Source organism: Corynebacterium pollutisoli (genome assembly GCF_900177745.1).
GTDB lineage: Bacteria > Actinomycetota > Actinomycetes > Mycobacteriales > Mycobacteriaceae > Corynebacterium > Corynebacterium pollutisoli.
Window position 1 is genome coordinate 1 of the sequence record NZ_FXAR01000006.1, and the last position, 111832, is coordinate 111832.

108 protein-coding genes, 2 tRNA genes, 1 rRNA gene, 6 pseudogenes and 1 riboswitch (1 of these 118 cut by a window edge) are annotated in these 111832 nt (G+C 69.1%); of the genes and pseudogenes, 54 read left to right on the top strand and 63 right to left on the bottom strand.

Features of this window, described 5'->3' with window-relative positions; genetic code table 11:
- From rrf to xerD, 12 genes and pseudogenes are all read left to right on the top strand, one after another.
- A 5S ribosomal RNA gene (gene rrf, locus B9Y70_RS08630) occupies positions 1-96 on the top strand; the annotation flags it as partial.
- A 120-nt stretch (positions 97-216) separates the two neighbouring features.
- Positions 217-1158, top strand: a pseudogene (locus B9Y70_RS08635) (hypothetical protein); the annotation flags it as partial.
- 28 nt (positions 1159-1186) lie between these two features.
- The gene (locus B9Y70_RS08640) at positions 1187-2170 is read left to right on the top strand and encodes an HAD-IIA family hydrolase (RefSeq protein WP_085550020.1); all 984 of its coding nucleotides are present in this window, start codon (positions 1187-1189) and stop codon (positions 2168-2170) included.
- A gap of 5 nt (positions 2171-2175) precedes the next feature.
- A complete protein-coding gene (locus tag B9Y70_RS12870; protein WP_162841657.1) occupies positions 2176-2334 on the top strand; it encodes a hypothetical protein in 159 nt (52 codons plus the stop codon).
- Entirely contained in the window at positions 2334-3158 is an 825-nt protein-coding gene (locus tag B9Y70_RS08645; RefSeq protein WP_085549871.1) for a TlyA family RNA methyltransferase, read from the top strand. Before B9Y70_RS12870 ends, B9Y70_RS08645 begins: the two co-directional genes overlap by 1 nt.
- On the top strand, positions 3068-4096 hold the full coding sequence (locus B9Y70_RS08650) for an NAD kinase (protein ID WP_085549872.1): 1029 nt from the start codon (positions 3068-3070) through the stop codon (positions 4094-4096). The genes B9Y70_RS08645 and B9Y70_RS08650 overlap by 91 nt, the downstream gene beginning before the upstream one ends.
- Before the next feature lie 5 nt (positions 4097-4101).
- A complete protein-coding gene (gene recN, locus B9Y70_RS08655; RefSeq protein ID WP_085549873.1) occupies positions 4102-5826 on the top strand; it encodes a DNA repair protein RecN in 1725 nt (574 codons plus the stop codon).
- 26 nt (positions 5827-5852) lie between these two features.
- Positions 5853-7037, top strand: coding sequence for a putative cytokinetic ring protein SteA (steA, locus tag B9Y70_RS08660; protein ID WP_085549874.1), 1185 nt, complete (start codon positions 5853-5855; stop codon positions 7035-7037).
- A gap of 9 nt (positions 7038-7046) precedes the next feature.
- On the top strand, positions 7047-7964 hold the full coding sequence (locus tag B9Y70_RS08665; protein WP_085549875.1) for a copper transporter: 918 nt from the start codon (positions 7047-7049) through the stop codon (positions 7962-7964).
- Positions 7965-8031: 67 nt separating this feature from the next.
- Positions 8032-9612, top strand: a complete 1581-nt coding sequence (locus tag B9Y70_RS08670; protein WP_085549876.1) for a CTP synthase — start codon at positions 8032-8034, stop codon at positions 9610-9612.
- Positions 9613-9616: 4 nt separating this feature from the next.
- Complete coding sequence (locus tag B9Y70_RS08675; RefSeq protein WP_085549877.1) at positions 9617-10264, top strand: NUDIX domain-containing protein; 648 nt, start codon at positions 9617-9619, stop codon at positions 10262-10264.
- Positions 10261-11160, top strand: a complete 900-nt coding sequence (xerD, locus tag B9Y70_RS08680) for a site-specific tyrosine recombinase XerD (protein WP_085549878.1) — start codon at positions 10261-10263, stop codon at positions 11158-11160. The genes B9Y70_RS08675 and xerD overlap by 4 nt, the downstream gene beginning before the upstream one ends.
- Here xerD and B9Y70_RS08685 read toward each other — a convergent pair.
- Entirely contained in the window at positions 11108-12607 is a 1500-nt protein-coding gene (locus B9Y70_RS08685; RefSeq protein ID WP_085549879.1) for an ATP-binding cassette domain-containing protein, read from the bottom strand. The genes xerD and B9Y70_RS08685 overlap by 53 nt on opposite strands.
- Before the next feature lie 271 nt (positions 12608-12878).
- Between B9Y70_RS08685 and B9Y70_RS08690 the strand changes: the two genes are divergently transcribed.
- The 4 genes and pseudogenes from B9Y70_RS08690 to bioD form a co-directional block, all read left to right on the top strand.
- Complete coding sequence (locus B9Y70_RS08690; RefSeq protein WP_420838448.1) at positions 12879-13754, top strand: ParA family protein; 876 nt, start codon at positions 12879-12881, stop codon at positions 13752-13754.
- Positions 13751-14554: a segregation and condensation protein A gene (locus B9Y70_RS08695; protein WP_240309199.1), complete on the top strand. Its 804-nt coding sequence runs from the start codon at positions 13751-13753 to the stop codon at positions 14552-14554. The genes B9Y70_RS08690 and B9Y70_RS08695 overlap by 4 nt, the downstream gene beginning before the upstream one ends.
- An 87-nt stretch (positions 14555-14641) precedes the next feature.
- Positions 14642-15864, top strand: a pseudogene (locus B9Y70_RS08700) (adenosylmethionine--8-amino-7-oxononanoate transaminase).
- A pseudogene (gene bioD / locus B9Y70_RS08705) lies at positions 15861-16478 on the top strand (dethiobiotin synthase); the annotation flags it as partial. The pseudogenes B9Y70_RS08700 and bioD, both read left to right, overlap by 4 nt.
- Here the strand turns inward: bioD and B9Y70_RS08710 are convergent.
- Positions 16452-17015, bottom strand: coding sequence for a GNAT family N-acetyltransferase (locus B9Y70_RS08710; protein WP_085549882.1), 564 nt, complete (start codon positions 17013-17015; stop codon positions 16452-16454). The pseudogene bioD and the gene B9Y70_RS08710 overlap by 27 nt on opposite strands.
- Before the next feature lie 159 nt (positions 17016-17174).
- Between B9Y70_RS08710 and B9Y70_RS08715 the strand changes: the two genes are divergently transcribed.
- The 9 genes from B9Y70_RS08715 to B9Y70_RS08755 all read left to right on the top strand — a co-directional run bounded on the left by B9Y70_RS08715 (position 17175) and on the right by B9Y70_RS08755 (position 24156).
- A complete protein-coding gene (locus tag B9Y70_RS08715; protein ID WP_085550021.1) occupies positions 17175-17927 on the top strand; it encodes a sulfurtransferase in 753 nt (250 codons plus the stop codon).
- A complete protein-coding gene (scpB, locus tag B9Y70_RS08720) occupies positions 17924-18463 on the top strand; it encodes an SMC-Scp complex subunit ScpB (RefSeq protein ID WP_085549883.1) in 540 nt (179 codons plus the stop codon). Before B9Y70_RS08715 ends, scpB begins: the two co-directional genes overlap by 4 nt.
- A 61-nt stretch (positions 18464-18524) precedes the next feature.
- Positions 18525-19454, top strand: a complete 930-nt coding sequence (locus tag B9Y70_RS08725; RefSeq protein WP_085549884.1) for a pseudouridine synthase — start codon at positions 18525-18527, stop codon at positions 19452-19454.
- An 11-nt stretch (positions 19455-19465) separates the two neighbouring features.
- On the top strand, positions 19466-20146 hold the full coding sequence (gene cmk / locus B9Y70_RS08730; protein WP_205410440.1) for a (d)CMP kinase: 681 nt from the start codon (positions 19466-19468) through the stop codon (positions 20144-20146).
- Positions 20143-21660, top strand: coding sequence for a ribosome biogenesis GTPase Der (der, locus tag B9Y70_RS08735; RefSeq protein ID WP_085549886.1), 1518 nt, complete (start codon positions 20143-20145; stop codon positions 21658-21660). The genes cmk and der overlap by 4 nt, the downstream gene beginning before the upstream one ends.
- 92 nt (positions 21661-21752) lie before the next feature.
- A complete protein-coding gene (locus tag B9Y70_RS08740; protein WP_143337586.1) occupies positions 21753-22028 on the top strand; it encodes a hypothetical protein in 276 nt (91 codons plus the stop codon).
- A gap of 36 nt (positions 22029-22064) precedes the next feature.
- On the top strand, positions 22065-22457 hold the full coding sequence (locus B9Y70_RS08745) for a hypothetical protein (protein WP_143337587.1): 393 nt from the start codon (positions 22065-22067) through the stop codon (positions 22455-22457).
- Positions 22458-22542: 85 nt separating this feature from the next.
- Positions 22543-23265 carry a phosphotransferase gene (locus B9Y70_RS08750; protein ID WP_085549889.1) on the top strand — a complete coding sequence of 241 codons (723 nt, stop codon included), beginning with the start codon at positions 22543-22545 and terminating at the stop codon, positions 23263-23265.
- A gap of 120 nt (positions 23266-23385) precedes the next feature.
- Complete coding sequence (locus B9Y70_RS08755) at positions 23386-24156, top strand: hypothetical protein (RefSeq protein WP_085549890.1); 771 nt, start codon at positions 23386-23388, stop codon at positions 24154-24156.
- Here B9Y70_RS08755 and B9Y70_RS08760 read toward each other — a convergent pair.
- Positions 24153-24929 carry a class I SAM-dependent methyltransferase gene (locus B9Y70_RS08760; RefSeq protein ID WP_085549891.1) on the bottom strand — a complete coding sequence of 259 codons (777 nt, stop codon included), beginning with the start codon at positions 24927-24929 and terminating at the stop codon, positions 24153-24155. The genes B9Y70_RS08755 and B9Y70_RS08760 overlap by 4 nt on opposite strands.
- 20 nt (positions 24930-24949) lie before the next feature.
- Here B9Y70_RS08760 and B9Y70_RS08765 point away from each other — a divergent pair, with 20 nt between their 5' ends.
- The 7 genes from B9Y70_RS08765 to B9Y70_RS08795 all read left to right on the top strand — a co-directional run bounded on the left by B9Y70_RS08765 (position 24950) and on the right by B9Y70_RS08795 (position 32741).
- The gene (locus B9Y70_RS08765) at positions 24950-26374 is read left to right on the top strand and encodes an ABC transporter transmembrane domain-containing protein (protein ID WP_085549892.1); all 1425 of its coding nucleotides are present in this window, start codon (positions 24950-24952) and stop codon (positions 26372-26374) included.
- Positions 26371-28107 carry an ABC transporter ATP-binding protein gene (locus tag B9Y70_RS08770; protein WP_085549893.1) on the top strand — a complete coding sequence of 579 codons (1737 nt, stop codon included), beginning with the start codon at positions 26371-26373 and terminating at the stop codon, positions 28105-28107. The genes B9Y70_RS08765 and B9Y70_RS08770 overlap by 4 nt, the downstream gene beginning before the upstream one ends.
- Positions 28104-28928 (top strand): CE1 family esterase, encoded by an 825-nt coding sequence (locus B9Y70_RS08775; protein WP_143337588.1) that lies wholly within the window; start codon positions 28104-28106, stop codon positions 28926-28928. Before B9Y70_RS08770 ends, B9Y70_RS08775 begins: the two co-directional genes overlap by 4 nt.
- A gap of 10 nt (positions 28929-28938) precedes the next feature.
- Positions 28939-29973 carry a diacylglycerol/lipid kinase family protein gene (locus B9Y70_RS08780; RefSeq protein ID WP_085549895.1) on the top strand — a complete coding sequence of 345 codons (1035 nt, stop codon included), beginning with the start codon at positions 28939-28941 and terminating at the stop codon, positions 29971-29973.
- A gap of 85 nt (positions 29974-30058) precedes the next feature.
- Positions 30059-31051 carry an ABC transporter substrate-binding protein gene (locus B9Y70_RS08785; protein WP_085549896.1) on the top strand — a complete coding sequence of 331 codons (993 nt, stop codon included), beginning with the start codon at positions 30059-30061 and terminating at the stop codon, positions 31049-31051.
- The gene (locus B9Y70_RS08790) at positions 31048-31950 is read left to right on the top strand and encodes an ABC transporter permease (RefSeq protein ID WP_085549897.1); all 903 of its coding nucleotides are present in this window, start codon (positions 31048-31050) and stop codon (positions 31948-31950) included. Before B9Y70_RS08785 ends, B9Y70_RS08790 begins: the two co-directional genes overlap by 4 nt.
- Complete coding sequence (locus B9Y70_RS08795) at positions 31950-32741, top strand: ABC transporter ATP-binding protein (RefSeq protein ID WP_085549898.1); 792 nt, start codon at positions 31950-31952, stop codon at positions 32739-32741. The genes B9Y70_RS08790 and B9Y70_RS08795 overlap by 1 nt, the downstream gene beginning before the upstream one ends.
- A 46-nt stretch (positions 32742-32787) precedes the next feature.
- Here the strand turns inward: B9Y70_RS08795 and B9Y70_RS08800 are convergent, their stop codons facing one another.
- Positions 32788-33141, bottom strand: coding sequence for a thioredoxin family protein (locus B9Y70_RS08800; RefSeq protein ID WP_159449800.1), 354 nt, complete (start codon positions 33139-33141; stop codon positions 32788-32790).
- Positions 33142-33351: 210 nt separating this feature from the next.
- Here B9Y70_RS08800 and B9Y70_RS08805 point away from each other — a divergent pair, with 210 nt between their 5' ends.
- Positions 33352-34674, top strand: coding sequence for an HNH endonuclease signature motif containing protein (locus tag B9Y70_RS08805; RefSeq protein WP_143337589.1), 1323 nt, complete (start codon positions 33352-33354; stop codon positions 34672-34674).
- Between the two features lie 70 nt (positions 34675-34744).
- Here the strand turns inward: B9Y70_RS08805 and B9Y70_RS08810 are convergent.
- The 3 genes from B9Y70_RS08810 to B9Y70_RS08820 form a co-directional block, all read right to left on the bottom strand.
- Positions 34745-34818: transfer RNA gene (locus B9Y70_RS08810), tRNA-Pro, on the bottom strand.
- A 67-nt stretch (positions 34819-34885) separates the two neighbouring features.
- A complete protein-coding gene (locus B9Y70_RS08815) occupies positions 34886-35269 on the bottom strand; it encodes a YchJ family protein (protein ID WP_085549901.1) in 384 nt (127 codons plus the stop codon).
- Entirely contained in the window at positions 35266-36372 is a 1107-nt protein-coding gene (locus tag B9Y70_RS08820) for a bifunctional alpha/beta hydrolase/OsmC family protein (RefSeq protein WP_338025219.1), read from the bottom strand. Before B9Y70_RS08820 ends, B9Y70_RS08815 begins: the two co-directional genes overlap by 4 nt.
- A gap of 41 nt (positions 36373-36413) precedes the next feature.
- Between B9Y70_RS08820 and secA2 the strand changes: the two genes are divergently transcribed.
- From secA2 to B9Y70_RS08845, 5 genes are all read left to right on the top strand, one after another.
- A complete protein-coding gene (secA2, locus tag B9Y70_RS08825) occupies positions 36414-38663 on the top strand; it encodes an accessory Sec system translocase SecA2 (RefSeq protein ID WP_085549903.1) in 2250 nt (749 codons plus the stop codon).
- A gap of 85 nt (positions 38664-38748) precedes the next feature.
- Positions 38749-39183, top strand: a complete 435-nt coding sequence (gene odhI / locus B9Y70_RS08830; protein ID WP_085549904.1) for an oxoglutarate dehydrogenase inhibitor Odhl — start codon at positions 38749-38751, stop codon at positions 39181-39183.
- A gap of 14 nt (positions 39184-39197) precedes the next feature.
- Complete coding sequence (ftsR, locus tag B9Y70_RS08835; protein ID WP_085549905.1) at positions 39198-39905, top strand: transcriptional regulator FtsR; 708 nt, start codon at positions 39198-39200, stop codon at positions 39903-39905.
- Positions 39902-40489, top strand: coding sequence for a bifunctional nuclease family protein (locus B9Y70_RS08840; protein WP_085549906.1), 588 nt, complete (start codon positions 39902-39904; stop codon positions 40487-40489). Before ftsR ends, B9Y70_RS08840 begins: the two co-directional genes overlap by 4 nt.
- A gap of 116 nt (positions 40490-40605) precedes the next feature.
- Entirely contained in the window at positions 40606-41148 is a 543-nt protein-coding gene (locus B9Y70_RS08845; RefSeq protein WP_085549907.1) for a MerR family transcriptional regulator, read from the top strand.
- Between the two features lie 44 nt (positions 41149-41192).
- On the opposite strand, the gene B9Y70_RS08850 is transcribed toward B9Y70_RS08845, so the two are convergent.
- Genes B9Y70_RS08850 through gndA form a run of 6 tightly spaced genes read right to left on the bottom strand, consistent with a single transcriptional unit; the run spans position 41193 to position 48222 of the window.
- Complete coding sequence (locus B9Y70_RS08850; protein WP_143337590.1) at positions 41193-42170, bottom strand: hypothetical protein; 978 nt, start codon at positions 42168-42170, stop codon at positions 41193-41195.
- Positions 42151-43029, bottom strand: a complete 879-nt coding sequence (locus B9Y70_RS08855) for a 3-methyladenine DNA glycosylase (protein WP_085549909.1) — start codon at positions 43027-43029, stop codon at positions 42151-42153. The genes B9Y70_RS08850 and B9Y70_RS08855 overlap by 20 nt, the downstream gene beginning before the upstream one ends.
- Entirely contained in the window at positions 43022-44050 is a 1029-nt protein-coding gene (locus tag B9Y70_RS08860) for a hemolysin family protein (protein ID WP_420838449.1), read from the bottom strand. Before B9Y70_RS08860 ends, B9Y70_RS08855 begins: the two co-directional genes overlap by 8 nt.
- Before the next feature lie 20 nt (positions 44051-44070).
- Positions 44071-45453, bottom strand: a complete 1383-nt coding sequence (locus B9Y70_RS08865) for a hemolysin family protein (protein WP_085549911.1) — start codon at positions 45451-45453, stop codon at positions 44071-44073.
- Positions 45454-45474: 21 nt separating this feature from the next.
- Positions 45475-46755, bottom strand: coding sequence for a DEAD/DEAH box helicase (locus B9Y70_RS08870; protein WP_085549912.1), 1281 nt, complete (start codon positions 46753-46755; stop codon positions 45475-45477).
- 18 nt (positions 46756-46773) lie between these two features.
- Positions 46774-48222, bottom strand: a complete 1449-nt coding sequence (gene gndA, locus B9Y70_RS08875) for an NADP-dependent phosphogluconate dehydrogenase (RefSeq protein WP_085549913.1) — start codon at positions 48220-48222, stop codon at positions 46774-46776.
- Between the two features lie 100 nt (positions 48223-48322).
- Between gndA and B9Y70_RS08880 the strand changes: the two genes are divergently transcribed.
- Entirely contained in the window at positions 48323-48772 is a 450-nt protein-coding gene (locus tag B9Y70_RS08880) for a PaaI family thioesterase (protein ID WP_338025220.1), read from the top strand.
- Here B9Y70_RS08880 and B9Y70_RS08885 read toward each other — a convergent pair.
- From B9Y70_RS08885 to B9Y70_RS08895, 3 genes are all read right to left on the bottom strand, one after another.
- Positions 48759-49844, bottom strand: coding sequence for a saccharopine dehydrogenase family protein (locus B9Y70_RS08885; protein WP_085549915.1), 1086 nt, complete (start codon positions 49842-49844; stop codon positions 48759-48761). The genes B9Y70_RS08880 and B9Y70_RS08885 overlap by 14 nt on opposite strands.
- Positions 49837-50196: a hypothetical protein gene (locus B9Y70_RS08890; RefSeq protein ID WP_085549916.1), complete on the bottom strand. Its 360-nt coding sequence runs from the start codon at positions 50194-50196 to the stop codon at positions 49837-49839. The genes B9Y70_RS08885 and B9Y70_RS08890 overlap by 8 nt, the downstream gene beginning before the upstream one ends.
- Positions 50197-50323: 127 nt before the next feature.
- Positions 50324-51382, bottom strand: a complete 1059-nt coding sequence (locus B9Y70_RS08895) for a magnesium and cobalt transport protein CorA (RefSeq protein ID WP_085549917.1) — start codon at positions 51380-51382, stop codon at positions 50324-50326.
- A 14-nt stretch (positions 51383-51396) separates the two neighbouring features.
- Here B9Y70_RS08895 and B9Y70_RS08900 point away from each other — a divergent pair, with 14 nt between their 5' ends.
- Positions 51397-51987 (top strand): class I SAM-dependent methyltransferase, encoded by a 591-nt coding sequence (locus B9Y70_RS08900; protein ID WP_085549918.1) that lies wholly within the window; start codon positions 51397-51399, stop codon positions 51985-51987.
- On the opposite strand, the pseudogene B9Y70_RS08905 reads toward B9Y70_RS08900, so the two are convergent.
- Positions 51966-53468, bottom strand: a pseudogene (locus B9Y70_RS08905) (bifunctional hydroxymethylpyrimidine kinase/phosphomethylpyrimidine kinase); the annotation flags it as partial. The gene B9Y70_RS08900 and the pseudogene B9Y70_RS08905 overlap by 22 nt on opposite strands.
- A gap of 5 nt (positions 53469-53473) precedes the next feature.
- Positions 53474-54271 (bottom strand): hydroxyethylthiazole kinase, encoded by a 798-nt coding sequence (thiM, locus tag B9Y70_RS08910; protein WP_420838450.1) that lies wholly within the window; start codon positions 54269-54271, stop codon positions 53474-53476.
- Positions 54253-54348, bottom strand: a riboswitch (TPP riboswitch). (Overlaps the previous gene by 19 nt.)
- 12 nt (positions 54349-54360) lie before the next feature.
- On the opposite strand from thiM, the gene B9Y70_RS08915 reads away from it, so the two are divergent.
- A complete protein-coding gene (locus tag B9Y70_RS08915; protein ID WP_420838451.1) occupies positions 54361-55584 on the top strand; it encodes an NAD(P)/FAD-dependent oxidoreductase in 1224 nt (407 codons plus the stop codon).
- Positions 55585-55712: 128 nt separating this feature from the next.
- Here B9Y70_RS08915 and pflA read toward each other — a convergent pair whose 3' ends face one another.
- From pflA to B9Y70_RS08935, 4 genes and pseudogenes are all read right to left on the bottom strand, one after another.
- Complete coding sequence (gene pflA / locus B9Y70_RS08920; protein WP_085549922.1) at positions 55713-56576, bottom strand: pyruvate formate-lyase-activating protein; 864 nt, start codon at positions 56574-56576, stop codon at positions 55713-55715.
- A pseudogene (gene grcA2, locus B9Y70_RS13235) lies at positions 56569-57123 on the bottom strand (autonomous glycyl radical cofactor GrcA2). The gene pflA and the pseudogene grcA2 overlap by 8 nt, the downstream one beginning before the upstream one ends.
- Positions 57103-58920, bottom strand: a pseudogene (locus B9Y70_RS08930) (pyruvate formate lyase family protein); the annotation flags it as partial. The pseudogenes B9Y70_RS08930 and grcA2, both read right to left, overlap by 21 nt.
- Before the next feature lie 150 nt (positions 58921-59070).
- Positions 59071-60492, bottom strand: coding sequence for an NAD(P)/FAD-dependent oxidoreductase (locus tag B9Y70_RS08935; protein ID WP_085549925.1), 1422 nt, complete (start codon positions 60490-60492; stop codon positions 59071-59073).
- Between the two features lie 172 nt (positions 60493-60664).
- Here B9Y70_RS08935 and B9Y70_RS08940 point away from each other — a divergent pair, with 172 nt between their 5' ends.
- Entirely contained in the window at positions 60665-61945 is a 1281-nt protein-coding gene (locus B9Y70_RS08940) for a class I SAM-dependent methyltransferase (RefSeq protein WP_085549926.1), read from the top strand.
- A 255-nt stretch (positions 61946-62200) separates the two neighbouring features.
- Positions 62201-62731, top strand: coding sequence for an SRPBCC domain-containing protein (locus B9Y70_RS08945; RefSeq protein WP_159449801.1), 531 nt, complete (start codon positions 62201-62203; stop codon positions 62729-62731).
- A 3-nt stretch (positions 62732-62734) separates the two neighbouring features.
- Here the strand turns inward: B9Y70_RS08945 and B9Y70_RS08950 are convergent, their stop codons facing one another.
- The 4 genes from B9Y70_RS08950 to B9Y70_RS08960 form a co-directional block, all read right to left on the bottom strand.
- Positions 62735-63496, bottom strand: coding sequence for an amidohydrolase family protein (locus B9Y70_RS08950; protein ID WP_085549928.1), 762 nt, complete (start codon positions 63494-63496; stop codon positions 62735-62737).
- 317 nt (positions 63497-63813) lie between these two features.
- On the bottom strand, positions 63814-63987 hold the full coding sequence (locus B9Y70_RS12875) for a hypothetical protein (RefSeq protein WP_162841658.1): 174 nt from the start codon (positions 63985-63987) through the stop codon (positions 63814-63816).
- A 7-nt stretch (positions 63988-63994) separates the two neighbouring features.
- A complete protein-coding gene (locus tag B9Y70_RS08955; protein WP_085549929.1) occupies positions 63995-64699 on the bottom strand; it encodes a YceI family protein in 705 nt (234 codons plus the stop codon).
- Between the two features lie 8 nt (positions 64700-64707).
- Entirely contained in the window at positions 64708-65055 is a 348-nt protein-coding gene (locus tag B9Y70_RS08960; RefSeq protein ID WP_085549930.1) for a hypothetical protein, read from the bottom strand.
- A gap of 98 nt (positions 65056-65153) precedes the next feature.
- Here B9Y70_RS08960 and B9Y70_RS08965 point away from each other — a divergent pair, with 98 nt between their 5' ends.
- Complete coding sequence (locus tag B9Y70_RS08965) at positions 65154-65540, top strand: RNA polymerase-binding protein RbpA (RefSeq protein WP_085549931.1); 387 nt, start codon at positions 65154-65156, stop codon at positions 65538-65540.
- Between the two features lie 57 nt (positions 65541-65597).
- Here the strand turns inward: B9Y70_RS08965 and B9Y70_RS08970 are convergent, their stop codons facing one another.
- Genes B9Y70_RS08970 through B9Y70_RS08985 form a run of 4 tightly spaced genes read right to left on the bottom strand, consistent with a single transcriptional unit; the run spans position 65598 to position 69709 of the window.
- Positions 65598-66404, bottom strand: coding sequence for a polyprenol monophosphomannose synthase (locus tag B9Y70_RS08970; RefSeq protein WP_085549932.1), 807 nt, complete (start codon positions 66402-66404; stop codon positions 65598-65600).
- Between the two features lie 12 nt (positions 66405-66416).
- Positions 66417-67904: an apolipoprotein N-acyltransferase gene (gene lnt, locus B9Y70_RS08975; RefSeq protein ID WP_205410437.1), complete on the bottom strand. Its 1488-nt coding sequence runs from the start codon at positions 67902-67904 to the stop codon at positions 66417-66419.
- Positions 67901-68401, bottom strand: coding sequence for an FxsA family protein (locus B9Y70_RS08980; RefSeq protein WP_085549933.1), 501 nt, complete (start codon positions 68399-68401; stop codon positions 67901-67903). The genes lnt and B9Y70_RS08980 overlap by 4 nt, the downstream gene beginning before the upstream one ends.
- A 9-nt stretch (positions 68402-68410) precedes the next feature.
- The gene (locus tag B9Y70_RS08985) at positions 68411-69709 is read right to left on the bottom strand and encodes a lipase family protein (RefSeq protein WP_085549934.1); all 1299 of its coding nucleotides are present in this window, start codon (positions 69707-69709) and stop codon (positions 68411-68413) included.
- A gap of 29 nt (positions 69710-69738) precedes the next feature.
- On the opposite strand from B9Y70_RS08985, the gene B9Y70_RS08990 reads away from it, so the two are divergent.
- Positions 69739-70362 carry a hypothetical protein gene (locus B9Y70_RS08990; RefSeq protein WP_085549935.1) on the top strand — a complete coding sequence of 208 codons (624 nt, stop codon included), beginning with the start codon at positions 69739-69741 and terminating at the stop codon, positions 70360-70362.
- Here the strand turns inward: B9Y70_RS08990 and B9Y70_RS08995 are convergent.
- The 3 genes from B9Y70_RS08995 to B9Y70_RS09005 are packed head-to-tail and all read right to left on the bottom strand — an operon-like array spanning position 70359 to position 72970.
- Positions 70359-71078 carry an SDR family oxidoreductase gene (locus B9Y70_RS08995; RefSeq protein ID WP_085549936.1) on the bottom strand — a complete coding sequence of 240 codons (720 nt, stop codon included), beginning with the start codon at positions 71076-71078 and terminating at the stop codon, positions 70359-70361. The two genes, B9Y70_RS08990 and B9Y70_RS08995, sit on opposite strands and share 4 nt — an antisense overlap.
- 3 nt (positions 71079-71081) lie before the next feature.
- Positions 71082-71855, bottom strand: coding sequence for a 4,5-DOPA-extradiol-dioxygenase (gene ygiD / locus B9Y70_RS09000; RefSeq protein ID WP_085549937.1), 774 nt, complete (start codon positions 71853-71855; stop codon positions 71082-71084).
- A gap of 5 nt (positions 71856-71860) precedes the next feature.
- Positions 71861-72970 carry a M24 family metallopeptidase gene (locus B9Y70_RS09005; RefSeq protein WP_420838444.1) on the bottom strand — a complete coding sequence of 370 codons (1110 nt, stop codon included), beginning with the start codon at positions 72968-72970 and terminating at the stop codon, positions 71861-71863.
- Between the two features lie 29 nt (positions 72971-72999).
- Between B9Y70_RS09005 and B9Y70_RS09010 the strand changes: the two genes are divergently transcribed.
- Positions 73000-73608 (top strand): S1 family peptidase, encoded by a 609-nt coding sequence (locus tag B9Y70_RS09010; RefSeq protein WP_085549939.1) that lies wholly within the window; start codon positions 73000-73002, stop codon positions 73606-73608.
- A gap of 98 nt (positions 73609-73706) precedes the next feature.
- On the opposite strand, the gene B9Y70_RS09015 is transcribed toward B9Y70_RS09010, so the two are convergent.
- The 11 genes from B9Y70_RS09015 to B9Y70_RS09065 form a co-directional block, all read right to left on the bottom strand.
- Positions 73707-76484: a DEAD/DEAH box helicase gene (locus B9Y70_RS09015; RefSeq protein WP_085550023.1), complete on the bottom strand. Its 2778-nt coding sequence runs from the start codon at positions 76482-76484 to the stop codon at positions 73707-73709.
- Positions 76485-76588: 104 nt separating this feature from the next.
- Positions 76589-77575, bottom strand: a complete 987-nt coding sequence (gene tatC, locus B9Y70_RS09020; protein WP_420838445.1) for a twin-arginine translocase subunit TatC — start codon at positions 77573-77575, stop codon at positions 76589-76591.
- A gap of 20 nt (positions 77576-77595) precedes the next feature.
- Positions 77596-77976: a Sec-independent protein translocase subunit TatA gene (tatA, locus tag B9Y70_RS09025; RefSeq protein WP_085549940.1), complete on the bottom strand. Its 381-nt coding sequence runs from the start codon at positions 77974-77976 to the stop codon at positions 77596-77598.
- 14 nt (positions 77977-77990) lie between these two features.
- Entirely contained in the window at positions 77991-78989 is a 999-nt protein-coding gene (locus tag B9Y70_RS09030) for a helix-turn-helix transcriptional regulator (protein WP_085549941.1), read from the bottom strand.
- Positions 78986-79897 carry a helix-turn-helix transcriptional regulator gene (locus B9Y70_RS09035; protein WP_240309207.1) on the bottom strand — a complete coding sequence of 304 codons (912 nt, stop codon included), beginning with the start codon at positions 79895-79897 and terminating at the stop codon, positions 78986-78988. The genes B9Y70_RS09030 and B9Y70_RS09035 overlap by 4 nt, the downstream gene beginning before the upstream one ends.
- Positions 79898-79942: 45 nt before the next feature.
- Complete coding sequence (gene pafA, locus B9Y70_RS09040; protein WP_085550025.1) at positions 79943-81334, bottom strand: Pup--protein ligase; 1392 nt, start codon at positions 81332-81334, stop codon at positions 79943-79945.
- Positions 81335-81355: 21 nt separating this feature from the next.
- Complete coding sequence (locus tag B9Y70_RS09045) at positions 81356-81544, bottom strand: ubiquitin-like protein Pup (RefSeq protein ID WP_085549943.1); 189 nt, start codon at positions 81542-81544, stop codon at positions 81356-81358.
- Positions 81545-81558: 14 nt separating this feature from the next.
- Positions 81559-83121, bottom strand: a complete 1563-nt coding sequence (gene dop / locus B9Y70_RS09050; protein WP_085549944.1) for a depupylase/deamidase Dop — start codon at positions 83119-83121, stop codon at positions 81559-81561.
- Positions 83122-83126: 5 nt separating this feature from the next.
- Positions 83127-84632 carry a proteasome ATPase gene (gene arc, locus B9Y70_RS09055; protein WP_085549945.1) on the bottom strand — a complete coding sequence of 502 codons (1506 nt, stop codon included), beginning with the start codon at positions 84630-84632 and terminating at the stop codon, positions 83127-83129.
- A 164-nt stretch (positions 84633-84796) separates the two neighbouring features.
- Positions 84797-85633: a tRNA (adenine-N1)-methyltransferase gene (locus B9Y70_RS09060; RefSeq protein WP_085549946.1), complete on the bottom strand. Its 837-nt coding sequence runs from the start codon at positions 85631-85633 to the stop codon at positions 84797-84799.
- A gap of 16 nt (positions 85634-85649) precedes the next feature.
- The gene (locus tag B9Y70_RS09065) at positions 85650-86912 is read right to left on the bottom strand and encodes a M18 family aminopeptidase (RefSeq protein ID WP_085549947.1); all 1263 of its coding nucleotides are present in this window, start codon (positions 86910-86912) and stop codon (positions 85650-85652) included.
- Between the two features lie 35 nt (positions 86913-86947).
- On the opposite strand from B9Y70_RS09065, the gene B9Y70_RS09070 reads away from it, so the two are divergent.
- A complete protein-coding gene (locus B9Y70_RS09070) occupies positions 86948-87766 on the top strand; it encodes a RecB family exonuclease (protein ID WP_085550026.1) in 819 nt (272 codons plus the stop codon).
- 65 nt (positions 87767-87831) lie between these two features.
- Here B9Y70_RS09070 and B9Y70_RS09075 read toward each other — a convergent pair whose 3' ends face one another.
- The 9 genes from B9Y70_RS09075 to B9Y70_RS09115 form a co-directional block, all read right to left on the bottom strand.
- Positions 87832-89496 (bottom strand): formate--tetrahydrofolate ligase, encoded by a 1665-nt coding sequence (locus tag B9Y70_RS09075; protein WP_085549948.1) that lies wholly within the window; start codon positions 89494-89496, stop codon positions 87832-87834.
- A 16-nt stretch (positions 89497-89512) separates the two neighbouring features.
- Positions 89513-90823, bottom strand: a complete 1311-nt coding sequence (locus tag B9Y70_RS09080; RefSeq protein ID WP_275886737.1) for an anaerobic C4-dicarboxylate transporter — start codon at positions 90821-90823, stop codon at positions 89513-89515.
- Between the two features lie 101 nt (positions 90824-90924).
- Positions 90925-92424: an aspartate ammonia-lyase gene (gene aspA / locus B9Y70_RS09085; RefSeq protein WP_085549949.1), complete on the bottom strand. Its 1500-nt coding sequence runs from the start codon at positions 92422-92424 to the stop codon at positions 90925-90927.
- 164 nt (positions 92425-92588) lie between these two features.
- Positions 92589-93434, bottom strand: a complete 846-nt coding sequence (gene hisG, locus B9Y70_RS09090) for an ATP phosphoribosyltransferase (RefSeq protein ID WP_085549950.1) — start codon at positions 93432-93434, stop codon at positions 92589-92591.
- A 9-nt stretch (positions 93435-93443) separates the two neighbouring features.
- A complete protein-coding gene (locus tag B9Y70_RS09095) occupies positions 93444-93707 on the bottom strand; it encodes a phosphoribosyl-ATP diphosphatase (protein ID WP_040085864.1) in 264 nt (87 codons plus the stop codon).
- Positions 93708-93735: 28 nt separating this feature from the next.
- Positions 93736-94428 carry an HAD family hydrolase gene (locus B9Y70_RS09100; RefSeq protein WP_275886738.1) on the bottom strand — a complete coding sequence of 231 codons (693 nt, stop codon included), beginning with the start codon at positions 94426-94428 and terminating at the stop codon, positions 93736-93738.
- 4 nt (positions 94429-94432) lie between these two features.
- Positions 94433-94810: a hypothetical protein gene (locus tag B9Y70_RS09105; RefSeq protein WP_085550029.1), complete on the bottom strand. Its 378-nt coding sequence runs from the start codon at positions 94808-94810 to the stop codon at positions 94433-94435.
- Positions 94811-94834: 24 nt separating this feature from the next.
- Positions 94835-96070 (bottom strand): cysteine--1-D-myo-inosityl 2-amino-2-deoxy-alpha-D-glucopyranoside ligase, encoded by a 1236-nt coding sequence (mshC, locus tag B9Y70_RS09110; protein WP_085549951.1) that lies wholly within the window; start codon positions 96068-96070, stop codon positions 94835-94837.
- A gap of 16 nt (positions 96071-96086) precedes the next feature.
- Positions 96087-96914: an undecaprenyl-diphosphate phosphatase gene (locus B9Y70_RS09115; RefSeq protein ID WP_085550030.1), complete on the bottom strand. Its 828-nt coding sequence runs from the start codon at positions 96912-96914 to the stop codon at positions 96087-96089.
- Positions 96915-96992: 78 nt separating this feature from the next.
- On the opposite strand from B9Y70_RS09115, the gene B9Y70_RS09120 reads away from it, so the two are divergent.
- From B9Y70_RS09120 to B9Y70_RS09130, 3 genes are read left to right on the top strand one after another with little or no spacing between them, the layout of a single operon-like run.
- Entirely contained in the window at positions 96993-97898 is a 906-nt protein-coding gene (locus tag B9Y70_RS09120) for an aldo/keto reductase (protein WP_085549952.1), read from the top strand.
- Between the two features lie 14 nt (positions 97899-97912).
- Positions 97913-98932 (top strand): NHL repeat-containing protein, encoded by a 1020-nt coding sequence (locus B9Y70_RS09125; protein ID WP_205410438.1) that lies wholly within the window; start codon positions 97913-97915, stop codon positions 98930-98932.
- A gap of 13 nt (positions 98933-98945) precedes the next feature.
- Entirely contained in the window at positions 98946-100055 is a 1110-nt protein-coding gene (locus B9Y70_RS09130) for a quinone-dependent dihydroorotate dehydrogenase (RefSeq protein ID WP_275886739.1), read from the top strand.
- Between the two features lie 60 nt (positions 100056-100115).
- Here the strand turns inward: B9Y70_RS09130 and B9Y70_RS09135 are convergent, their stop codons facing one another.
- The 4 genes from B9Y70_RS09135 to B9Y70_RS13150 are packed head-to-tail and all read right to left on the bottom strand — an operon-like array spanning position 100116 to position 104454.
- Entirely contained in the window at positions 100116-100514 is a 399-nt protein-coding gene (locus tag B9Y70_RS09135) for a hypothetical protein (protein WP_085549954.1), read from the bottom strand.
- Between the two features lie 12 nt (positions 100515-100526).
- Positions 100527-101063 (bottom strand): YbhB/YbcL family Raf kinase inhibitor-like protein, encoded by a 537-nt coding sequence (locus B9Y70_RS09140; protein ID WP_085549955.1) that lies wholly within the window; start codon positions 101061-101063, stop codon positions 100527-100529.
- A 32-nt stretch (positions 101064-101095) separates the two neighbouring features.
- Positions 101096-102868, bottom strand: a complete 1773-nt coding sequence (locus B9Y70_RS09145) for an ABC transporter ATP-binding protein (protein ID WP_085549956.1) — start codon at positions 102866-102868, stop codon at positions 101096-101098.
- A complete protein-coding gene (locus B9Y70_RS13150) occupies positions 102865-104454 on the bottom strand; it encodes an ATP-binding cassette domain-containing protein (protein ID WP_159449802.1) in 1590 nt (529 codons plus the stop codon). The genes B9Y70_RS09145 and B9Y70_RS13150 overlap by 4 nt, the downstream gene beginning before the upstream one ends.
- A 134-nt stretch (positions 104455-104588) precedes the next feature.
- Between B9Y70_RS13150 and B9Y70_RS09155 the strand changes: the two genes are divergently transcribed.
- A tRNA-Leu gene (locus tag B9Y70_RS09155) sits at positions 104589-104674 on the top strand.
- A 124-nt stretch (positions 104675-104798) separates the two neighbouring features.
- On the opposite strand, the gene B9Y70_RS09160 is transcribed toward B9Y70_RS09155, so the two are convergent.
- Complete coding sequence (locus tag B9Y70_RS09160) at positions 104799-105224, bottom strand: cupin domain-containing protein (protein WP_085549958.1); 426 nt, start codon at positions 105222-105224, stop codon at positions 104799-104801.
- A gap of 64 nt (positions 105225-105288) precedes the next feature.
- Here B9Y70_RS09160 and B9Y70_RS09165 point away from each other — a divergent pair, with 64 nt between their 5' ends.
- Together B9Y70_RS09165 and B9Y70_RS09170 are read left to right on the top strand one after the other, a co-directional pair.
- Complete coding sequence (locus B9Y70_RS09165; RefSeq protein WP_085549959.1) at positions 105289-105990, top strand: TVP38/TMEM64 family protein; 702 nt, start codon at positions 105289-105291, stop codon at positions 105988-105990.
- 10 nt (positions 105991-106000) lie between these two features.
- Complete coding sequence (locus B9Y70_RS09170; protein ID WP_085550032.1) at positions 106001-106570, top strand: MarR family transcriptional regulator; 570 nt, start codon at positions 106001-106003, stop codon at positions 106568-106570.
- Position 106571: 1 nt separating this feature from the next.
- Here B9Y70_RS09170 and B9Y70_RS09175 read toward each other — a convergent pair whose 3' ends face one another.
- Genes B9Y70_RS09175 through B9Y70_RS09185 form a run of 3 tightly spaced genes read right to left on the bottom strand, consistent with a single transcriptional unit; the run spans position 106572 to position 109111 of the window.
- Positions 106572-107804, bottom strand: a complete 1233-nt coding sequence (locus B9Y70_RS09175) for an SPFH domain-containing protein (RefSeq protein WP_085549960.1) — start codon at positions 107802-107804, stop codon at positions 106572-106574.
- Between the two features lie 6 nt (positions 107805-107810).
- Positions 107811-108239, bottom strand: a complete 429-nt coding sequence (locus tag B9Y70_RS09180; protein ID WP_143337592.1) for an NfeD family protein — start codon at positions 108237-108239, stop codon at positions 107811-107813.
- A 23-nt stretch (positions 108240-108262) separates the two neighbouring features.
- A complete protein-coding gene (locus B9Y70_RS09185; protein ID WP_085549962.1) occupies positions 108263-109111 on the bottom strand; it encodes a DUF3097 domain-containing protein in 849 nt (282 codons plus the stop codon).
- A 33-nt stretch (positions 109112-109144) separates the two neighbouring features.
- On the opposite strand from B9Y70_RS09185, the gene B9Y70_RS09190 reads away from it, so the two are divergent.
- A complete protein-coding gene (locus B9Y70_RS09190) occupies positions 109145-109858 on the top strand; it encodes a hypothetical protein (RefSeq protein WP_085549963.1) in 714 nt (237 codons plus the stop codon).
- Here the strand turns inward: B9Y70_RS09190 and B9Y70_RS09195 are convergent.
- Both B9Y70_RS09195 and B9Y70_RS09200 read right to left on the bottom strand, forming a co-directional pair.
- Positions 109825-110895, bottom strand: coding sequence for a ferrochelatase (locus B9Y70_RS09195; protein ID WP_085549964.1), 1071 nt, complete (start codon positions 110893-110895; stop codon positions 109825-109827). The two genes, B9Y70_RS09190 and B9Y70_RS09195, sit on opposite strands and share 34 nt — an antisense overlap.
- A gap of 37 nt (positions 110896-110932) precedes the next feature.
- Positions 110933-111832 carry the 3' end of a DIP1281 family NlpC/P60 protein gene (locus tag B9Y70_RS09200; RefSeq protein ID WP_085549965.1) on the bottom strand. It continues 999 nt past the right edge of the window, so only the last 900 of its 1899 coding nucleotides appear in the window; its start codon lies beyond the right edge, outside the window; it ends in the stop codon at positions 110933-110935.

The window sequence follows — 111832 nt, forward strand, 5'->3', positions numbered from 1 at the left end:
GAAACGCCCGGTCCCATTCCGAACCCGGAAGCTAAGCCTGCCCGCGCTGATGGTACTGCACTCGGGAGGGTGTGGGAGAGTAAGTTACCGCCGACCTAAAATTTAAAAGAGGAATGAAAGGCGCGGCCTGTCGAGTTGAGAACCTTCTCCTCGACAGGCCGCGTCTTTCGTCGTATCTGCCCGCCGGCAGAGTTTATGGGAGAGAATTGCCGTATGTCTGATCGCCCGAACCGTGACAACCAGAACAACGCCCGTGGCGGTCGCCCGCAGCGCTCGGGTGGCCCGCGCCGCCGCGACGACCGTAACGACCGCGGCGAGCGTGGTGACCGCCGTGAGCGCGGTGACTGGGAGGACCGCCGCGGCAACCGCGAGGATCGCCGGGGACGTCCGGGAGGGGAGCGTCGTCACGCACAGCGCGCCGGCGCCGACCGGTCGCCCCACAAGCGTTCCGCACCGCAGCGTTCCGGTTTCCGTGAGGAACGCCTCAACAAGCGCATGACCGAGCCGGATCTGCCGGATGACATCGACATCCACGATCTCGACCCGCTGGTGCTGCAGGATCTCAAGGTCCTGAGCAAGGACAACGCTGATGCCGTCGCGAAGCACATGTTCATGGCGGCGACGCTCATGGAGGATGACCCGCAGTTGGCGCTGCGTCATGCCCGCGCTGCCAAGGACCGGGCCGGCCGCGTCGCGGTGGCCCGGGAGACCAACGGCATCGCCGCCTACCGGGCGGGCGAGTGGCGGGAGGCCCTCTCCGAGCTACGGGCCGCCCGTCGGATGTCCGGTGGCCCCGGCTTCATGGCCGTCATGGCGGACTGCGAGCGTGGTCTCGGCCGCCCGGAGAAGGCCGTCGAGATGGGTCGCTCCGAGGAGGCCCGTCAGCTCGACCGCGAGGGCGCGGTGGAGCTCGGAATCGTCATTGCCGGCGCCCGTCTGGACATGAACCAGCCGGAGAGCGCCGTCGTGACGCTGCAGCGTCTCAACCCGGACCTGGGTTCCACCGGCCGTATCAATGCGCGCCTGTCCTACGCCTACGCGGACGCGCTGGCCGCCGCCGGTCGCGTCGACGAGGCGAAGGAGTGGTTCGCCCACGCCGACAGGATCGACGAGGACGACATGCTCGACGCCGCGGAGCGTCTGTCGGAACTGTCCTGATTCACCCCACGCACTAAGCTTGGACACCATGAGTCTCCTGCGCGCCCACGATGCCCTGCTTCTCGACCTCGACGGAACCGTCTGGGAGGGGGGACGGGCCATCGACGGGGCGGTGGAGACCATCACCGCGGCGGGTGTTCCGAGCGTGTACATCACCAACAACGCGATGCGGGCCCCGCAGGTGGTCGCGGAGAAGCTGCAGGCCATCGGCCTCGACGCCACGGACACCGATGTGGTGACCGCCGCGCAGGCCGCCATCGACGTCGCTGCGGAGCACCTGCAGCCCGGCGACCCCGTCTACATCGTCGGCACGCCCTCCTTCAAGGAGCTGGCGCAGGCGGCCGGCTACCGGGTCGTCGACTCGGCGGACGAGCAGCCGAAGGCGGTGCTCCAGGGTCTGGACCCGGAGGCCACCTGGGCGGTGCTCTCCGAGGCCGCGCTGGCCATCCGCAACGGTGCGACCTACGTCGCCTCCAACCTCGACACCACTCTGCCCGATCCCCGCGGCCTGCTGGTGGGCAACGGTTCCATGGTCGCCGCGGTGGTCTCGGCCACGGGTGTCACGCCGGTCTCGGCCGGTAAGCCGCAGGGCGCGATGTTCGTCACCGCCGCCCAGCGCGTCGGGGCGCAGGCCCCGCTGACCGTGGGCGATCGCCTCGACACCGACATCGAGGGCGCCAACGCCGCCGGCATGCCTTCCCTTCACGTCCTCACGGGCGTTTCCGGGCACATCGCCCTGCTCGAGGCCGTGAAGGAGCAGCGCCCCACCTACATCGCCGCGGACATGCGCGCCCTCCACGAGGATCCCGCCACCCTGCGCCCGGGAGCCCAGGGTGGGTTCACTGCCCGCGTCGACGGCAACGACATCCTGCTCGAGCGCGGCCACGCGGAGTCCACCTCCGTGCAGGCGCTGCGCACCGTCCTCGAGGTCGCCTGGTCGATGAAGCGCCCCGCCGACCTCATCCGTCCCGTCGGTGACCACGCCGCCCGCGCGGTCTCCGACTGGTGGTGACACCGATGGTCACCCCCGGCGATCTGGTCAGGGTGCGACCGGAGGACGTCGAGAAGCAGCTCGCCGACATCCTCGACGAGACCCCCGCCTCGCTCCCCGAGGAGGCGGATCAGCTCACCCGCGCGCATGCCGTCCTGCAGCGCGCACTGCAGGAGGGACACTGATGGCACCGGCACGCAGGCGCCTGGACGCGGAACTGGTACGACGCAAGATCGCCCGTTCGCGGGAGCAGGCCGTCGACATGATCAAGGCGGGTCGGGTGTACGTCGGTGGTTTCCGGGCGCTCAAGCCGGCCACGGTCGTGGAACCGGAGGTCTCCATCCGCGTGGAGGAGGCGGCCGACGACGACTGGGCCTCCCGCGGGGCGCACAAGCTCCTCGGGGCACTCGCGGCCTTCGAACCGCAGGGTCTGAGTGTGACGGGGAAGAAGATCCTCGACGCCGGTGCCTCGACCGGCGGTTTCACGGATGTGCTGCTGCGTCGTGACGCCGCGGAGGTCGTCGCCGCCGACGTCGGGTACGGCCAGCTCATCTGGCGCCTGCAGAACGATCCGCGGGTGCGCGTGCTCGACCGCACCAACGTGCGCACTCTCACCACGGAGCAGACCGGCGGTCCCTGCGACATGATGGTCGGCGACCTGTCCTTCATCTCCCTGCGTCTCACCCTGCCGGCCATCACCGGGTGCCTCACCGAGGGCGCCGACCTGCTGCCCATGGTGAAACCGCAGTTCGAGGTGGGCAAGGACCGGCTCGGCTCCGGCGGGGTGGTACGCAGCCCGCAGCTGCGCGCGGAGGTCACCCGCGAGGTGGCCGATTTCGCCGCCACGCTCGGCCTGAGCTGCCGGGGTGTGGTGGCCTCACCGCTGCCCGGCCCGAGCGGAAACGTAGAATATTTTCTATGGCTGAGAAAGGACGGCGGCGCGAGCGCCCCGGACCCGGATCAGCTGCAGTCCATGATCGACACGGCAGTGCAGGAGGGCCCGCAGTGAGCACCGCGACCACCGAGCAGACCACTCATCGTGAGGTGCTGCTCGTCCCGCACACGGGGCGCAGCAAGAACCTCTCCGCCGCGGAACGCACCGCCGAGCTTCTCGACGCCGCCGGCATCACCGTCCGCGTCCTCGTCCATCAGGACGGCCGCCCCCTGGAGGGCAGTGAGATCCTCTCGCCGCTCAAGCGCGTGACGCACACCGCTGACGCCGCGGAGGGTTGCGAGCTCGTGCTCGTCCTCGGCGGTGACGGCACCTTTCTCCGCGCGGCGGACCTCGCGCACGCCGTCGACGTGCCCGTCCTGGGCATCAACCTCGGCCACGTCGGCTTCCTCGCCGAGTGGGAGGCCGAGTCCCTCGACGCCGCCATCCAGCGGGTCATCGACCGCACCTACCGCGTCGAGGACCGCATGACCGTCGACGTCACCGTCCTGGACAACGACCTCGAGGTCATCGGCCGCGGCTGGGCCCTCAACGAGGTGAGCGTGGAGAACCTCAACCGCCGCGGTGTCCTCGACGCCATCCTCGAGGTCGACGGGCGCCCCGTGTCCTCCTTCGGTTGCGACGGTGTGCTCATCTCCACCCCGACCGGTTCCACCGCCTACGCCTTCTCGGCGGGCGGCCCGGTGCTGTGGCCGGAGCTCGACGCCATCCTCGTCGTCCCCAACAACGCCCATGCGCTGTTCACCAAGCCGCTCGTGGTGTCCCCGCGGTCGACAGTGGCGGTGGAGTCCAACCCGGACGCGTCCCCGGCGATGGCCGTCATGGACGGCTTCCGTCCGATCCCCATGCCGCCCGGTTCACGCGTCGAGGTCGTCCGCGGTGCCCGCCCGGTCCGCTGGGTCCGCCTGGACGAGTCCACCTTCACCGACCGCCTGGTGACCAAGCTGCGTCTGCCCGTCTCCGGCTGGCGTGGTCCGCGCAACCAGCAGAAATAGGTTTCATGCTCGCTGACATCGCCATCGAGAATCTCGGTGTCATCCCCTCGGCCTCCGCGGAACTGGCCGAGGGGTTGACCGTCCTCACCGGTGAGACCGGTGCTGGTAAGACCATGGTGGTCACCGGCCTGCGCCTCCTCGCCGGCGGCCGCGCGGACGCCTCCCGGGTGCGGTCCGGCGCGAAGCAGGCCGTGGTGGAGGGGCGTTTCGTCACCACCGCCCTGCCCGCGGCGACGGCCGCCCGGGTCACCGAGCTTGTCGACGCCGCCGGCGGCACCGCCGACGAGAACGGCGAGTTCATCGCCTCCCGCACGGTGAGTGCCGCGGGCCGGTCGCGTGCGCACCTCGGCGGGCGTTCCGTACCGGCGGCCACGCTCGCCGAGTTCAGCGCGCCCCTGCTCACCATCCACGGGCAGAACGACCAGCTCCGCCTGCTCGCCCCCGAGCAACAGCTGGCGGCGCTCGACCGTTTCGACCCGGCCATCGCCCCGCTTCTGGAGACCTACCGCGAGGCGTGGCGCACGTGGCGGGCCCTGGCGAAGGACCTGCGCTCGCGCACCGAGTCGCGCCGCGAGCTGGCCCAGGAGATCGACCGCCTGCAGTTCGCGCTCGACGAGATCGACGCCGTGGAACCGGAGCCGGGGGAGGACGCGGAACTGCTCCTCCAGATCCGCCGCCTGCAGGACGTGGACACCCTCCGCGAGGAGGCGTCCACCGCCCTGGCCGCCATCGACGGGCCCGAGGCCTTCGGCGGTTTCTCCGAGGAGGACCCGGCGTCGACGCTGCTGGGCCGCGCAGAGGCCGCGCTCAGCGGTTCCGAGGACACCGAGCTCAGGGAGCTGGGGGAGCGGCTGGCCGGGATCACCAGCCAGCTGGGGGACATCGCCGCCGAGCTCGGTGGTTTCCTCTCCGACCTGCCGGCCGACCCCTCGCTGCTGGAGGAGTCCCTGCAGCGGCAGCAGCAGCTGAAGATGCTCACCCGTAAATACGCCCCGGACATCGACGGCGTGCTCGCCTGGCGAGACAAGGCGCGTACCCGGCTCTCGCGCATCGACATCTCCTCCGAGGCCCTCGACGAGCTGAAGAAGCAGGTCGCCGCTGCGGAGAAGACGATGACGGCGGCTGCGAAGAAGCTCAGCGCCGCCCGCACGAAGGCCGCGGCCCGTCTGGCGGAACAGGTGACGGAGGAGCTGCAGGGCCTGGCCATGGCCAAGGCGCGGCTCACCGTCGATGTCCGGCGCGTGGAGCCGGGCCGCGAGGGGGCGGACGAGGTGGAGCTCATGCTCGCCCCCAACGCCGGTACCGAGCCCCGTCCGCTGGCGTCCAGTGCCTCCGGCGGTGAGCTCTCCCGTGTCATGCTGGCGCTTGAGGTGATCCTCTCCGCCGGGACGCAGGGCGCGACGCTCGTCTTCGATGAGGTCGACGCGGGCGTCGGTGGCCGGGCGGCCGTGGAGATCGGGCGTCGTCTCGCCCGGTTGGCGGTGCACAACCAGGTCATCGTCGTGACGCATCTCCCGCAGGTGGCGGCCTACGCCGACACGCACCTGCACGTCGCGAAGAATGTCGGGGACGAGTCGGTGACCTCCGGCGTGCTCACCCTCAGCCCGCAGGAGCGGGTGGAGGAGCTGGCGCGGATGCTCGCGGGGCTCGATGACACGGACACCGGTCGTGCGCACGCGGCGGAGCTGCTGGAGCGGGCGGAGGAGGAGCGGCGCGCCTTCACCATCTGACGGGCCCCGCCCGTCACAATGGCCACATGAGTCTGTTCTCCCGCACCGCCGACCTGCCCGGTCTGCAGGGCACCCTCCGCGACTGCACCTCCGGGGGCAAGGGCGCGCGCCGCCTGCGCGCCGGTGACATCGCCGTCATCAACACCGCCGACATCTCGCGTCGCGACGCACAGGTGCTTCTCGACGCCCGCCCCGCCGCCGTCATCAACATGTCCCGGTTCTCCACTGGGGCGGTGCCCAACTTCGGGCCGCACATGCTGCTCGAGTCGGACGTGCTGCTCGTCGAGGACACCGGCCCGGAACTCGGCGCGGCGCTCAAGGACGGCAAGAAGGCGCGGATCACCGAGGACGGGGCGATCCACCTGGGGGAGCGGCGCATCGGCGCGGGCCACGTGGTCACCACCGAGGATGTCGAGACCACCTTCACGGGCGCCCAGCAGTCGCTGGTCGACCACATGGAGGCGTTCTTCGGCAACACCATCGAGTTCATCCACTCGGAGGGGCCGCTGCTCATCGACGGCCTGGGCATCCCGGACACCGGTGCGGACATCAACGGCCGCAAGGTGCTCGTGGTGAGCCCCGGCCCGGAGCACCGCAACGAGGTGAAGTTGCTGCGCAACTTCATCCGCGAGTACGACCCGGTCATCATCGGTGTCGACGCCGCCGCGGACACGCTCCTGGAGCTGGGCTACAAGCCGGATCTCATCGTCGGTAACCCGGCGGGCATCGGGGCAGACACCCTGCGCAGCGGTGCGCGCGTGGTGCTGCCGGCTGACCCCGACGGCCACGCCGCCGGCCTGGAGCGCATCCAGGATCTCGGCGTCGGTGCAATGACGTTCCCGGCCGCGACGGACTCCGCGACCGACCTCGCCCTGCTGCTCGCCGATTACCACGGTGCGCAGCTCATCGTGAACGCGGGCAGCCCCTTCGACCTCGACGGCGTGTTCGCCAACGACCCGGAGGCCACCCCAACCGCCATGCTCACCCGCGCCAAGCTGGGGAAGCGGCTCGTCGACGCCTCCGCGATCTCCGACCTGTACACGGTCAGCTCGGGTAACGGGCTGGCGTGGCTGTGGGCGATCCTCGGCATCCTGGTGGCCCTCGCCGCCATCGTGCTCATCGTCGGTTTCTCCGGCCCGGGCACCTTCACCGACAATCTCATCGACACCTGGAACAGCGTCGCGCTGACCTTCCAGGGTTGGTTCCAGTAGGGGGCAGACATGGCAGGACGCAACAACTCCGGTCGAGCGGGATGGCTCATCGGCGGCCTCGGCTTCGGCATCGCCGCGGGCGTGGCCCTGGGCACCCTGGTGATCGCCCCCAACATGCCCGACGAGTCCGGGGAGAGCCCCGTCCGCGAGGACGCCGCCGCGCCCGAGCGCGCGGAGATCGCCGAGGCGCAGGCGGCCTCCGCCGACAGCGTCATCGCGGACCTCGCCTCCTCCGCCGTCGCCGAGACTCTCACCGACCGTCCGGTCCTGGTGTTCCGCACGGCGGACGCGGTCGAGGAGGATGTGGCGGGCGTCGAGACGCTGCTCGCCGATGCCGGCGCCATCGACGCCGGAACCATCTCCCTGGCGGAGCGGTTCCTCTCCGCCGAGGGTGCCGACCAGCTCAAGTCCATCGTGGCGAACACCCTGCCCGCCGGGGCGCAGCTCTCTGAGGACCGCCTCGATCCGGGCCTGCACGCCGGTGAGGCCCTGGGATCCGCTCTCCTGCTCAACCCGGAGACGGGGGAGGAGCAGTCGAGTTCGGAGGAGCGGGGCCTGCTGCTCCGCGCGCTGCGGGACGCCGGATTCCTCGACTACGAGGACGGCACCATCCTCCCGGCGCAGGTCGCCGTCGTCGTCACCGGCGACGCCTCCGAGGGGCTGGAGTCCCGGAACCTCGCGGACTTCGTCGGAGCTCTCGACGGCCGCGGCAACGGTGCCGTCCTCGCGGGCCGCATCCACACCGCCGCGGACACCGGTGCGGTGGGTCTGGTGCGCGCGGAGGAGACCGGGGTGTCCACCGTGGACTCCGTCGACCGGGCCGTGGGCCGCATGGCGACGGTGCTCGCGGTCCGTGAGCAGCTGGAGGGTGAGTCCGGGGCCTACGGTTCCGCCGAGTCCGCGGAGGCCGCGAGCCCGGCGCCGTAGATTCCTATCTGTCAACAGATAGGTTATTCTGGAGTCCCGTAGAGTTCCTCGAACCACGGGAGGCCCCATGCGCCATCACACACGCCACATCATCGTCACGGGAGGCGTCGTCTCCTCACTGGGCAAGGGCCTGACGGCCGCCAGCCTCGGACGCCTGCTCACCGACCGCGGGCTCCGCGTGACCATGCAGAAGCTCGACCCGTACCTCAACGTCGACCCCGGCACCATGAACCCCTTCGAGCACGGGGAGGTCTTCGTCACCGAGGACGGGGCGGAGACCGATCTCGACCTCGGCCACTACGAGCGTTTCCTCGACCGCACCCTCAACCGCACCGCCAACGTCACCACCGGTGCCGTGTACTCCGAGGTCATCGCCCGCGAACGCCGCGGCGGCTACCTGGGCAAGACCGTGCAGGTCATCCCGCACATCACCGACGAGATCCGCGACCGCGTCATCGGCGCCGGCGGCGAGGACATCGACGTCGTCATCACGGAGATCGGCGGCACCGTCGGCGACATCGAGTCCCTGCCCTTCCTCGAGGCCGCCCGCCAGCTGCGCCACGTCGTCGGCCGCCGCAACATCGCCTTCATCCACGTCTCCCTCGTGCCGTACCTGGCCCCGTCGGGCGAGCTGAAGACCAAGCCCACCCAGCACTCGGTCGCCACCCTGCGCTCCATCGGCATCCAGCCGGACGCCATCGTCCTGCGGTGTGACCGGGAGGTGCCCGCCGGGCTCAAGGAGAAGATCGCGCTCATGTGCGACGTCGAGAAGCAGGGTGTCATCTCGTGCGCCGACGCGCCGAGCATCTACGACATCCCGGGGGTGCTGCACGAGCAGGGCCTCGACACGTTCCTCAGCGACCTCCTCGATCTGCCCACCACCGAGCCGGACTTCCGGGCCTGGCAGGACCTGCTCGACCGGGTGCGCCACCCGGAGGGCGAGGTCACCGTCGGCATCGTCGGCAAGTACACCGATCTTCCCGACGCCTACCTCTCCGTCGTCGAGGCCGTCCACGCCGCCGGCTTCCACCACCGCGTGGCCACCCGCATCGAGTGGATCAACGCCGACGAGGACTTCTCCCTCGACGGGGTCGACGCCGTCATCATCCCCGGCGGCTTCGGGTCGCGGGGCATCGAGGGCAAGATCGCCGCGATCATCCACTGCCGGGAGAACGGCATCCCGCTGCTGGGCATCTGCCTCGGCCTGCAGACCGTCGTCATCGAGGCGGCTCGCGCGGCCGGGCTGACCGGCGCCACCTCCACGGAGATCGACCCGGACACCGACACCCCGGTCATCGCCGTCATGGAGGACCAGAAGAACATCGCCGACCTCGGCGGCACCATGCGGCTGGGGGCCTGGCCGGCCGTGCTGGCCGAGGGGTCGGTCGTCGCCGCCACCTACGGCACCACCGAGGTGGCCGAACGCCACCGCCACCGCTACGAGGTGAATAACGCCTACCGCGAGGCCATCACCGCGGGCTCCGGCCTGGTCTTCTCCGGCACCTCCCCGGACGGGCAGCTCGTGGAGTTCGTCGAGTACCCCGATCACCCGTACCTGGTGGCCACCCAGGCCCATCCGGAATACGCGTCCCGGCCGACGCGGGCGCACCCGCTGTTCATCGGACTGCTGTCTGCGGCGCTAGATTAGTGGCATGACCCCGCCCGGTACCCACGTGTTCGACGTCCTCGACTCGGAGCTGCTGCTCGAGTCCCCGATCCTCGCCGTCCGCCGCGACACCCTCGCGATGCCCGGCGGCGGGACCGGGACCCGCGAGATCGTCGAACACTTCGGGGCCGTGGCCGTCGTCGCGGTCCGCGAGGGACGCGTCGCCCTGGTCCGCCAGTACCGACACAGCGTGCAGTCCCGCCTGTGGGAGCTGCCGGCCGGGCTTCTCGACGTCGCCGGCGAGGACGAGATCACCACCGCGCAGCGCGAGCTCGCCGAGGAGGCTGGCCTCGCCGCCGGACGCTGGGACGTGCTCTGCGACCTCGTCACATCCCCCGGCTTCTGCGAGGAGACCGTCCGCGTCTTCCTCGCCCGGGACCTCAGCGACGTCGAGCGCGGTGAGATGGAACACGAGGAGGCGGACATGCTCCTCGAGTGGATCCCCCTGGAGCAGGCCCGCGCCATGATCCTGCGCGGCGAGATCGTCAACTCCATCGCCGTGTCCGGCATCCTCAGCGCCGCCGAGGTGCTCGACGGGCGGGCGGAACCCCGGCCCGTCGACACGCCGTTCCCGTGGCGGCCGACGGCGCTGGCCTCCCGCCGCGTCGGCCCGGACCTGAAGAAGATGTCGTGACCGCCCGCGACGTGGCGACGACCTGGCTCGATCACCTCGCCGTCGAGCGCGGTCTGTCCGACAACACCCTGAGTAACTATCGACGCGACGTCGAGCGCTACCTCACCTGGCTCGACGAGGCCGGCCGCCACGAGCTTGCCGACGTCGCCACCGCCGACGTCGAGGCCTACGTCGCCGACCTGCGCCGCTCGGGACTGGCCGCCAGCTCCGCCGGACGCGCACTCGTCGTCGCCCGCGGACTGCACAGGTTCGCGGTCCGGGAGGGGATCGTCGACGTCGACGTCGCCGCGGACGTCTCCCCGCCGGCCACCGGCCGCCACCTGCCCGACACGCTGAGCATCGACGAGGTCACCCAGCTCATCGACGCCGTGCCCGACGGCGAGTACGCCGACGCCCTCGACCTGCGCGACAAGGCCCTCCTCGAACTGCTCTACGGCACCGGGGCCCGCATCAGCGAGGTCATGGGACTCACCGTCGACGACGTCACCGACAACGACGGCATCCTGCGGATCACCGGTAAGGGCAACAAGCAGCGCCTCGTCCCCATCGGCTCCAAGGCCGTGGAGGCGGTCGAGGCCTACCTGGTGCGCGCCCGCCCCCTCCTGGCCCAGGGGAAGTCCCACGCGCTTCTGCTCAACACCCGCGGCGGGGCCCTGAGCCGGCAGAGCGCGTGGGCGATCCTCAAGAACGCCGCCGCCCGCGCCGGCCTGGACAAGGACATCTCCCCACACACGCTCCGGCACTCCTACGCCACCCACCTTCTCGAGGGCGGTGCCGACGTCCGCGTCGTCCAGGAGCTCCTCGGCCACTCCTCGGTGACCACCACCCAGATCTACACCCACGTCACCGCGGACAACCTCCGTCAGGTGTGGCGGGAGGCGCACCCGCGGGCGTGATCTCCAGGCGCGGCCAGTGCGCCGTGTCGGCGAGCAGCTGCCGGTCGTGGGTGACCAGGACGACGGCCGCCTCCGTCTCCTCCAACGCGTGCGTCAGCTGGGTGACGGCGGCGATGGAGAGGTGGTTGGTCGGTTCGTCGAGAAGCAGGACCGACGGGCCGGCGTTCAGCAGCCGGGCGATGTCGCGCCGGCGACGTTGCCCCATGGAGAGGTGGTCGTCGGACTCCGCCGATTCCTGGCGGAGGTAGCCGATCGCCGACGGATCCGGCACCGATACCTCGCCGGTCGTCGGTTTCAGCCGGCCGGTGAGGATGTCGATGAGGGTGGACTTGCCGGCGCCGTTGGGGCCGGTGATGACGAGACGGTCACCGCCGCGGATGGACAGGTCGACGGGGCCCGTCAATCGCCCGGTCAGGGACAGCCCCTCGGCGCGCAGGTAGGTCCGGGTCGGTTTCGCGTGGAGGCGGGGGAAGGTGAGCACCGGCGGGGGAGGCGGCAACGTCACCTTGTGCGCCTCGAGGGCCTCCTGCCGACGCTTGACCGCCTGGACCACGCCGGGGGCGCGGGACTGGCGGGCGTGTTTGCCGGTGCCCTTCGGGGGTCGCCACCCGGTGCTCAGGCGGGACTGCGCCTGCTGGAGGTCCTGCTGGAGTTGCGCCTGCCGGGAGGTCTGGGTGGCGTACTCGTGGGCCCACGCCTCCTCGAGGGCGGCGCGTCCGGAGCGGTAGCCCTCGTACCCCTGCCCCCAGGTGCGGGGCAGCCCGTCGGGGGTGGGGTCGAGATCGAGGACGGTGGTCGCGAGGTCCTTCAGCAGGGTGCGGTCGTGGGAGACGACGAGCACCGACCCGCGACGTTGGCGGAGCTGCTCGGTGAGGAAACCCAGGCTGGAGTGGTCCAGGTGGTTGGTGGGTTCGTCGAGAAGCAGATGGTCGTGGTGACCGGCGAGCAGGCACGCGAGGCGGACGCGGTAGCGCTGGCCGACGGAGAGGGAATCGAGGTCGGCGTCATCGGGGAACTCGGCGTCGAGGGACGCCAGCGCGGTGCGGACGCGGCGGTGGGCGTCCCAGGCGTCGAGAAGCTCGGCGGCGGCGAGGGCGGCCTCGTACTCGTCGGGGTCATCCTCGATGGTGAGCAGGGCGGCGTCGAGACGCGCGAGGGCCTGTTCGGCGGGACGGATGGTGTCGCGGACGGCGTCGCCGACGGTGCCGACAGCGCTCATCTGCTGTTCCGCGAGCGCCAGGCTGCCGTGGACGGTGACCCGCCCGGTGGCGGGAGCCAGGCGGCCGACGAGAGTGTTGAGGAGCGTGGTCTTGCCGCGGCCGTTCTCGCCGACGACGACAATGCGGTCGCCAGCGGACAGGGCGAGGCTGAGGCCCCGGAAGATGGTGCGGGTGCCGAGGATGACGGAGAGATCCTCGGCCACGAGTTGGGCGCGACGGATGGTCATGGGGGTGCTTTCTGTACGTGGGTGTAAGGAACGACGAAGCACGCCGACAGCACGGATGACCGGCGGGCGTGCGCGTGGGTTCCTCAGAGGAAGTACAGATGCATGGTTCTGAGCGTAGGGCACGGCTCCGTAGGGCGCAAGGTCAAGTCAGGAGGGTAGACAGAAAGTGCCTGCGCCGTGTCTCCGCGGTGTGCGGCCGGGAGGATGTACCCTGTTAAACAACAACGATGTAAGCAGTGTCAGCAGCGAGGTCAAGGAAGAGGGTATGACTGTGAGCCGAGAGGGACTGTTCCAGGATCCCGGCGTCGAGCTCGGTCTGACCGGCCGCCCGGTACGCGAGCTGCCGCAGCCGGCTCCCCTGGACAGGCACGGACCTGCGACGATCATCTCGATGTGCAACCAGAAGGGCGGTGTCGGTAAGACGACGTCGACCATCAATCTGGGTGCCTGCCTGGCCGAGCAGGGGCGCAAGGTGCTCCTCGTCGACCTCGATCCGCAGGGTGCCCTGTCGGCCGGTCTCGGTGTGGCACACGACGAGCTCGACATCACCGTCTACGACCTGCTGCTGGACAACCACACCTCCATCCACTCCGCCATCCACCAGACCTCCGTGGGGAACATGGATCTGGTGCCGGCCAACATCGACCTGTCCGCGGCGGAGATCCAGCTGGTCAACGAGGTCGGCCGCGAGCAGACCCTGGCCCGCGCGCTGCGCCCGGTGATGAAGGAGTACGACTTCATCATCCTCGACTGCCAGCCCTCGCTCGGCCTGCTCACCGTCAACGCCCTGGCGTGCTCGCACGGCGTCATCATTCCCATGGAGTGCGAGTACTTCTCGCTGCGTGGCCTGGCCCTGCTCACCGACACGGTGGAGAAGGTCGGTGACCGCCTCAACTTCGACCTGGAGATCCTGGGCATCCTGGTCACCATGTTCGACCGCCGCACCTCCCACGCCCGCGAGGTCATGTCGCGGGTGGTAGAGGTGTTCGGGGACAAGGTCTTCGACTCGGTGATCACCCGCACGGTGCGATTCCCGGAGACCTCCGTGGCGGGCGAGCCGATCATCAGCTGGGCCCCGTCCTCGCAGGGCGCCGAGCAGTACCGCAACCTCGCGCTCGAGGTGCTGGAGCGGACCGCCAACCGGTGACCGGGGAGCAGCTGGAGATCCCGGGATTCCGGGTCGCCCTGGCCAACTTCGAGGGGCCCTTCGATCTGCTGCTACAGCTCATCGGGGCGAAGAAGCTCGATGTCACGGAGGTGGCGCTGTCGGAGGTCACCGACGAGTTCATCGCCTACACGCGCGCCCTGGGGGAGACCGCGGACCTCGACGAGACGACCGAGTTCCTCGTCGTGGCCGCCACCCTGCTCGACCTCAAGGCGGCGCGCCTGCTGCCCCGCGGCGAGGTCGATGACCTGGAGGATCTCGCCCTGCTGGAGATGCGCGACCTCCTCTTCGCCCGGCTGCTGCAGTACCGCGCGTACAAGCAGGTGGCGGACCTGTTCGCCGAGTGGCAGAAGAAGGCCCAGCGCCGGTACCCGCGGGCGGTGGCCGTGGAGCCGCAGTTCGCCGACCTTCTGCCGCCGGTGACCATCGGGCTGGGCCCCGCGCAGTTCGCCGAGATGGCGGCCGGGGTGTTCCGGCCGCGCCCGCCGGAGGAGGTGGGGACCGCACACATCCACCAGGTGGCGGTGTCGGTCCCGGAGCAGGCGGGGCGGATCCTCGACACACTGCGGCTCATGGGGTCCGGGCACTGGCTCACGTTCCAGGCACTGACCCGGGACTGCACGGTGTCGATGGAGGTGGTCGGCCGGTTCCTCGCACTGCTGGAGCTGTACAAGGCGCAGGCCGTGGAGACCCTGCAGGAGGAGGCGCTCGGGGAGCTCTCCGTCAGCTGGACCGGGTTGGATGTGGATCCGGCCGTGGTGGCCGCGAAGAACTGGGACTAGGGTCGGGTCCCAGGCAGGGGTACCTGAACATCGTTCAATCGAGGTTGCGGACGGTAGCCTGAATTGAACAACGTTCAAAGGAGATTCTTGGACCCCGCCGACATTCGGAGGCTCGACCACGTCCACGTGTGGCACCCCTACACCCCCGCCCACACCACCAACCTGCCCGTCACCGCCACCGACGGCATCCACCTCCGGCTGGCCGACGGCCGCCGCGTCATCGACGCCATGAGCTCCTGGTGGGCCGCCGTCCACGGCCACGGACACCCCGCCCTCGTGGCCGCCGCCACGGAGCAGATCGGCCGGATGAGCCACGTCATGTTCGGCGGGCTCACCCATGAACCCGCCGTCCGCCTCGCCACCCGCCTGGTGGACATGACCGGCCTGCCGCATGTGTTCTTCTCCGACTCCGGATCCGTCGCCGTCGAGGTCGCCGTGAAGATGGCGCTCCAGTACTCCCGCGGCATCGGCCACCCGGAACGCACCCGCCTGCTCACGTGGCGTTCCGGCTACCACGGCGACACCTTCGCCGCGATGAGCGTCTGCGACCCCGACGGTGGCATGCACTCCCTGTGGGCCGGCACCCTCGCCGAACAGGTCTTCGCCCCCGCCCCGCACACCGACGGGGTAGGCGACTATCTCGACCGTTTCGAGATGCTTGTCGACGCCACCGTCGCCGCCGTCATCATCGAACCCGTTGTCCAGGGTGCGGATGGGATGCGGTTCCACGATCCGGCGCTCGTCGCCGGGATCCGGGAGATCTGCGACCGGCACGGCATCCTGTACATCGCCGACGAGATCGCCACCGGCCTCGGCCGAACGGGGGAGATGTTCGCCACCCACGGGGCGGGCGTGCAGCCCGACATCATGTGCGTGGGCAAGGCGCTGACCGGTGGTTTCATGTCCCTCGCCGCCACCCTTTGCACCGCGGAGGTGGCGGCGGCGATCCCCACGCTCATGCACGGTCCGACCTTGATGGCCAACCCGTTGGCGTGCGCCGTGGCCGGAGCGTCGCTCGATCTCCTGGCCGCGGGTTCGTGGCGCGCGGACGTCGCCCGGATCGAAGCGGGCCTCAGGGTCGGCCTCGAGCCACTGCGGGGGCTGGCGGAAGACGTACGGGTGCTCGGTGCGATCGGCGTCGTCGAGATGGCGGAGCCGGTGGACACGGCGACCACCACGCGGGCGGCCCTCGCGGAGGGGTGTGGCTGCGGCCCTTCGGGCGTCTCATCTACACCATGCCGCCCTACATCTGCACGGACGAGGAGGTGGCGCAGATCTGCCGCGGCGTGGCAGCGGCGGTGCGCGCATGATCATCATGGTGACCGTCACGGGGACGGACGTCGGCAAGACGATCGCCACCGCGGCCCTGGTCAGTGTCCTGCGCGATCGCGGGATCGACGTGCTCCCCGCCAAGCCGGTACAGACGGGACCGGGCGAGGGGGATGTGGCGACCATCGCGGCGCTCACCGGGGTGCCCGGCGTGGAGTACGCCCGCTACCCTGAGCCGCTGGCCCCGAACATCGCCGCCCGGCGCGCGGGTCAGCGGCAGGTCACGCGCGAGGAACTCGGGGTGTGGTTGCGGGGCCTCGAGGCCCCCGGACGGACGGTGCTCGTGGAGGGGGCCGGCGGGCTGCTCGTGCGCCTCGCCGATGACCTCACTCTCGCCGACCTCGCCGCAGATGTGGGTGCCCCGCTCCTCGTCGTGACCTCGCTCGGGTTAGGCAGTCTTAACGCGGCGGAACTGACCGTCCGGGCGGCGCGTGCCCGCGGGCTCGAGGTGATCGGCCTCATCGGGGGCAGCCTGCCGGCGGAACCGGACCTGGCTACCCGGGAGAACCTCACCGAGCTGCCGCGGGTGACCGGGGTACCACTGCTGGGCTGCCTGCCCGCCGGGCACTCAGGGACGTGCCTTGAGGAACTCCAGGATCTCCTCCGGGAGCTCGCGGTCGGCGTAGATGCGGACGTCCGGCTCGGACGGGTCGTCGCCTGTGCCGATTCGGCGGCCCTCCCACACCGGGCGCAGGCCGACCTTCTCGAGGACACGGGCCGAGGCCGGGTGGTTGGTGGTGATGCGCGCGGTGACCGGGGTGTCCGGGTCCATGCGCTTGGCGGCCTTGAGGGCGGCCTCGGAAACCTCGGTGGCGAAACCGTTGCCCCACTTGTCGGGGCGGAAGCGGTACTTGAGGTCCCAGACGCGGCCGTCGACGAGCTCGATGCCACCGACCCCGATGAACTCGGAGGGCTGGTCGCGCATGTAGACGCCCCACGGTCCGAGGTCCTTGGCGGCCCAGGAGGCCTGGGTGCGGCCGATGAGCTGGTGGGTCTCCTTGACGGACTCGTGACGCGCCTGCGGGCGGTGCTCCCAGATGCGTTTGTCGCTGTAGACCTTGTAGGCCTCGGCGTCGTGCTTGGCGCTCAGGGGCATGAGGATGAGTCGTTCAGTGCGTGTGATCGTAGCCATGGGGAAATGTTACACACATCACATTGGCTGGTGTGTGTATTTCGGCAGATTTTCCAGGGCGCGTACGGACGTACTCCGCTGTGCCCCGGCAGGCCCGACAGCCGGGATGCGGGCGGGAGTCGGAGTACACGACAACGCGGCCTGCCTAGACTGGCAGCCATGAACCCGATGATGACGGTCGAAGAACTGCGCGCCCTGCGGGATGCGGTCGTCCTGTGCGCCTCCATGGGCCCGACCCCGCCGACCCACGGCATTCCCGGTTCCCACCTGGCGGATCTCGAGGGGGACTTCTCCGACTCTTCCTCCGATCTGCCGCACACGGTGCCCGCGGACGTGCAGGCACTCTTCGAGTCCTACGGCGTCTCCGACGACACCCCGGTCGTGGTCTACGGCGACGCGGCCGGTGCGACCGCGCCCCGCGTGTGGTGGCTGGCGAAGGTCGCAGGCATCGAGGCCCGCGTTCTCGACGGCGGGCTCGCCGCCTGGCGGGAGGCCGGGGGAGAGCTCGCCCCGTTCGCGGCACCCCGCGGGGGAGGACACCTGAGCGCGCAGCCGCGACCGGAGCTTCTGCGCAACCGCGCCGACGTGGAACAGGACGGACGCCTGGTCGTCGACGCCCGCTCCGCCGGACGATTCGCGGGCAGCGAGCCCGAGCCGCGGCCCGGCCTGCGTTCCGGACACATCCCCGGTTCGGTCAACCTGCCGTACACCGAGGTGTACCGGGACGGCCACCTGCGTCCCGCCGCAGAGCTCAAGGCACTCTTCGCTGACGTGGCGGGTGAGCGCCGCGACCTCACGTTCTCCTGCGGTTCCGGGGTCACCGCCTGTGTCGACGCCCTCGCCGCCACTGTCGCCGGGTACGAGGATCTGGCCGTGTACGAGGGGTCGTGGTCCGAATGGGGCCGGGAATGATCAGCCAACTGCGTTCCCAGCTGGAGTCGGTGCTGCTGGTCATCGACACCCCGGCGTCGGTGGCCACCCTGGCGCGGGTGCTCGATGCGGAGGAGGCGACCGTCGAGAGCCTGCTCAGGGCCACGGCCGCCGAGTTCGACGAGCGCGGCTCCGGCTTCGACCTGCGGGAGACCCAGGGGGGTTGGCGCCTGTACACCCGGCAGGCCAACGCCCCGGTGGTGGAGCAGTTCCTCCTCGACGGCTCGCAGACGAAGCTCTCCCGCGCCGCCCTGGAGACTCTGGCCGTCGTCGCCTACCGGCAGCCGGCGACTCGCTCGCAGATCTCCGCGGTGCGCGGCGTCAACGTCGACGGCGTCATGCGCACCCTCCAGCTGCGCGGACTCATCCGCGAGGTGGACGTGGAGCCGGCCACCGGTGCCCACCGCTACGAGACGACGGAACTGTTCCTCGAACTGCTGGGCATCGACTCCCTCGACCGTCTGCCCGACCTGGCCCCGCTGCTGCCGGACGTCGAGTCCATCGACGAGGAGTTTTAAGGGTCTGTCCGGTAGGGTGGAGCGGAACCAATTGCATACCTGAAGATAGGACACGATTCCCGTGACCCCACCCGCTCGCCGTGACGGCACACCGGACAAGGACCAGCAGCCCAGGAAGCTGCGGGCCTCCGAGATTCCGCTGTCCAACGCCCGCCCCGCCCGCCGCCAGAACGTCTCACCGCAGAAGCGACAGGCCTCCGCCCGCTCGGTCGCCGAGAGCCTCGGCGCCGACTGGCTCTATGACGATCAGCCCGCCACCGAGGGCGTGCGCCTGCAGAAGGTGCTGGCCCAGGCCGGTGTCGCCTCCCGCCGCCACGCGGAGGTCCTCATCGAGAAGGGCCGGGTCGAGGTCAACGGGGAGATCGTGACCAGGCAGGGTGTGCGCGTCAACCCGAACGTCGACGTCATCCGCGTCGACGGGGTGCGCATCCACGTCAACGAGGACCTGGAGTACTTCATCCTCAACAAGCCGCGGGGTGTGCTCTCCACGATGTCCGACGACGAGGGCCGTCTGTGTGTCGGCGATTTCGTCGCCGAGAAGGTCGCCTCCGGTCAGCGCCTGTTCCACGTCGGCCGTCTCGACGCCGACACCGAGGGTCTCATCCTGCTCACCAACGACGGCGAGCTGGCCAACCGCCTCATGCACCCGAAGTACGAGGTGTCGAAGACGTACCTGGCCACGGTGTTGGGCGAGGCCGACCGTCGCCTGGTCACCACCCTCAAGAAGGGCATCGAGCTGGAGGACGGCCCGGCGAAGGCCGACTACGTCCAGATCGTCGACACGCATGAGGGCCAGTCGCTGCTCAGGATCGAGCTGCACGAGGGACGCAAGCACATCGTGCGCCGCATGCTCAAGGAGGCCGGGTTCCCTGTCCAGCGCCTGGTGCGCACCAAGATCCACACCGTGCAGCTCGGTGAGCAGAAGCCGGGTTCCCTGCGCGCACTCAACAACTCCGAACTGACCTCCCTCTTCAAGGCGGTGCAGCTGTGACCTTCTCGAACATGCCCGACGGCGGCCTCATCCTCGCCGTCGACGGCCCCTCCGGCACCGGCAAGTCGACGACCTGCCGCGCGTTGGCCAAGCGACTCGACGCCAAGTACGTCGACACCGGTGCCATGTACCGGGTCGCCACTCTCGCGGTGCTCCGCGCAGGCGTCGACCCCACCGACACGGAGGCCGTCATCGCGGCCACCCGCGATCTGCCGCTGGCCGTCAACGACGATCCGGATTCCACCGAAGTGCTTCTCGACGGGGAGAACGTCGCTGCCGAGATCCGCGGTCGTGAGGTCACCCAGAATGTCTCCGCCGTCTCCGCGGTGCCGGAGGTCCGCGAGAATCTCGTCGCCCTGCAGCGTCGTCTCGCTGCTCAGGCGCACCGCGCCATCGTCGAGGGTCGGGACATCGGCACCGTCGTGCTTGCCGACGCCCCCGTCAAGGCCTATCTCACCGCCTCCCCGGAGATCCGCGCCCGCCGCCGCTACAACCAGGATCGCTCCGCCGGTCGGGAGGCGGACTTCGCCACCGTGCTCGCGGATGTGATCCGCCGCGACGAGCTCGACTCCTCGCGCACCACCTCGCCCCTGCGCCCCGCAGAGGACGCGCACCTCATCGACACCTCCGAGATGACCCTCGACCAGGTGCTCGAGACCCTCATCAACCTTGTGAAGGAGTCGCAGCGATGACCGACAACAACGACGAGATGGAGACCGAGTTCATCTTCCCGGGTGAGCACGACATCGACGAGTCCGAACTCACCGACGCCGAGCAGTGGGCCGACGAGGACTTCGAGATCGAGGAGTACGACTTCGAGGACATGACCGAGGAGGAGTGGGCCGCCCTCGAGGAGAAGCTGGGCGTCGAGCACAACGAACACCTCGAGGAGGAGCTGTGCACCGTCGCCATCGTCGGCCGTCCCAACGTGGGCAAGTCGACGCTGGTCAACCGCTTCCTGGGGCGTCGGGAAGCGGTCGTCGAGGACTTCCCCGGCGTCACCCGTGACCGCATCTCCTACATCGCGGAGTGGGGCGGCCGCCGCTACTTCGTCCAGGACACCGGCGGCTGGGACCCCAACGTCAAGGGGATCCACGGGGCCATCGCCCGCCAGGCGGAGGTGGCCATGCAGACCGCGGACGTCATCGTCATGGTCGTGGACACGAAGGTCGGCATCACCGAGACCGACGCCGTCATGGCGAAGAAGCTGCAGAAGGCCGAGGTTCCGGTTCTCCTCGTGGCGAACAAGTTCGACTCCGACTCCCTCTACGCCGACATGGCGGAGTTCTACGCGCTTGGCCTCGGCGACCCGTGGCCGGTCTCCGCGCTCCACGGCCGTGGCGGCGCCGACGTCCTCGACGAGGTGCTGCGCCTGTTCCCGGAGAAGCCGCGCGCGGCGTCGATCACCGAGGGGCCGCGTCGCGTGGCGCTCGTCGGTAAGCCGAATGTGGGCAAATCCTCTCTGCTCAACAAGGTGTCGAAGGAGGAGCGCTCCGTCGTCGACAACGTGCCCGGCACCACCGTCGACCCGGTCGACTCCCTCGTGCAGCTGGAGCAGAAGCTGTGGAAGTTCGTCGACACCGCCGGCCTGCGCAAGAAGGTCAAGACCGCGCAGGGCCACGAGTACTACGCCTCCCTGCGCACCCGCGCCGCCATCGACGCCGCCGAGGTGTGCGTCATGCTCATCGACGCCTCCGAGCCCATCTCCGAGCAGGACCAGCGCGTCCTGGCGATGGTGCTGGAGTCCGGCAAGGCACTGGTCATCGCGTTCAACAAGTGGGACCTCATGGACGAGGACCGCCGTGACCTCCTCGACCGCGAGATCGACCAGCAGCTCGGCCACCTGCCGTGGGTGACCCGCATCAACATCTCCGCGCAGACCGGCCGCGCTCTCCAGAGACTCGAGCCCGCCATGATCGAGGCCCTCGAGAGCTGGGACAAGCGCATCTCCACCGGCCAGCTCAACAACTGGCTGCGCGAGGCCATCGCCGCGAACCCGCCGCCGATGAAGGCTGGCCGCCTGCCGCGCGTCATGTTCGCCACGCAGGCATCCACCCGCCCGCCGGTGATCGTCCTGTTCACCACCGGGTTCCTCGACGCCGGTTACCGCCGCTACCTGGAGCGCAAGTTCCGCGAGCGTTTCGGTTTCCACGGTTCGCCGGTGCGCATCGCGGTGCGTATCCGCGAGCGACGCGCCCGGAAGTAGCCCGTTGCGCCGCGTCCTCGCCGCCCCCTGGCGGTGCTGCCCCTGGGGGCCTGCGCGTCGGAGGAGGTGTCGTCGTCACCGAGGTGGTGACGGTGACCGAAGCGGCAACCCCGGCGGAGCCTCTCTACCGGGAGGTTCCTGCCGAGCCTTTCGCCGGGGGCCGCGGGCACACCTTCGCTTCCTCCGACGGGGTGACCGAGTGCGAGGTGTTTCCCGCGCTGGCCGGGATGGACACGGTTCTCGACCCACGGGCGGGGGAGTGCGTCTCGTGGAGCCCGGGGCGTGAGGACGAATCCCTCATCATCTTCTCGCAGCACGGCGACGACTCCTTCTCCTCCGACGCGAGTCCTTCCCTGCCGCGGCGCTGAGGCAATGACCACCACACCCTCCACTCAGGTGAACTGGTGCGCTTCGGCCCGTTGACGTGCTTTTGCGCGCGCCCCGGCGCGCTGGCGTGCGTCGACGTGTACGGGGGAGAGGGCTTCGAACTCGCCGACGGGGCCTACCGGGAGTTCCACTGGGACGATGCGGTCAACATCCTGGAGCACCCCGACGGTACCCGCGAGATCATCGGTGAACTGGTGCGGCTCGACTTCGACAACGGCGGGCACATCTTCTGCGACCGCAACGACGACTACTTCAACTGCGGCGGCGCGACCGGCCTGGACTTTCCGCCCGGCTCCAACGCGGTGAGCTTCTACCGCGGTGCGGAGGACGGGCACGGGACCGGTGACATGGGCGAGTTCCAGGCCCAGGCGCAGGGCGCGGGCCGGGGAGTGTTCTTTCCGCGGGCTTGACCTTCGAAAACACCGGCACCCGGGCGACGTTCACCACGTCGGAGGGGAAGAGCTTCTGGGTGGGGGGCGACGGGTTCGGTGACAGATGACCGTCCCCACCGGTCCCATCGACCCGCCGCCGCTGGTCCGCGCCCTCTCCGCGGACGCGACCCCGGTGTGGGTCAGCGGCCTTCGCGGCGTCACGTGGCGCCTGTCCCATTCGTACCTCAAGGTCGGCCCCGGTCATCACGCCGCGGAGGCCGAGCGCCTCGCCTGGCTCGGCAGCCTTGATCTGCCGTTCCACGTTCCCGGCGTCCTCGGCGTCGGCCCGGATCATCTGCACACGACGCTTATCGACGCCGCCCCGCCGCTTAATCCCGCCGATCCCGGCGCCGCTGCGCATGCGTTGGGCCGGGCGCTGCGGATGTTCCACGATGCGGTGCCCGTGACCGGCTGCCCCTTCGTGTGGGGACCGCTACGTGGGGACGAGGACCTCGTCGTCTGCCACGGTGACGCGTGCAACCCCAACTGGCTCCTCGGGGCGGATCTCGGGTTCGTGGGGACCGTCGACCTGGGAAACCTCGGTGTCGACGACCGCTGGGCCGACATTGCGCCGGCAGTCCAGTCCCTGGCCTGGAACGGAATGGAGGGGCAGGACGCCGCCTTCCCCCGGGGGTACGGCATCGAGCTGGATGAGGAGAAGTTCGACAGTTATCTAGAGCGGTGGAATCGCGCCAGACAGGCTTGGTTTCATGAAGCTGCGTGCCTCGGTAGTGGGGGTCCTGGCTGCGGGAGCTTTGGTGCTCGCCGGCTGTACGGGTTCCGCTGACGACGTCGTCGTGGTCACCGAGGTAGTGACAGAGGAGGTCGCTGCAGGAGCCTCCTCGGATGCCCCGCGGACGCCGCGACGGCGCCCCTGAGCGGAACCCGGTACAGATTGGTCGAAGACGTGGAGCGTTTCAGTGAGGGCACCGAAACGTACCTATTTTCTTCCCCCGACGGGGAGATCGAGTGTCAGATCGTCGAGCAGTCCGTCAGTTCGGGTCCTTCGCCTGAGTTCGGAGGCGGGTGTGTCAACGAGGGACTTGAGTCGCCGCGCGGTTCGACGGTGATGTTCGCTACCCAGTCACCCGAGGAGTTCAGCTGGGAGCTGGATCCTGGCAGCTACCCGGGTCACTTCTACGGGGGTGGTCCTGCTCTCGAGGTCGGAGAAGTCATCCTCATGAGTCCACTGCTGTGTTTCGTACCGGATGAAGATTCATTGGGGTGTCTCATGCCCCGGGACCTGAGGGGATTTCTCGTCGAAGGAGCGGAGACGAGGGTTATTGACGCTTCCAATTATTCAGAGATTTTCGGGGGAGAGATCCTCGTCCCGTTCATTAGATTGGAGTTCGATAACGGTGGGTCGGTCATCTGCTACGAAGGCACGTCCGATGTCACTTACACCTGCGGCGACGCATGGGACCTGGACTTCCCCAATATGGAGGGCTCGACGGTGCAGTCCAACGCCGTGTTCTTTGACGTCAGCGGCGCCCAGCCTGTCGTCAAGGGCCACAACGCCTCGAACGTCGGCCTGGCCGGTGAGAACGCCCAGTCCACCCCACCGGGCACCTACCACCATTACGGCTTCACCATCGAGCACGATGGCGAGCGGGCGACGTTCACCACGCCGCAGGGCGGGACATTCTGGGTGGGTGTCGACGGGGTCGGCGTGGACTAGCGCTCCAGCACGAACGCATCCGTGCGGTAGGGGATGGCCAGCAGCTGCCCGGGCTGGTACTCGAGACGGTCGAAGAGGTACCAGCGCAGGTTCTCCGTCATGCGCTTCCGCACCTCCGGACCGGACTTGAGCCAGTAGGACCGGGAGGCCATGAGGTCGAAGAGCTGCTCCACGCACAGGTGCTGCACCCAGGTGGTGCGCAGCTCGCCCGCCAGGTGCCACGGTGCGTGGACCTCCGGGATGAACCCCGGGCGCTGGATGTCGCCGGAGTGCATGATGCGGGCCAGGCGCAGGATCCACGGGTGGGAGACGTCGAGGTTGTTCCACACCAGTACGACCCGACCCCCGGGGCGGACGACGCGGTCCAGCTCGGCGCAGGCCTCGGCGGCGTCGACCCAGTGCCAGGTCTGGGCGCAGGTGACGGCGTCGACGGAGGCGGCGCGCAGGCCGGTGGCCTCGGCGGTGGACCGCCACACGGGGATGGGCAGTGAGCGGAGCACCCGGACCATGTCCGGTGAGGGGTCGGAGGCCAGGACGTCGTGGCCGGCGTCGATAAGCGGGGCGGTGAGCTTGCCGGTGCCGGCACCGAGGTCGGCGACGGTGCGGCAGCCGTCGACAAGCTCCAGCACCGCGGGAGGATAACCGGGACGCACGTCGTCGTATGTGTCGGCGCCGCTGCGGAACGCCCATGCGGACTCACGGCGGTGGGCGGCGTCGGCGAATTCCGGGGTGTCCTTGGTGGACGCCTTCCGGAAGGCGGGGGAGAGGGTCACGCCAAGTAAGATAGCCGATCATGGCCCGACTCCCCGCCGCCGACGATCCCCGTTGGCTCCCCAAGACCGTCCTCTCCCGCTGGCGCTGGACGGTACCGGCGGGCATCTTCATGGCGGTCAGTTTCCTGTCCAACGGCCTGTCGCCGGTGATCATCGGCCGGGCGATCGACGACCTGGACCGCGTGTTCTGGTGGATCGGGGTGCTGGCGGGCACGTTCATCATGGGCATGGTGGCCAGCTGGTTCGGCCGCCGCCTGCTCAACCGGTCGATCCTGGTCATCGGGCACGACCTGCGTATGGTGGTCACCGACCGCATCCAGGATCCCCGCGGCGTCGGCGGTCGGCGGCGCACGCCGGGCGAACTGCTGTCGATCGCGTCCTCGGACACCCAGCGCGTGGCGGATGCGGTGTTCATGACCGTGTTCCCCGTGGCGGAGGTCGCGTCGGTGCTCTACGTGGGCATCATGATGCTCTACATCAGTGTGCCGCTGGGCATCGCGGTGCTCATCGGCGGGCCGTTGCTCGTGTGGATCGCGCTGGTCGCGGCGGGTCCGCTCCGTCGGCGCTCGGGGAAGCGGCAGGCGGCCCTGGCCCGCGCCGCGGCGACCGCCACCGACGTGGTGCAGGGTCTGCGCATCCTCAAGGGACTCGGCGCGGTGGACACCGTCCGCAGCCGCTACCTGCGGGTCTCCGACGAGGCCTACGAGCGCACCGTCGACGCCAACCTCGCACAGGCCCGGCTCAACGCCACGACCGACGCCACCGGTTCGCTCTACGTCATCGCGGTCGCGGTGGCCGCGGCGTGGCTGGCGCTCGACGGTCAGATGAGCATCGGTGAGCTCATCACCGCCATCGGCCTCACGCAGTTCGTCATCATGCCGATGACCATGCTGGGCAAGAACATCGCCTCCCGCTGGGCTGCGGCGCAGGCCTCGGGGCGTCGTATCCGCGAGGTACTGGCCGCCCCGTACGCACTGGAGGAGGAGCACACGGACGTCCCCGACCTGCCCACCGGTCTCACCGTGGTCACCGGTCCGGCGCCGGAGGAGCTCATCCTCGCCCCGCGCGACCGGGTCGTCGTGGCCCCACACGCGGCGGACCTCTTCGACGGCTCCGTGCTGGACAACGTCCACCCGGATCCGGACCGCGCCCGCCGTGCCCTCGAGGTCGCGGCCGTGGAGGACATCCCCGGCGGACCGGAGCGGGAGGTCGGGGAGAACGGCCGTAACCTCTCCGGTGGTCAGCGTCAGCGCGTGGCCCTGGCCCGCGCCATCGCGGCGGACCCGGAGATCCTCATTCTGCAGGACCCCACGACCGCCGTCGATTCGGTGACGGAGGTGCGCATCAGCGAACGCGTGGCCGCCGCGCGCAGCGGGAGACCGACGATCGTCTACTCCGATGCGCCGGCCTGGAAGGCCGTGGCCGACAGGGTGGTGACGGCATGAGGTTCCCGCTCGCCGATCTCTGGCAGGTCCGCCGCGAGGTGGGCCGCCAGATCGCCCGCGTGCCCGGCGCGCGTCGTCAGGGCCTGCTGGCGCTGCTCCTGCTCAGCCTCGGTGCGGCTGCGACGGTCGCGGTGCCGTGGCAGCTCGGTCGGATCGTCGACATCGTCATCCGGGGTGAGAGCCTGTGGGAGGCCGTGGCCTGGCTGGTCGCGGCCGCCGTCGCCGGCGCGGGGCTCAGCGCCGCCGGGTTCTTCTACGTCTCGCGGCTGAGCGAGCGCGTCATCGCGCACCTGCGCGAGGAGATGGTGGGCACGGCCCTCGGTCTGCCCGTGCACCGCGTCGAGGACGCCGGCACGGGTGACCTGGTGTCCCGCTCGACGGATGATGTCGCCGTGCTGTCGTCCGCGGTGACGGAGACGGTGCCCATCCTGTCGAGCTCGCTGTTCACCATCCTCGCGACGTCGGTGGCCCTGGTGACGCTCAACTGGCGGTTCCTGCTGGTGCTGGTCGTCGTCGCCCCGCTGTACTGGATCGCGTCGCGCCGTTACCTGGCGGTGGCCCCGGGGCGTTACGCCGCCGAGCGTGCGTCCATGGCGGACCGTGCCCGCAAGCTGCTCGAGGCCATTCACGGCCAGGCCACGGTCCGCGCGTACCGGATGGAGTCCGAGATGCACGAGCGCATCCGGGTCACCTCCCAGGCGGTCGTCGACCACGGGTTCTCGGCCCGTCTCACCATGATCGTCCTGCAGGTGTGGATGTCGGTGGGTGAGTTCCTCATTCTCGCCGGTGGTCTCATCGTCGGTTGGACGGCGGTGCGCAACGGTGACCTCACCGTGGGTGCGGTCACGGCCGCGATGCTCATGCTCATCCGCCTGCGTGGTCCGCTCATGATGTTCATGCGCGTGCTCGACACCGTGCAGTCCGGCTACGCCTCCCTCACCCGTATCGTCGGCGTGGTCATCGACCCGCCGGCCCCCGTCGCGGACTCCGGTGCCCGCGCCCCGGAGGGCGTCGTCGACATGCGTGACGTGAGCTTCTCCTACGGCGGCGACTGGGCGGTGCGCGACGTGTCCCTGAGCATCCGCCCGGGGGAGACGGTGGCGCTCGTCGGTGCCTCCGGCGCCGGCAAGACGACGGTCGCCGCCCTCCTCGCCGGTCTGCGGGTCCCCGACGAGGGGACCGTGCTTGTCGACGGTGTCGAGGTCTCCTCCCTCTCCGACGCCGAGCGCGTCGCCCGCCTCGCGATGATCTCCCAGGACGTCCACGTGTTCTCCGGCACCCTCCGCGAGGACCTCACCCTGGCCCGCCCGGACGCCACCGACGCCGAGCTCGTCGACGCTCTCGAGCGGGTCCACGCCCACTGGTACGGTCAGCTGGCTGACGGCCTGGACACCGAGATCGGCGCCCGCGGCCACCAGCTCGACCCCGTCGAGGCGCAGCAGCTGGCCCTGGCCCGCATTCTCCTGCTCGACCCGAAGGTCGTCGTCATGGATGAGGCCACCGCCGAATCGGGCTCCGCCGGCGCCGGCGACCTCGAGGCCGCCGCCGAGGTGGTCACCCGGGACCGCGCGGCCCTCGTTGTCGCGCACCGCCTCGACCAGGCCGCGCAGGCCGACCAGGTGCTCGTCATGGAGGCCGGGGAGGTCGTCGAGTGCGGCACCCACGAGGAACTTGTCGCCCGGGGCGGCCGCTACACCGACCTGTGGGCGGCGTGGTCGAAGGGGCGCGCGTGAGACTGTTCGTCATGCTCGTCACCCTGCTTCTGCTCACCGGGTGCACGGCGCCGGTGGAGGAGCCGGTGGCGTCGAGAAGCGTCGGTGCCCCGCAGAAGACGGTGACGGGAACCGTCTCCGTCGACGGACGCGACCGGACGTTCCGCGTCTCGACGCCCGCCGGGTTCCACCGCGGCAGGCAGTGGCCGGTGGTGTTCGCCTTCCACGGGTGGAGGGAGTCGGCGGAGACGATGGAGCAGGTCAGCGGGCTGGACAGCGTGAATGCCATCGTCGTCTACCCGGAGGGTGTGGAGCAGGCCTGGGCACCGGCCCCGTACGCGGCGACGAGCGGGGAGGAGGACCTCGGCTTCGCCCGGGTGCTCCTCGATCACGTGCGTGACGAGTACCCGGTCGACGGCTCGCGCATCTTCGCCACCGGCTTCTCCAACGGCGGTGGCTTCGCCGCCTACCTGGGCTGCCACCTGCCGGAGACCTTCCATGCGGTCGCCCCGGTAGGTGCCGCCTACTATGAGGCGATCCACCTCGGCTGCACCACCGAACCCGTCGCCCGTCTGGACATCCACGGCACCGATGACCGCACGATCCACTACTACGGAGGCACCCGCCACGGCGAGCGGTATGAACCGGTCCCGGTGGTGCTCGACCGGGTGGCGGAGAACAACGGCTGCACCCGGTCGACCATGACCAGGCGGAGTCAGGACGTCATCGTCCAGCACTGGCAGGGCTGCCGGCTGCCCCTGGTCCACGTGCGTGTCGGTGGCGGGGCGCACGTGTGGCCGAAGGAGGCGACAGCGGAGTTACGGGCGTTCTTCGGCGTGTAGCGTGGACCTTATGAATGGCAACACAACTCGGCGCGTGGCGGTCATCTTCAACCCCGTCAAGGGCGAGCCGGAGGAGATGAAGCAGCAGGTCATCGACGCCGCCCGGCGGCACGGTTGGGAGGACCCGGAGTTCCGGGAGACCTCCGTCGAGGACCCCGGTTTCGCGCCCGCCCAGCAGGCCGCCGAGGAGGGCTACGACATGATCTTCGCCGCGGGTGGTGACGGCACGGTCCGCGCCGTCGCGGCCGCCCTGCGCGGCACGGGGTCCACGCTGGCGATCATCCCCGTCGGCACCGGCAACCTGCTGGCCCGCAACCTCAAGCTGCCGCTGGATGTGCCCGAGGCCATCGAGACCGCGTTCTCCGGGCAGGACACGCGCATCGACGTCTGCACCGCCCTTCTCACCCTCCCCGACGGCGAGTCCGAGGAGCTCGACTTCGTCGTCATGGCCGGCGTGGGCATCGACGCCCAGATGATCGTCAACACCGACGATGACCTGAAGAAGAAGATCGGTTTCCTCGCCTACGGTGTCGCCATCGCGAAGTCGCTCACGGGCGGCCGTCGCCTGCACCTGACCTGGAAGCTCGACGATGCCCCCGTCCGCCGCACCCGCGTCCACTCGCTCATCGTCGGAAACTGTGGCGACCTGGTGGCCAGCGTCCCGCTGCTCCCCGACGCCGTGGCCAACGACGGCCATTTCGACCTCGTCGCCCTGCGCCCCAAGGGGCTGCCCGGGTGGGGTCTCATCGTCGGCCGCCTCGCCACCCAGATGGGGCGCAAGGTGATCAACCGCCTGCGTCGCCGCGACGAGCAGCTCACCGGGGGTTCCGGCGACATCGAGGAGCTGCAGTACGCCACGGGCACCCGCCTCGAAGTGTCGTTGCCGAAGCCGGAGGTGTTCGAGGTCGACGGGGACGAGGTGGGGGAGGTCACCGCCTTCACCGTCACCATCGAGCCGGAGTGCCTCATCGTGCGTGAGCCGGTGCCCCCGCCGACCGCGGAACCGGGCGAGCCCCGCCCCGGAACGGAGGTGTTCGGGGGTTAGTCGGAGGGTAATGGCCCGTGTGACGACTTGGACAAGTAGATTTATCCCCGTAACACGTCACACTTGGCCCCTGGAAGGAACCCCCATGTTCTCACGCACCAAGGTAGTGGCCGGCTTCGCGGCCGCCGCACTTTTCCTCACCGCCTGCACCTCCGACTCCGGCACCGACTCGGACGGGACCACCACCGCAGCCTCCGGTGACGACGCCTACTCCATCGGCATCAACCAGCTCGTCCAGCACCCGGCCCTCGACGCCGCCACCGCCGGCTTCAAGGAGGTCCTCGACGAGGCCGGCGTCGAGGTCACCTACGACGAGCAGAACGCCAACGGCGAGCAGGCCACCGCCCTGACCATCGCCCAGCAGTTCGCCGGCAAGGACCTCGACCTGGTTCTGTCCGTGGCCACCCCGGCCGCCCAGGCCACCGCCCAGAACATCACCGACATCCCGGTCCTGTTCACCGCCGTCACCGACCCGGTCTCCGCCGAGCTCGTCGACTCCGAGGAGGCCCCGGGCGGCAACGTCACCGGCACCTCCGACGTCGCCCCGATCGAGGACCAGCTCGACCTGCTCAAGGAGCTCGTGCCGGACGCTCAGAAGGTCGGCATCGTCTACGCCTCCGGTGAGGTCAACTCGCAGGTCCAGGTCGATCTGGCCCAGGAGGCCGCCGGCCCGCGCGACCTGGAGATCGTCACCCAGACCGTGACCACCGCCAACGACATCCAGCAGGCCGTCGAGGCCCTGGGTGACGTCGACGCCATCTACGTCCCGACCGACAACATGGTCGTGGCCGGCATCGCCTCCCTCGTCCAGGTGGCCGAGCAGAAGCAGATCCCGGTCATCGCCGCCGAGGCCGGCACCGTCGAGGGCGGCGCCGTCGCCACCCTGGGCATCGACTACACCGAGCTGGGCCGCCAGACCGGCGAGATGGCCCTGCGCATCCTGCAGGACGGCGAGGACCCGGCGTCCATGGCCGTCGAGAAGGCCACCGAGTTCACCTACGTCATCAACGAGGACGCCGCTGAGCGTCTCGGCGTGACCATCCCGCAGGAGATCCTGGACGAGGCCGAGACCGTATGATCGGCGCCGTCGAGGTCGGCCTCATATACGGGGTGATGGCCCTGGGCGTCTTCCTGACGTTCCGGGTCCTCAACTTCCCCGATCTGACGGTCGACGGCAGCTTCACCACGGGCGCAGCCACCGCTGCGGTCGGCATCCTCAACGGGTGGCCGCCGCTGCTGGCGACGCTCGCCGGCTTCGTCACCGGCTTCCTCGCCGGTGTCGTCACCGGACTGCTCCACACGAAGGGCCGTATCGACGGCCTCCTCGCGGGTATCCTCACCATGATCGCCCTGTGGTCGATCAACCTCCGCATCATGGGTGGCGCCAACATCCCGATGCTGCGCCAGGAGACCCTGTTCACGCCGCTGCGTGAGGCCGGTCTGCTGGGCACCTGGGTCGGTGCCGCCATTCTCCTCGCCGTCGTGGCGGTGCTGGGCCTGGTGGTCGTGTGGTTCCTCACCACCGATCTGGGCCTGTCCATCCGTGCGACGGGTGACAACGGCCCGATGATCACCTCCTTCGGTGTGTCCACCGACTACACCAAGACCCTCACCCTGGCGCTGTCGAACGGTTTCGTCGGCATGTGCGGCGCGCTCGTCGGCCAGTACCAGGGCTTCGCGGACATCTCCATGGGTATCGGCCTCATCCTCGTCGGACTGGCGTCGGTCATCATGGGCCAGGCCATCCTCGGCCAGCGTTTCCTGTGGCTGGCGGTGTACGCCGTCATCGTGGGTGCCGTGCTGTACCGCATCATCATCTTCCTGGCGCTGCAGGTGGGCCTCGACCCCAACGACATGAAACTGATCACCGCCCTGCTGGTCATCGTGGCGCTTCTCGTGCCCCGCTGGAAGGGCCTGACGTCCCGTTTCAACAGGAAGCCGGCGGCTGCGGCGGCCGGTGCGAAGGTGGCTGCCTGATGCTGAAGATCGAGAACATCTCCAAGACGTTCTTCCCGGGCACGGTCAACGAGCGCGTGGCCCTCAACGAGCTGGACCTGACCCTCGACGAGGGGGATTTCGTCACCGTCATCGGCTCCAACGGTGCCGGTAAGTCCACGCTGCTCAACGCCGTCGCGGGTCGTCTGTTCGTCGACACGGGCACGGTGCTCATCGACGACAAGAAGGTCAACAAGCTCCCGGAGTACAAGCGTGCCCGCTACGTGGGTCGCGTCTTCCAGGATCCGTTGGCGGGCACCGCCCCCAACCTCACCATCGAGGAAAACCTCTCCCTGGCGCTGCTGCGCGGTAAGGGCCGTGGCCTGGGCCGGGGTCTGACGAAGAAGCGTCGCGACGAGTTCGTCGAGAAGCTCAAGTCCCTCGAGCTGGGCCTGGAGAATCGCCTGTCCGCCAAGGTGGGCCTGCTCTCCGGTGGTCAGCGCCAGGCGCTGTCGCTGCTCATGGCCGGTTTCACCAACCCCCGGATCATGCTTCTCGACGAGCACACCGCCGCCCTCGACCCCCAGCGGGCCGAGCTGGTCACCGGCCTCACCGAGCGCATCGTCTCCGAGGGCGGGCTGACCACCCTCATGGTCACCCACAACATGGAGCAGGCCATCCGCCTGGGCAACCGCCTCATCATGATGCATGAGGGGCGGATCGTCTACGAGGCCGACTCCGAGATGAAGTCCAAGCTCACCGTCCGTGACCTCCTGCAGGAGTTCGCGAACATCAAGGGCGCCACGCTCTCCGACAAGGCGTTCCTCGGCTAGACCCCGCTTATCGACGCCCCCGCTGCCCACCGCAGCGGGGGTTCGCTCATGTCCGCAGGCTCTCCACGAAGTCCACGAACTTCTCCTCGCTGTACATGAAGTCGAGGAAGGGCGGGGCGTCGTTAAGCGAATGGAACGGGGGATCGCGGTAGATGAGTTCGCCGTCGCGGAAGACGAGGAGCACCGGGATGGTGGAGATCTCGAGGTCCCTCACCAGGCGCTGCTGGATCTCGATCTCCGCCTCGCCGAAGGGGATGTCGGGGAACTGCCCGTCGACGGCCCGGTAGATGCGGCGGAAGCGCAGGCACGGTCCACAGGAGGTGGACCAGAACAGTGCCAGGACGAGGCCGTCCTGTGAGGTGAACTCCTCGTAGCCGCCGGAGGTCATCTGCTCGGTCATGCCTTCTATTGTGCCCTGACCTCCCGGTTTGTGGCGACTACCCCCGTTGGTCACCCCCATGTTCGGTGGGTGGTTTAGGTTGGGTTTCGAACGTACGAACGAGAGGCGTTGGGGGGGGTGATTGTTGTGGTTGAGCCGTCATGGTCGGTACTTGCGGAGTCGAATCCGTACCGGGGTGCCCGTCGGGCGCGGGTGTCGGCGGAGTACTTCATGTGGCGTAGCTGCCAGCCGGAGGTCGAGGTGCGCGACGGCGCGGACTGGACCGCCCTGAGCGCAGAGTTGTACTCAAAGATCGGTGCGACGAAGCACCAGATCACCCAGAACCTCGACGCGCTGGCCGTGCTCGACCGCCTCCCGCAGTTGAAGGCGCTGGTGGAGGAGACTTTCCTCTTGGGAATGAATCATCTCTGCACCATCGAGAGGGCGGTGTCGTCCGCCGCCCTCGCACTCCAGGCGGACCACTACTTCTGGAAGGCCCTCGACGAGGACCTCATCCACCGCTTCACCCCGACGCGCGCCCACCAGCTGCTGCCCAGTTCGTCCGCGATCAAGGACACGGTCATGTCGACCATCCGCAGCGTGGAGGAGCTGGCAGCGCCGCAGGACGATCCCTGGAGCGAGGGCACCCCGGTGGGCCCGGATGCACCTGAGAAGGAGGGGCCCCAGCCGTGCGAGAATCCCGCGGAGCTCATGTCGTCCTTGCCGCCCCCGGAGGACAAACCGACCTCAACGCTGCACGCCGAGGATCTGTCCGACGGTTCCGTGCGAATTGAACTCATCACGGATCAGGCCACCGGTACCGAGATCCTGGAGGCGGTCGACCAGGCCGCCGCGGACCGCGACTGTTCGAAGGCGGAGGCCCTCACGTCGCTCATCCTCGACGATGTGACCACCAAGGCCACCATGATGCTCTACCAGGCTGACGATGAGGGAGTGGAGGAGGCCGACAACCCCGTCTTCCACCCCGTGCGCGGACTGCTCACCCCGCAGGCGGCCGCCGTACTGCGCAAGCGCGTCACCCGGACCATCAGCATGCGGCACGCGAAGACGGCCCGCACTGGGGCCTACGAGACCACTGTGCCCATCCGTGCCTACCTCATCGGCCGGGACTGGATCTGCCGCTGGCCGGGGTGCAACCGGAAGGCGACACACTGCGACGCCGACCACCGCATCAACCACGACGACGGAGGGCCCACCACCGCAGCGAACATGGCGATGCTCTGCCGGCACCACCACAACCGGAAGACGGACGAGGAGATCCATTACCTCCTCGACCCCCACACCGGCGACGTCTACTGGCTGTTCGCCGACGGCACCTACGCGGTGGACGAGGCCACCGGACCCCTGGCTCCCAAGCAGAAGCGCTGGGTGCAGACATACCGCCAGCGCCGGAAGCGGCGACGGGAGTACCTATCAGCCCGAGCGGCTGCCGAGCGGTTCGAGTCCTACCAGGAGCAGATGAACGCCCCGCCACCGGAGAAACCCGAGGAACCGGAACACCACATCCCGTGGATGAATCCGCCACCGTTCTAGGGTCGTCCGTGCTGTCGTCGCTTCCCGGAAAACCAAAAACAGGCCAGCGAGAACGCTGACCTGCTATTTGTCGGACTGACAGGATTTGAACCTGCGACCCCTACACCCCCAGTGTAGTGCGCTACCAAGCTGCGCCACAGTCCGCCGTTGCTCCGTAAGGTGCAACTGCTTCAGGTTACAACACTGTGGTTTGAATACGCGAATCAGCAGGTCAGGACACGTCTCTGGCGGTGTACACCCACTCGCGGCCGACACGACGGAACATCGAGCGCTCACGCTGGGACCCCGGCGGGTCACCCTTGTAGAAGGCCTCGAACTCGACGACGCCCTCCCGGTCGAGGGGCCCGCCTCCGACCACATCGAGGATGTCGAGGCGGTAGAACTGCACCGGCAGGTCGACGAGGGTGAGTTCGAAGGGGCGGGTGTCCGGGTCCCACGTGCGCAGGAGGTAGTCGGCGTCGCGGACCACGAAGGCGGTGAAGCGGGAGCGCATGAGCGTCTCGGCGGTGGGCGCCACGCCGCCGGCGTGGTACTTCCCGCAGCACTCGGCGTAGGTCAGGCCGGTGTTGCAGGGGCAGCGCTGATCGTCCCTCATGCCGGCACGTCCAGGATCTTGATGCCCGGGAGCATGATCTGGAAGGGGGAGATGGCGGCGTTGAGGAGGGTGCGTCGCTGGGGTTCACTGAGGTCGCCGATGAGCTTGACCTTCCTCTCGAAGATGTTGCGGGAGGCGTGGGTGATGGTGACGTGGGCGTCGATGAGCGGCATGTCCTCGGCGGCCGCGCGGATGGCCTGCGTGGTGGCCGCCGCGAGGCCGGCCATGAGGAGGCTGATCGGGGAGTGCCCCTGGCCGCGGCCCCCCGCGGCCTTGTCGCGGTCGGAGAACAGGGTGCCGCCGGCGGTGTCGACGACGGTGCCGTGGCGTGAGCCGACGGTCATGCGGGAGTGGACCCGGTCGTCGTTGACCTCGGGTGGTACGTAGGAGGGATCGAGGTAGGGCGTGGCCCACTCGGCGATGAGGCGGCCGGCGCGTTGTGCGGACTGCGCACGCGTGAAGAGGTGGTCGGCGCCGTCGAGGGAGATGAGCGATTTCGGGTGGCTGAGCTCCCGGTAGATCCGCTCGGCGTTGCCGATGTCGACGGTCTGGTCGTCGGGGGAGTGGAGCAGGAGAACGGGCTTCGACAGCTCCGGCAGGTAGGTCTCCGGTCCGTGGGCGGCGAGGTCCGCGAGGAATTCGCGGGTGATCTCGATGTCGCGGCCGGCGAGGGTGACAGTGACGCATCCCTCGGTCTCGGCATCGCGGACCCGGTCGCCGAAGCGGAGCACGGAGTGGGAGACGTCGTAGGGGGCGGCGAGGGTGGCCACGGCCCGGACGGAATCGATCTGCTCGGCCGCGCGCAGGGCCGCAGCCCCGCCGAGGGAGTGGCCGAGCAGGAGCTGCGGTGCCTCGTGCTCGGTGGCCAGCCACGCGGCGGCGGCGAGGAGTTCCTCGACGTTGGAGGTGAAGCCGAGCTCGGAGAAGTCGAAACGCAGGCACGCGATGCCGTGGGCCGCGAGTGTCTTGCACACCCGGGAGGCCGCGGGAACCTGGCGCGTACAGGTGAAACAGTGCCCGAAGATCGCGTACGCGACGGGCGGGGTGTCGGGCAGGTCGATGGTTCCGGACAGTTCCACGCCACGCGCCGAGGGGAATGTCACGCTCACTGATTGCATGCTCACCAGGGTACTAGGGTGGTGGCATGGCTTTTGACTGGTTCTGGAAGGCGATGGGCGCATCGCAGACGCGCAACCAGAAGCGCAGCCGCGCGCTGGTGCAGGAGGCGGAGGCGCAGCACTCCGAGCTCTCGCAGCTTGACGACGCCGCCCTCGCCCAGCGGGCACGCGAGCTCACCGCCGGCGGTCTCAAGGATCCGGCGGCCTTCCTGGCCGTGCTGGGGGTGGCGGCGCACCGCACGCTCGGCCTCGAGCCGTTCCCGGTGCAGTCGCAGGCGGTGCTCCGCCTGGTGGAGGGCGATGTCATCCAGATGGCCACCGGTGAGGGCAAGACGCTGGTCGGCGCGATGGCGGCGACCGGTTTCGCGCTGACGGGCAAGCGGGTGCACGTCATCACGGTCAACGACTACCTGGCGGAGCGTGACGCCGAGTGGATGCGCCCCCTGGTGGAGTTCTTCGGCCTGCGCGTGGCGTCGGTGACGGAGAAGATGGGCCCGGCGGAGCGTCGGGAAGCATATTCCGGGGACATCGTCTACGGCCCGGTCAACGAGATCGGTTTCGACGTCCTCCGCGATCAGCAGATCACCCGCCGGGAGGACGCCGTGCAGGCCCCGGCGGATGTCGCCCTCGTGGACGAGGCCGACAGTGTGCTTGTCGACGAGGCGCTCGTCCCCCTGGTCCTCGCCGGCAACCAGCCGGGACAGGAGCCCACCGGTCAGATCACCGACGTGGTGCGCACCCTGCGGGAGCGCGAGCACTACACCATCGACGACGACCGCCGGAACGTCTTCCTCACCGACGACGGTGCCGCCCGGGTGGAGGGCGCGCTGGGGATCGACTCGCTCTACGACGACGAGCACATCGGGACGACCCTGGTGAAGGTCAACCTCGCCCTGCACGCGAAGGCCCTGCTCATCCGCGACATCCACTACCTGGTCACCGACGGCAAGGTGGCGCTCATCGACGCCTCCCGGGGGCGCGTCGCCGATCTGCAGCGTTGGCCGGACGGGCTGCAGGCCGCAGTGGAGGCGAAGGAGGGGCTCGACGTCACGGAGGGCGGCCGGATCCTGGACACCATCACGCTGCAGGCGCTCATGCGGCGGTACCCGATGGTGTGCGGCATGACCGGCACCGCCGTGGAGGCCACCGATCAGCTGCGTCAGTTCTACGACCTGCATGTCTCGGTCATCGACCGGAACAAGGAGCTGCGGCGCTTCGACGAGGCCGACCGCATCTACGCCACCGCCGCCGAGAAGAATCGCGCCATCGTCGATGAGATCGCGGCATTGCACGCGACGGGGCAGCCGGTGCTCGTCGGCACGCACGACGTCGCCGAGTCCGAGGCCCTGGCCGAGGCGCTTACCGACCTGGGCATCGAGGTCAACGTCCTCAACGCCAAGAACGACGCCGAGGAGGCCCGCATCATCGCCGAGGCCGGCGACCTGGGGCGCGTCACCGTGTCCACCCAGATGGCCGGCCGCGGCACGGACATCCGCCTGGGCGGTGCCGACCAGTCCGACCATGACGCGGTGGCGGAGCTCGGTGGCCTGGCGGTCATCGGCACGTCCCGCCACCGCACCGCCCGCCTCGACAACCAGCTGCGGGGCCGCGCCGGACGCCAGGGCGACCCCGGCCTGTCGTTGTTCTTCGTCTCCCTCCAGGACGACGTCGTCACCTCCGGTGGGGCGGGGGAGAACGTCACCGCCCGCCCCGAGCCGGACGGGTCGATCAACTCCGACCGCATCCGCGACTGGGTGGGCCACTGCCAGCGCGTCACCGAGGGGCAGCTGCTGGAGATCCACGCCCAGACGTGGAAGTACAACCAGCTGCTGGCGGACCAGCGCGACATCATCGAGGAGCGTCGTGCCCGGTTGCTCGACACCGATCAGGCGTGGGTCGAGTTGTCCGAGCGGGCGCCCGAGGTGGAGCCGGCGGAGGACCACATCCAGCAGGCCCGTGACATCATGCTCTTCCACCTCGACGACGAGTGGGCGGAGCACCTGGCGGTCATGGACGACGTCCGCGAGTCCATCCATCTGCGTGCCATCGCCCGGGAGACCCCGATCGACGAGTACCACCGCATCGCGGTGCGCGAGTTCAAGGACCTGGCGCAGCGGGCCGTCGACAAGGCGGTGGAGACGTTCCGGGCCGGGGGCACCCTCGAGGACCTCGGGTTGGCGCGCCCGTCGGCGACGTGGACGTACATGGTCTCCGACAACCCCCTCGCGGGGTCGGGTAATTCGGCCATCTGGGGGATTGGTAACCTTTTCCGCTGATGGTGTCGTCGTACCCTCACGCGACGGCCACAGTCGCTATGATGGCAAACAGTCACAGTTCCGACGAAAGCGGAGGATTAAGAAAATGAGCGAGAACACCGGTACCCCCGAGGCACAGGTTGAGACCACGTCTGTCTTCCGTGCAGACCTGCTGAAGGAGATGGAGTCGGGCGCCGGGTCCGCTCCGGCAGCCGCAGGCGCCGATAACCTCCCGGAGGGGGCAGGTCTTCTGGTGGTCAAGCGTGGCCCGAACGCGGGCGCACGCTTCCTGCTGGATCAGCCGATCACCACCGCCGGCCGCCACCCGGAGTCGGACATCTTCCTGGATGACGTGACCGTCTCGCGTCGTCACGCTGAGTTCCGCATCACCGACGGCGAGTTCGAGGTCTACGACGTGGGTTCCCTCAACGGCACCTACGTCAACCGCGAGCCGCGCAACAACCAGGCGCTGACCACCGGCGATGAGATTCAGATCGGCAAGTTCCGTCTGGTGTTCCTCGCCGGGCCGAAGAACGACTAGGTGATTCCTGTCCAGTGAGTGCTGTTCGAAAGCCGGCGGCCACGGCAGCTCCGCGCACGACCCGGACCCTGTCCATCGGCAAGGTCCTGGAGGCCCTTCGCGAGGAGTTCCCGGATGTGACCGTCTCGAAGATCCGGTTCCTCGAGTCCGAGGGTCTCATCACGCCGCAGCGTACCGCGTCGGGTTACCGCCGTTTCACCGGCGACGACGTTGAGCGCCTGCGCTACATCCTGGTCACCCAGCGTGACAACTACCTCCCGCTCAAGGTCATCCGCGAGCAGCTGGAGGCCATGGATTCCGGTGCCGTCTCGCTCATCGAGACCGAGCCGATCGTCTCCCCGGAGAAGTTCCGCGCGCCCGCCGCGACCCGTCTCACCGACGATGACATCGCCGCCCAGGCCGGGGTCGAGGTCTCCTTCGTCTCCGAGCTTCTCGACGCCGGGCTCATCCGCCCCGACGCCGCCGGTTTCTTCACCGCCGATGACGTCCGGGTGGTCACCACCGCCCAGTCCCTGCAGGACTTCGGGTTCGACGTCCGCCACCTCAAGTCTCTGCGCAACACGGCGCAGCGCCAGGCCGACCTCATCGGCCAGGTCGCGGGTCCGGTGGCCCGCCGCAAGGGGCGGCAGAAGGGCGAGGACATGGGCCAGCAGATGACGGCCCTGGTCGTCTCCCTGCACGCCAGCCTGGTGAAGAACGCCCTGCGGGATGAGCTTGCATGACGCTCATCCCTGTCGAGTACCACGGAATCCATACCGCGGGCCCCGAGCAGTTCACCTGTGTGCTGCTCCGCTGGGCCGAGCAGAACCGTATTCTGCCGGTGTGGATCTCGCCGATCGCCGCCGCTGAGCTCGACGCCCGGGACAACGGTTTCACTCCCCGTCGTCCGGGGTCCGCGGAGCTGCTGCTCGACGTGATCAACCGGAGCAGCGGGGGAGTGTCCGCGATCAACATCATCAGCCACTTCGAGGGCGTGTTCATCGCCTCGATCGTGCTGTCCGACGGGGAGGAGATCGACGCCCGTCCCTCCGACGCGCTGCTGCTCGCGCGTTCCCTGGAGATGGACATCCACGTCGAGGAGGATGTGCTCAACCAGGCGTCCTTCTTCGTCTCCGACGATATTCTCGAGGAATATTTCGGGCTACGTTTCGGCGACGAGGTCGAGGCCTCGTCCGCGTCGGGGGATGCGCAGGCGGATGCCGACTTCGAGCAGATGATGCGCTCTCTGGGCATGTCAGAGGCCGATTTCGGTGGGGAAGATGACACGGATGTGACTAAAGGTGACAACGGGGAAGAAGAAGTCTAACCTTCAAGTTGAGGGTTAGAGTTACGGCGTGTCTCCGGGACATCCCTTGACGTTGCTCTAACCTTGGTTTTTAATGACGCATAGGGCGCATTTCCAAACCTCATTGGAGTAATTACGTGAGCAGCAACGAACACCCCGTCCAGGAATCCCTCTTCGACCTCGGACCCGGCGAGGAGGTCGGCTACCGCGTGCCCATCGCATGCCAGGTCGCCGGCATCACCTACCGCCAGCTCGACTACTGGGCCCGCACCAAGCTCGTCGTGCCCTCCATCCGGGGTGCGCGCGGCTCCGGCTCCCAGCGTCTGTACTCCTTCCGCGACATCCTCGTGCTCAAGATCGTCAAGCGACTGCTGGACACGGGTATCTCGCTGCAGAACATCCGACTGGCCGTCGAGAAGCTGCGCGACCGCGGTGCCAACGACATCGCCGAGATCACTCTCGTCTCCGACGGCACCACCGTCTACGAGTGCCGCTCCGCGGACGAGGTCATCGACCTCCTCGGCGGCGGGCAGGGCGTGTTCGGCATCGCCGTGCCGGGCATCATGAAGGAGCTCACCGGCACGATCTCCTCGTTCCCCTCGGAGCGTATCGACGACACCGAGGCTGAGGTCATCGGCATGGACGAACTCGCCGCCCGGCGCCGCCGCAAGACCAGCTAGTTCTTCTCCCCCCGCTCAGCTCACGTGCGGGGGGAGACGTGTTTCTACAGTTCGATCGGGGTGGAGACCGCGGCCAGTGCGGCGTCGGCCTCACCCTCACCGAGGTGCGCGACCTCGACGATGACGTCTGCCTCCCCCCGCGCCTGCTCGAAGGCGGAGGCGAAGGTGGCGTCGTCCATGTCCTGGGCGGTGCCGGTGGTGACCACGAGCACCCGGACGGTCTCCCCGGTGGAACGGGCCTGATCGGCGGCGGTAGCCACGGCCGCGACCACGGCGGAACGCGTCTGGGGGACGCCGCCGGTGCCGAAGCGCTGCACGACCTCCGCGGCCTCGGTGCCGTCGGAGAAGCCGACGTTGTTGCGCCAGCCCTGCGTCACACCGGGGTTGAGCGGGGAGGAGTAGTTCCACAGGGCGACCTGCTGCCCCTCCGCGCCGAGATCGCGGGACAGCCGGGAGATCGCGTCCGTCGCCTGCTGATGGACGGGGTCGGACTGGGCGGAGGTGTCGAAGAGAATGAGAGTGCTGCCCGGAGCCGCGGGCGGGGCGGCCTCCGCTGTGGTCTCCGCAGTGGTGGTTGTCGGAGCCTCGACCTCGGAGAACTTCGCGAAGTCCGCAGCAGCGCGGGTCTGTTCCTCGGTGATGTCGCCGGCCGGGTTGAGCACGTGGGCGGTGCCGCCGGTAACGGGGACGGCGGAGGAGACGGTGCGGTCGCCCAGCTCCGGCTCCCCGTCGGTGACGACGACGGCGGCCTGCGCGATGTTCTCGACCGGCTCGGCCGTGACGCAGTGGTCGCGGACGACGGGGTCCGAATCGTTGTAGGCGCCGATGAGATCGGCGGCGTCACCCGCGACGGGCAGGGTGAGCTCGCCCTCGATGCACTCCTGCGCCTGAGGTTGCGGCTCATCGTCGCGGAACCCGAACCACCAGATGAGACCGGCGATGAGCACGATCGCCGCGATGATGGCGGCGATCACCCATCCGGCGATGGAGAAGCTTGTTGACTCACTGCGATGACGGCCCATGCCCATGAAGTGTAGTGGCGTGTGCCGCATCAATGAGGGAGACAAGCCGGTCACGCAGGGGCTTTCCCCGTTCCGCGAGGTCGCGCTGGCGCTCGACGTACTCGGCCTTGCCCTCCGGGGTCTCGATCGCCACCACACCGAAACCATGGGCGCGGCAGTCGTAGGGGGAGGCCTCCATGTCGAGGACGCGGGCGTCGACGGCCAAGTCGAAGCAGTCGAGAAAGAGCTCGCCCGGCACGAGCGGGCCCAGTTTGGACGCCCACTTGTATAAATCCATGGTGGCGTGGACACAGCCGGCCTGGTCGTTGGCGGGCTGGTCCTCGCGCTCGAGGACCGTCAGGTTGAGCGGTCGCGCCGCCGGGGTGAAGAAGCGGAAGGCGTCGAAATGGGTGCACCGGATCCGGTGCTTCTCGACGACCGCGTCACTCCCCGCCGCCCCCAGGCGCAGCGGCAGGTCGTGGCGCGGGGTGTCGGTGCGGTACACCATCGCCCATTCGTGGAGGCCGAAGCAGTCGAAGTGCGCCGGGTTAAGGTTCGTCCGGTGCAGCAGATCCCGGATGTAGAGCAGGGACTCACCGCGGCGCTCCCAGAGGGCCGCGACGTCGACGGCGGTGGTGTCACCGTCGAAGTGGTAGTCGCGCCACTCGGCGTGCGGGGTGCGGCCGGGCAGGACCCGGCCCAGGCCCGGGTGCCAGCGCCGCAGGTGGGAGGGGCGCACCGGGTAGTACTCGAAGAGGAAGTCGTAGACGGGGTGCTTCTCGTGGTGCTGCCGCCGTGCGAGGTGATCCCGGGTGAGGGCGTCGGCGCGGGCTTCGTGGGCGGCCATGCGGTCGCGCCAGTCGTCGAGAAGCTCAGGCATCCCCGTGGGTCCAGTCGTTGACCGTGCCGACGTACTCCTCGATGAGGTCCTCGAGGGTGAGCACACCGATGAGCTCGCCGCGGTCGCGCACCTGCGCCATGTGGGCGGAGCGGCGGTGGAGTTTGCGGAGGGCCTCGTCCATGGTGCCGGTACCGTCGACGATGGTGAGCGGGCGCAGGTCCGAGCGGGGGATGAACTCCTCCGGGCCGGCGGTGGCCAGGCGGTCGAGGACGTCCTTGACGTGGATGTAACCCAGGAAGGAGCCGTCCGTGCCGGTGACGGGGAAGCGGGAGAAGCCGGTCTCGACGACCGCCTGCTCAAGCTCGCCGAGGGTCGGGCCGCGGCGACCGAAGTCCAGGGTGCGGACCTTACCCAGGGGGATCATGACCTCCTTGAGGGAACGCTTCTCGGAGCGCAGGGCCTGGGAGAGGCGCTGGGTCTCCTCGGCGTCGAGAAGCCCCTCCTCACGGGACTCCTTGATCATGAACGCCAACTGGGCCTCGTCGACCGTGGAGTCGAGCTCGTCCTTCTGCTCGATGCCGAAGGCACGCAGGGTGATACGGGCGATCCAGTTCATGAACTCGATGAGCGGGCGGGTGATCTTCACCCACCAGATCATGGCCGGGGTCAGCCACATGGCCAGGGTTTCCGGGCCGGCGATGGCGATGTTCTTGGGCACCATCTCACCGAAGAGGATGTGCAGGAACGTGATGAACGCCAGGGCGATGACGAAGGAGATCGGGTGCAGCAGGTTGTCCGGGATACCCAGGGCCTGGAAGGGACCCTCGATGAAGTGGGCGACCGCCGGTTCGGCGACCTTGCCCAGGATGAGCGAGGCGATCGTGATGCCGAACTGGGCGCCGGCCAGCATGATCGACAGGTGCTCGGTGGCGTAGAGGACCTTGCGGGCGGCGGGCTTGCCCTGCGCGATGAGGGACTCGATGCGGTCCTTGCGCGAGGAGATGAGGGCGAACTCGGCGGCGACGAAGAAGGCGTTGGCGGCCAGGAGCGCCACGATCATGAGGATGGTGGTGAAGATGTTCACTTCTGGTACTCCTGCGCTTCCTCATCGGTGACCGGCGTGAGGATCACCTTGTCGACGCGTCGATCCTCCATCACCGTGATCCGGGCGTTCCAGCGGCCCGTGATGCCGGTCTCGAACTCGGACATGCCCGGGTTGTCGGATTCCGGCAGCAGGACTACGTCCTGCACCGTCGGGATCCGGCCGAGGGTGGCCATGATGAGGCCGCCGAGGGTCTCGTAGGGGCCGGACGGGGCGGTGTAGCCGACGCGCTCGTGGAGATCGTCGACCCGCACCAGCCCCGAGACCTCCCAGGACGAGCCGAACTTCTGGAAGTCCTGCTCCGCGGCGGCGTCGTCGTGCTCGTCGTAGACCTCGCCGAGGATCTCCTCGACGACGTCCTCGATGGTGACCAGGCCGGCGGTGCCGCCGTACTCGTCGGCGACGAGCACCACCTGCGACCCGGCGGAGCGGACCGTGGAGAGCACCGCGTCACCGTCGAGGGTGTCGGGGACGACGGGGACCCTGCGGGCCAACGACCCGAGCAGGGTGGTGGCGCGGGCCGCCCGGGGTACGGCGAAGGCGTCCTTGACGTGGACGACACCCACCGTGTCGTCGAGGTCGCCCCGCGCGACGGGGAAGCGGGAGTGGCCGGTCTCCAGCGACTTGGCGATGAGCGCGTCCACCGTGTCATCGGCGTTGAGGTAGGCGATGGTCGAGCGCGGGGTCATGAACTCGTTGGCCGTGGCCTCACCGAACTGGAGCGAACGGTCGATGACCTGGGCGGTGTTGATGTCCAGCCCGCCCTGCTGCGCGGAGGAGCGCACGAGGCTGCCCAGCTCCTGGTTGGAGCGGGCGGTGGCCAACTCGTCGGCGGGTTCGATGCCCAGCCTGCGGACGATGTAGTTGGCGGACCGGTTCATCGACAGGATGAACCACTTGAACACCATGTTGAATACGCGCACCGGGTGGACAACCACGCGGGCGGTGTTGAGCGGCATGGTGATGGCCACGTTCTTGGGCACCAGCTCACCGAAGACCATGGACAGGAACGTCGCGACGATGAGCGCCAGCACCAGGGCCACCGCGCCCGACGCCGACTCGGTGAGGCCCACCAGCTCGAGCAGCGGGGTGAAGTAGCTGGACAGCACCGGCTCCGCGAGGAAACCGGTGGCCAGGGTGGTCACCGTGATGCCCAACTGGGCACCGGAGAGCACGAAGGAGAGGTTCTGGTAGTCACGCTGGACGGCGTGGGCGCTGCGGTCCCCCTTGTCCCGCACGTGGTTGTCGACGGTGGAGCGTTCCAGACCGGTGAGCGCGAACTCGATGGCCACGAACAGACCCGTGGAGCCGGTCAGTGCGACGAATCCCAGGAGGGAGAGGATGCTGATGAATATGTCCATGAGTGGCGCTGGGCGGGAACCTTATCGACGGGAACGACGCTGCCGCTGGCTGGGACGTCCACCGCGTCGCTGACGGGGCGGACCGGAGGCCGACGACTTCTTCTGCTGCTGCTGGCCGGGGGGCGGCAGCGGGGTGCCCGACGGCACCCGTGCACCAGTGATCTTAGTCAGTACATCGGAGTCCGCGGTCACCCGCACCTCGGGGGCGTCGACACCCGCCTTCCGCATGAGTCCCTCGACCTCCTTGCGCTGGTCATCCATGACGAGCGTGACGACGGTGCCGCTCGTGCCGGCACGCGCCGTCCGCCCCGCACGGTGCAGGTAGGCCTTGTGCTCGGCGGGCGGGTCGACGTGGACGACGAGCGAGACGTCGTCGATGTCGATGCCGCGGGCGGCGATGTCGGTGGCCACCAGGACCGGAACGGTGCCGTCGGCGAAACCGGCGAGAGCGTTCGTGCGGGTGGTCTGGCCCTTGTCCCCGTGGAGGCCGGCGGCGTTGATGCCCACGCGGCGCAGCTTCTTCACCTGGCGGTCGACGCCGTGCTTGGTGCGCATGAACATGATGGTCTTGCCCTCGCGGGCCCCGATGCGCAGGACGACGTCGTTGCGCTCGTCGCGGCCGCCCACGAGCAGGCGGTGGTGCTCCATCGTGTCGACGGACGCCTGGACCGGCGCAGTGGAGTGGGTGACCGGGTCGCTGAGGTAGCGGTCGATGAGCTTCTGCACGTCACCGTCGAGGGTGGCGGAGAACAGCAGGCGCTGGCCGGTGCGCGGGGTGCGGTCCATGAGGCGGCGGACCTGGGGGAGGAAGCCCATGTCGGCCATCTGGTCGGCCTCGTCGAGGGCCACCATGGCGACCTCGTCGAAGTGGAGCTTGCCCTGGTCGAGCAGGTCCTGCGCGCGGCCCGGGGTGGCCACCAGCAGGTCCACCGGGGCGGCCAGGGAGCGGATGTGGCGGTTGATGTTCACGCCGCCGACGACGTCGAGCAGGCGCAGGCCCAGGGCGTTGGCGGGGGCGTCGAGACGCTCGCGTACCTGGGCGGCCAGCTCACGGGTCGGGGTGAGCACCAGCGCCCGCGGATGGCCGGGGCGGGTGACGCCCTTCTCGGCGAGGCGGGTGAGCATCGGCAGCCCGAACGTGAAGGTCTTGCCGGAGCCGGTGGGGCCGCGGCCGAGGACATCCCGGCCCGCCAGCGCATCGGGGATGGCGGCGGCCTGGATGGGGAAGGGCTCGGTGATCCCCTGCCGCTGCAGTTCACGCACAATGGGCAGGGGAAGGCCGAGATCCTTGAAAGTGGTCATTGCGCAGAGTCTACGCTGCTAGCCGGCAGGGATCTCCGTACGGTCACCGGACCACAGGGTGTGGAAGGCACCCGGCTTGTCCACACGCCCGTAGGTGTGGGCGCCGAAGAAGTCCCGCTGGCCCTGGATGACGGCGGCCGGCAGGCGCTCGGCGCGCAGGGAATCGTAATAGGACAGCGAGGACGCGAACACCGGCACCGGCAGACCCAGCTGCGTGGCGGCGATGATGACGCGGCGCCAGGAGTCGATGAGTCCGGAGAGCTCGCCGAGGAAGTAGCCGTCGAGAAGCAGGGACGGCAGCTCCGGATCGGCGTCGTACGCCTCGACGATGCGGTTGAGGAACTTCGCGCGGATGATACAGCCGCCACGCCAGATGGTGGCCAGGTCGCGGGGGTCGACGTCCCAGCCGTACTCGGCGGAGCCGGCCTTGATCTCGTCGAAGCCCTGGGCGTAGGCGACGAGCTTGGAGGCGTAGAGGGCGCGGCGGACGTCCTCGATGAACTCGGCGCGGTCACCGTCGAAGGTGGCCAGCTCGCCGGAGGGCAGCACGCCCTGCGCGGCGGCGCGCTGCTCCAGGGAGGAGGACAGGGCGCGGGCGAAGACGGCCTCACCGATGCCGGTGACGGGGATGCCGAGGTCGAGGGCGGCCTTGACTGTCCAGCGGCCGGTGCCCTTCTGACCGGCGGCGTCGACGATGACGTCGATGAGCGGCTTCCCGGTCTCGGCGTCGACCTGCGCGAGGACCTCGGCGGTGATCTCGATGAGGTAGGAGTCGAGGTCGCCGGAGTTCCACTCGCGGAAGACGTCGGCGATCTCGGCCGGGGTCATGCCCGCGGCGTAGCGCAGCAGCTGGTAGGCCTCGCCGATGACCTGCATGTCGGCGTACTCGATGCCGTTGTGGACCATCTTGACGAAGTGACCGGCACCGTCCGGGCCGATGTGGGTGACACACGGGGTGCCGTCGACGACGGCGGCGACGGACTCCAGCAGCGGGCCGAGGGTCTCCCAGGACTCCTGCGGGCCGCCCGGCATGATCGACGGGCCGTTGAGGGCACCCTCCTCGCCGCCGGAGATGCCGGCGCCGACGAAGTGGCGGCCCCGCTCGGCCATCTCCTGCTCGCGGCGGATGGTGTCGGTGTAGAGGGCGTTGCCGCCGTCGATGATGATGTCGCCGTCCTCCATGGCGTCGGCGAGCTGGTTGATCACGGCGTCGGTGGCGGGGCCGGCCTGGACCATGATGATCGCCTTGCGGGGACGCTCGAGGGACGCGACGAAGTCCTCGATCGTCTCGGAGGGGATGAAGGCACCCTCGTCCCCGTGCGCGGTCATGAGCGCGCGGGTCTTCTCGGGGGAGCGGTTGTACACGGCGACGGTGTGGCCCTTGTGGGCGAAGTTGCGGGCGAGGTTGGAGCCCATGACAGCAAGGCCGACGACGCCGATCTGGGCGAGATTCTCAGGGGTGCTCATGGCTTCAGAGTGTAGACACCTCGACCACGCTGCGGAACTCGGATCCGAAACTTGATCGTATCTTTCCACTTGTTGCAGACCGGGGGCTACGATGGCCGCCATGAGCGACCTCAAGTACACCGACCTCTACCAGCTGGCAGGCACCGGAAAAGCCCTGGATGCGGCCACCCTCGAGCAGGTCAACAACCGGGATGTCGGACTGTCCGCCCACCTGGGCGTCCACTACACGGAGATCGCCGACGGCCGGGTCCGCGCCGAGCTGCCCGTCGGGCCGCACCTGCTGCAGCCGGTCGGCCTCGTCAACGGCGGCGTGTTCTGCGCGCTCGCCGAATCCGTCGGCAGTCTGGCGGGGGTCGCCACCGCCGGCGCGCCGGTTGTCGGGGTGAACAACGACACCGACTTCATCGCCTCCGTACGCGAGGGCGTCATCGAGGCGGAGGCCACCCCGATTCAGGCGGGTGGCCGCACGCAGCTGTGGGAGATCCTCATGCACAACGAGGGCCGCCTGGTGGCGCGGACCACCCTGCGCACCATGGTCATCCGCAGGTGAAGCTCATCCCGCCCGCCCGCAGGCGCTCCAGGTAGGGGGCACCCAGGGCGGTCGACGGGGTGAGCACGCCGCCCTCGCCGGGGTTGTCCAGCAGGGTGAGGGCCGCCTCCCCGAGCATCATCGCGGTGACCACGTACCCGGGGTCACCGTCGGCGGCGACGGTGCAGGAGACCTGCCGCCCGGACTCTGTCACGCCCTCGTGAGTGAAGCGGAAGTACCCGTTGCCGGGTGTCGGCACCAGGCGTCGCAAGGCCGGCTTCTGGGAGGCGGCGAACAGTGCGGCCGTGGTGCCGGTGAGGGCCCAGGCACCGAGGCGGGTCCGCGTCGCCCAGCGCTCGTGGTAGGTGAATCGCTCGCCGCGCAGCGAGTTGGAGCGGCGTACGACGCGCGTGTTGAACATCGCCATGAAGAAGGGGCCGGCCCACCGACCGTCGGCAAGCTTCGTGACGGTGATGTCCTTCGCGTCCGCCAGTCGGGGCTCCGCGGAGGGGATGGGGGAGAGGCTGTAGGGGTGGTGCAGGTTGCGGGCCACGGCCCTGTCGGCGTGCGCCTGCGCGGACACCTCGCGCATCGACTCGAGCGTGCCGGTGGACAGCCCGCCCCTGAGCTTCTCGACGACCATCGTCACCGTGTCCAGCGGCTCACCCGCGTGCTCCCGCAGGGCGAAGGCACCCATGTCCGAGGGGACGGAGTCGAAACCGCACGAGTGGACGATGCGGGCGGACGTGGTGCCGTGGTGGGTGTCGATGACCCGCCGGATGAACGGCACCTCACCGCACAGGTCGACGTAGTCGGTGCCCGCTATGGCGCAGGCGTTGACCATCTCCCAACCCACGCGCGAGTAGGGGCCGACGCAGCTGATGACCACCGCCGCGCGGGCGGCGAGGGCGGCCATGTCGTCCGCGGAGTGTGCGTCGCCCGTGGCGATCTCCCAGGCCGGGTTGATCTCGCCGCGGAGCTCCCGGAGCTTCTCGACGTCGCGCCCCGCCAGAATGACATCGTGGCCCGCCAGGTGACGCGCGGTGAGGCGGCCGACGACACCGGTCGCCCCGAACAGCAGGATGTCAGACATGGAGGGGGCGGTCTCCCAATGGGGCGCTCAGCTGCAGGACCTGGGACTTCTCCAGGGCGATCATGGTGCACACGTCCGCCCCGCCGAGGCGCGGGCCGGTGATGACGCGGACGTGGACGGCCCACGGGGTCTCGACGAGGACGGCGTGCGCGCCGTAGCAGGCGGGATCCCCCGTCCAGTAGTGCACGCGCACCTGGTTGCCGGGCAACACCTCGTGTCGGGTGATCTCCGTGAGGCGCGGCATCCACACCGTGCCCTCCTGGCGGTGATCGACGCTCGACTGCGCCTGGGTGGCTGGGGCCAGTCCTAACGCGAGGGCGGCGGTGGCGAGAGCGATGACGGTTCTCTTCATGCCGCCAGGCTACCGAAAGGCATATCACGTAAGGCATAGCTTCCCATGAGTAGGTCGAGTGGGCGGCGGGCCAGTCGGGGTGATCACTCGAGATATGCCTGGGGTGATATACCTGCCGTGATATGCCTCAGAGCCAGTTGTTGCGGCGGAACCACCAGAACATGAGCGCCACGATGAAGGCGATGAACCCGAGGACCACGAAATAGCCGTACTCCCACTCCAACTCGGGCATGTTGACGAAGTTCATGCCGTAGATGCCGGCGATGAGCGTTGGTGCGGCCGCCATGCCGACCACCGCGGAGATGGTGCGCATGTCCGTGTTCTGCTGCATGGTGATCTTGGCGACGGAGGCGTCGATGAGCGCGGACAGCCGCTCGTCGTAGCCGCCGATCTGGTCGCGCACCTGCATCTCGTGGTCGAGGACGTCGCGGAAATAGCTGCGCAGCTGCTTGCCCAGGATGTCGCGGTTGTCGGCGATGAGGCTGCGCAGCGCCGGGGCGAGCGGATCGGTGGAGTGCCGCATCTCGAGGATCTCCCGCTTGTACATGTAGATCTGCTCGATGTTGAAGCGGGAGCCCGGGGTGAAGACCTCCTCCTCGAGGTCGTCGACCTCCTGCTCCAGCAGGGCGGCGATACGCCCGTACTCGTCGACGAGGTGGTCGGCCACCCGCCAGGCCAGGGCCGCCGGGCCCAGGGCGATGAGCTCCGGGTTCTCCTCGAAGGCTCCGGAGAGCTCGGGCAGTTCCGCCCCGTGGCGCACCGTGATGATGAAGTCCGGGCCGACGAGCATCTGCACTTCACCCGTGGAGATGATCTCGCGGGTCTCCGAGGCCTCGGCGCGGAACTTGACGGAGCGGACGACCATGAACAACTGGTCGTCGTAACGCTCGACCTTGGGGCGCTGGTGGGCGGTGACGGCATCCTCGACGATGAGCGGGTGGATGCCGAACTTCTCGGCCACGCGTTCCATCTGGTGGGCGTCGGGCTCGCGCAGTCCGAGCCACACGAAGCCGCTGCCGTGCTCCCGGACCTCGCTGAGAGCGGAGGAGGGAATGTACTCGCCCGGGAGGCGGACGCCGTCCTTGAACACGCGGCAGTGGTCGATGGCGCGTTCCACCGGCACGGTCAGCCGGGGGCGGTCCGACGTGCGGCGGGGACGTTCGAAGGGGGTCAGCACGGTCCTGATCCTATACTGGCCGCATGCCCACCTGGAAAGACGTGACCTCTCAGAATCCGCAGCACTCGGAGAACTACGCCCGCCGCTGGCAGGCGATGATCGAGCGCGGCGTCGACATCGACGGCGAGGCCCGGCTCATCGACGCCCTCGTGCCCCGCGGCGCCCGCATTCTCGACGCCGGCTGCGGGCAGGGGCGCATCGCCGGGTACCTGGCGGCCCGCGGTCACGACGTGACCGGCGTGGACATTGACCCGGTGCTCATCGCGCATGCCGCCGAGCAGTACCCGGAGGTCGGCTTCCGGGTCGGTGACCTCTGCGGGGACGACCTGCCGGGCGATTTCGACCTGGTGGTCGCCGCCGGGAACGTCATGTGCTTCCTCGACCCCTTCGGCCGGGAGGCGGCCCTGGACAACATCGCCGGGGCGCTGCAGCCCGGCGGCCGATTCGTCGCCGGGTTCGGGGCCGGCCGGGGCTGGGGCTTCGACGACTTCATGGCGATGGCCACCGACGCCGGCCTGGAACCGGAGAACGTCTTCTCCACGTGGGACCTGCGGCCCTTCGAGGAGGACTCCGACTTCCTCGTCGCGGTGTTCTACCAGGCGCGGTCGGCCTGAGCGAAGAACTCGCGCTCGTAGATGCAGGCGTGAAGGTAGGCGGTCATCGCCTGCTCCCGCTGGGCGGGTGAGGCGGCGGCCAGGGCCCGCTCGGTGTGCTCGATGGCCAGGCGCGCCCCGGCGTTGAAGTCCTCGCCGCCGTAGGTGGACAGCCAGGCGTGGTACGGGTGCCCGGGGGAGTTCGACCTGGCCAGCTCCATGCCGATCTCCGCGTAGAGCCAGAAGCACGGCAGCACGGCGGCCGCCCCGACGACGTAGGGCTCGACGGCGCAGGAGGCGACGAGGAAGTTGGTGTAGCCCAGGGTGACTGGGGAGGGGGTGGTGACGGTGATGTCGTTTCCGCCCAGCCAGTCGCGGTGCAGCTGGGCCTCGCCCTCGAGGACCTCGCGGGCGGACTCGGCCCAGAAGGTCTGGCCCTCCTGCTCCGGGGCGGTGGCGGAGAGCAGCGCCAGGGCGCGGGAGTAGCGGTTGAGGTACTGGGCGTCCTGGTCGAGGTAGAAGGCGAAGTCGGCGTGGCGCAGGGTGCCCTCCGCGAGTTCGCGGATGAAGGAGAGATCCATGATCTCGTTCCACACCTCGCCGGTGGCGTCCCACATGGCCTGCGTGTGCGGGCCGGCGGGGGCCAGATGCGGGGTGGGGGCGGGGACGTCGGTGCGCGGGGCCCACGGGGTGGTGTTCGCGGCGGCCTCCAGGCGGCGGGCGCGGTGGAAGTGGTCGACGGGGCCGTTGCCCTGGCCGACCTCCAGCTCGGCACCGTGGCGGATGGCCTCGTGCAGCCAGCGGGTGGCCCACTCGAGGGCCTGCTCGACGGTGTCGCCGCCGGCGATGCGGGTGGCCAGGGCGGCAGAGAGCGAGCAGCCGGTGCCGTGGGTGTTGGTCGTGTCGATGCGGCGGGTGGGGACGTGGTGGACGGTGCCGTCCGGGGTGACGACCGCGTTGTCGGCCTCCGGCCCGGTCAGGTGTCCACCCTTGACGATGACGGTGGTGCCCGTGTCGGAGGCGAGGCCGCGGGCCTGCTCGATGCCCTCGTCCAGGGTGGTGGCCACCGCGGCGTCGCAGAGGACGGCCAGCTCACCCAGGTTGGGGGTGATGACGTCGACGTGGCGCACCAGCTCCCGCACCGCCGCCTCGGCGTCCTCGTTGAGCAGGCGGTCCCCGGAGCTGGCCACCATGACCGGGTCGAGGGTGACGTGGGCGACCCGGTGGGACTCGAGTGCGCGGGTGACCTCGGCGACGGTCTCCACGTCACCGAGCATGCCGATCTTCACGGCGTCGACGGTGACGTCATCGAAGACGGCGTCGAGCTGCTCCCGCAGGAAGGACATCGGCGGGGTGTGCACGGAACGCACACCCTTTGTGTTCTGGGCCACGAGCGCGGTCACCACCGCCATGCCGAAGCCGCCGGCGGCCGCGATCGACTTGAGGTCCGCCTGCACACCGGCGCCGCCGGTGGGGTCGGTTCCGGCGATGGAGAGAATGCGGGAGGTCATGAATGGTCCTTCCAGGTGATCAGGTCCGCGATCTCCGCGGAGGTGATGTGGTGCAGGGCGTCGAGCCAGGCGGCGGCGAAGCCACCCGGCCCGGTGGCCGAGCGCGCCGCGATCTGGGCGGCCGCCCCGGCGTGGGCGTGCGCGGCCAGCACGGCGTCATGCTTGTCGACGCCCAGCCCCAGGTACGCCGCGCACAGCGCCCCGAGTGAGCAGCCGGAGCCGCTCACCAGGGTGAGCAGGGGATCCCCGGAGCTCAGCCATGTCTCGCGCCCGGCCGAGATGATGAGGTCCTCCGGTCCGGAGACGGCGACGACCGCGCCGGTGCGCTCGACGAGAGCGCGGGCGGCGGGCCGGGCCTGTTCGACGGTGTCGGCGGAGTCCACGCCGCGGCCGCCACTCCCGCCTCCGCCCAGCGCGGAGATCTCGGAGGCGTTGCCGCGGAGGGCGGTGGGGCGGGCGTCGAGAAGCGAGCGGACGAAGTCCGTCCGGTGGGGCAGCGCACCGGCCCCGACGGGGTCGATGACCCACGGGGTGCCGGCGGCGGTGGCGCCGCGGACGGCCTCGCGCATGGCGGCGTACCGCTCGCTCGTCGGGGTGCCCACATTTATCAGGACACCCGAGGCAGCGGCCGCGAAGTCCGCGGACTCCTCCGGGGTGTCGATCATGGCGGGGGACGCGCCGGCCGCGAGCAATGTATTCGCGCTCAGGGGCATGGCCACGGAATTCGTCAGGCACTGGACGAGGGGCGTCGATTCGCGCAGCTCATCGCGCAGATGCAGAAAAGTCATGACAATCCCTTCGCTAGTTCGAACTAGAGCAGGTTCCGTGGGTGTGATCTCAGCGCGGACTCCGCGCACCCCATGTCGTTGTGACAAAGATTACCATAGGGCGCATGAGCAGAGTCATTGTGATCGGAGCAGGCATGGTCGGCCTCGCCACAGCCTGGCACCTGCAGGAACGCGGATACGACGTCACCGTCATGGACAAGGAGGGGGTGGCCGCCGGCGCGTCCTGGGGCAACGCCGGCTGGCTGGCCCCGGCGAAGACGATCCCGCTGTCGAACCCCAGCCTGTGGCGCTACGGGCCCACCGCGCTTCTCGACGCCGACGCCGCCCTCTCCATGCCCATCCGCTTCGACCCCAGGCTGTGGGGATTCCTCGCCCGCTTCATGGGGCAGGCCACCACCCGGGCCTGGGACGCCACGATGGCCGCCCTCACCCCGATCGACCTCGAGGCCCTCGCCGCCTTCGACGAACTCGAGCTCGGCGGCGTCGACGCGTGGACCCGCAAGGGGCCCTTCGTCATCGGCTTCGAGGAGGAGTCGCAGGCCGCCGGATTCCTCCGGGAGATCGAGGGCGCCGTGCGCCACGGACAGGAGGCCCCGCTCACCCCGCTGGACGACGTCCAGTCCCTCGCCCCCATGCTCTCCGACGCCATCACCTGCGCCTACCGCCTCGACGGGCAGCGCTTCATCGAACCCGGCCCCTACGTCGAGGCCCTGGGCCGCGCCGTGGAGGAGCGTGGGGGAGTGATCCGCACCGGAGCGGAGGTGGTCAGCGTCAACGGCGACTCCGTGGTCCTGGACACCGGCGAGCGGGTGGAGACCGACACCGTCGTCATCGCCACCGGCGCCTGGCTGCCGGCGCTGGCCCGCGATCACGGCGTGCGCACCCCCGTGCAGGCCGGCCGCGGCTACTCCTTCTCCGTGGAGACCGAGCAGCCCGCCGAGCACTCCGTCTACCTGCCGCACCACCGCATGGCGTGCACCCCCTACCAGGGACGGTTCCGCATCGCCGGCACCATGGAGTTCCGCCGCCCGGACGAGCCCCTCTACCCGCGGCGCATCGAGGCGATCGTCAACCAGGCCCGCAAGGTGATGACCGGCGTCGACCTGGACAACCGCCAGGACGAATGGGTCGGCTCCCGCCCGGTCACCCCCGATGGTCGACCGCTCGTGGGCCGCACCGCCACCGAGAACGTCTACGTCGCCGGCGGTCACGGCATGTGGGGCGTCGTGCTCGGCCCGGCAACGGGCAAGTTCCTCGCGCAGCTCATCGACACCGGCGAGACCCACCCGGCGATCAGGCCCTTCGACCCGCTGCGCTGACTCGGGGCTCGGGATCGTGCCCTCGGGTTCGTGCCCTCGGGAGCGCCCGGAAAAGCGGGTCGTGGGCTCGGGATCGCGGTGATCCCGACCGGACGATACCGAGCCCCGAGCCCAGAGCCCCGAGCCCGCTAGTACGTGTCGATCCCGCGGTCGCGGAACGCCTGGCGGGTCTCCTTGAGCGAACGCGAGGTCGGCGGCTTGGTGTTCTCCAGGTTGTAGCGGATGCCGAGCTCCCGCCACTTGTCCGCACCCATGTTGTGGAAGGGGAGCACCTCCACGCGCTGCACGTTGGGCCAGCCCGCGACGATGTCCGCCACCCGGGCGACATTCTCCGGGTCATCCGTCAGCCCCGGCACGAGGACGAACCGCACCCACACCGGCTTGTCCAGGGCCGCCAGGCGCGCCCCGAAGTCGAGCGTCGGCTGCAGCTGCTGGCCGGTGACCTCCCGGTAGGTCTTCTCGTCGCCGGACTTGACGTCGAGAAGCACGAGGTCGATGTTCTCCAGGTCCTCGTCGCTCAGCCGGGCCCCGAGGAACCCGGAGGTGTCGATCGCGGTGTGGATGCCCGCCGCGTGGACCTCGGCCAGCACCCGCCGGGTGAAGGCGAGCTGGAACAGCGGCTCACCACCGGAGATCGTCAGGCCGCCGCCCGTCACCTGGAAGACACGCTTGTAGCGTGTGATGCGCTTGACCACGTCCTCGACCCGCTCGAGGGTGCCGGTGCGCATCTCCATCGTGTCGGGGTTGTGGCAGTACTGGCAACGCAGCGGGCAGCCCGTGAGGAACAGGGTCATGCGGGTACCCGGGCCGTCGACGGCGGTGACCATCTCCCACGAGTGGACGAGGGCGACGTCGCCGGTGACGCGGGCGTCGAGAAGCTCGGGACGGGTGAGATCCTCGGCGGTGCCCCCGATGCCGGCGGCGACCCCGCGGAGCCGTTCGCCCTCCTCGGGGGAGAGGTGGACGACGCCGGTGACGCCGTCCTTAGGCACCGTGATGGAAGGTACGGGAGATGACGTCGCGCTGCTGCTCCTTGGTCAGCTTGACGAAATTCACCGCGTAGCCGGATACACGCACCGTGAGGTTGGGGTAGTTCTCCGGGTTGTTCATCGCGTCCTCGAGGGTCGACTGGTCCAGGACGTTGATGTTGGCGTGGTAGAGGCCGGACTCCATGTTGTTGGCCTCGCGCGCGGCCTTCATGTCGGCCATGCGCTCGTCGAAGGTCTTGGTGGACATGTCAGGGTTCTCCTAGTTCTGGTCCATGATGAACCCGGCGTCGAGAATGCCGACGAGGTTGTTGACCTGCTCGTCCTTGGTGCGGCCGAGCCCGGAGGGGGTGATGGTGTTGGTCAGGGAGATGCCGTCGAGGGCATCGTTGTAGTCGAGCTTGCCGACGGACAGCATCGAGGCAATCATGCCGTGGTTGTCGGCGCCGTTCGTCGGGTTGGCACCCGGGGCGAAGGGCGTGCCCGCGCGGTGGCCGGACGGGAAGTTGCCCGTGGCCTTGCCGTAGACGACGTTCGAGGTGATGGTGAGCACCGACTGCGTGGGGATCGCGTCCCGGTAGAGCGGGATCTCCTTGATCTTCGCCATGACCGTGTGGACGATCGTGGCGGCGATGTCGTCGGCGCGGTCATCGTCGTTGCCGTAGAGGGGGAACTCGCCCTCGGTGCGGTAGTCGACGATGAGACCGGTCTCGTCCCGGACGGGGTAGACGTCGGCGTAGCGGATCGCGGACAGCGAGTCGGCCACGATGGACAGGCCGGCGATGCCGCAGCCCATGGTGCGGATGATGTCCGAGTCGTGCAGGGCCATCTCGATGGCCTCGTACGCGTACTTGTCGTGGGACCAGTGGATGATGTTGAGCGCCTCGACGTAGGTGCCGATCACCCAGTCGAGCATGTCCTCGTACTTGCCCCACACCTCGTCGAAGTCGAGCGGGCCGTCACCCTCGACGGGCGCGTAGCCCTCGACGATCTGCTTGCCGGTCATCTCGTCGCGGCCACCGTTGATGGCGTAGAGCAGGGACTTCGCGGCATTGACGCGGGCGCCGAAGAACTGCATCTGCTTGCCGACCTTCATGGGCGACACACAGCAGGCGATGGCGGAGTCGTCGCCCCAGCGGTCACGGATCTGCTTGTCCGACTCGTACTGCAGGGAGGACGTCTCGATGGAGATCGCGGCGCAGAATTCCTTGTAGCCCTCCGGCAGCGCATCGTCCCAGAAGATGGTGATGTTCGGCTCCGGGGCGGGGCCCAGGTTGCGCAGGGTCTGCAGCAGGCGGAAGGACGTCCTGGTCACCTGCGGACGGCCGTCATCCATGAAGCCGGCATCGGACCAGGTGGCCCAGTACGGGTCTCCGGAGAAGATCTGGTCGTAGTCGATGGTGCGCAGGAAACGCACGATGCGCAGCTTGATCACCAGGGCGTCGATGATCTCCTGGGCGTCCTCCTCGGTGATGACACCGGCGGCCAGGTCGCGCTCGAAGTAGATGTCGAAGAAGCTGGACAGGCGGCCGATGGACATGGCGGCACCATCCTGGGACTTCACCGCGCCGAGGTAGCCGAAGTAGGTCCACTGCACGGCCTCCTTCGCGGTGGTGGCCGGGCCGGAGATGTCGAAGCCGTAGGACTCGGCCATCACCTTGAGCTTCTTCAGCGCCTTGATCTGCTCGGCGTGCTCCTCGCGGTAGCGGGCCCAGTGCTCGGAGAAACCGGCGTCATGCACGGCGTGCTTGGCGGCCTCCTTGTCGGCGATGAGCCTGTCGACGCCGTACAGCGCCACACGACGGTAGTCGCCGATGATGCGGCCGCGGCCGTATGCATCGGGCAGGCCGGTGATGATGTGGGAGGACCGGGCGGCGCGGATACGCGGGGTGTAGATGTCGAACACCGCGTCGTTGTGCGTCTTGCGGTAGCGGGTGAAGATGTCCTTGACCCGCTGATCCGGCTCCTTGCCGGCCTCCCGGATCGCGGTCTCCACCATGCGCCAGCCGCCGTAGGGCATCATGGCGCGCTTGAGCGGGGTCTCGGTCTGCAGGCCCACGACGATGTCATCGTCGTCGGAGATGTAGCCGGGGCCGAAGGCGTCGATGTCGGCGGGGGTCTCGGTGTCGACGTCGTACACCCGGCGCTCACGCTCGACGGACAGGTAGTTGTCCTCCAGGTGCTGCCAGGTGCGCAGGGTCTTCTCGGTGGGGCCGGCCAGGAAGGCGGCGTCGCCGGTGTAGGGCGTGAAGTTACGCTGAATGAAATCGCGGACGTCGATGGTGTCGGTCCACGCCCCCTCAGCAAAACCTTCCCAAGCCTGGGTCACAGGCGGGGTAGCGGTGGTCACGTGTTCAACCTCTCGGGTCTTCTGGTGGTGAGTGAAGAAATAGGTGATACGTAGTGCGTCAATCGCATTCCAGTATAACCCCCGGAGGTCGGATGGTCCCAGGCGAAAAGCCCGGGCCGGGGCCCGGGCTTGACGAAGATGGGGAAGCGACTAGCGCAGCTGCTTCTTTCCGGAGAACTTCGTGGTGTCACGCAGCTCGATCGGCGTGTCACCCTCGATCTCGGAGGTGATGGCCTGCAGCTTGAGCAGCGCGGTGCGCGAGTGCAGCTGCTGGCGGGTGGTCGCCAGGTTGTAGCGGGTGCGCGACAGCGCGTTGACACCCCAGTTGATCATGGAGACGAAACGGTTGCGGAAGCCCACGAGGAACAGGACGTGGACGGCCAGCCACAGCAGCCAGCCGATGAAGCCGGTGACCTCGACCTTGCCCATCTTCACCAGCGCGTAGAAGCGGGAGACGATGGCCATGGAACCCTTGTCGAAGTACTCGAAGGCCGGGCGCTGCTCCGGGGCGGTGCGGCCGGAGATCTGGTCGGCGATCTGCTCGGCGGCGTACTGTCCACCCTGGATCGCGACCTGGGCCACGCCCGGCAGGTTCTTGTAGTTGGACATGTCGCCGACGACGAAGACGTTGCGGTGCTCGCCGACGGTGAGGTCGTCGTTGACCATGACGCGGCCGGCGCGGTCGAGCTCGACCCCGGCCTGCTCGGCGACGAGAGCACCCAGCGGGGAGGCGGAGACACCGGCGGACCAGATCTTGGTGAACGCCTCGATGGTGGTCTCGGAGCCGTCGACGGTGGACTTGTAGGTGACGGTCTTGTCGTCGACGTTGGTGACCATCGCGTTGAGCTTGACGGTGACGCCGAGCTTCTCCAGCTGGCGCTGGGCGGTGCGGCCGAGGCGCTTGCCGAAGGGCGGGAGGACCTGGGGCGCGCCGTCGAGAAGCAGGATCTTGGCGGCGGAGGTGGAGAAGTTGGAGTACTCGCCCACGAGGGTGCGGTGGGAGAGCTCGGCCAGCTGGCCGGCCAGCTCGACACCGGTGGGGCCGGCGCCGACGATGACGAAGGTGAGGAGACGCTCGCGCTGGGCCGGGTCCTTGGCCAGCTCGGCGCGCTCGAAGGCGCCGACGAGACGGGCGCGGATCTCGAGCGCGTCGTCGATGGTCTTCATACCCGGTGCGAACTCTGCGAAGTGATCGTTGCCGAAGTAGGACTGGGAGGCACCGGCGGCGACGATGAGCGAGTCGTACTCGAAGTCGCGAGTGTACGAGCCGAGGGAGGTGGTGACGATCTGCTTCTCCAGATCGATGTTGGTCACCTCGCCCTTGACCACGTTGGAGTTCTCCTGCTTCTTCAGGACCTGGCGGGTCGACGGGGCGATCTCACCGGAGGACAGGATGCCGGTAGCCACCTGGTAGAGAAGGGGCTGGAAGAGGTGGTGGTTCGTGCGGTCGATGATGGTGACATCGACGTCTGCGTTCTTCAGTTCCTGAGCCGCAAACAGGCCGCCGAAACCGGAGCCGATGATGACCACATGGTGGCGGCCGCCCTCAGGACGGAAAGGGATGTTCGTCATGAATTAAGAGTTCCTCATCTTCTTTGCGGGAATCAACGGCACCCATCGTATATCGTTCCACTGGCGAACAGTGAGCCCGAGGACAGGAGTTGCGAAGTCAACCCCGGAAACGGACATCGTGCCGGACGCGCCTTCCTGATTCACGCCCGGCAGGGGGATAGGATCAGGCGCTGTGAGGCATCCCCATCTCGTGGCGATTGACGCGACAACCTGGCCCGGTGTCGCCCGCGTCCCCGGCGGACGGCTCGTTGACCTGCGCGCCCGCCTCGCTGAGGCCACGTTCGCCCGCGCCTGCGCCAACGCCGGGCTGGATCTCGACCCGGAGGGCGACCCCGATCTGGTCGTCGAGCACGAGGAACTTTTCCCCCGAATAGCTGTATCCGGCTGGCTGGGCCTCGCGGAGAGTTTCATGGCCGGGGAGTGGCGTTCCGACCGACTCGTCGACGTTCTCGCCGCCCTTATCTCCACCGGATACCGTCCCCGCACGCGGACCCTCCCGCCGTCGGCCTACAGCGGCGGCGAGCTGCCCACCGAACTCGTGGCCCTCGGTGCCGGCGACGGCCTCAGCGCCTTCGGCGGCGTCTTCGCCTCGGGCGTGCCGACGACCGTGCGCACCGCCGTCCCCAACCACGCCCCGGGCCGCGGCCCCGATACACACTTCATCGACCTGCAGACCTTCTCCGAGCCGGTCGCCGTCGACCGGGAGGACCTCGGCGACGCGCAGACGCGCACCGTCACGATGCTTCTCGACGCCGCCCGCGTCACCGCCGGCACCCACCTCCTGGAGTACGCCACCTCCGGCGGCGCGGTGGCGATCCAGGCGGCCCACCGGCGCGCGACCGTCGACACGCTCACCGCGGATCCGGGCCAGGCGGAGGCCGTGGGGGAGCAGCTGCTGCTCGCCGGCGTGGAACCCTCCGTGCACCTGTCCGTCATCGACTCCCCGGTGCCCGGCCCGCGGGACTGGCGGGGCAGCTACGACGCCATCGTCTCCGTCGAGAAGCTCGAGGTCCTCGAACCCGCGGACCGCGTCCGTTACATCAAGGCCTTCGACCGGCTGCTCAGCATCGGCGGGTATGCGGCGATGCAGTCCGTCATCGCCACCGACGCCATGACCCCGACCGCCCGGCAGGCCCTCGACGTCCTGCGCGCCTACGTGTGGCCGGGCCTGGACCACCCCACGGCGGAGGACGTCCACAAGCTCGCCGACCGCGAGTCCGGCCTGCGGATCATCGGGCAGACCCACATCGGAAGCCACCACGAACTGTCGCTCTCCCTGCAGCGCTCCCTCTTCGAGGGGCACCTACGGGAGGCTGCGGCCGCCGGCTTCGACATCGCTTTCCGACGCCTGTGGGTCTATCAGTTCGCCCTCCGCGAGGCGCTGTTCCGCCTCGGGATGCTCGACACCGTCCAGTTCACGATGACGCACCGGAACCGACGAGGGCGTCGTTAAGCGGCGATGTTGAACATCCAGCGGGGCGGTCTCGAGCGGCATGACGATCTCCGCCCCCTCGGCCAGCCGATCCCAGTAGCCGCGGATCTCCGCGTCCCGGTCACCCGTGATCGCCAGGGGAGTGTCCCAGGCCAGGAGGAAGGGGCGGCCGTCGAGACGCAGCTCGGCGGCGTGGCCCGGCAAACGGCGGTGCGGGGAGACGTTCGCGGTGAGAGTCATGGGCACGTTCGTAGTCCCGGTGGCACCATGGGGGACATGACCACACGTGAACCCACCGGCTATCTGTCCACCGGCCCCGTCTGGCCCGAACTGATCATCACCCGACGCATCCCGCACATCATCGACGCCGTCTGGAACCACATCACCGACCCGGAACTGCTCGACACCTGGTACGGCACCTTCGAGGGGGAGCCGGCCACGGGTGCCGTGACGCTCACCGCGCAGGAGTCGCCGGACACGCCCGGGGAGGCGCGCATCCAACACTGCGAGGCACCCACGGCACTGGCGGTCACGCTGGACAGCCCCGGCGGGGTGTGGGTGCTCACCGTCACGCTCAGCGCGGACGGGGAGGAGACCGACCTCGAGTTCCGCCAGCGTCTCGACGGGATCGAGTACGACGCCGCCGACATCGGCCCCGGCTGGGAGTACTACCTCGACCGACTCGTCCTGGCGCTCGACGGGGAGGACGTCTCCGCGCTGCAGTGGGACGACTACCACCCGGCGCTGTGTGAGCATTACCGACGCGAGCGTCCCGAGGAGCCCGGCCAGATGCCCGAGGAGAACTAGGGGTCAGACGCGCACCGGGTCGAGGTAGAAGGCCTCGGCGTTGGTGCGGAACACCGCGTCGAGGTGTTCGGGGGACACCGAATCCTGGAGAAGCTGCAGGTCGCCCTCGTCAAAGGGGCGTTCCGCGCGTGTCGACGGCAGGTCAGTGCCCACCATGAGTGCTCTGGGATCGACGCTCATGACCGCCTCGATCGCATCGAGCGCGTCGAAGTCGAGGCGGCCGAAACCGCTGGCCTTGACCTTGACGCCGGCCTCGACGAGGCGCAGCAGGTGGGGCAGACCCTCCCGGCTCATCCCCAGATGATCGATGCTCACCGCCGGGAGTGCGGCGAGGGTGTCGTGGAGGTCGGGGAGATGGCGGGCGTCGACGTAGAGCTCCGTGTGCCACTCGGCGACCTCGTGGACGTGGCGGGCCAGGCTGTCGAGGACGTCGAGTCCGGCGGAGCCGCCACGGGCGATGTTGAAGCGGACGGCGCGGACGCCGCGGGCGTCGAGACGCAGGATCTCCGCGTCCGAGATGTCGCCGGGCACCTGGGCCACGCCGACGAAGCTGGGCCCGAGCTTCTTCAGGGCCGCGACGAGGAACCCGGTGTCGAAGGCCTGGAACGAACCCGCCACGACAGCGCCGCCGATGATCCGCAGGCCGGTGGTGCGGCGCCGGTAGTCGGCGACCGAGAACGGCTCCGGCACGAAACCCTGATTCGGGATGAGCGGGTGGCGCGGGTCGATGATGTGTAGGTGCGCGTCGAAGAGTGCCGGGAGCATGGTTCCATTCTGTCACTGAGGGGAGCAGCGGACAGTGAGACTGTCCGTGGGGGTGTGGAGCGGAATCCAAAATGACATAATGTACATTATCGGCGCTATAGGAATGTGGGGCGATCCCGAGTATTGGGTGTTCCGATCGCCTGGCCGCGTCCTCGGAGGCTCGTCGTGCCCTCAGCGCCTTGTACCGCATCGGCGGCGGCGCTGACTGCGAAGCGAAGGGCCACAGCGTCCCGGAATGTCGGCCGCAGTATTCCCCTTTCCTGCAGCCGGACACGCCCCTGATTAACGTCACAGTGACGTAATCGGGGTGGATTTCCCTATTCCCGATCCCGGTACTTGTAGGCCATCCAGAGTTGCCAGATGGACACCAGGACGAGAACGCCGGCGATGATGCCGATGAACCAGTAGCCCTGCCAGGACACGTAGATGCCGAAGATGAGGATGACGATGAGCCGGATCCAGATCATCGGGATCATGCGGGACGGGTTCATCAGGGACCTACTTCGTCAGGAGAAGGCGGATGTTGAGCTGACCGGTGTCGTCGATCTTGGCGGCGACGAACTCCGGGGACTCGACGCCGTACTCGTTGCGGTTGATGTCGACGTCGCCGGAGACGATGACACGGTCACCGTCGCGGAGGATGTCGAACTCGTGGCTCAGCGGACGGGTCTCGCCGCGGATCTCCATCTCGCCGGTGAGGGTCACCTTTCCGGGGGTACCGTTGCCTGGGACATCGGACACGTCGGCCGGCTCGGTGATGGTGAACGTGGCCGTCGGGTACTCGTTGGTGTGGAAGATCTTGTTGCGGACGTTGATGTCGCGGCGCTCGTTGTCGGTGGAGACATCGGTCATGTCGACGACGATCTCACCGGCCTGGACACTGCCCTGCTCGATGGTCGCCCAGCCCTCGACGGACTGCGTGGAGCCTGAGGTCTCACGACGGTCAGACGGGAGGATCTCGAAGAAGGTGAAGCCCACGGACGTGGTGTTGGAGTCCGCGCGCTGGTGGGTCACGTGCCACTCACCGTCGATGTCGGTGCTGGCCGGCTGCGCACCCTCGGCCGTCAGGCCCTCCGTCTTCACGCCCGGCCCCATGGCCAGCGCAAACAGCATCGGAACCACGGCCACGAGGGCCAGGATCACGATGAGGATGATGAAGATCGCGATGATGATCTTGCTGGCCGGCTTGCTCTGGGTGGTCATCGACCTGATTACCTCAACTTCTCAATCGTCCGTGCGAGTGCCACCAGTTCGGAGCACAGGACGCGGATCTCGTCCGGTTCGGCGCCCTCCGCCGATGCGGTGGCGACGTCTTCAGCCGCGCACCGCAGTTCGAAGAGGGAATCCCTCAACGCTGCGGCACGGTCCGGATGAATGATAACCGCTTCGGCCGGGATACTGGTACCCGAAACGTTCTGACGTTGCTCATAGGCGCGCTGTTTGCACGATCTGCTGCAATATTTGCGCGGGCGGCCACGGCCGGTGAGGACCAGCTCCTTGCCGCACCACGCGCATGACACCGCGGGATTGGTCGTGGATATCGTCACAGTGACCACCATATCCGATTCCCTGCCCGTTGTCGGGAACAAACCCGGTGGCCCGCACGTTATACTGGTACGTCTGAAGAACTTCAACCAACGAAAAGGATGATGCCGCAATGGCAGATCGCGTACTCCGCGGCAGCCGCATGGGTGCCGTCAGCTATGAAACTGACCGCGACCATGACCTTGCCCCGCGCCAGATGGTGAAGTACCGCACCGAGAACGGCGAGATCTACGAGGTCCCGTTCGCGGACGACGCGGAGATTCCCGAGGAGTGGATGTGCAAGAACGGCCAGCTGGGCACCCTCGTCGAGGGCGAGGGCGTCGAGTCCAAGCCGGTCAAGCCGCCGCGCACCCACTGGGACATGCTGCTGGAGCGTCGTTCCCTGGAGGAGCTGGATGTCCTCCTCGAGGAGCGCATCGAGCTGCTGCGTAAGCGCCGTCGTTCCGCCGCCCGCCTGCTCAAGGAGCAGCAGGCCGCCGAGGCCGAGCAGAACAGCTAGCCGCTGAACGGAAGGAACCCGGTGAGTGTCACACTCACCGGGTTCTTTCCGTGTCCGCTAATCGCGCTGCCGGGCCCGCTTCCAGTGGCGGTACTCGTGGGAGATCATCCGCTTGCCGACGGTCACCGCATCCGTCACCTGCTCCAGGCGGTGCGTGAGACCCCACTTCGTCACCTCGACGAGGGAGTCCCTGACGAAGCTGCCGTCGAGCTTGGACTCGCCGATCTCGCGCTCGGTGAAGGTGATGGGCACCTCGCGGACGTCGAAACCGCCGGAGACCGCACGCCAGGCCAGGTCGACCTGGAAGATGTAGCCGGCGTTGGACAGCTCATCGAGGTCGATGGACTCGAGGACGTCACGTCGATAAGCGCGGTAGCCGGCGGTCATGTCGGTGAGGCCGGCGCCGAGCAGCAGGGAGATGTAGATGTTGCCGCCCTTGGACAGGATCCAGCGCTTCTTCGGCCAGTTGACCACCTTGCCGCCCGGGACGTAGCGGGAGCCGATGACGAGGTCGGCGCCTGCGTCGACCTCGTCGAGGAGCAGGTGCAGCTGCTCGGGGGCGTGGGAGCCGTCGGCGTCCATCTCGCAGAGCACGGTGTACCCGCGCTCGAGCCCCCACTGGAAACCGGCGACGTAGGCGCCGCAGAGGCCGCCCTTGCCCTCGCGGTGGAGGACGTTGACGTGGGCGTCGTCGGCCGCGAGCTCATCGGCCCTGTCGCCGGTGCCGTCGGGGCTGTTGTCATCCACGATGAGGATGCCGACCTCCGGGGTGGCGGCGCGGACCCGGCCCACGATGAGCGGGAGGTTCTCCAGCTCGTTGTAGGTGGGGATGATCACCAGGGTCGCGTCACTGGGATTGGTCACGAAGGTCTCCTTCTATGCGGTGGTTCGTCGCCGGCCGGTCACCAGCGCGCTGATGAAGAGCAGGCCACCAAGAATTATAAGCGCTGTCTGAACATGCCCACCGTAGCGGGCCGCAAAGGTGATGGTGTCGCGCAGGGGCAGGGTCTCCACCAGGCGGCCGGGCTCGAAGATCCCGGTCTCCTGGCTGACCGAGCCGTCCGGGTGGACGATCGCCGACACACCCGACGTGGCGGCCACGACGACGGCGCGGTCGACCTCGATGGCCCGCAGGCGGCTCATGGCCAGCTGCTGGTAGGTCATGTCGGTGAACCCGAAGGTGGCGTTGTTCGTCGGGGTGGTGAGCAGCTGGGCGCCGTCGAGCACCGCGGTACGCAGGGCCGGGTCGAAGGCGACCTCGTAGCAGGTGGCCACGCCGATGACGACGTCGCGCATCCGGACGGTGAACTCCGGCGGGCCCGGCTTGAAGTCACCGGCCTGGTCCACGTATTCGGAGAACATGCGGAAGAAGTCCCGCATCGGCATGTACTCGCCGAAGGGCTGGAGGAAGTGCTTGTCGTGCTGGTCGCCGCGCCCGGTCTCCGGGTCCATGACGACCATGGTGTTGCGGTCCCCGACCTCGTCGCGGGTGATCGTGCCCACCAGGATCGGCGTATCGACGGCCCGGACCGCCCGGTCGACGAGCTCCCCCGCCTCCGGGTCAGCGAAGGGGTTGACGTCGGAGGAGTTCTCCGGCCAGATGACCAGGTCGAGCTCCTCCCCCGCCAGCTCCTCGGTGACTCGGACGTGGTTGGCCAGGACGGCCCGGCGCTGGGCGTTGAAGTCCAGCCCCATCCGCGGCACGTTGCCCTGGACGGCGGCGACGCGGGTCTCCCCCACGGTCGCCTCCTCCCGGTTGACCACCGTCAGGCCGGTGACCGCGCCGGCCACCAGCGGCAGGAGGACGGCGAGCGCCCCGGCGATGCGGGCCCCGCGGTGGCGGATGACCAGGGCGGCGAGGCCGGAGCCGACGAGCGCGGCCGCGAAGCTGACCAGCGCCGGCCCGCCCCACACGGCGAGGTTGGCCAGCGGCCCGTTGATCTGCCCCCAGGCCAGACGCACCCACGCGAACCCGCCGAAGGGGAAGGAGCTGCGTGCCCACTCCACGAGGACGTAGACGAAGGGGAAGGCGAGGAAGCCGTAGCGCCAGCGGGCCACGGCCACGCCGCCGACGCCCGTGGCCAGCGCGTAGAGGGCGCACACCACGGCCAGGGCGATGTAGGGCAGGTTGCCCACGAACTCGCCGATCCACGGGAGCATGAACAGGTAGAGCACGACGGCGTGGGTGAAGCCGAGGAGCGCACCCGACCACAGCCGCGGCCCGCGGCCGCGCCACGGCATGAGGGCGACGTAGAGCCCGGCCATCCCGGCGATGCCCGCCACCCACCAGCCGAGTGGCTCGTTGGAGGTGTAGGCGAGGAAACCGGAGGCCGCGGCGATGAGGAGCCGCAGCAGGAGTGTCACTTGAAGTCCTCCGGGCGGACGTTGCGGGTCCAGTCCTGGATCTCCGACTCATCGGGCTCGTCGATGACCTGCTCCGGGTCGCCGAAGCTGCCGTAGCTGGTGCCCGGGCGCCGGGCGGCGGTGGCCTCGTAGCTGCGCACGCCGAGATCCTCGATGGATTTCATCATCTTCTTCGCCGCGAGACCCCGGGCCACCGCGCGGGTGGGCGGGAAGATGAGCAGCAGACCCACTATCGACGACGCGATGCCCGGTGTGCCGGCGAGGATGGCCCCGGCGGTGAGCAGGCCGTAGTCACCGGCGACACGGCCGGCGGAGACCTTCTGGGCGGCGGCGAGGCGGCCGACGCGGCGCATCTCGATCGGCGCGGTCACCAGGCCCAGCGCCATGAGGCCGAACATGAGAAGCAGAGCCCAGCCGACGCCGAGCCAGGAACCGACGGCCCAGAACACGAGGGCCTCGATGATGAGGACAGGGAGGACAGCGAGAATGAACGGCACGTGCCCACCCTACCGGCGCAGTTCGTCGATCAACCACCCGACATGGTGGGTGAGGTGCCGGTAGTAGGGCCCGAAGTGGTTGGCGCCGGTGCGCCCGGGGATCCGGAAGGTGCGGTCCTCGAACCAGGTGACGTCGCCTCCCCGGTCCCGCCACTCGTCGCGCAGGTCGCGGACCTGGGCGACGGGGACGACGTCGTCGTGACGCGATCCCCACAGCAGGACCGGCACGCCCGGGGCCCGCGACCCGAGGGCGCGGGCGTCGAACTCGGCGGCGACGTGGGGCAGGTCGTCGAGAAGCTCGCCGAGGGGTACGCCGGCGTGGGTCCAGCGGGCGGTGCCCCGCCACCCGGAGGTGAACACCGAGCTCACGGCACAGGTGGAGATGTCGGCGGTGAAATGGTCGAGCCCGTCCGGGGTGAGCGCGCCGAGGATCTCCGCGCGGATGTCGGCGGAGGCCACCATGAGCCCCGCGACGGCGTAGGAGAGCACGCCGGTGACGAGGGAACCGTCGACATGGGCGAGGACCTCGTCGAGACGCGAGGGCGGGGCCCCGACGACGGCGGCGACCGGGGTGACCTCCGGGGCGTAGTCCCCGCGTTCCAACGACATGCCGACGGCGGCCCCGCCCTGCGAGAAGCCCCACATGCCCACCGGGGCCGCCGCCGGCAGGCCGATGTGTCGGGCGGCGCGGACGGCGTCGAGAAGCGCATTCCCGCCGGAGGGGTGGTCGCAGTAGAGTTGCCATCCGAAGTCGGGGTCGCGCGGGTAGTCGGTGAGCACCACGTGCATGCCGGCCGCGAGCATGGCGGTGATGGCGGGCAGTTCGTAGCTGGCGACGATGTCCACCGGGCCACGCAGCGTCACGGCCATGCCGACGGACATGGAGTACGACGGATCGCAGTGCGGGGCCACCCCCTGCGTCGACGGCGCGAAGGCGACGACCGGCCGCGCGCCACCCCGCCACTGCTGGTGCGAGTGCAGGTAGGCGCCGGTGGCGGTGATGGTGCGACCGCGGGCGTCGGTGGTGACGTACTCCATGCGGGTGGCGGTGACGCGGTGGCCGCCCATGAGCCGCATCGGCGCGGTCCCGAGCAGCGTCCCCGGCTTCTGCCCGATGACCCACGTGGCGTCGGAGAAGCTCGGTTCGGCGTCCCACTCGGCGAAGGTCGGCCGTTCCGGCGACCGGCCCCGCCCGCCGAGGCGACGCAGCACTCCCCTGCCCACGTCATGTGCCAACGGCACCCACGCCCGCGCGACGGTGGAACGCACACCGGCCCGGTGGACCCGGGTCGCGCGCCTGCCGTTCATGCGCCCCACCTTAACTACAATGAGCGACCGTGAGCGCAGAACCCGTCTACCTCGACCTCGCCCCCGACTCCGGTGTCGTCCCGCCCGGTGCCTGGGAGCCCCTGGCCGGCGCCGCCGACACCCACGGCGACGGCCACATCCACATCACCGATGCCGGTCATGTCCGGCTCTACGGCCCCCTGCTTATCGACGTCCCCGGCTTCCGCCCCGCGACCACCGTCACCGCGGAGGAAGGCGAGATCGGCTGGCTGGGGCAGACCGACGGTCTGGTCACGCTCGGGGCCGGCCTGCGCCTGGGGATGATGAGCACGCAGATCGCCCGCATGCTCGACGTGGTGGAGGCACCGGTGCGTCTGTGCCGGGACGGGCTCATCCAGATCGAGGGCCTCGAGGAGGGCATCGCCGAGCAGGTCGTGCGGGCGCTGGCTCCCCTGGGCCTCATCTTCGACGCCGGGTCCGACCTGCTGCAGGTCTCCGCCTGCGGCAACTGCGGGCTCGCGCGCTCCGACGTGCATCACGACGCCATGCAGTCCGTCGCGGGTGGCCTGGAGGGGCGCACCCACTTCGCGGGCTGCGAGCAGCGGTGCGGGGCGCCCGCGGACGAGCACATCGAGTACCTGGCGCTCGGCGAGGGCGAGTACGAGGTCTCCTAGCGGGGCATCCGGCGCCAGATCGGGCGCGGCACGACGCGCATGACCCAGGCCAGCAGGCGCAGGCGGCGCGGGATCCACAGGGTCCGGGAGCCGCGTCCGGTGCGGATCTCGTCGGCGACGGCGGCGGCGACCTCCGCCGGGGTGACCGACAGCGGGGCCGGATCCATCCCCTCGGTCATGGAGCCGATGACGAATCCGGGGCGCGCGGTGACCAGGCGGAGCCCGCTGCCGTGGAGGCGGTCGGACAGACCCTGGCAGAAGGCGTCGAGGCCGGCCTTGGTGGAGCCGTAGACGTAGTTCGCCCGCCGCGCCCGCCACCCGGCGATGGAGGAGAACGCGACGATCTCCCCCTGCGGCAGCAGATCCGCGAGCACCGTGAGCATGGAGACCTGCGCCGTGTAGTCGATGGTGGCGATCTCCGCGGCATGGGCCTCGTCGTGCTCCGCCCGGGCCTGGTCACCGAGGATGCCGAAGGCCACGATGGCGGTGGTCACTCCCCCGGTGAGCTCGATCGCCTGCTCCACGAGGGCGCGGTGGGAGGCCAGGTCGGTGGCCTCGAAGGGCAGGTGGTGGACGGCTGTTGCGCCGGCGTCGAGAAGCATCTGTTCCGCGGGCCGCCGCCGGGCGGCGAGCACGACCTCGCGACCGGCGCACAGTCGGGAGGCGAGTTCGCGGCCGATGTCGGAGGTGCCGCCGAGGAGCAGGATGCCGTTCATGCTCTACGACGCTACCCGGTAGCCCGTCATCGACAGCGATCCCATCGTGCGACGGTCGTTGAACACGTCGACGCTGCCGCCGGTCGCCGCGCTGACGCCCGCGATGTAGGCCAACGGGAGGAAGTGGTCCGGGGTGGGGACGGCGCGGGTGTAACCGGCGTGCTCCCGGAGGGAGGCGAGGCGGTCGGGATCGCCGAGCATGATGTCGCGGGCGGCCTCGTCGAACTCGTCGGCCCAGGCGAAACCGGTGTCGCCGCCGTGCCAGTCGACGAGCGAGAGGTTGTGCACGACGTTGCCGGAGCCGACGATGAGGACGTCGTGCTCGGTGGCCAGGCGCGCCAGGCGGGTGCCCAGATCGTAGTGCTCGGACAGGGGCTTGGTGGCGTCGATGGACAGCTGCACGACGGGGATGTCGGCCTCCGGGTACATGTGCTTGAGCACGGACCAGGTGCCGTGGTCGAGGCCCCAGTCGTGGTCGTTCTGCACGAGGGTCGGCTTCGCTACGTCGCGCACCAGCTCCGCGATCTCGGGATCACCCGGGGCGTTGTACTGGACGTCGAAAAGCTCCTGGGGGAAGCCGTGGAAGTCGTGGATGGTGCGGGGATCGGACATGGCCGTGACGCCGGTCCCCCTCGTGTACCAGTGGGCGGAGACGGCGAGGATGGCGCGCGGGGTGGTGCCCTCCCCCAGCGCGGACCAGGTGCGGGTGAAGTCGTTGTCCTCGATGGCGTTCATCGGGGTGCCGTGTCCGACGAAGAGAGCGCGGGTGGTGCTCATGGTGTCTACCTCAGTTCGCGTTGTTGATGTGACAGCGATTCTACGCCATCTGCGGACACAACAACAATGTCCTCGAGCCGCATTCCCCACCGCCCCGGCAGATAGATGCCCGGCTCGATGGAGAAGCACATCCCCGGCTCCAGGACCAGGTCGTTTCCGGCCATGATGTAGGGCTCCTCATGCGTGGACAGCCCGATGCCGTGTCCGGTGCGGTGGATGAAATACTCCCCGTAGCCGGCCTCCGCGATGACCTCGCGGGCGGCCCGGTCCACCGACTCCGCCGTCACCCCGGGACGCGCCTGCCGCATCGCCGCCGCGTGGGCCGCCTGCAGGACCCCGTAGGCCGCGGCGGCATCGGCCGGGGCCTCCCCGGCGCCGCCCACGACGTAGGTGCGTGTCGAGTCCGAGTGATAACCCGGACCCCGCGTGCCGCCCACGTCGACGACCACCACGTCACCCGTCTCCAACACCCGCGCCGAATGGGAGTGGTGCGGATTCGCCCCGTTCGGCCCCGACCCCACGATGACGAAGTCCACCACATCATGTTCCTTGAGGATGAGGGCCTGCAGATCCGCCGCCACCTGGTTCTCCGTGCGCCCCTCCCGCAGCAGCGACGGCACCCGCTCCTGCACCCGGTCGATGGCCGCCGCGGCCAGCGCCAGCTGCTCGATCTCCGCCTCGTCCTTCCGCATGAACAGCTCCTTGAGGGTGGTGGCGGCGGGGAGGGTGGGGGCGTCGAGAAGCTCCTGGAGACGCAGCACATGCAGCGTGGTCAACGAGGATCCCAACGCCACCGGACCGTCGTCGAGCACCGCCACGGCACGGGCGTGCGCGTCATCCCCGTCGACCCAGCCGCTGATGAGCACATCCAGGTGTGGCAGCGCCGACAGCGCCAGATCCCCGATGTCCGTCTGCGGGGCCAGCAGCACCGGCCGCCCCTCCACCGGGACCACCAACGCCGTGAGCCGCTCATGCGAGGACAGCCAGGACCCGGTGAGATAGGCCAGTTCCGGACCCGTCCCGATGACGAGCCCCGCGAGCCCCTGCTCACGGCAGAGCTCCGCGGCGCGGGCGAGGCGGGTGGCGTACACGTCGGTGGGAAACAGATCAGTCATGTCCCCCATCGTAGGTACGCTGGGAAAGCGTGTCGCACGCCATCACCGTCCGCCTCAGCTCCGGCCGCTCCTACTGCTCGGGAGTGCTCATCTCCCCCGACCTCACGGGCGGCGAGGCCACCACCGAATACGTGCTCAGCTGCGCCCACTTCCTGCGCGAGCGCACCGGGGAGATCAAGGTTGGCGGGGCCTTCTTCCACGCCCGCATCCGCGGCGCCGTGCGCATCCCCCGCACCGACATCGCCGTCCTCCGGATGGACCGCCCGTCACCACCGAAGCAGCTCCTCCGCTTATCGACGCACGGTGCCCCCTGGCTCGCCCCCACCCGCACCGAAGGCTTCGGGAAGAGCTGGCACCGCAAGCGGGAGCGTTTCGGGCGGGTCATCGCGCGCACCCCCTTCGCGCTGGGCCGCAATCTGGCGACCTTCGTCACCTCCGCCGCGATCCTCCACAACAACCCCAAGGCCGTCAAGGGCGACTCCGGCGGGCCCGTCATCATCGGGGATGAGGTCGTGGCGGTGCAGTCGATGATCACCGACCCCTTCGGCGCCAACACCGGACTGGCCACCGTCGCCCAGGTGGCCGCCCACCGGCGGGCCATCCGGGCGGCGGTGGAGGCGCTGGAGGAGGCCTACTAGCCGTCAGGAGCGCCCGAAGAGGCCGCGAAGTCCCCTCATCGACGCCGAAAAGGAGGCTTCGCGGTCTACTCTTCCGCCCGGGACGGTTCAGCGGACCCCTAGCTGCCGATGGCGACGACACCGCGACGGATGGCGTCGATCGCGCGGCGCGCATTGGCCTGTACATCATCGGTGTAGGCGGTCTTGGCCACCTGACCCAGCAGGTCCATGACCTGGCGGCACCAGCGGACGAAGTCGCCCGGGGTCATCTCCGCACCCGACTCCGCGGCGGCGGCGAGGCAGTAACCGAGCGGGGCGCCGGCCGCCCACTGGTGCATGGCCAGCGCGAAACCGGCCTCCGGCTCGCGGGTGACGGGCAGCCGGTGACGCTGCTCGTCCGCGGCCAGTTCCTGCCAGATCCGCACGGTGGCGTCCATCGCCTCGGCCATGCGGTCGGTGGCGGCGTTCGCCTCACCGCCGAAGTCCTTGCGGTTCTCGAACGTGCACAGCGACACCACGCCCGCCAGTTCCGCCGGGTCGAGTTCGTTCCAGATGCCGCGGCGCAGGCACTGGGCGACGAGCAGGTCGGACTCGTTGTGGATCTGGGAGAGCAGCTCGCCCTCCGGGGTGATCACCGGCACGCGGTCCGGGCCGGTGCCCTCGAACTCGACGTAGCTCATCTCGGAGAGCAGGCCGATGATGCGCTCGAAGTGGCGGCCGAGGGTGTCGGTGGCCTTCTCCACGCGCGCGTTGAGGCGCGTCAGCTCCCGCTCGCGGCGGGCCAGCTTCTCCCCCACCCGCGCCAGCTGCTCGCGGTCGGTGGCCGGCCACGCATGGACCGGGTGGTTGCGCATGGCCTCCCGCAGAGCGACGACCTTCTTGGAGTCTCGCACCCGAGCGTTCTGGCGCATCTTCTTCGGGCGTGTGAAGCTGTTCCGCTGGAACTGGTCGACGATGTAGCGGGTGTTGCGCCGCGGGTTGTCCAGCACCCTGCGCGGCAGCTTCATGCGGCCGATGGTCTGGGGCGGGTTGTTGAAGGAGGAGGCGTCGATGCGCCCGGACCATCCCTGTTCGGTGGTGACCCACGGACGCGGGTCACGCGTCTGGTTCGCCGGGGTGACCACGACGGCCAGCACCGGGTGCTTCCGCCCCGGCATGACGATGACGTCCCCGAGCTGCAGCCTGCCGAGGAGCGTGACGGTCTCCAGCTGCCGCTGCTCGAGGGAGTGCACGCGGGAGGCCTTCTCCTCCTCACTGAGATCGCGGCGCAGCTGCATGTACTCCATGAGCATGTCCGCGGGGTCCTCCCCGTCGCGGACGGGCGGGGCGAAGGTGGCGATGGCGTCGAAAAGCTGCGAGCGCAGCTCGCGGACCCGGTGCTCGGCCTGCTCGATCTTGCGGACGTCGTCGACGACGGACCCGTCGGCCTGGTACTGCGCGAAGGACTTCTCCAGCAGGCGCAGGGAGGGCTCGAAACCGATCATGCCGAGGAGGTTGACGGCCATGTTGTAGCCGGGCGCGAAGGTGGAGATGAGCGGGTACATGCGTGTCGACGCCAGGCCGGCCACCGACCGCGGGTCCATCGCCGGGGTCCACTGGACGACGGCGTGACCGATGACGTCGATGCCGCGGCGGCCCGCACGGCCGGTGAGCTGCGTGTACTGGCCCGGGGTGAGCTCGACGTGGCCCTCGCCGTCGAACTTGACCAGCTTCTCCAGCACGACGGACCGCGCCGGCATGTTGATGCCCAGGGCCAGGGTCTCGGTGGCGAAGACCATGCGCACCAGCCCCTGCACGAAGAGCTTCTCGACGATGTGCTTGAACGCCGGCAGCATGCCCGCGTGGTGGGCGGCGAAACCCCGCTTGAGGGCGGCCTTCCACTGGGAGAACTGCAGGACCTCCAGGTCCTCCTCCGGGATGCCCTCGACGCCGGCGTCGATGATCTCCTCGATCCTCTGCGACTCCTCGTGATCGGTGAGGACCAGGTTGGAGCGCAGGCACTGGAAGAGCGCACCGTCACAGCCGGCGCGGGAGAAGATGAAGGTGATCGCCGGGAGCATGTCGCGGCCCTGCAGCACGCGGATGACGTCGGGACGTCCCACCGGCTTCTGCCGGTCCTCCGGGCGCTTGATGCCGGAACGGCGACCCGCGGCGCGGGCCCGGAAACCCCGCCCGGACTCGTAGTCGGCGCGGCCCTCCTCCGCTTCGTCCGCCTGGATGCGGTTGATGACGTGCTCCAGCTCCCGGTTGACCTCCCCGCCGGTGCCGGGCTCGAACAGCGGGTAGATCTTGCGCCCCACCATCATCCACTGCTCGAGCGGCACAGGACGCTGGTCGGTCACGATGACCTTCGTGTCACCGCGCACGGTGGACAGCCAGTCACCGAACTCCTCCGAGTTCGACACCGTGGCCGACAAGCCGATGATGTTCACCGACTCGTCGAGGTTGAGGATGACCTCCTCCCACACGGCGCCCCGCTCCCGGTCCGCCAGATAGTGGATCTCGTCCATGACCACGTGGCTGAGTCGGTCAAGCGTCGGGGAGCCCGCGTAGATCATGTTGCGCAGGACCTCGGTGGTCATGACGACGATCTCCGCATTCGAGTTGATCGACACGTCACCGGTGAGCAGGCCGACGACGTCCTCGCCGTAGTCCTCGCGCAGGTCGTTGAACTTCTGGTTACTCAGTGCCTTGATCGGCGTGGTGTAGAAGCACTTCGTGCCCTGCGACAGTGCCAGGGAGACCGCGAACTCGCCGACGACCGTCTTACCGGCACCGGTCGGCGCACAGACGAGAACCCCGTGGCCCTCCTCCACCGCCCGGCAGCCCTCCAGCTGGAAATCATCGAGAGGGAAGGAGAAGCGGGCGGCGAACTCCGAGAGGTGAGTGACATGCATGTCGTTCATGAGACCCACGTTACTGAAAACGCCGGTCCGGGCTCGAGGCCCCCGGACGCACCGACGGAAACACCCCGTGACCAGGAAGGTCACGGGTGGGATCACTACAGCACGTCGTCGAAACCGCTCGTGTGCGTCGGGCGCGGGGCGTCGACCGGGGCGGGACGGGAGATCGGCGCCGGGGCGTCCGTGCCGCCGGGGGCGGTGTTGAGCGGGGAGGCGGACTCGTCGTCGAGGTCCATCCACTCGGGGCGCTCCCGCTGGCGCTTCTTGTCGTTGATGCGGGTGAACTGTATCGCCATCTCCACAAGCAGCACCAGGCAGGCCGCCAGCACCACCATGGAGAAGGGGTCCTGGCCCGGGGTCATGAACGCGGCGAAGACGAAGAGGATGAGGATGATCATCCGTCGCTTCTCCTTGAGCGTCTGGTACTCGAGGACTCCGACGATGTTGAGCATGATGATGATCAGCGGCACCTCGAAGCTGACACCGAAGATGACCAGCAGGCCGAGGAGGAAGTTGTAGTAGTCCTGGCCCGTCAGGGCCGACACCGCGAACTCCGTGCCCATCGTCATGAGGAACTCGAGGGCGAAGCCGACGATGAAGTAGGCGATGAGAGCGCCCAGCACGAAGAGCGTGACGGCCAGCGTCACGAACGTGAACGTCGAGCGCCGCTCCTTCTTGTGCAGACCCGGGACGATGAACGCCCAGATCTGGTAGAGCCACACCGGGGAGGACAGGACGAGACCGGCCAGCGCACCCACCTTGAGGCGGAGCATGAACATTTCGAAGGGGCGGGTGGCCAGCAGGCGGCACTCCCCGTCGCGGGTGAAGTCTGCGCGTGACTCCGGCGGCAGCTCACAGTAGGGCCCGCGGAGGATCTCACCGAGCGGCATCGTCCCGAAGGGGGCGTGCTGGTACCAGATGAAGCCGACGATCGTGCCCGCGAGGAGTGCGAGCAACGAGATGATGACCCGGCGGCGCAGCTCCTGGAGGTGCTCCACCAGGGACATGTCACCGGTGGGCGACTTCTTCTTCTTTTTCCTGCTGAACCGCAGACGGCGCCGGGTGGCGTCACCGGTCTGGGACATCGTGGATTACGTCCCCTGCCCTACTGGTTCGGGTTCTGCTGACCCGGCTGGTTCGGGTGCTGGGGGTGCTGCGTGTTCTGTGGGCCGGGCTGACCCGGGTACGGCTGACCCTGCTGCGGCTGCTGGTAGCCCGGCATCGGCTGCTGGCGCGGCTCGTAGTTCGGGTTCGGCTGGTTCTGCGGCTGATCCCAGAAATCCTGCTGGGGCTGCGGCGGGGCGATCTGACCCTGCTGAGGCTGCTGCGGCTGCGGCTGATCGTCGTTGCCCATCTCCTTGACCTCGGACTTGAAGATGCGCATCGAGCGGCCGATGGAGCGGGCCGCGTCGGGAAGCTTCTTCGCGCCGAACAGCAGGACGACGACGAGCACGATGATCAGGATTTCCCAGGGGCCGGGAGTCATGTGTGTATTACCTCTCAGGAGAAAGCTCGGTTGGAGTCGAACGTAGAGCCTTGATCATACGCTGTCAACGCGGCAACTGCGCTGCGGCGCACCTCTGCGACGAGGTCCTCCGGACCGGTGACGGTGAGGCGATCGGACTGGCCGAGAGCGAAGCGGATGAACCAGTCCTGCGAGCCGACGGGCATGCGGGCGTGGACACGGCCGTCGGCGGCCGTCTCCCCCAGCGTGATGGGGAAATAGTCGGCGAGCCACGTGTGCTGCGGCTGGATGAGCAGCTCCGCCTGCGCGGCGATCATCCGGTAGCCGAAGGGGTCCGCCGGGTCGAAGGGCAGCTCGTCCAGGTGCGGGGTCGCCGGCTCCGGGAGGATCTCGACGTCGGTCATGCGGTCCGCACGGAAGTTCTTGTGCTGATCGGCGTCGCGGTCCCAGGCCGTCAGGTAGGTCTCCCCCTCGGTGACGAAGATCTTGGCGGGGTCGACCTCGCGGCGGGTCGTCGTGTCGGAGGACTGCGACCAGTAGGTGAACGCCACCCGACGTCCCGCGGTGACCGCTTCGCGCAGGACCTCCTGCGGGGTGGACTCGGCCGGGTCCTCGACGGCGAGGGTGTCGAAGATGGCGACGGCGCGGTCGTCCATGATCCCGCGGAGCTTGGCCGCCGCCGAGATCACGGCTTCCCTGTCGGTGAGCCCGGGCATGCCCTCCAGCGACTCGAGGGTGAGCAGCAGGGCGCCGGCCTCGGTCGGGGTGAGACGCAGCGGGCGGTCCATGCCCTGCGAGTTGGTGATGGACACCCGCGTCCAGTCGGCCTCCAGGTCGACGAGCTCCTCCGGCCACGTGCCGACGCCGCAGCAGCGCAGGCGGTTGATCTCCTCCTGCAGCTCGGCCGGGTCCCGCCCGAGGTCCTTGGCGGCCTCCATGAGGCTGCGGTCCGGGTGCGCCTGAAAGTACGGCAGGAGGTTGAGGGCGCGGACGATCGAGTCGAGCTTGCCGGCGGAATCGGTGGAACGGCTCATCGGGCGGCTCCCTTCAGCAGGGCGATGACGTCCGCGCGGACGTCGGCGGGTTCGTGGACAATGACCTCCGGGGCGAACCCTGCGGCAGTGCGCGACAGCCAGGCGCGGTCGACGTCGAGGAACTCGGTGCGTCCGTCCTCCCGTTTCGTGCCGACGGCGGCGAGCTCGTGGGCGATGCCCTCGGGGATGGTGAGCACGGCGTCGACACGCGCGTGGAGTGCCCGCAGGGACTCGACGACGATGTTCTGCAGATCCTCCTCCGGCTGCGGGTGGGTGATCTCCTGCCGCTTGGCGTAGACCTTGGCGATGCGCAGGACACGGAAACAGCGGGGCGCATCGCGATCGATGTCGTGGCCGATGAGGTAGAGCTTGTCCTGGTGGGTGACGATCGCCCACGGGTCCATCGTGCGGCGCACCGGCTCGGAGGTGGGCGTCGCGACGTAGTCGAAGGACATCCGGAGGCCCTCGCGGATGATGGTGATGAGGTTGCCCAGGATCGCGGGATCCAGACGATGGGTGTCGTTGACGGCGGTGAACACCGGTGCCTCCGACAGGTCGCGACTCACTCCGGCCGCGGCCAGCTTGGTCCAGCCGGAACGCGCGAACACGCCGAGCTCACTCGTCTGCCCCATGTGTCCCGCCAGCCCGAGGACGGCGGACTCCTCCGGGGTGAAGGAGACCTCGGGCAGCTCGTAGCGGTCGGTGAGGAGGCGGTAGGCGGTGCCGCCGGTCTCGGAGCTGCGCTGCTCCAGCGGCACGCCCGCCCGGCCCAACGTGGTGATGTCCCGGTGCAGACGCCGATGGAAGGCGTCGGCGGAACAGTCGCCGTAACCGTCGACGCGGGAGCGGATCCATTCCGGGGTGAGCATGCGCCCGCCCCGGCGATCCGCGTCCTGCAATGCGAACACGAGGTTCAACAGACGGTGGACCGCCCGTTCCTGTTTGCCCATCTGCTACCTCCGGTAGGACCCAGCGTTGTCATCAAGATAAGCCAGGAGCTCGTCGACGCGCGCGTCAACAGGCTCGAACGGGTCGAGAAGTTCCACCAGCCGCGATTCCGGCTCGTTGACCTTGAGGTGGACCCAGTCGGTGGTGATGGGTGCGCCCAGTTCCTCGGCGCGGTGGATGAGCTGCCCGCGCAGGCGGGCGCGGGTGGTCTCCGGAGCGGTGTCGACGGCCGCCTCGATCGCCTCATCGGTGGTCCAGCGCTCCACCATGCCGCGGGACTCCAGCAGCGGGAACAGGCCGCGGCCGGGGCGGATGTCGTGGTAGGTGAGGTCGATCTGGGCCAGCTTCGGGTGGGTCCAGTCCTCCCCCAGCCGCTCGCGGTACCGGTTGAGCAGGTTGAGCTTGATCACCCAGTCGATCTCGCGGTCCACCTGCGAGAAGTCCTGCGTGCGGAGGGCCGTGAGCTGGCGGGTCCACAGGTCGACGACGCGGCGCAGCTCCTCCGTGGGGGTGCCCTCGTCGGGGCGCTCCTCCAGCCACTGCGTCGCGGCGGCGAGGGTGGCCTCCTGCACCTCGAGCGCGGTGACGGTGCCGCCGTCCTTGAGCAGCAGCGGGGTGGAGCCGGTCATGTCGCGGGCGATGTCGCGGATGTGGCCGATGGGGTTGTCCATCTCGAAGTCGGGCAGGGTGACACCAGCCTCGATCATCTCGAGCACGAGCAGCGTCGAGCCGATCTTCAGCGCGAAGGTCGTCTCCGACATGTTGGAGTCGCCGACGATGACGTGCATGCGGCGGAAGCGCTCCGAGTCTCCGTGCGGCTCGTCGCGGGTGTTGATGATCGGCCGGGCCCGCGTCGTCGCCGAGGAGATGCCCTCCCACACCTGGTCCGCGCGCTGCGAGAGCACGAACCCGGGCTGGAAGCCGCCGGTCGCACGGCCGACCATGCCGGCGCCGCAGATGAGCTGGCGGGTGATCATGAACGGCAGCAGCTGCTTGCCCAGGCTGCGCAGCGGCAGGTGGCGGCCCACGAGGTAGTTCTCGTGGCAGCCGTAGGAGTTACCCACCGAGTCGACGTTGTTCTTGAACAGGTAGACGCGGCCGTCGACACGGTCGGCGGCGAGGGCCTCCTCCGCGCGTTGCGCGAGCTTGTCGACGACGAGGTCGCCCGCCTGCTCATGGTTGAGCAGCTGCGTCAGGCTGTCGCACTCGGCGGTGGCGATCTCCGGGTGGGAGCCCACGTCGAGGTAGAGGCGGGAGCCGTTGCGGGTGAAGATGTTCGAGCTGGAGTACTTCTCGACGATCGGTCGGAACAGGTACCGGGCGATCTCGTCGGGGGTGAGCGAGCGCCCGCCGTCACCGGCGACCGCGGTGATGCCGTACTCCGTCTCGACGCCCATGATGCGGCGGGCGAAGATCACTTACTGGCCGCCCTTCTGGACGTAGGAGCGGACGAACTCGGCGGCGTTGGTCTCCAGGAGGCCGTCGATCTCGTCGAGAAGATCGTCGGTGCCGGTGGTGTTGAGCTGCGCCTGGCCGGCCTCGAAGGCCTCGTCGTCGCGGTTGTCGCTGCCGCCGCCGGCGGAGATCTGGGACTGGGGTCCGGTCATGATGGGTGCTCCTTCTAGTGCTGGTGAGGCTTGTTGATGTGGGACTTGTTGTGGTGGGTGACGTAGTGGTCCGGGGCGAAGTCGATCTCGGTCAGCTTCCGGATCAGCTCGTCGGTGTCTGCTGAGGAGTTGATGATCTCCCCGACGTGCTCGCGGGTGAGCCTGTCCACCTCGTTGGTCTGGAAACGGGCGGTGCCCTCGGAGTGCTTGAGGATCATCGTCTGCCAGCTGGCGGCGATGACGTCGTCCGGGAAGCGGGCCGAGACCGCGCCCCGGAACCAGGCGCGGGAGTCGGCCGGGGGCTCCTGGGCGGCGCGGGCGATCTCCTCCTCGGTGGCGATGGTCTCCATCCGGCCCTTGCGCACGAGCGCGTGGTACAGGGACTTCGCCGGGTCGATGTCCGCGTACTGCAGGTCGATGAGCTTGAGCTTCGGGTCGCCGATGTCCACCCCGCGGTCGAGGTAGCCCTTGATGAGGGCCCACTTCGCGGTCCAGTCGAGGAGATGGGAGGTGGACAGGGGGTCGTCGGCAAGCATGTCGAGGACTGTCCCCCACAGGGCGATGACGCGCTCATCGACATCGTCGACGGCGACCACGCGTGAGCGGTACTCGGCGAGGATCTCCAGGGCGGTGAGCTCGCGGCCGTCGCGCAGCTGCAGTTGATGGGTGAGGGTGAGATCGTGGGAGACGTTCTTGATCTCGGCGACCGGGTCCGTGAGGCGCAGGTCGGAGAAGTCGACCTCGTTCTCGATGGCGTCGATGACCAGCTTCGTCATGCCCAGCTTGAGGAAGTTCGAGGTCTGCGACATGTTCGCGTCACCGACGATGGTGTGCAGGCGACGGAAGTGGACGGCGTTTGCGTGCGGCTCGTCGCGGGTGTTGACGATGCCGCGGTTGAGTGTCGTCTCCAGGGAGATCTCCTGGTGGAAGTAGTCGGCGCGCTGGGAGATCTGGAATCCCTCCCGCTCACCGGCCTCGCCGATGCCCAGGCGTCCCGCGCCGATGATGACGTTGCGGGTGACGAAGAACGGGATGAGCGCCTGCGTGAGCACCTGGAAGTCGGTCTTGCGCGAGTACTGGTAGTTCTCGTGCGCCCCGTAGGACGCGCCCTTGCCGTCGACGTTGTTCTTGTAGATCTTCAGCGGCGGGCACGGATCATGGTGCTTGAGGATGCTCACGCCCTGCTCGTAGAGTTCGGCCACGTCGGCGACGGCCTTGCGCATGATGAGGTCGCCGGCGGCGTCGTAGACCATCGCGTCGTAGGCGTTGGAGACCTCCGGGGAGGAGTACTCCGGGTGCGCGTGGTCGACGTAGAAGCGGGCACCGTTGGTGGTGACCACGTTGGCGATGCCCACCGCGTCCGGCTCCACGACCGGCACCGTGTGGTAGCGGCGCAGGTCGAAACCGCGGGTGTCCTTGAGCGGCGACTCCTCCTCATAGTCCCAGCGCGACCGCGCGCCGGTGTTCATCGCCGCGTACGCCACCACCGCGTGGGTGGAGGTGACGATCGGGCTCAGTCCCGGGTGCGACGGTGTGGAGATGCCGTACTCGGTCTCCGTTCCCATGTACCTGCTCATGTCCTCTATCCAATCACTCGTGCCTGGACGACGCGCTTGCCGTGCCGTCCCGCGATGCGCGACCACTCGTCCGGGTTCGCCGTGTTCGGCAGGTCCTCGGACTCGTTCTGCTCGGCGGCGACCGCCTCCTCGATGTGCCGGCGGCTCACGCCTGCCGTGCTTGTGCCGGCCAGGTGGTCCTTGATGGCCAGCTTCTTCGCCCGGTCGACGATGTTCGCGATCATCGCCCCGGAGACGAAGTCCGAGTAGTCCAGGACCTCGATCTCCCCGTCCACCAGGGTCAGTTCCACGAAGGGACGCGGTGCAAAGAGCTTCTCGACGCCCGCCTCAATGAGTTCCGCCACCGGCTCTGCGTGCGGGACGTCGTCGGTGAGATAGCGCTGGAAGATGTCCCGCGCGCCGTCGCGGGTGGGGCGCTGGACGCGGATCTTCACGTCGAGGCGGCCCGGACGCAGCAGCGCCGGGTCGATGAGTTCCTCGCGGTTGGTGGCACCGATGATGATGACGTTAGCGAGGTTCTCCACGCCGTCGAGCTCGGTGAGCAGCTGCGGGACGACGGTGGTCTCCATGTCGGAGGACACGCCCGAACCGCGGGTGCGGAAGATCGATTCCATCTCGTCGAAGAAGATGATGACGGGGCGGCCCTCCCCCGCCAGCTCCCGGGCCCGCTCGAAGATGAGCCGGATGCGGCGCTCCGTCTCGCCGACGAACTTGTTGAGCAGCTCCGGTCCCTTGACGTTGAGGAAGTAGCTGGCCGAGCCGTCACCGAGGCGGTGGCTCAGCGAGTTGGCGACCGCCTTCGCGATGAGCGTCTTTCCGCAGCCGGGCGGGCCGTAGAGCAGGACGCCCTTCGGTGGGTTGAGGCGGTAACTGCGGTAGAGGTCCGGGTGCGAGAACGGCAGCTCCACGGCGTCGCGGATCTGGTCGATCTGCTCGTCGAGGCCGCCGATGTCGGCGTAGGTGACGTCCGGGACCTCCTCCAGGGAGAGCTGGGACACCTCCGTCTTGGGGATCCGCTCGTAGGCCAGGCCCGCCTTCGTGTCGACGAGCAGCGTGTCGCCGGCCCGGGCGCTCGTGGCGATGGGTTCCGCCAGGCGCACCAGGCGCTCCTCACCGGTGGAGTTGGCCACCAGGGCGCGGCCCTCCTCGACCCGCTCGGTGAGCATGCCCAGCTCCCCGGTGTCCGGGAAACCGCAGGCCTCCACGACGATCGACCCGTCGCCCAGGCGCACCAGGGCCCCGGGGGCCAGGTCCTCGGGGTTGAGGTTCGGGGAGACCTTGAGTCGCATGAGCCGGCCGGAGGTGAACACCTCGGCGTCCCGGCCCACACCCCCGGAGAGGTAGACGCCGTACGTCGAGGCGGGCTCGGCGAGGGCGTCGATTTGGGCGGAGAGGTCCTTCAGCTTGTCCCGGGAAGCCTTGAGCAGCTGCGAGAGCTTCGAGTTGCGACTGCTCAGGGTCCGGATCTCCCGCTGCAGGGCGGTGGCGTCCGTGGTGTCGGCGTTGGTCATGCCCCAACTGTAACGTGCACCACCCGGGGCTGGTTTCGTCCCCGGGTGATCGCCAGGGTTTGCCCTGGGCGGAGAATGCAGGGGCTGACCCGGACAGTGTTCAATTTCATGCATTGTCCCTGTTCGCCACTTGTCTGGACGTCAGGGATTGCATAGCCCGGGGGCTACTTGCGTGCACGCCTCTGGGGGCGCGGCGGGGTGACTCCGTCGGCGAGGCGACGGGCCCACACGAGGAACGCGGTGTGGGCGTTCATGCGGTGCTCGGGGCGGGTGGCCAGGCCCTCGACCTTCCACTCGCGCACCAGCGACTCCCAGGCCTTGGGTTCGGTGAAGCACTGCTGTTCGCGGATGCCCTCCATGACCTTCATCAGCTGCGGCACGGTGGCCACGTACGTCATGAACACGCCGCCCGGGATGAGGACATTTCTCACCACGTCGAGGCACTCCCACGGCTCGAGCATGTCGAGGATGACGCGGTCGACCGGGCCCCCGAGGTCCTCGACCGTGACGTCCTTGAGGTCGCCCAGGCGCGGGCTCCACGTGGCGGGGCGGCCGCCGAAGAACTCGTCGACGTTGGACTCGGCGAACTCGAGGTGGTCCTCGCGGATCTCGTAGGAGATGAGCTCGCCCTCCGGTCCGATGGCGCGCAGCAGCGCCATGGACAGGGCGCCGGAGCCGGCCCCGGCCTCGAGGACGCGGGCCCCGGGGAAGATGTCGCCCTCGATGAGGATCTGGGCGGAGTCCTTGGGGTAGATGACCGCGGCACCACGCGGCATGGACAGCACGTGGTCGACCATGAGGTGGCGGAAGAGCAGGTAGTCGGCGCCGAGGGAGGAGCGGATGACCGAACCCTCGTCCATGCCGATGATCTGGTCGTGCAGGATCTCGCCCTTGTGGGTGTGGAACTTCTCCCCGGGGGTGAGGATGAGGGTGAAGTGCCTGCGCTTGGCGTCGGTCAGCTGGACGCGGTCACCGGGCTGGAAGGGGCCGGAGTAGGCCACGGGGGTCTCCTATCGTTTAAGAACCAATCAAGTATGCCTCAAGCGCCTCCGCGAACCACAGCTGGTCCTGCACGCCGGCCAGTTCGCGGGCGGAGTGCATCGACAGCAGCGGGACGCCGACGTCGACGGTGGGAATGCCCAGGCGGGTGGCGGTGATGGGGCCGATGGTGGAGCCGCACGGCATGGCGTTGTTGGAGACGAAGCTCTGCGAGGGCACCGCGGCGGCGCGGCAGGCCCGCTGCCAGCGGGCGACGGTGTCGGCGGTGGAGGCGTAGCGCTGGTTGGCGTTGACCTTCACCACCGGGCCGCCGCCGATGAGCGGGTGGTGCGCCGGGTCGTGCTTGCCGACGTAGTTGGGGTGCACCGCGTGCGCCGCGTCGGCGGAGACACAGGTGGAGCGGGCGTACATGCGGCGGGTGGCGTCGAGGTCCGCGCCCAGCGCGGCGGCGGTGCGCTCGAGGACGTCCTGGAGGATGGGGCCGGCCGCGCCGGAGGTGGTGGCGGAGCCGACCTCCTCGTGGTCGAAGGCGGCGAGGACGAGCACGTCGGAACCCGTGTCCCCGGACTCGATGGCGTGCAGCAATGCGACGAGCGACGCGTGCACCGACGACAGGTTGTCCATGCGCCCCGCGGCGATGAGCTCGGCGTCGGCACCGAAGACCTCGCCGCGCTGCGCGTCGCAGGTGATGAGGTCGAACCCGTCGATGTCCCGCTTGTCGACGCCCACCTTCCCCGCCACCAGCTCCAGCACAGGGGTGTGCCCCTCCCCGATGAGCCCGGTGACAGGCTGCATGTGCTGCTGGCGGTCGAGGGTCAGCTCCTTCGAGCGGTCGAGGTGAATCGCCAGATGCGGGATACGGGCGACCGGGCCGGTGTTCACCAGGCGCTGGGAGCCGTCGCCGAGGATGACCCGCCCGGCGAAGGTGAGCTCGCGGTCGAGCCACGAGGAGAGGATCGGCCCGCCGTACACCTCGACCCCTGCCTGCGCCCACCCGACCGTGGCCAGTTCGGGCGCGGGCTTGAGGGTGAACCCCGGGGAGTCCGTGTGGGAGCCGATGATCCGGAACCCGGAGTCCGGGGACGCGTCCTCCGGGACCCACCACGCCATGACCGCCCCGCCGCGCACCATGACATGGCCACCCGGGGAAGCGTCCCACGGGGCGGACTCGTCCTGGGGGAGGAAGTCGGCGTCGATGAGCCGGTCCGCGACGACCCGCGCGGCGTGGTAGCTGCTCGGGCTGTCGGCGATGAAGTCGAGGAAGTCGAGAGTCTGGTTCATGTGTCCAGCTTGCCACGGATAAGGTGGTGGCCATCATGAGTTCCCCGCTTCCCCGCCCGCTCGCCCTCTCCCCCTCCCGCGCCTCCGACTACCAGCAGTGCCCCCTGCTCTACCGGCTGCGCGCCATCGACCGCCTCCCGGAGCCGAAGACGCTGCCGCAGGTCAAGGGCAATCTGGTGCACGCCGTGCTCGAGTACATGCATGCCCGGCCGCGTGAGGAGCGCACCTACCCGGCGGCCGTCAAGCAACTCAAGCCGCACTGGGCGGCGATGGTCGCGGCGGATGCCGAACTGCGTGAACTGGTGCCCGAGTCCGCGCTGTACGACTTCCTCGTCGAGTGCCGCACGCTGCTGCGCGGCTACTTCGAGATGGAGAACCCGCAGGGTTTCGACGCCCACGCCGTCGAGATGTACGTCGACACCGTCCTGCCCAACGGCGTGCCGGTGCGCGGCTTCATCGACCGGGTCGACGTGGCACCGACCGGTGAGGTGCGCGTCGTCGACTACAAGACCGGCAAGAAGCCGCTCCCCCGCTACAGCCACGACGCACAGTTCCAGATGCGCTTCTACGCCCTCGTCTACTGGCGGCTCCACGGCGTGATCCCCCACCAGCTGCGGCTGATGTACCTCAAGGTGCTCGACTCGATGTTCCTCGCCCCGTCGAAGGAGGAACTGGAGTACTTCGAGCGCGACCTCGCCGATCTGTGGGGCAAGATCGCCTCCGACGGCCGCGAGGGCCGCTTCCGGCCGAAGACCTCGAAGCTGTGCGGCTGGTGCTCCTTCCAGTCCCTGTGCCCGGAGTTCGGTGGCACTCCCCCGGAGTACCCGGGGTGGCCGGGCTCGACGGCGGACTGACACGCCCGCGGTTTGAGTACTCATGGGGTGTTTGAACACCCCGGAAGTGGCCGAACCGCGGGAGTCTAGAACAGGCCGGAGATCTTTCCGTCGGCGCCGATGTCGATCCCCTCGGCCGCCGGGCGCGCGGGCAGACCCGGCATGGTCATCACCGCGCCGGTGAGCACCACGATGAAGCCGGCACCCGTGCGCGGGATGAGCTCGCGGACGTGCAGGGTATGGCCGGTGGGTGCGCCCAGGGCCGTGGGCTCGTCGCTGAAGGAGTACTGCGTCTTGGAGATGCACACCGGCAGCTCATCCCATCCGTTCTCGCGGAGCACCGCCAGGTCCTTGAGGGCCTTCGGCGCGTACTCGACCTTGTCGGCCCGATAGATCCTCTTGGCCAGGGCCTCGATGGACGCCTCGACGCCGCGGCGGGGGTCGTAGAGGGGGCTGGACCCCTTGCTGAGGTTGTCCAGCACCACCTGCGCGAGCTTCTCCGCGCCGGCACCGCCGCGGGCCCACACCTCGCACTCCTCCAGCGCCACGTGGTAGTCCCTGGCCCACGCCCGCATGAACTCCCGCTCGGCCTCGGTGTCGGAGGTGAAGAGGTTGAGGGCCACGATGGGGGTCGCGCCGAACTGCTGGATGTTCGCCACGTGGCGGGCCAGGTTCTTCACGCCCTCCCGCAGGTGGTCGAGGCTCTCGGTGGTCAGGTCCGTGCGGGCCATCCCGCCGTTGTACTTGAGCGAGCGGATGGTGGCGACGACGACCACGCCCGCCACGTCGAGGCCCCCGTGGCGGGCCTTGATGTCGAAGAACTTCTCCGCGCCGAGGTCGGAGCCGAAACCGGCCTCCGTGAGCACGATGTCCGCATGATCCAGGGCGACGCGGGTGGCGATGAGCGAATTGCAGCCGTGCGCGATGTTGGCGAAGGGCCCACCGTGCACGTACGCCGGGGTGCCGCCGAGGGTCTGCACGAGGTTGGGGTTGATGGCCTCCTTCATGAGCGCGGCCAGCGCGCCCGTGGCCCCGAGGTCGTCGGCGGTGACGGGCGCGCCGTCGAAGGTGAAGGCCACGGTGAGGCGGCCGAGGCGCGCCTTGAGGTCCTCCAGGTCGGAGGCCAGGCAGAGCACGGCCATGATCTCGGAGGCGGCGGTGATGGTGAAGCCGGTCTCGCGCGGGGTGCCGTGGGCCGTGCCGCCGAGGCCGGTGATGACGCCGCGCAGGGAGCGGTCGTTGACGTCGAGGCAGCGCTGCCAGACGATACGGCGGACGTCGATGCCCAGGGCGTTGCCGTGCTGGACGTGGTTGTCCACGATGGCGGCGAGGGTGTTCGTCGCGGCGGCGATGGCGTGGAAGTCGCCGGTGAAGTGGAGGTTGATGTCCTCCATCGGCACGATCTGCGAGTACCCGCCGCCGGCGGCCCCGCCCTTGATGCCCATGACCGGGCCCTGCGAGGGTTCGCGCAGGGCGGCGGCGGCGTTGAGTCCGCGCCGGGTCATGGCGTCGGCCAGACCGATGAGGACGGTGGACTTGCCCTCCCCGGCGGGGGTCGGTGACATGCCGGTCACCAGCACCAGCTTTCCTGCTTCTCGACGCTCAGGCAGCCGCGTGATGTCCACCTTGGCCTTGTGGGGGCCGAAGGTGATGAGGGCTTCCGGAGGGATCCCCGCCCGCAGGGCGATCTCCGTGATGGGTTCGAGCGTGTGGGCCTGGGCGATGGCGACGTCGGTCAGCGGCTGGGTCATGTCTCCAGGCTAAACGTCAGAGGAGGATCGCGCCGAGCCCGTAGGCGAGGAGGACGGACAGGGCGATGTTGACCACGCCCGGGATCATGAAGGGGTGGTCGAAGACGAAGCGTCCGATGCGGGTGGAGCCCGTGTCGTCCATCTCGACGGCGGCGAGCAGCGTCGGGTAGGTCGGGAGGACGAAGAGTGCGGACACGGCCGGGAAGGCGGCGATGGCGGTGAGCGGGGAGACGCCGATGGCCAGCGCGGCCGGCATGAGGGCCTTGGCGGTGGCGGCCTGCGAGTACAGCAGGGCGGCGGCGAAGAAGAGGACCACGGCGAGCAGCCAGGGGCTGGCGCTGAGGACGTCACCGGCGAGGACCTGGATGTCCTCGATGTAGTGGTTGATGATCGTCGTGCCCAGCCAGGCGACGCCGAGGACACAGACGGAGGCGGACATGCCCGAACGGAACACCTGGGTCTTGACGATCTCGTCCGCCGGGATGCGGGTGGCCAGGACGATGACGGCGGCGGCGCCGAGCATGATCGTCATGATGGCCTCGTTGCGCGGCAGGGTCGGATCGGCGATGAGACCCACCTGCTCGGAGATCGCCGTGGCGTAGAGCATGACGCCGACGATGGCGGCGAGGAAGATCCACACCGAGGCCTTCGCGCCGGGGCGCGGCTGCCAGTGGCCCTGGCCCTGCGGGGCACGGACCAGTCCCTTGGCGAGGCGGTCCTGATAGACGGGGTCGTCGAGAAGCTCGCTTCCCATGCGGTTGGTGAGCAGGGCCGTCGGGAAGATCGCCAGGAAGGTGGCGGGGATCATGATCCCCAGGAGCGTGAGGTAGCTGACGCCCAGCGGCTCGAGGATCGAGGCCATGAAGACGACGGCCGCGGAGATCGGCGAGGCGACGATCGCCATCTGCGAGGCAATGACCGCCACCGACAGCGGCCGCGAGGGGCGCACCTTGCCCTCCTTGGCCACCTCGACGATGACGGGCAGCGTGGAGAAGGCGGTGTGGCCGGTGCCGGCGAAGACGGTCATCAGCCAGGTGACCACCGGGGCCCACAGGGTGATCTGGCGGGGGTTGCGGCGCAGGAAGCGCTCGGCCAGGTGGACGAGATAGTCCATGCCGCCGGCGCGCTGCATGGCGGAGATCGCGGCGATGACGCACATGATGATGCCGATGACGTCGAAGGGGATGTCCTCCGCCGTGACGGGCACGCCGGTGAGGCTGAGGAGGAGGACGCCGAGGCCGCCCGCGAAGCCGATCGCGATGGACCCCAGCCGGGCGCCGAGCGTGATGGCACCGAGGACGATGAGGATCTGGAGGGCGAGGATCATAGTGAAAATCTTATGGTCTGACCATGTATGCCACATAGATTCAGACAGCAGAAAACGCCCGTTTGTGTGGAATCACACAAACGGGCGTCCCGCTCACTCCCCTACTGATCCAGGTACAGACGACCCCGGAACTCCGGATGCATGAGGTTCTCCTTGCTCAGGACCCGCTCGAGCGTCTCGGCGTCCATGAGCTCCTTCTCCAGCACGATGTCCTTGACCGAACGACCCGTCTGCGCGGCCTCCCGGGCGACGAGATCGCCGTTGTGGTGCCCGATGAAGGGGTTGAGATAGGTGACGATGCCGATGGAGTTCTCCACGAACGCGCGGCACACCTCCGCGTTCGCGGTGATACCCTCGACGCACTTCTCGCGCAGCGTCACCGCGGCGTTGCCGAGGATGCGGATCGACTGGAACATCGCCTCCGCCATGACCGGCTCCATGACGTTGAGCTGCAGCTGCCCGGCCTCGGCGGCCATGGTGACGGTGAGGTCGTTGCCGAAGACCTTGAAGCACACCTGGTTGACCACCTCGGGGATGACCGGGTTGACCTTGCCCGGCATGATCGACGAACCCGCCTGGCGCGGCGGCAGGTTGATCTCGTTGAGACCGGCGCGCGGGCCGGAGGACAGCAGACGCAGGTCGTTGCAGATCTTCGACAGCTTCATCGCCGCGCGCTTGACCGCCGAGTGGGCGTGGACGTAGGCGCCGGTGTCGGAGGTCGCCTCGATGAGGTCGAGAGCGGACTTGATGTCCAGGCCCGTCACCTCCGCGAGGGTGGCCGTCACCTGGTGGCGGTACCCGGCCGGGGTGTTCACACCGGTGCCGATGGCGGTGGCACCCAGGTTGATCTCGAGGAGGCGGTCCGCGGCATTACGCAGAACGGCCTGCTCCTCGGCGAGGTTGTGGGCGAAGGCGTTGAACTCGTCGCCCAGGGTCATCGGCACGGCGTCCTGCAGCTGGGTGCGGCCCATCTTGAGGATGTCCTGGAACTCCCGGCCCTTCTGCCGGAACGCCTTCTGCAGATCGTCCATGTGCTGGATGAGCGTGGTCAGCGAGGCGTAGAGGCCGAGGCGGAAACCCGTCGGGTAGGCGTCGTTCGTCGACTGCGACATGTTGACGTCGTCGTTGGGGTTGATGACGTCGTAGGAGCCCTTCTCCTCCCCCAGATACTCCAGCGCCAGGTTCGCGATGACCTCGTTGGTGTTCATGTTCACCGAGGTGCCCGCCCCTCCCTGGAAGATGTCGATGGGGAACTGATCCATGCATCGACCCTCGTGGATGATCTGGTCGCAGGCCCACACGATAGCCTCGTGCTTCTGGGCCGGCAGCGTGTGCAGACGACGGTTGGCCATCGCCGCCGCCTTCTTCACCTGCACCATGCCGCGGATGAACTCCGGCACGTGGTTGATGGTCGTGCGCGAGATCTGGAAGTTCTCCATTGCACGCATCGTGTGGATGCCGTAGTAGGCGGTGGCCGGTACCTCCATGTAACCGAGCAGGTCCTCCTCGGTGCGGGTCTTCCGGGCGACGGTGGTCGTCTGCTGAGCTTCGGTGGGCTCAGGGGTGTCGGGGGCTTCGGGAGCCTTGCTGGTGTCGGTCAAGGCGACGTCCTCTCACTGGGTAAGCGGGGTGAATGTAACCAAAAACACTCAAGATTCCATAGTAGCGATTTTGCTTGATGACGCCGTGGGGCCGCCGGCCCCGGATAAGCGACAGGCCCCCGGCCTTCCGTGCGGAAGACCGGGGGCCCGGATGCCTGGGGCAGCTAGATACGCGCGATACGCAGCTCGGAGGCGAGGATGGCCTCGGCGCCCAGCTCGTCGAGCTCGTCCATGACGGAGTTGACGCCCTTGCGCGGCACGAGCGCGCGGACGGCGACCATGTCCTCGCGGGCCAGCGGCGAGACGGTCGGGCCGGACAGACCCGGGGTGACGGCGGAGGCCTTCTCGAGGTTCTCGCGGCCGATGTTGTAGTCGATCATGAGGTAGTTCTGCGCGGTGAGCACGCCCTGGATGCGGCGGAGCACGAGGTTGTGCTCGGCGGTGAGCTCCAGGTCACGGCGGCCGACGATGACTGCCTCGGAGGTCACCAGCGGCTCACCGAAGGGCGCCAGGCCCTGCTTGCGCAGGGTATTGCCCGTGGAGACGATGTCGGCGATGGCGTCGGCCACACCGAGCTTGATGGAGATCTCCACGGCACCGTCGAGGCGGATGACCTCCGCCTCCAGGCCGCGGGCCGCGAGGTCGTTGCGCACCAGGGTCGGGTAGGCCGAGGCGATGCGCTTGCCGGCCAGGTCCTCGACGGTCCAGGTCTCGTCGGCGGGGGCGGCGTAGCGGAAGGTGGACGCACCGAAGCCGAGGGGCAGCAGCTCGTCGACCTCGGCCCCGGAGTCGAGCGCCAGGTCACGGCCGGTGATGCCCATGTCGAGCTTGCCGTTGGCGACGTAGATGGCGATGTCCTTGGGGCGCAGGAAGTAGAACTCGACGTCGTTGTTGCGGTCGAAGACGGCGAGGGCGCGGCTGTCGCCACGGCCCTTGTAACCGGCCTCCTTGAGGATTTCCACGGCGGCCTCGGAGAGGGAGCCCTTGTTGGGCACGGCGATCTTGATCATGCTGAGCTCCTAGAGGTTCTTGTAGATGTCGTCGGGGGTCAGCCCGCGGGCGACCATCATGACCTGGGTCCAGTAGATGAGCTGGCTCATCTCCTCGGCCAGTTCCTCATCGGACTGGTACTCGGCGGCGATCCAGACCTCCCCGGCCTCCTCGATGATCTTCTTGCCGATATGGTGCACGCCCTTGTCGAGGGCTTCCACCGTTCCCGAGCCCTCGGGGCGGGAAGCGGCACGATCGGTGAGTTCGGCAAACAGGGAGTCAAAGTTCTTCACGAGGGAGCATTATTCCATGCCACCCCGGTTACCGCTTCAGTTGGTGGAACCAGTCCATCACCGTGTCGGCGTCGGCGCCGACGAAATCGTTGCGACCGTGGAGGGATTCCAGCGTGACGACGCCCTCCGGGACGACGGTGTCGGAGTACCAGGGCAGACCGATGACACGGCACCCGGCGGTCACCGCGGCGGTCATGCCGGTGAAGGAGTCCTCGAACACGAGGCAGTCCGCCGGGTCCGCCCCGACGATCTCCGCGGCGCGCAGGTACATGTCCGGGGCGGGCTTCGGGCGGGGGACCTCGTCGCCGGTCACCGAGTCGGAGAAGTACCGCGTGCCGACGGCCCCGATGGAGATGTCCGCCAGGGTCCGCTCGGTGTTGGTGGTCACCAGCATGGGCAGGTCGAGCCCCGACAGATCGTCGAGGAGCTCGGTGATACCCGGATTCGGTGCCAACGACGACCGCATGAGCTCGGCCATCCGCTCGTTCATGAACGCGCGGAAGCGCGGATGATCGTCCTCGGTGACGTCGATCCCCGCGTGGGTCGCGCACACCCGGACGGTGTGGCGGAAGCTGCCGCCGATCGTGGTCTCCCGCAGTTCGGGGGTGAGGCGGCGGCCCATGAGCTCACTGAGCTCGTAGGTGAACTGCTCCCACAGGGGCTCGGTGTCGACGAGGGTGCCGTCCATGTCCCAGAAGATGGCGGCGGGGGTGGTGGTCACGGAGTTAATCGATCTCCGGCAGCTCTGCGAGAGCCTCGTCGTCCGCGCCGGTGGCGGCGGAGGCGTCATGGATCAGCTCGTTGAGTTCGGCGGTCTCCTCCGGCTCGAGGATCGCGTCGTCGTGCTTCGCGTTGAAGGCCTCGAGCTCGTCGACGGCCGCCTGGACGACCTTGACCAGCTCCTCGGCCGGCGGGTCGCTGAGCAGATCGAGGGTGTCGAGGAGGTTCTCGAGGATCGTCTTCAGGTCCGGCAGGACGGCCGGATCGAAGGGCTGGTCCCAGAACTCCCTCTCGTCCTCCTTGAGGTAGCTGCCGGTGGCGAACTCGGTCAGGTCTGCGATGAACTCGTCGACGTTGGACTGGAAATCCCTGCGGATGCTCATGTCGGTCATTGTCCCCGAAAACTCTCAGACCTGCACGCCCAGCAGGGCATCCAGGGCGTCGCGCACCAGTTCACAGGCCCCGTCCTCGGTCTCACCGCGGGCCGCCCCCGCCCACGTGTCGACGACCGCGAGGGCCCCCGGCGTGTCCAGATCCGCAGCCAGATGGGTGCGCAGCTCCTGCACGAGCGCCTGCGCGGCGGCCAGGGAGCCGGCCTGGCGGCAGGCGGCCCGCCACGTGACCAGACGGGCCTCGGCGTCGGCGAGGATCTGCTCCGACCAGTCGCGGTCCGCGCGGTAGTGGGAGGCGAAGATCCCGAGGCGGATGGCGTCGGGCTCGTGCCCCGCCGCGGTGAGTTTGTGCACGAAGACGAGGTTGCCCAGGGACTTGCTCATCTTCACCCCGTCGAGGCCGATCATGCCGGCGTGGACGTAGTGGCCGGCCATGCGGTCGACGTCCAGCGCGGCCTCGGCGTGCGCCGCGGAGAACTCGTGGTGCGGGAAGATGAGGTCACTGCCGCCGCCCTGGATGGTGAACGACGCCCCCAGGCGGTTCGTGGCGATGGCGGAGCACTCGATGTGCCAGCCCGGCCGCCCCGGCCCCCAGGGTGAATCCCAGGCGGGCTCGCCCTCCCGGTGGGCACGCCAGACGAGCGCGTCGAGCGGGTCACGCTTGCCGACGCGGTCCGGGTCCCCGCCGCGCTCGGCGAAGAACTCCTCCATGGTCGCGCGGTCGTAGTTGGACTCGTAGCCGAAGTTCTCCGTCGCCGCGATGGAGGCGTAGATGTCCGGGTGCTCGGCGTCGTCGACGATGTAGGCGGCGCCGGCGTCGAGAAGCTTCCCGACGAGCTCGACGACCTCGTCGACGGACTCGACGGCACCGATGTAGTCGCGCGGCGGGATGACGCGCAGGGCCTCCATGTCGGAGCGGAAGAGGTCGATCTGCCCGGAGCCCAGCTCGCGCCAGTCGACGCCGTCGCGCTCGGCGCGCTCGAACAGCGGATCATCGACGTCGGTGATGTTCTGCACGTAGTGGACGTCGAGCCCCTGGTCGAGCAGGAGGCGGTGGATTAGGTCGAAGGTCAGGTAGGTGGCCGCATGGCCCAGGTGGGTGGAGTCGTACGGCGTGATGCCGCAGACGTACATGCCGGCCGTGTCGGAGGCCTCGACGGGACGGACCGTGCCGTCGGCGGTGTCGTGGAGGGCGAGCGGGACGGACGGGCCGTCGACACGCGGGATGTCAGGATGGGGCCATGAACGCATGTCAACAACCTTAGCCCTAGACCGGCTGGAGCACGCCGAAGGCCAGCAGCGCCATCACGGCCAGGCCCACCGGGATGCGGTACGCGGCGAACCAGGCGAAGGAGTGGTGGGCGACGAACTTGAGCAGCCACGCGATGGAGAGGTAGCCCAGCACGAAGGTGATGAGCGTGCCGACTCCCAGCTGCAGCGCCGAGGCGGCCTGACCGGCCTGGGGGGCGAAGGCGTCGGGCAGCGAGAACAGGCCGGAGGCCAGGACCGCCGGGATCGCCAGCAGGAATGAGAACCGGGTCGCGACCTCACGGTCGAGGTTCATGAACAGACCCGCCGAGACGGTGCCGCCGGAACGGGAGACACCCGGGATGAGCGCCAGGCACTGCGCGAAGCCCATGATGACGGCGTCCTTCATGTTGAGCTCCTCGAAGGAACGCTGCTTCTTTCCGAACTTCTCCGCGAAGATGAACACGAAGGAGAACAGCACGAGCACCGTCGCGGTGATCCACAGGTTGCGGGCACCCTCGCGGATGATGTCCTTGCCGAAGAAGCCGATGACCGCCACCGGCAGGGTGCCCACGATGACCATCCAGCCCATGCGGTAGTCGAAACCGCGGGCCTCGGCGTTGAAGAGCCCCCGGAACCAGCCGGTGAGGATCTGCCAGATCTCCTTGGCGAAGAACACCAGCACCGCCAGCTCCGTGCCCAGCTGGACGACGGCGGTGAAGGAGGCGCCCGCGTCGGCCCCGAAGAACAGCTCGGACACGATGCGCAGATGGCCGGAGGAGCTGACGGGCAGGAACTCGGTCAGGCCCTGCACGATCGACAGCACGACGACCTGCAGCCAGGACATCTGTTCGGTGGCCGCTTGCGCGGAAGCCAGGATGGTCACGTCATTCACCCGGACCACGCTACTACTACTGTGGACGGGGTGAAACAGCGATTGGTGGGTGCAAGCGGACTGCGTGTCTCGGACCTCGGTCTGGGGACGGGGACCTGGGGTGTCGGCACCGACGCCGCGGAGGCGCAGGTCATGCTGCGGATGTTCCGGGACGCCGGCGGCACGCTCGTCGACTCCTCCCCCGCCTACAACGGCGGCCGCGCCCAGGAGGTCCTCGCGGCGGTGCTCGCCGACGCCGCGGTGCCCCGCCACGAGATCGTCCTCTCCTCCTCCGCCGGCGTGGTGCCGGACTCGCCCGTCGGCCGCCGCGTCGACTGCTCCCGCCGGGCGCTCATGCACCAGCTCGACGAGACCCTCCGCGTGCTGGGCACCGACCACCTCGACCTGTGGTCGGTCGGTTACTGGGATGAGCGCACGCCCCCGGCGGAGGTCCTCGACACCCTCGACTGGGCCGTGCGCACCGGCCGCACCCGCTACGCCGGGGTGCGCGACTACGCGGGCTGGCAGCTGGCGGTGACGGCCTCCCCGCGGGTCGTCGCCACGCAGCACGAGTACTCCCTGCTCGCCCGCGGCATCGAGGAGGAGCTCGTCCCCGCCGCCCGCCACCTGGGGGTGGGGGTCATCGCCGCCGCTCCCCTGGCGCAGGGTGTCCTCACCGGGCGTTACCGCAGCGGGCAGGCCACCGGGGTGCGCGCTGAGGTGCACGCCCGCCTGGGGTACAAGGCCCACACCGTCGTCGACGCGCTGACCACCGCGGCGGAGGGGCTGGACATCTCCCCCGCCGTCGTCGCCCTGGCCTGGGCCCGCGACCGGGCGGGGGTGGCATCGGCCGTGGTCGGGGCGTCGCACCGGGGGCAGCTGCGCGAGCTGCTCACCGTGGCGGACACCGCTCTGCCCCGGGCCATCGTCAAGGCACTGGATGATGTGTCGCGCTGATAGGCTCATTAAGCGTGAAAGCCGGACGTGTGACAGCCCTGGCGGCCCTGACCGCCTCCTCCCTCCTCCTCGTGGCCTGCAACGCGGGCCCGACCAACCCGGAGGTCCCCGACCTCGGTAATGCGGAGCCGGAGGCGTCCCCCGCCTCCACCTCCCCCGCGGGTCGGGTCATCGACGTCGCCTCCGAGGTGAGCGACATGGAGGCCGCCGGCGACATCCTCGGCCTCCGCTCCGGCGGCACCCTCACCCTGGGCACGCTCGACGCGTTCGGGTCCGGGGACACCACCGAGGTCACCGTCCCCGAGGCGTGCGCGGACCTCACCGCCTCCGCCGACACCTTCGTCCTCGCCTGCGGCGACGAGGTGCTTCTTGTCGACGCCGCGTCGGGCGACATTGACACCCGCTCCGTCGCGGACACCCACGCCGCCCCCGCTGCCTCCGCGGTGCTCACCTCCAGCGGCGAGCTCGTCGTCGGATCCGCGGACGACGACCGCGTGGTGGTCTTCGCCGACGGTCAGGAGCAGGACTCCATCACCGTCGCCGGCATGACCACCCAGCTGCTGGCCGTCCCGGTGGACGGGGCCGATGACGCCGTCGTGCGCACCAACCACGAGAACACCACCATCCAGGACGTCCACTGGCGCGACGGCAAGCAGGGCGGCACCCTGCGCGTGGGCCTCGGCATCGGCCAGGCCGCCGCCGGGGAGGACGGGATCGTCCTCGCCTCCGACAACCGCGGCGGCCAGCTCGCCGTGTACACCGCCGACAGCGTCGTGCGCCTCCACCAGACCGTCCCCGTCGCCGGCAGCCCCTGGGCCGTGGCCTGGGATCCCGAGCGGGACGTCGCGTGGGTGACCACCACCGCCGACAACCGGCTCCGCGCCTTCGACCTGTCGACCGGCGTGCCGGAGGAGGTGGGGGCCGTCGACACCGTCGCCGACGCCCGCAACATCCTCGTGCTCGCCGACGGCACCCTCGTCGTCGCCTCCGCCACCGGTGAGGGCCTGCAGGTCATCACCGACCCCGAGATCTAAGGAAGGACCACCCGTGTCCCTGCGTCGCAACGCCTACCAGCTGGCCCTCAAGGGCATGTTCACCCTGCGCCCGGAACGCATCCACGGCCTCATCGCCGGGGGTCTCGGGGTGCTCCAGTCCGCCGGCCCCGTCAACCGCCTGCTGGGCAGGGTCGTGCCCGTCACCGACCCCGTCCTCTCCCAGGAGGTCTTCGGCGTGACGTTCCCGCGTCCGCTGGGTCTGGCCGCCGGCTTCGACAAGAACGCCTCCGCCGCCGACACCTGGACCGCCCTCGGCTTCGGCTACTCCGAGCTGGGCACCGTCACCGCCTGCCCGCAGCCGGGCAACCCCACCCCGCGCCTGTTCCGCCTGCCCGCGGACAAGGCGATCCTCAACCGCATGGGCTTCAACAACGAGGGGGCGGCCGCCGCCGCGGAGAACCTGCGCCGCCGGAAGTCGGACGACGTCATCGGCATCAACATCGGCAAGACCAAGGTCGTGCCGGCGGAGGAGGCCGTCGACGACTACCGCCGTTCCGCCTCTCTGCTCGGTGACCTCGCCGACTACCTGGTGGTCAACGTCTCCTCCCCCAACACTCCGGGCCTGCGCGACCTGCAGGCCGTGGAGTCCCTGCGCCCCATCCTCGCGGCCGTCCAGGAGTCCACCTCCACCCCGGTGCTGGTGAAGATCGCCCCGGACCTCTCCGACGAGGACGTCGACGCCGTCGCCGACCTGGCCCTCGACCTGGGCCTGGCGGGCATCGTCGCCACGAACACCACCATCTCCCGCGAGGGCCTGACCACCCCGGCCTCCGAGGTGGCGGCCATGGGTGCCGGCGGCATCTCCGGCCCGCCCGTCGCCGACCGTGCCCTCGAGGTGCTGCGCCGCCTCCACGCCCGGGTGGGTGACCGGCTGGTGCTCATCTCTGTGGGCGGCATCTCCACCCCGGAGCAGGCGTGGGAGCGCATCACCTCCGGTGCCACCCTCCTGCAGGGCTACACCGGCTTCATCTACGGCGGCCCGGACTGGATCCGCGACATCCACCGCGGCATCGCCGACCAGATCCACCGCCACGGCCTGGACGGTATCACCGAGGCCGTCGGCTCCGGCCTGCCGTGGCTGGCCAACCCGGCGCACAGCTGACCCGGACATGCCGACACCCTCGATCCCCGGGCGGGATCGAGGGTGTCGGCGTTGTGGCCCCTAGGACTTCGGGATGAGCGAGCGGCGGATGATGAGCGCACACAGGAACGCGAACGCGGCGTACATGGCCAGCCAGTACTGCGCCATGAGCGTCAGCGGCTCATTGGGGATGAAGCGGGAGAAGATGACGATCGCCACCGCCACCGCCAGAGCGATCACCTGGGTGCGGCTCGACGCCTGATCGGTGCGGATCGTGGCGAACGCGCCGAGGATGATCGCGGCAACCAGGATGACCAGGAAGCGCGGGGTCACCGGGAACGGCGCCATCCAGCCGTCGGCGAAGACGGACACGACGGCGAAGATGGCCAGGGCGAGGGCGAGCGCCATGAAGGCGCCACCCACGCGCAGGGCCAGGGGCACCCGGAAAGTCTGCTCGGGGCGGGAGTTCTTGTGGCTCATAGCCTGAAGAGCCTACTTGTTCTCGTACCAGCCCCACAGGATGGCACGGCCGAGGGAGTGGAAATAAAGGTTGAAGCCGAGAACGGTGGCGGTGGAGTCCGGGTCGATGTCGAGCTTCTCGACGTCCACCGCGTGCACCGCGAACAGGTAACGGTGCGGCCCGTGGCCCTCCGGCGGGTTCGCGCCGTAGTAGGCCTTCATGCCGGCGTCGTTGGCGAGGGTGACCGCCCCGACGCCGAGGTCCTCGGTCTTGCCGGCGCCGGAGGGCAGTTCCTTCGTGTCCACCGGGATGTTGAAAACGGACCAGTGCCAGTAGCCGGAGGCGGTCGGGGCGTCCGGGTCGAAGCAGGTGACCGCGAGGGACCTGGTGCCCTCCGGCAGATCGGACCAGGACAGCTGCGGGGAGACGTTGAGCGGCGCGCACTGGTCGGCGGCGAGCTGGTCACCGTTCTGCAGGTCATGGGAGGTGAGGGTGAAGGAGGGCAGATCCTTTAGCGGGGCGTAGGGATCGGGGCCGGGGAAACGGGAGTCGTCTGCGTAGTTGCTCATACTCCCGTTGTACCTGAGATGTCTCTCACATGTCAGCGCTTCCACCGTTCGTGGAGGGTGGCGTAGCGGCCGGCGGCGTCGAGAAGCTCGGCGTGGGTGCCGGCCTCGACGATCCGGCCGCCGTCCATGACGAGGATCCGGTCGGCGACCATCGCCTGATCGAGGCGGTGGGCCACGATGAGGCTGGTGCGGCCCCGGGCTGCGGCGGTGGCGGCCTGCTCGAGGGCGCGGGCGTCGTCGCTGCCCGCCTCGGAGGTGGCCTCGTCCATGATGAGCACCGGCGGGTCACGCAGGATGACCCGGGCGAGGGCCACCTGCTGGGCGACCTCCGGCGGCAGGGAGTCCGTGCCCGCCCCGACCGGCGTGTCGAGGCCGGCGGGCAGGTGCCGGGCCCAGGCGGCGGAGCCGGGGGCGAGTCCGGTGGCGGCGAGGGCGTCGACAAGCAGCAAGTCGGGGGCGTCGGGGGCGGCCATCCGCAGATCCTCGCGCAACGGACCGGAGAACAGGTGCACGTCCTGGGTGAGGAGGGTGACCTGGCGGGTGGTCCAGGCGTCGTCGACCGTGGCGGTGTCGACGCCGTCGATGAGGATGCGGCCCGACTCGGGACGCTGCAGCCCGGCCAGCAGGCCGGCGAGGGTCGATTTGCCGGCCCCCGAGGCACCCACCAGGGCGGTCGTGCTGCCGGCGGGCAGGGTGACGGTGATGTCCGGGAGGATGACCGCGCCGCCGGGATAGGAGAAGCGCAGGTGCTCGATCCGGATCTCCGGGGGCGCGTCGAGGTCCGCGGGGATGTCGCGGGTGTCGTGCGGCGCGAGGCGGGCCAGGGCGACGGCGCGGCCCAGCGAGGTGCCGGCCTCCTGGATGTCGCCGGCGAGGAAGAGCAGGTTGAAAACGTGCCCCTCGAGGCGGACGACGAGCACCATCGCGGCGGTGGCGGCACCGACGGTGATGTCCCCGCGGGTCACCAGCCACGTCCCCAGGCCGAGGGTGGTGGCCAGCAGCGTGACGTAGGCGATGTTGCCGTAGCCGAGGAGGTGGACGAACAGCGGTGCGCGGTCGGCGCGGGCCTGCACGGCGTCCCAGGAGGCGCGACGGGTGCGTTCCAGGGCCCAGGGGCCCAGGCGCAGCGCGCGCAGCGTCGGCAGGCTGCGGACGGTGTCGAGCAGCACCGCGTTACGACGCGCCTCCGCCGTGGCCACGATGTTCGCCGCCTGTGGCATCCGGGGCAGCACGAGGCGCAGCAGCGGGAAGACCACGCCCAGCGTGAGGGCCAGGGCGATGACGAACTCCCAGTGGATGAGCACCAGCGCCACCAGCGTCACCGGGAACATGAGGATGGTGACCGCCAGGCGGATGCCCGTCGCCGACATCATCCGCACCACGGTGTCGATGTCCTGCGTGATACGCGTGATGACGTTGCCCGTGCCCAGCTCGAGGACATCCGGAACCGGGGCCCGCAGCACCGACCCCAGGGCCTGGCGACGCAGGTCCACCGACATCATCCGCGTCCGGGCGGTGAGCAACCATCCACCGGCGGCCCGGGCGGCCGTCTCCACGAGCAGCGCGGCGGCCACCAAGACGAGCAGCCACACGAAGGTGTCCAGAGGCCCGTCGGCGAGGTCCACCGCCCGGCCCAGCAGCGTGGCGGACACGGTCATCGCGGCGACGGCGACCGTGAACACCAGCGTCGTGCCCATGAGCCAGCCGCGCCCCGGGCTCGTGGGCAGGCCCCGGAGGGTCTCCACCGACTCCCGGACCGTGGCCGGGGCGAGCACATCCTCCCGGTCGCTTCTCTCCCGGCTCATGACAGCTCCTCCACCCGGTCCGCGACGGCCCGCCAGGCGGACGATGTGGTGACCACCACCGTCGTGCGCCCGCGGCGAAGACGGGCCACGTTCTGCGCCACGACGTCGAGGGTGACGGCGTCGAGGCCGGTCGTCGGCTCGTCGAGGATGAGCACCTCCGGGTCGCGGACCAGCCAGCGGGCGAGTGCCACCCGCTGCCGCTGCCCGCCGGACAGGTTGAGCCCGGCCTCCCCGATCGGCGAGTCCGGCAGCGTGTCGCCGTCCATCCCGCCGAGGCGGGTGATGATGTCCCCGCACGCCGCCGCGGACAACGCCGCCTGCACGTGCTCCGGATCCGCCTGCCCGAGCGGGTCGATGTTGTCCGCCAGCGTGCCCTCGAAGACCGACGCCGTGTGCGGGGCGACGACGACCTCCGGATCCTGTCGGCCGGCCAGTCCGGTGAGGCGACGGTGGATATCCTCCACCCCGGTGGCGCTCGTCGCCGACCAGACGCTAAGGCCCGTCGGGGGAAGCGGTGCCCCGTCCGCGGTCGTCGACGGACGGCCCAGGTCGGCGACCAGATCCCGGATACGCCCCGTCGAGACCAGCCCCCGCGACCAGTAGTCCACCGCGAAACTCAGCGAGTACCCCAGGTACATCAGCGCCGGCGGCACCATGAGCGACACCGTCACCAGATCCGCCGTCCCGATCGTCCCGCGCCGCATCATGAGCGCCGCCACCACGACGATCCCCACGACGCACAGCGTCGGCACCAGCTGCCGCACCAGGGTCAGCCAGCCCGTCAGCCGGGCTTCCACCAGCATGATGCGCAGGGCGCGGCCGGTCACGGCGTCGAAACGCGCGGCGGACGCCTCGACCGCACCGAGGCCCTTGACTACCCGCGAACCCTGCGCCAGGTCCGTCGCCAGGGACATCGCCGTCCCCTCCGCTTCTCGACGCCGCGCCGCCACCCGCGCCAGCGGCCCCGCCGTCGCGAAGGTCGTCAGCGTCGTCAGGATCCCCGCCAGCACCAGAAGCCAACCCAGCAGCGGATGCGAGAACCCCACTGCCACCGCCGACCCCAGCAGGTAGGCCACCATCATCACCGGCCAGTTGAGGATCTCCTTGAGCTCCCCCGCCTGATACGAGTCCCCGTCGACGGTGTTGAGCACCTGTCCCGGCGTCAGTTCCGTCGGCTCCGCCGCCAGCAAACGCTCCGTCAACGACAGGCGCACCGAATGCACCGTGCGTGCCGACGTCAGGTCCGTCAACGCGTCACCCGTCGACTCCGCCACCCACGACGCCAGGGCCACCCCCACGATGACCAGCACCGTGACCGCCGCGACCGGCAGCGACGCCGACTCGAACGCCCGCGCCCCTCCCTGGGCCACCACCACCGAGATGAGCACCGCCGCAGCCATGCCCAGCACCGTCATTAGCAGCAGCACCGCGACCGCCCGCCCGTGGACACCCATCAGACGCACCGTGCCACGACGTCGCGACGCCCACTCCTCGGGCCTCACCTGCGGATCCTGGGCGGGAATCCGGGCCGGGACGAACCACGACCACGTGGGCATCCGCCACGGCGGCTCATACGTGCGTTTCATAGTGCTGAAAAAGCTACCACTTACACGCTTGTAACTAGCGTTGACATGCGGATTTGTGTCTTTCATGGAAGTACGGCTACAGTAATGCAGGTGCCCAGCCGAGAGGGTGAGCACAGAAAAGAGAATGACACCCGGCCCGGGTGGCGGAATGGCAGACGCGCTAGCTTGAGGTGCTAGTGTCCTATTAACGGACGTGGGGGTTCAAGTCCCCCTCCGGGCACAAATGAAAATCCCGGTCACTTGCGAGTGACCGGGATTTTTCGCGTCACAAGGCGATCGCCGGTACGTTCTCCCGATTCCGGGGCCGGACATCCGGAGAACGTACCGGCGAACGCCCGACGAGCCTAGTGCTGCTCGTTCGGATCGTTGTCCGCGTCGTCCTTGGTCTCGTGGTAGGTGCCCGCGACGTGGTCCGGGGCGGCGTAGATCGAGTAGAGCTTGACGGTCTCGGTGCCCTCGTTGACGAAGTTGTGCCACTTGCCGGCGGGCACGAAGACGGCGAAGTCGTCCTCGACCTCCTGGTCGATGTCGAGCTTGTCCTCGCTGTCACCGATCATGATGCGGCCCTTGCCGGCCTCGAGGCGCAGGAACTGGTCGTGGTCGTCGTGGACCTCGGCGCCGATCTCGCCTCCGGCCGGGATGGCCATGACGGTCATCTGGAGGTACTGGCCGGTCCACAGGGTGTCGCGGAACGCCTCGTTCTCCTTGGTCACATCCTCGATGTCGAGGACGTAGGGGTTGGGTCCGTGGTCGGTGCGCAGGTCTGCCATAATCTCTCCTTTGTTGATTGGCGTACGCCTCCCCAGTGTAGACGCGGGCGTAGACTGGCCCCTTGTGAATCGGTTCGGGCAGTTCGTCGTGGGTCTCGTCCGCGACGCCGCCGCAGCCGTCGCCGGCTGGTCGTGGCAGCGGCGTATCGCCGTGGCGCTCGCGCTGGCCGGTTTCCTGGCCGTCACGCTGCTAGTCGACGTCCCCGCCGTCTCCACCCTGCGCTCCTGGGCGGAGGCGTCCGGGCCGTGGTTCCCGGTGCTGTTCTGGGTGGGCTACGTGGTGGTGACGCAGTTCCCGGTCCCCCGGACGATCCTCACGCTGTCCAGCGGGGTGCTCCTCGGCCCGTGGGTGGGGATCCTCGTGGCATTGTCCGCCACGACGGTGGCGGCCGCGCTGAGCCTGTCGGTGGTGCGGGGGCTGCTCGGCGAGTGGATGGCCCCGCGGTTGCGGCACCCGGCCGTGGCGGGCATCAATGCGCGCCTCGAGCAGCGGGGCTGGCTGGCGGTGACGAGCCTGCGCATGATCGCGGGCGTACCGTTCTCGGTCATGAACTACGCCGCTGCGCTGACCAGCGTGCCGCTGGGCATGTTCACGATGGCCACGCTCGTGGGTTCGGCACCCGGGACGGTGGTGACGGTCGTCCTGGGTGACGCCTTGACCGGGGACGTCGACCCGGTCGTCGTGACGCTCACCGTCGGGCTGGCCGTCCTCGGACTGGCGGGACTCGCCGTGGACCACCGCCTTCCGGTCAAGCCTGTGCCGTAGACTCATGGCCATGCTGGCTATTCATGCCCGGTACCGGGGTCGCGAGGTACGTCGTGCGCAACTGGTGCGCCGCTCCGCCGAGGCGCTGTCCACCCTCGACGGCGTCGGCGAGTTCGAGATCCTCGGGGTGGAGGACATCTGCGCGGTCGTCGACTCCCCCGAGTCCCTGTGCGACACCGTCATGGCACTGCTCTCCGACGGCAGCTGGGCCATCGGCCTGGGGATCTCCCCGGACACCACCGACGAGGACGAGGCCCGCGCCACCGCCACCGGCGCACTCAAGGGCTCAGCGCGCGCCGGGGTGGTCAAGGTGGCCTACGCCCCGCGGCGCAACGCCCCCATCGCCGGCGACATCGCGGCGGCCTTCGCGCTTCTCGGTCACGTGCTGGGCAAGCGCACCCTCGAAGGCCGGGAGGCCACGTCGCTGGTGCGCTCGGGTCTGAATCAGAATGAGGCCGCCGAGGAGCTGGGCATCTCCAAGCAGGCGATGTCCCAGCGCCTTCAGGCGGCGGGGTGGCAGGCCGAGACCGCCGGCTGGCAGCTGGCGGTCAATCTGCTGGCCCGGGCGGACGAGGGCTGACTCAGCGCTCCGGGGTCTCCTCGACCTCCGGCTCGCGCTGCTCCCCGAAGTCGAAGGTCGGGGCAGGCGGGGTGCTCTCGATCTCGCGCTGCCCCTGCGACGGCGCGGCCGCCTTCTGGGCCTTGATCTCGTGCGGCTCCGGGTCGACGGGCTTGTTGGCCACTGCGGTGGCGGCGGCGACGGCCGCGGCGATCTCCGGGTCGGTGGCGGTGTTGAACCACTCGTCGGTGTCCTCGGTGCCGGCCATCTGGCGGGTCTCGTCGTCGACGAGCGAGGGCTCGTAGCGGAAGACACCCTCGTCGTCCTTCTTGGCGAAGGCGCGGGCGAACTGCTCGAGGGAGTCACCGAACTGGGAGGGGATCATCCACATGGTGGACGCCTGGCCTTCGGCGAGCTTCGGCAGCTTCTCCAGGTACTGGTAGGCCAGCACCTCCGGGGTGACCTTGGAGGACTTGATGGCGGCGTTGACCTTCTGGATGGCCTGCGCCTCACCCTGCGCCTGCAGGAAGCGGGCGGCGCGCTCACCCTCGGCCTTGAGGATCATGCCCTGGCGCTCGGCCTCGGCCTGCAGGATGGCGGCGTGCTTCTCACCCTCGGCGGAGAGGATGCGGGCCTGCTTCTCACCCTCGGCGGTCTTGATGTCGGACTCGCGGCGGCCCTCGGCGGTGAGGATCATGGCGCGCTTCTCGCGGTCCGCCTTCATCTGCATCTCCATGGACTGCTGGATGGACGGCGGCGGGTCGATCGCCTTGAGCTCGACGCGGCTGATGCGCAGGCCCCACTTGGAGGTGGCGGCGTCCAGCTCACCGCGCAGGCGGCGGTTGATGGTCTCACGGGAGGTGAGGGTCTCCTCCAGGGTCATGCCGCCGACGACGTCACGGAGGGTGGCCACGGAGATCTGCTCGACGCCGACGATGTAGTTGTCGACGCCGTAGATGGCCTTGGCCGGGTCGTTGATCTGGAAGGTGACCACGATGTCGATGGCGACGGTCAGGTTGTCCTGGGTGATGACGGCCTGCGGCGGGAAGGACACGACGCGCTCACGGGTGTCCACCCGGGCGCGGATGCGGTCGATGAAGGGCACCAGGAGGGTGAGCCCGCCGGCGACGGTGCGGGTGTAGCTGCCGAGGCGTTCGATGACGGCGGCCTCACCCTGCGGGATGAGCGCGATCGATTTGATGACGACGACAGCGACGAAAATGAGGAGAACTATGAGGAGTATGAGTCCGGCCATGGGCTTCTAGGATTCCTTCCAGACGACTGCGGTGGCGCCGTCGATGCTGATCACGGACACGCGCTCACCTTCGGCGAACGTGTGGGTGGGGTCGAGGGAGCGGGCGGACCAGATCGATCCGTCGAGGCGGACCTGCCCGCCGTGCCCCTCGATCGGGGCGAGCACCACCGCGGTGGAGCCGACGAGGGCCTGGGGTGAGGTGTCCAGCGTCTTCGGGGCCGCCAGGCGACGCCGCAGGAAGGGCTTGAGAAACACCAGCAGGCCGAGGGCGGAGATGGCGAAGGCCACCACCGAACCCCACAGGGGAGCCCCGGCCAGGGACACGCCCGCGGCGGCCAGTGCGGCGCCGGCGAGCATGAGCAGGGTGAACTCGCCCACGGCCAGCTCGAGGCCGGCGAGGACGAGTGCTGCGATGAACCAGACTATTGCTCCCACGTAACCCAACGTACCAACGGCGGCTACATCAGGTCGGCCTTGGACAGCTCGGGCGTGGTGACGAAATCGACGAGCCGTTCCACCGCGCCGATGAGGGTGGAGTCGAGATCACGGAAGCTGGACACCGCCGAGTAGACGCGGTTCCAGCCCTCACGCGGGTCCGACCAGCCGAGGCGGCGGCACACTCCGGTCTTCCAGTCCTCCCCGTAGGGCACGTCCGGCCAGGCGCGGATGCCCACGGCCTGCGGCTTCACCGCCGCCCAGATGTCGATGTACGGGTGGCCGGTGACCAGCACGTGCTCCCCCACCGTCTGCGTCATGCGGGTCTCCTTGGAGCTCTCGACGAGGTGGTCGGCGAGCACGCCGACGCGCCGCCCCTTCCCGGGACCGAACTCGGCGAGGCGGGACTCCAGGTTGTCCAGGCCCTCGAGGTACTCGACGACGACGCCCTCGACGCGCAGGTCGTGGCCCCACACCTTCTCGACGATCGCCGCGTCGTGCACGCCCTCCACCCAGATGCGCGACGGGGCGGCGACCTTCGCCTCGATGTTCTCGACCCGGCGGGAGCCGGAGTTGGAACGGCGGGTGACGGGCTGCTTCGGCGGCAGATGACGGACGAGGGTGACGGGCCGGCCGTCGATGAGGAATCCGCCGGTGACCAGCTGGAACAGACGCTTGACACCGCGGCGGTCCTCGAGGCGGACGAACTCGCCGTCGTAGGTGCGTTCCCAGCCGACGACCGCACCGACATAGTCCTCGCCGCGGACTTCGACGACCAGGCCCGGCTCGGCCGGGACCTTCGGGTACTCGCGCGGACGGGAACGGGCGTGTCCGGAGAGGATGTCACCGGAGTAGGGGTCGTGGAAGCTCATGGCGGACCACCTTATCGGCTAGACTGCCCCGCCATGGATATCCGCGCCGAGGTCTGGTCACCGCTGCAGAACACCGCCGTCTGGCTCGGCGCCTGGCTCCACGGGCTCGAGGCCACGGACAACCTCGTCGACGCGCTGGCCGATCTCGGCTCCGACGGGCTCGTCGAGGTCCTCGGCGACATCCGTCGCTCCGTGCTTCTCGACGCCCCCTCCCCCGCCGTCCGGCTCATCCTGGCCGGTCCCGGCGAGGCACCCGCCCTGCCGGCGGGTGGTGAGGCGGCGCGGGCGGCGTCGAGAAGCGGGCAGGCGCTGGTGCTCGGCGAGACGCATGTGCTCGTCCCCGACGAGGAGGGCTGCTGGGAGTGGTTCGTGGAGGAGGAACCGCTGCCGGCCCCGGCGTGGCTCAGTCCCGGCGAGGCCGATGAGCTGCTCACCCGCGCGACGAATGAGGCGGCGCGGCTGGTCACGGCCTCGGGCTACCGCACCGACGCCCTCGAGGCGCCGCGCCTCACGGTGGGCACCCTGGCGGACTTCTACGACACTCCCGGGCTGCCCGCCGCGGTGCCCCCGCGCGCGGCGAAGCTCTTCGCCCGCGCCGACCGGGTGGCGGCGATCATCGAGACGGTGAAGACCCGGATGGGCGACCACAGCATCGACCCGCATCTGCTGGGCCTGTGGCGCCACATCCGGGCCGCGCGGATGGCCGGGGTGGCCTACGCGGTGCGGGAGTTCGGGCGGCTGACCTGACAGCAGCCCGGGCGGCAGGCCTCGCCGTCGACGGTGCAGCCCTGGACGGTGACCTCACCGAGGGAGGCCGGCGGGTCGTTCTCCACGAGCTCGTCGATGATGTCGACGACCATGCCCGCGAAATCCTGCTCCGGGCCGGCGGTGCGGGTTCGCTCGACGTGGACGTCGAGGTCGCGGGCGGCGTCGACAAGCTCGGTGTCGAGGTCCCAGATGACCTCCATGTGATCGGAGATGAAACCCACCGGGCTGACGACCACCGCCCGCACGCCCTCCTCCGCCAGCGCCGTGGTGTGGTCGACGATGTCCGGCTCCAGCCACGGGGTCCGCGGGTTGCCGGAACGGGACTGCCACACGACGTCGTACTCGGCCACTCCGGCGGCCTCGGCGATGAGGCGGGAGGCCTCCGCGACCTGGCGCGAGTAGAGGTGGGAGTCCTCGGGGCCGCCGGCGGCCTCGTCGGCGGCGGTGGGCACGGAATGGGCGGTGAACAGCACGCGGGTCGCGTCACGACGCTCCGCCGGGACCTTGTCCAGGGACTCCCGCAGCGCGTCCGCCATGATCCGGACGAACGTCGGGTGATCGTAGAACTGACGCAACTTGGTGAACTCGATCGGCTCCACCCCCTTGTCCTCCAGGTGGGCGATGATCCGGCGGATGTCCTCGTTGTACTGCAGGCACGCCGAGTACCCGCCCCAGGCCGAGGTGGCGAAGACCAGTGCCCGGCGCACCCCGTCGCGGGACATCTGCTCGGCCGTGTCCTCCCCGAAGGGGTGCCAGTTGCGGTTACCGAAGTACACCGGCAGGTCCCGGCCGCGCTCCGCCAGCTCGGACTCCAGGTTGGCGATGATCTCCCGGTTGAGCCGGTTGAGCGGGCTCACCCCGCCGAAGTGGAAGTAGTGCTCGCCGACCTGCACGAGGCGCTCACGCGGGATGCCGCGGCCGCGGGTGACGTTCTCCAGAAAGGGGACGACCTCCTCGTCCCCTTCGGGGCCGCCGAAGGAGAGGACGAGGAGGGCGTCGAAATTCAGTTCAGTCATGAGACTGAGCCTATCAACCTTAAGGTTGAGAACAGTATTAGATGAGGCGCACGGCGTGGGGGGACATGCCCGACCAGCGGACCGGGGAGATCTTCACCGTGGAACCGGAGTTCGGGGCCTCGATCATCGTGCCGTCACCCAGGTAGATCGCCACGTGGTGGCTGCCACCCGGGCCGTAGAAGATGAGGTCGCCGCGCTGCATCTGGCTCGGATCGATCTTGGTGCCGTGGTTGTACTGGTAACCGGTGTAGTGCGGCAGGCCGATGCCGGCGCCGGCGAAGGCGTAGAGCACCAGGCCGGAGCAGTCGAAACCGATCTTGTTGAAGTCACCGAACGAGTCCGCCACACCGCCGTCACGGATGCCGCGGGTCGGGCCGTTCGCGTTGCCGCCGCCCCACGCGTAGGGCACGCCGATCTGCGACTGCGCACGGGCGATGACCGCCTCGATCTGGGCCTCACGGTCACCGATCGCCGCGACCTGCTCGGCCGCCTGCTCCGTGACGTCCTCGATGGTCTCGAGCACCGGACCGGTGGACAGCTCCTCCCCGATGACCGGCTCGGGCTCCGGTTCGACCTCGGGGATCTCGGGGACGACCGGGGTGGCCGGCTCCTCGGTCTCCTCGGTCTCCTCGACCACCTCAACCTCTGCCACCTCCGGCTCCGGCTCAGTGACCGGGCCCGGGTTCTGGACGGCCGCGATCGGGGCCGGATCGGACTCCTCGTCGGTGACCGACGGGTACGGGTTGTCCAGGGTGGTGTGGTCCGGCTGGGAGGCGGCGATGATCGCGGCGGCCGCGGCCACGGCGGCGGCGGTGGCGGCATCGCGGAAGGCCTCGGCCTCCGCCTCCCGGGCGGCCCGCTCTGCGGCCTCCTGCTCGGCGCGCTCCTGGGCTTCGCGACGCTCGGTCGCCTCCGCCTCCGCCTGACGGGCAGCCTC

Excerpts from the sequence above, each read along its gene's own strand:
- B9Y70_RS08640 (WP_085550020.1), top strand. The coding sequence starts at position 1,187 with ATGAGTCTCCTGCGCGCCCACGATGCCCTGCTTCTCGACCTCGACGGA.
- B9Y70_RS12870 (WP_162841657.1), top strand. The coding sequence starts at position 2,176 with ATGGTCACCCCCGGCGATCTGGTCAGGGTGCGACCGGAGGACGTCGAG.
- B9Y70_RS08645 (WP_085549871.1), top strand. The coding sequence starts at position 2,334 with ATGGCACCGGCACGCAGGCGCCTGGACGCGGAACTGGTACGACGCAAG.
- B9Y70_RS08650 (WP_085549872.1), top strand. The coding sequence starts at position 3,068 with ATGGCTGAGAAAGGACGGCGGCGCGAGCGCCCCGGACCCGGATCAGCT.
- recN (WP_085549873.1), top strand. The coding sequence starts at position 4,102 with ATGCTCGCTGACATCGCCATCGAGAATCTCGGTGTCATCCCCTCGGCC.
- steA (WP_085549874.1), top strand. The coding sequence starts at position 5,853 with ATGAGTCTGTTCTCCCGCACCGCCGACCTGCCCGGTCTGCAGGGCACC.
- B9Y70_RS08665 (WP_085549875.1), top strand. The coding sequence starts at position 7,047 with ATGGCAGGACGCAACAACTCCGGTCGAGCGGGATGGCTCATCGGCGGC.
- B9Y70_RS08670 (WP_085549876.1), top strand. The coding sequence starts at position 8,032 with ATGCGCCATCACACACGCCACATCATCGTCACGGGAGGCGTCGTCTCC.
- B9Y70_RS08675 (WP_085549877.1), top strand. The coding sequence starts at position 9,617 with ATGACCCCGCCCGGTACCCACGTGTTCGACGTCCTCGACTCGGAGCTG.
- B9Y70_RS08685 (WP_085549879.1), bottom strand. The coding sequence starts at position 12,607 with ATGACCATCCGTCGCGCCCAACTCGTGGCCGAGGATCTCTCCGTCATC.
- B9Y70_RS08710 (WP_085549882.1), bottom strand. The coding sequence starts at position 17,015 with ATGGCTACGATCACACGCACTGAACGACTCATCCTCATGCCCCTGAGC.
- B9Y70_RS08715 (WP_085550021.1), top strand. The coding sequence starts at position 17,175 with ATGAACCCGATGATGACGGTCGAAGAACTGCGCGCCCTGCGGGATGCG.
- scpB (WP_085549883.1), top strand. The coding sequence starts at position 17,924 with ATGATCAGCCAACTGCGTTCCCAGCTGGAGTCGGTGCTGCTGGTCATC.
- cmk (WP_205410440.1), top strand. The coding sequence starts at position 19,466 with ATGCCCGACGGCGGCCTCATCCTCGCCGTCGACGGCCCCTCCGGCACC.
- der (WP_085549886.1), top strand. The coding sequence starts at position 20,143 with ATGACCGACAACAACGACGAGATGGAGACCGAGTTCATCTTCCCGGGT.
- B9Y70_RS08750 (WP_085549889.1), top strand. The coding sequence starts at position 22,543 with ATGACCGTCCCCACCGGTCCCATCGACCCGCCGCCGCTGGTCCGCGCC.
- B9Y70_RS08765 (WP_085549892.1), top strand. The coding sequence starts at position 24,950 with ATGGCCCGACTCCCCGCCGCCGACGATCCCCGTTGGCTCCCCAAGACC.
- B9Y70_RS08770 (WP_085549893.1), top strand. The coding sequence starts at position 26,371 with ATGAGGTTCCCGCTCGCCGATCTCTGGCAGGTCCGCCGCGAGGTGGGC.
- B9Y70_RS08780 (WP_085549895.1), top strand. The coding sequence starts at position 28,939 with ATGAATGGCAACACAACTCGGCGCGTGGCGGTCATCTTCAACCCCGTC.
- B9Y70_RS08785 (WP_085549896.1), top strand. The coding sequence starts at position 30,059 with ATGTTCTCACGCACCAAGGTAGTGGCCGGCTTCGCGGCCGCCGCACTT.
- B9Y70_RS08790 (WP_085549897.1), top strand. The coding sequence starts at position 31,048 with ATGATCGGCGCCGTCGAGGTCGGCCTCATATACGGGGTGATGGCCCTG.
- B9Y70_RS08795 (WP_085549898.1), top strand. The coding sequence starts at position 31,950 with ATGCTGAAGATCGAGAACATCTCCAAGACGTTCTTCCCGGGCACGGTC.
- B9Y70_RS08800 (WP_159449800.1), bottom strand. The coding sequence starts at position 33,141 with ATGACCGAGCAGATGACCTCCGGCGGCTACGAGGAGTTCACCTCACAG.
- B9Y70_RS08805 (WP_143337589.1), top strand. The coding sequence starts at position 33,352 with ATGTGGCGTAGCTGCCAGCCGGAGGTCGAGGTGCGCGACGGCGCGGAC.
- B9Y70_RS08815 (WP_085549901.1), bottom strand. The coding sequence starts at position 35,269 with ATGAGGGACGATCAGCGCTGCCCCTGCAACACCGGCCTGACCTACGCC.
- secA2 (WP_085549903.1), top strand. The coding sequence starts at position 36,414 with ATGGCTTTTGACTGGTTCTGGAAGGCGATGGGCGCATCGCAGACGCGC.
- odhI (WP_085549904.1), top strand. The coding sequence starts at position 38,749 with ATGAGCGAGAACACCGGTACCCCCGAGGCACAGGTTGAGACCACGTCT.
- B9Y70_RS08840 (WP_085549906.1), top strand. The coding sequence starts at position 39,902 with ATGACGCTCATCCCTGTCGAGTACCACGGAATCCATACCGCGGGCCCC.
- B9Y70_RS08850 (WP_143337590.1), bottom strand. The coding sequence starts at position 42,170 with ATGGGCCGTCATCGCAGTGAGTCAACAAGCTTCTCCATCGCCGGATGG.
- B9Y70_RS08855 (WP_085549909.1), bottom strand. The coding sequence starts at position 43,029 with ATGCCTGAGCTTCTCGACGACTGGCGCGACCGCATGGCCGCCCACGAA.
- B9Y70_RS08860 (WP_420838449.1), bottom strand. The coding sequence starts at position 44,050 with ATGATCGTGGCGCTCCTGGCCGCCAACGCCTTCTTCGTCGCCGCCGAG.
- B9Y70_RS08865 (WP_085549911.1), bottom strand. The coding sequence starts at position 45,453 with ATGGACATATTCATCAGCATCCTCTCCCTCCTGGGATTCGTCGCACTG.
- B9Y70_RS08870 (WP_085549912.1), bottom strand. The coding sequence starts at position 46,755 with ATGACCACTTTCAAGGATCTCGGCCTTCCCCTGCCCATTGTGCGTGAA.
- gndA (WP_085549913.1), bottom strand. The coding sequence starts at position 48,222 with ATGAGCACCCCTGAGAATCTCGCCCAGATCGGCGTCGTCGGCCTTGCT.
- B9Y70_RS08880 (WP_338025220.1), top strand. The coding sequence starts at position 48,323 with ATGAGCGACCTCAAGTACACCGACCTCTACCAGCTGGCAGGCACCGGA.
- B9Y70_RS08885 (WP_085549915.1), bottom strand. The coding sequence starts at position 49,844 with ATGTCTGACATCCTGCTGTTCGGGGCGACCGGTGTCGTCGGCCGCCTC.
- B9Y70_RS08890 (WP_085549916.1), bottom strand. The coding sequence starts at position 50,196 with ATGAAGAGAACCGTCATCGCTCTCGCCACCGCCGCCCTCGCGTTAGGA.
- B9Y70_RS08900 (WP_085549918.1), top strand. The coding sequence starts at position 51,397 with ATGCCCACCTGGAAAGACGTGACCTCTCAGAATCCGCAGCACTCGGAG.
- B9Y70_RS08935 (WP_085549925.1), bottom strand. The coding sequence starts at position 60,492 with ATGACGAACATCCCTTTCCGTCCTGAGGGCGGCCGCCACCATGTGGTC.
- B9Y70_RS08945 (WP_159449801.1), top strand. The coding sequence starts at position 62,201 with ATGACCACACGTGAACCCACCGGCTATCTGTCCACCGGCCCCGTCTGG.
- B9Y70_RS08950 (WP_085549928.1), bottom strand. The coding sequence starts at position 63,496 with ATGCTCCCGGCACTCTTCGACGCGCACCTACACATCATCGACCCGCGC.
- B9Y70_RS12875 (WP_162841658.1), bottom strand. The coding sequence starts at position 63,987 with ATGAACCCGTCCCGCATGATCCCGATGATCTGGATCCGGCTCATCGTC.
- B9Y70_RS08955 (WP_085549929.1), bottom strand. The coding sequence starts at position 64,699 with ATGACCACCCAGAGCAAGCCGGCCAGCAAGATCATCATCGCGATCTTC.
- B9Y70_RS08960 (WP_085549930.1), bottom strand. The coding sequence starts at position 65,055 with ATGGTGGTCACTGTGACGATATCCACGACCAATCCCGCGGTGTCATGC.
- B9Y70_RS08965 (WP_085549931.1), top strand. The coding sequence starts at position 65,154 with ATGGCAGATCGCGTACTCCGCGGCAGCCGCATGGGTGCCGTCAGCTAT.
- B9Y70_RS08985 (WP_085549934.1), bottom strand. The coding sequence starts at position 69,709 with ATGAACGGCAGGCGCGCGACCCGGGTCCACCGGGCCGGTGTGCGTTCC.
- B9Y70_RS08995 (WP_085549936.1), bottom strand. The coding sequence starts at position 71,078 with ATGAACGGCATCCTGCTCCTCGGCGGCACCTCCGACATCGGCCGCGAA.
- ygiD (WP_085549937.1), bottom strand. The coding sequence starts at position 71,855 with ATGAGCACCACCCGCGCTCTCTTCGTCGGACACGGCACCCCGATGAAC.
- B9Y70_RS09005 (WP_420838444.1), bottom strand. The coding sequence starts at position 72,970 with ATGACTGATCTGTTTCCCACCGACGTGTACGCCACCCGCCTCGCCCGC.
- B9Y70_RS09015 (WP_085550023.1), bottom strand. The coding sequence starts at position 76,484 with ATGCATGTCACTCACCTCTCGGAGTTCGCCGCCCGCTTCTCCTTCCCT.
- tatC (WP_420838445.1), bottom strand. The coding sequence starts at position 77,575 with ATGTCCCAGACCGGTGACGCCACCCGGCGCCGTCTGCGGTTCAGCAGG.
- tatA (WP_085549940.1), bottom strand. The coding sequence starts at position 77,976 with ATGACTCCCGGCCCCTGGGAAATCCTGATCATCGTGCTCGTCGTCGTC.
- B9Y70_RS09030 (WP_085549941.1), bottom strand. The coding sequence starts at position 78,989 with ATGAGCCGTTCCACCGATTCCGCCGGCAAGCTCGACTCGATCGTCCGC.
- pafA (WP_085550025.1), bottom strand. The coding sequence starts at position 81,334 with ATGGGCGTCGAGACGGAGTACGGCATCACCGCGGTCGCCGGTGACGGC.
- B9Y70_RS09045 (WP_085549943.1), bottom strand. The coding sequence starts at position 81,544 with ATGACCGGACCCCAGTCCCAGATCTCCGCCGGCGGCGGCAGCGACAAC.
- dop (WP_085549944.1), bottom strand. The coding sequence starts at position 83,121 with ATGAGCAGGTACATGGGAACGGAGACCGAGTACGGCATCTCCACACCG.
- arc (WP_085549945.1), bottom strand. The coding sequence starts at position 84,632 with ATGACCAACGCCGACACCACGGACGCCACCGCCCTGCAGCGGGAGATC.
- B9Y70_RS09065 (WP_085549947.1), bottom strand. The coding sequence starts at position 86,912 with ATGAACCAGACTCTCGACTTCCTCGACTTCATCGCCGACAGCCCGAGC.
- B9Y70_RS09070 (WP_085550026.1), top strand. The coding sequence starts at position 86,948 with ATGAGTTCCCCGCTTCCCCGCCCGCTCGCCCTCTCCCCCTCCCGCGCC.
- B9Y70_RS09075 (WP_085549948.1), bottom strand. The coding sequence starts at position 89,496 with ATGACCCAGCCGCTGACCGACGTCGCCATCGCCCAGGCCCACACGCTC.
- B9Y70_RS09080 (WP_275886737.1), bottom strand. The coding sequence starts at position 90,823 with ATGATCCTCGCCCTCCAGATCCTCATCGTCCTCGGTGCCATCACGCTC.
- hisG (WP_085549950.1), bottom strand. The coding sequence starts at position 93,434 with ATGATCAAGATCGCCGTGCCCAACAAGGGCTCCCTCTCCGAGGCCGCC.
- B9Y70_RS09105 (WP_085550029.1), bottom strand. The coding sequence starts at position 94,810 with ATGAGCATCCGCAGGGATTTCCAGTCCAACGTCGACGAGTTCATCGCA.
- mshC (WP_085549951.1), bottom strand. The coding sequence starts at position 96,070 with ATGCGTTCATGGCCCCATCCTGACATCCCGCGTGTCGACGGCCCGTCC.
- B9Y70_RS09115 (WP_085550030.1), bottom strand. The coding sequence starts at position 96,914 with ATGTCCTGGCTGCAGGTCGTCGTGCTGTCGATCGTGCAGGGCCTGACC.
- B9Y70_RS09135 (WP_085549954.1), bottom strand. The coding sequence starts at position 100,514 with ATGAGCCACAAGAACTCCCGCCCCGAGCAGACTTTCCGGGTGCCCCTG.
- B9Y70_RS09140 (WP_085549955.1), bottom strand. The coding sequence starts at position 101,063 with ATGAGCAACTACGCAGACGACTCCCGTTTCCCCGGCCCCGATCCCTAC.
- B9Y70_RS09145 (WP_085549956.1), bottom strand. The coding sequence starts at position 102,868 with ATGAGCCGGGAGAGAAGCGACCGGGAGGATGTGCTCGCCCCGGCCACG.
- B9Y70_RS13150 (WP_159449802.1), bottom strand. The coding sequence starts at position 104,454 with ATGAAACGCACGTATGAGCCGCCGTGGCGGATGCCCACGTGGTCGTGG.
- B9Y70_RS09160 (WP_085549958.1), bottom strand. The coding sequence starts at position 105,224 with ATGGCAGACCTGCGCACCGACCACGGACCCAACCCCTACGTCCTCGAC.
- B9Y70_RS09170 (WP_085550032.1), top strand. The coding sequence starts at position 106,001 with ATGCTGGCTATTCATGCCCGGTACCGGGGTCGCGAGGTACGTCGTGCG.
- B9Y70_RS09175 (WP_085549960.1), bottom strand. The coding sequence starts at position 107,804 with ATGGCCGGACTCATACTCCTCATAGTTCTCCTCATTTTCGTCGCTGTC.
- B9Y70_RS09185 (WP_085549962.1), bottom strand. The coding sequence starts at position 109,111 with ATGAGCTTCCACGACCCCTACTCCGGTGACATCCTCTCCGGACACGCC.
- B9Y70_RS09190 (WP_085549963.1), top strand. The coding sequence starts at position 109,145 with ATGGATATCCGCGCCGAGGTCTGGTCACCGCTGCAGAACACCGCCGTC.
- B9Y70_RS09195 (WP_085549964.1), bottom strand. The coding sequence starts at position 110,895 with ATGACTGAACTGAATTTCGACGCCCTCCTCGTCCTCTCCTTCGGCGGC.